Here is an 82,114-nt window from a genome sequence, read left to right as displayed (position 1 = left end):
AAAACTGGTAAGCTAGTCGAAGGTTCATTCGCATGGCTCCTTAAACAGTATTTTAATAGCTCCAATTGGCATAACCTTTCTAAAGTCACCCAAAAACAAAAAGAACTCATCCTTATGAAGGTATGTGATACCATAGGAAACATTCCATACCAAGCAATTGAAAAGAAACATATCATAGCCGGTGTTGAACGGCGTAAAGAAACACCAGCAATGGCTAGAAATTTTCTGAAAGCCCTTAATGGACTTTTTAATTGGGCGATTGATCAAGGTCTTTTGGAAAATAATCCAGCTTTAGGAATAAAAAGACCCCCCCTCAAAAACAAAGAGGGATTTCCTGTTTGGACAGAAGAAGATGTCGAAAAATATTATCAAAGATGGCATCATGGTACCCATGAACGTGTCTGGATTGATGTTCTTTTATATACGGGCTTGCGTCGTGGTGATGCGGTACGCATTGGCTGGAAAGATGTCAAAGACAATATTATTCATCTCAAAACAGAGAAAAGTAAATTCCAAACAGATGTTTTTCTTCCCATTTTACCGGAATTAGCTAAAACGCTTGAAACTGGTCCTATTGGAGAAGAAACATTTATCTGTAGTAAAGTGAATCAAAAATTCACCAAAGAAAGCTTTGGGAATGGATTTAGAGACGCTTGTAATGCGGCTGGCATTAAAAAATCGGCGCATGGATTAAGAAAATTAGCCGCAACACGTGCAGCTAATTCTGGAGCAACAGTATCACAACTCAAAGCAATTTTTGGCTGGACAGAAGATCAGATGGCATCCCTTTATACAAAGAGTGCAGATCGTAAAAGACTAGCTCTTGAAGCTATAAAAAAGCTCCAAAAAAGTTAGGGGCAGAGACAAAAAAACGTAATAGAATCAAAATTCATTAATTCCCTTATATTCTATATAATTCTTTGATTTTATTTACTCTATACCCGCCCCTTGGGCGTACCATCATTCTTTCTTTATGTGTAATATATTCATTTTATTTGTTTTTTTAATGAGGGATGCATAAATAAAAACGAGAGAATAAGATTTTAAAAGGTATCTCTTCGTAAAAAGGATACAAGAATCATTAATCATTAGGTGATTAATTCCTTTGTTGCATTTCGAGGATGGTACTTTACTGCGCACAGTTAATAAAAATAAGAATCGATAAAATATTAAGAATTAGAGGATTCTAACGCGCGATACGGTAATTTTATAAATCATATTCTTGCGTATGCTGTTAGTTTTTAAATTAAAACCAGCCGCATCATTTATACGTTTTTTCCAACCTTCAAAACTGAAGTTTATCCCAAACGCATTTTATATGAAGCATTTCTAATTACAGTGCCTTTGTTATCACATTAAACTTTTTATAAACAAACAGACCATAATCTTAGAATTGGAATAGCAATATAAAAATAGTTTCTTATTCACCTAACACAACAAATCAAGAAACTATAATTCAGAATACGATCAACTTATTAAATGGAATCTCTGATAATAAAAATGCATAATCCCCACCCCCTCTGATCTAACTACCTTATCCATTAAACAGATTCTTCATCAATCATAGAATAATTATAGATTTGCAAACACATCACTTCTTTTCAAAAATTAAACCCTCCAACAAAATTTTACACTCTATTGATAATATATTCTAAAAGCTCATATTTGAATGCTTTTTTCCCTTGTTTTTACTTTTCATTATAAACTTGAAAGTGTTATACAAGTAGTATCGCTTAAAAGAAAAAGGATTTCTAATGGTAAAGATCAAAGTAGAAAACCCCGTTGTTGAACTTGATGGGGATGAGATGACCCGCATCATCTGGAAATATATCAAAGATAAATTAATCCATCCCTACCTCGACATTGATCTAAAATATTATGATCTTTCCGTCGTAAATCGTGATGCAACCAATGATCAGGTAACTATCGATTCTGCCAATGCTATCAAAAAATATGGGGTTGGTATAAAATGCGCAACCATCACACCTGATGAGGCACGCGTTAAAGAATTTAACCTAAAAAAAATGTGGAAATCACCTAATGGCACAATCCGCAATATTTTAGGAGGAGTCATTTTTCGCGAACCCATTATCTGTAAAAATGTCCCTCGCCTTGTTCCTAACTGGACAAAGCCAATTATTATCGGACGTCACGCTTTTGGTGATCAATACAAGGCAACAGATTTTAAATTTCCAGGAAAAGGGAAATTAAGTATTAAATTTGTCGGTGATGATAATCAAGTTATTGAACATGATGTTTTTGATGCTCCAAGCGCAGGGGTTGCCATGGCTATGTATAACCTTGATGAGTCAATTCGTGATTTTGCCCGCGCATCCTTTAATTATGGACTACAACGGAATGTTCCAGTTTATCTTTCAACAAAAAATACCATTCTAAAAACTTACGATGGTCGTTTTAAAGATATCTTTCAAGAAATATTCGATACGGAATTTAAAACTGAATTTGAAAACCGTAAATTATATTACGAACACCGTCTTATTGATGATATGGTTGCTTCTGCATTAAAGTGGTCAGGTGGATACGTATGGGCATGTAAAAACTATGATGGTGATGTCCAATCTGATATTGTTGCCCAAGGCTTTGGTTCTCTGGGTCTCATGACTTCTGTTCTCATGACACCTGACGGCAAAATTGTTGAAGCAGAGGCAGCACACGGCACTGTAACACGCCATTATCGTCAGCATCAAAAGAATGAAGAAACATCAACGAACTCTATTGCATCTATTTTTGCATGGACGCGTGGACTAGCGCACCGTGCTAAACTAGATAACAATGAGAAGTTAAAAAACTTTTCCACGACATTGGAAGAAGTTTGTATTAAAACCGTCGAAGAAGGTTTTATGACTAAAGATCTCGCACTTTTGATTGGGCCTAAACAAAAGTGGCTTTCTACAACAGGTTTCCTCGATAAAATTGATGAGAATCTCAAAAAAGCAATGGGCAGTTAAGTTATTACTTAAATTAAAATTCAAAGCTCTAAACAGAGCTTTGAATTTCTCTTGGCAAATTCAAAGAAGTACCTTATAAGTAAAAAGAGGATAGATTTTTATTAAATAGCAAACAACAGTGAAAAAACAGGGCTGGTCTGCGCTTTTATTGGGTAAAAATGGTCTTTGCTTTTTAACGTTTACAGGTGGAGTTGTGTTACACGCTACCAACGTTTATATTGTTATTACTATTTTACCCTCTCTTATGAATCATATTGGCAGTGAAATATATTATTCTTGGGTGGCTACTGTCTTTATTACAGCTTCACTCGTGGGTACTTCACTTGCAACAAAAATATTAGGGAAATTAGGTCCTCGCAATGCGTATGTTATTTCTGGACTTATCTTCACCCTAGGCACTTTTATGTGCAGCATTTCTTCATCTATGCCATTGTTTTTAATAGGACGCTTTATTCAAGGATTTGGAAGTGGTTCTTTGTTATCCCTATCCTATTCCATGGTACGGATTGTTTTCAGCCCATCTTTATGGTCACATGCATTAAGTATTATCTCTGGAATGTGGGGAATATCAACCTTGTTAGGACCAGCAATCGGGGGGCTTTCTGTATATTATGGCCTATGGCGAGCATCCTTTTTGATCATTGGCGTATTAGCTATATTTTTCTCACTCATCGCCTTTAAATTTTTACCAAAAAAGAATGAAAACGATGTTCCAACACCCCCTCTTCCTCTTCTCCAGCTTTTCACACTCACCTTATTGATTTTTATTATTTCTGTTGGAGGGGCTATGGAGTCTACAATAGCAAAAATTTGCGGATTAGTTATCGGACTTAGTCTTCTCTTTGTTCTAGCAAAAATCGAATCATCTACCCCTCATCCTATGTTGCCCCGCAAATCCTTTTCTTTCTCTTCTGAAATCTTTTCTGTTTACGCATTGATACTCGTTATGACAACAGTCGTATACAGTATAGAACTTTATTTTCCACTTTTTCTTCAAGAGCTTCATGGGCAAGCTCCACTTATTGCTGGTTATATAGCAGCACTTATGAGCCTAGGGTGGACATGTGGAGCCATCTCAAGTGCTGGTCTCTCCACAAAAAAAATTCGCAACATCATTGTATACTCGCCCCTATTAAAACTGTTAGGCATAATGATTCTTTTATGGCTCATCCCAACAGAAGTTTCCGCGCTTGAATATATTTTTATTATTTGCTTAGCACTGTTTTCTATTGGAATCAGTGCGGGCATAGCATGGCCACATTTGCTCACAAGGATCTTACAATGTGCAAATGATGAAGATGCTCTCCGTGCCAGTGAATCCCTTACCTCTGTACAACTATTTTCAGCGGCCTTAAGTGCAACTCTAGCAGGAGTCATCACCAATCTTGCAGGCCTCTTTAATCCTGGAGGAACAATAGGAATGATCTTAGCAGCAAAAACTCTCCTTATAGTGCTCATGGGTCTTTTATTTTGTCTTGCTATTCCATTAGCACTGCGCATTTCTTACTGCATATTGAAAAATCCAACAGGACATTCCAATAACTAAAAATAAATATAAAAATTCCTTCTTCATTTAAAAAATGAAAAATATTAAGCATGCTTCTCCATATACCATGAGATGCAAAAAAACATTAATCCACACAAAGTTAGAACACTTCCTAAAACAGCTGTATATTCATAACTATAGCCCAATTTTAAAACTAATGCTCCAGATTCTGCACCAAGAGCGTTGGCAATATTAAAAGCAGACTGCATTAATGCTCCTGCCAAAATCTGTCCTTGTAATGCAACATCCATAATTTTTGTTTGTATAGAAGGCATAGCAGCAAAAGAAGTTCCAACAAAAAAGCATCCTATTGCTGCCGTTAACGGAGCATAGGATAAAAAGAAAAAAAGAAAAAAAACAAATACGCTCCAAAGCATAGAAAAAAATATCATCGGCGAAATACCAATTTTAACGGCCAATTTAGGCCCCAAGAGATTTCCTACCACCATACCCAATCCAACTAACGGCATGATAAATGGTACCAACTCAAGTGAAACACCAGAAATATGCATTAATGTTGGCTTGATATAAGTGAAAACAGAAAATAATCCTGACGCTCCCACCGACACCATCAACAAAAGAAGCCATACCTGCTTTTGCTTTAATGCACCCATTTCTTGCAAAGGATTCGTTTTTGGAAAACTTGAATCACAAGGAAAAAAATTCCAAATAAGCAAACAACATAATAAAGCGATCATCCCCACAAGGACAAAAGCAATCTGCCAACCAATAAGTTGACCAATCCAAGTAGCACTGGGTGCTCCCAAAACGGTTGCAATTGTTAAGCCAAGCATAACATATCCAACAGCTTTAGAACGTTCTTTCATTTCTACCATTGAAGAAGCAACCATAGCCGCAAGTCCAAAATAGATTCCATGGGGAAGTCCACTGAGAAAGCGTAATACGACTAATATGCTAAAATCAGAAAAAAAGGCACTAGCAATATTTGCTAAAGCATAAAAAAGCATCAATCCTATCAAAACAGTTTTGCGTGATACCTGAGCTGTTGCCACAGCTAAAAGAGGTGCTCCAATCACAACTCCTAATGCATAAGCAGAAATATATTGACCAGCGGTAGGAATATCAACATAGGAACTTCGTGCCATCTCTGGTAGTAGCCCCATTGCGACAAACTCTGCAGTACCAATAGCAAAACTCCCCACAGCAAGAGCAAAAATTATTAAACGCCGTATTCTCGAATCAATTCCCAATGCAAGAACCTTTTGTTGATAAGAATCCCTCATATCATCACTTCTGGATAGGAGTTTTAACCGTAGATATCTGTAATACACACAAATAAAAATTCAAAACATTGTTATACGCATGCCCAATAGTCCCCAATAAAGTTTTAGAAATATTTTGATATATAAAGCATTTTATGGAGTTTTAAGTAAGATTCTTTAATGGAAAATCTTTGAAAACCTCAAGATCATAGACGTATTCACCTATTTCTATCAGATCTACCAGATAATAAACTTTGTCTCCTCTTTTCAGCCATTGTAATTTTACAGTGAAAACTTTATTTTGCAACGATATACTATATCCTATAAATAATTCTAAAATTTGCCGAAGAATGCATTTCAAACAAGTGAATAATATCTCATCATTATCTTGATACAAAGATAAAACTTCTCCCCCAAAATTATTGTTGCTTTATTTTGCTACCTGAATACAGATCCCCCAAATCGATAAGCTATAATTTCAACTTTAGGCCATTCTTATAAATTATTATAGAGTCTTTTAAAAATTCTCATGATAATAGTGCTTGGTTTCTAGATTTATTAAATACCCTCTTTTAGACATCTTTACCCCTCCCTCATCTAACAGAGGAATCGCATCAGATATCTAACTCACTATCTGTAAATTAAAATATTCACGTAAATATATTATGATTATTTTCATATAAATTCTATAAACAAAGCAAAAAACAAATATAATAAATTTTGTATAAGTATGTTTATTGCTATTTTATAAATATGACAATTACCGTGATTAATATTTAATTTATTATGACATAATATCTATAGTTTTATTATATAAATAATATTACATAAATCTATCTTAAAGAATATTTATATATAAAAACTTAAAAAATAAAATTATAACATTTTAAATGTTGTAATTTTATTTTAGTTTTATTTTAATTTTCTAAAAATTTATCTGTTCGATTGTATATAATCCATTCTTTACCTTTAGTAATAAAAAACACAAAGTAGCTCATAAAAATACAATTTTCATACTTCTTTAAGAGTTCGCTAACGCCTCATTAACATTGTTGCTGTAAACAGTCATCAGAAACAGAAAAACTGTTTTTCTCCGGATCAGGTAGCGCGTACCGGAGTAACAGTTTCTGTTTTTATCTAGTAATTAGAAAAAGAATATGTGCCCTATAAAACCGCACTGTTATATCTTAAGATAGTGGAATTTTATAATTTTGGAAGATGTTTCTAATTTCATTTTTTAGCTAAATTTGTAAGTGTGAGAATAAATTCAATAAAAAAATGAGGTGCTATATTACGATTAATATTTTAGCGTCCTTGTGCCCATAGAGCACGCGTTTCAGCGCAAAAATCGGCATAACAGCCTTCCTCAATGGCATCACGAATTCCCTGCATAAGTTGTTGATAATAAAAAAGATTATTCCAAGTCAACAACATCCCCCCAAGAGATTCACCAGATTTAATCAAATGATGCAAATAAGCACAACTATAATCATGTGCTGCTGGACAAAGTGACTGTGGATCAAGAGGAAGTGGATCTTCTGCATAACGCGCATTACGCAAATTAATTCTACCAAAGCGGGTAAAAGCTAAACCATGACGTCCTGCACGCGTCGGCATAACACAATCAAACATATCAACACCACGAGCAACACTTTGTAAAATATCATCAGGTGTCCCTACTCCCATAAGATAGCGTGGTTTATCCTCTGGTAAAATCGGACAAGTAGTATCCAATACTGCTGTCATAACACTCTGCGGTTCACCAACAGCAAGCCCTCCAATAGCGTAACCTTTTAAATCGATTTCTTTTAATGCTTGAGCAGAACGTTCACGCAGTTTCATATTATCACCACCTTGAACAATCCCAAACAATGCTTTATCTGGCTGATCTCCAAAAGCTGTTTTACAACGCTGCGCCCACCGCAATGAAAGTTCCATAGCTTCTTCCATTTCTTTTTCAGTTGCGGGTAATGCAATACATTGATCCAACTGCATCTGGATATCTGCACCAAGAAGTCCTTGAATTTCGATAGAACGCTCTGGACTCATTTCATAGTAAGCTCCATTAATGTAAGAGCGAAAAATCACACCTTGTTCAGTAATTTTACGGATTCCCGCCAATGACATAACCTGAAAGCCACCAGAATCGGTTAAAATAGGTCCGCTCCAGCGTGAAAATTCATGTAATCCTCCCAAACGCGCAACACGTTCAGCTCCTGGACGTAACATTAAATGATAAGTATTTCCCAAAATGATATCTGCACCAAGATCACGAATTTGATCCATATACATAGCCTTAACGGTTCCTGCCGTCCCAACAGGCATAAATGCGGGTGTACGAACACGTCCTCGCCCCGTTATAATTTCGCCTCGACGTGCATACCCATCTTGAGCAATTTTTCTATAATGAAATGTCTTTATCATAACTCTCGTCTTTTTGATTCCATCAATGCATATCTCTATAGAAAGAAAAAAGATATCCCCTTACGAGCATTGTCAAAAGCTTTATGAATTAATTTTTGATTCGCTCAATATTGTAATCAGCATCAAAAATTAAACGAGATAAAAGAACATTTCTTGTTAAGAAACCACCATAATAAAAGTGATAATCTAGCTCCCAAAAAATAGTAAAATCCTTGTAATACCATACCTCAAAATACCTACGCTTATCCTTAACAGAACTGCAAAATTATTATCACAATAATTTCATCTTCACATACTTCCATAAGCAGTAACTTTGTACCCATAGAAGAAAATTTTGAACGCATTGTACAGCTTACATATTCTTTAACTTTTACAGATAAAAATTTTTCATCTACTGGGCACAGCGATCCTCACGCTTAATAAAAACGCAAATGAGCATAATCACTTATCCACTCACAATATTGAGATAGCTCTTGGCATTAGAGATAATTCACAAAAGAAATTAACGTGTAAATAAAAATACTTTAAAAAACTAAAAATGCTTTTTGTAAAGATTCTCAAATACCAAAAGCTCTATCGTAACATTAGAGGCTGAAAAAGCGTATGATGGTACCCGCTTGCTCCTTCATAAGCTTTAAAGAAGGTGGTACATAATAGATTTTATACTATTTATAGCTTTAAAACTATACATGCCATGAATATCATCGTGGAAGTGAACGTTGATATGTACTAAGAAATGCTTCTTAAAAAAACACGTAAATACGCAACACAAGTGTATTCCGTTTGGAGCATTCCTCTATTAAAAAACGAGAAAAATAAAAGCGTAAGTCCATGCATAATCTTCATTATTTAAAAGATATTGCATTAGATACTTTTAAAAAAGTAAAGTTGAATTAAAAAGGAGATGGCAAGACTAGCCATTTGTTTCACTTCTGCGCCTTTTTATATTCTTCTAAGATTAAACTGTCTTCTTATTTTAAAGATTACGCCAATATATATAAACGCTGGTTTTCCACCTTGCTAGGAAAACTGGATGAGCTAGTAAAGCTCTTATCCGTCTTAACATGTGTTTCAAATATGCTTCTGCATTAGGATTGGATGTTGATTTACGAGCAGAAACAAAAGCACACGCTCTCTTAAGAAAGTAACATCATAAAACCATTAAGACCGACAATGGATTGAAGAGAAATGCCGAATTTTTTATAAAACACTTTGCCAAACAACAACCATGATACAACAGACTTTGCGTTTTCTTATTCTGACAGGTGTTTGTACAAATCCGTTGCGTTATATTCTTCAGGAAGATCCGATTGAAGAAAATATATGGACAATGCTTAGCTCGAAATTATAAAAGGTAAGCGTGATACTACAAAAGAGTTTCGTGTGCCTTTATTGATCAGAAAAGAGTATTTTTTCTTAGAAACTTACAATTGAAATCAGTATAGTTTATACTATTCTACATCCGCAGCAATAATGGCTTTGGTAATTGAATCTGGATCTGCAACAGGTTCACCACGTTTAATTTTATCAACATTTTCCATACCTTCAACAACCTGCCCCCATATGGAATATTGACGATCAAGCCACGGAGCATCTGCAAAACAAATAAAAAACTGAGAGTTAGCAGAATTTGGATTCTGACTCCGTGCCATAGAAACTGTACCACGCTTATGAGAAAGATTTGAAAACTCTGCTGTTAAATTTGGTTTTTCTGCCCCCCCCATACCAGCACGTGATAAATTGAATTTTTCACTATCCTTCTTTCCAAATTGCACATCCCCTGTTTGCGCCATAAAACCATCAATAACGCGATGGAAAATAACATTATCATAAGCACCTTCCCGTACCAGTTCTTTAATACGTGCAACATGACAAGGTGCCAAATCAGCAAAAAGCTCAATAACAACTCTGCCCTTTGTTGTTTCAAGAATTAAAGTATTCTCTGGATTTTTATTCTCAGCCATATGGAAAGCTCCCTTGATTCATTTCTCAACTTGTAAAGTAGCAGCATTAATAACATCAGGATTTTTTACAGATCCATTATTACTTGTCGTACCTTTTTTTATTTTATCAACAACATCCATCCCCTTTATAACCTCTCCAACAACCGTATACTGACCGTTTAAAAAAGCAGCATCCTCAAAACAAATGAAGAATTGAGAATTCGCGGAATCCGGATCTTGTGATCGTGCCATCCCAACTGTACCACGCTTAAACGGCTGTTTTGAAAACTCTGCCGGTATATTGGGATAATTTGAGCCACCCATACCAACGCGTTTCAGATCAAAATCTCTACTGCCTTTTTTTCCAAATTCTACATCACCAGTTTGCGCCATGAAATTAGGAATAACGCGATGAAACACAACATTATTATAGGCCCCCTCCTCTGTTAATCTTTTGATTTGCGCAATATGTTTTGGCGCCAAGTCAGGACGCAGACGAATAATGACATCACCATCTTTGAGAGATAAAATAAGAAGATTTGCGTCATTTGCTGGGCTAGAATTACCAGCGACAGCGAACAATGAAAAAAAACAAAACACACATATCAAAACAGCAAAAATTCTACGAGACACACTTATTCTCCCCTAAAAGATTGGTATTTCGAGCTTAAAGCTTGTGCAACATTGGGCGGTACAAATGGTGTCACATCACCTCCCATAGAGGCAATTTGACGTACCAATGTAGAAGTTATCGCGCGCCCAGAAACACTTGCCGGCAAAAAAACAGTTTGCAATTCAGGAGCCATAACACCATTCATTCCTGCCATTTGCATTTCATAATCAAGATCAGTACCATCACGCAATCCACGAATGAGAAATGAAGCACCAACTTCACGCGCCTTCTCAATGAGAAGGTTGCTAAATGAAAGAACCTGCAATCGATTAGAATCTGCACCAAATAAGTCTTTCCCTACCTGCGTAATGAAATCAACACGCTCTTCGAAGCTAAAGAGTGTTTTTTTGTCAGCCTGTATCCCTATAGCGACGACCACCTTATCAGCTAACACAAAACACCCTTTCAAAACATCAAGATGACCATTTGTAAGAGGATCAAAAGAACCCGCGTAAAGAGCAATTTTCATGACTTTACTCCTTCCTCTTAAAAATTATTTTTCTTCGCTCATATCAACTGTATCAGAATGCTTCTCACCTTCATCATCTAATGAACTCGTATCATCTTCAGGTTCAGAAATACGTTCAACCGATACGACTCTTTCACCTTTGGCTGTATTAAAAATTGTGACTCCCTTAGTTGAGCGCCCAGCAGTACGAATTCCCTCAACAGGGACACGAATAAGCTGCCCCCCATCTGATACCAACATAATTTGATCTTGCGCCTTCACCGGAAAAGCCGCTACTAATTTACCAATTTCAGCTGTTTTAGATGGATCTGTTGCGCGAATCCCCTTTCCGCCACGTCCCGAAATCCGGAACTCATAGGAAGAAGAACGTTTACCATAACCAAACTCACTCACTGTCAAAAGCATTTGTTCACGTGCATGAAGTTCTGCATAACGTTCATCTGTTAACTCTGTTTCAGCACCCCCATCTTCTTCATCAAAAGTTATAACATCTTCAACATCAGCATCTGCACCAGAAGCACGCCGTTCATTCATTACACGTTTAATATAAGCAGAACGCTCAATGGACGTCGCCTCGACATGCTCTAAAATTGTCATCGAAATGACTTTATCGCCTTTAGCTAAATTGATACCACGAACTCCCACAGAATTACGCCCAGCAAAGACCCGAACATCAACAACTGGAAAACGGATACATTGTCCTTTGGCTGTTGTTAGAACAACATCATCGTGTTCTGTACAGGTTTCAACAGAAAGAATTTCATCTTCTTCATCAAGTTTCATCGCAATTTTACCATTACGATTAACCTGAACGAAATCTGATAATTTATTACGACGCACAGTTCCACGTGTTGTCGCAAACATAATATCTAATGCACTCCAGCTCGCTTCATCTTCAGGCAAAGGCATAATCGTTGTAATACGCTCACCTTGTTGTAAAGGAAGCATATTGATCAAAGCCCGCCCACGCGATTGGGGTGTCCCCAGCGGCAGCCGCCAAACTTTTTCCTTATAAACAATCCCACGTGATGAAAAGAAAAGAACCGGAGTATGCGTATTGGCAACAAACAACCGCGTTACAAAATCCTCATCCTTCGTGGACATACCAGAACGCCCCTTACCACCACGTCGCTGTGCACGATAGGTATTAAGAGGCACACGCTTAATATAGCCACTATGGCTTACCGTTACCACCATATCCTCTGGTGCGATCAGATCTTCACTCTCCATCTCAGCGCTACCAAAACCAAATACGGTACGTCGCGGCGTTGCAAATTCCTCACGAAGAGCACTCAACTCATCCTTAACAATAGACATAATGCGTACGCGTGATGCCAAGATCTCAAGATAGTCAGCGATATCCACGCCAATTTTATTCAATTCATCAGCGATTTCATCACGCCCAAGGGCTGTCAATCGTTGCAAACGCAATTCTAAAATAGCACGCGCCTGTTCTTCAGAAAGATTATAAGTACCATCCTCATGAATAATATGACGAGGATCATCAATAAGTTTAATCAAAGGCGCGACATCCATCGCTGGCCAGCGTCGCTCCATTAACTGTGCACGTGCTGTCTGCGGATCAGGAGCTTTGCGAATAAGCGCTATAATTTCATCAATATTGGCAACAGCAAGGGCAAGGCCAACCAAAACATGTGCTCGCTCACGCGCTTTACGCAAAAGATATTTTGTTCGCCGACTGACAACTTCTTCCCGAAAAGAAACAAATGCACGAAGCATATCAAGCAACGTCATCTGTTCGGGTTTTCCCCCATTCAAAGCAACCATATTACAACCAAAGGAAGTTTGCAGCGGCGTATAACGATATAATTGGTTTAAAACAACTTCCGCAACAACATCTTTTTTCAACTCAATAACAACGCGATATCCATCACGATCCGATTCGTCACGCAAATCAGAGATTCCCTCAATGCGTTTATCGCGCACCAATTCGGCCATCTTCTCAATCATTGTGGCCTTATTAACTTGATAAGGGATCTCACTCACAATAATTGCTTGTCGACCACTGCGAATTTCTTCGATCTCAACTTTAGCACGCATAATGATTGAGCCACGCCCTGTTTCATAAGCTGCACGAACACCAGAGTGGCCAAGGATAATACCCCCTGTAGGAAAATCCGGACCAGGAATAATTTCAATTATTTTATCGAGTGTGATATCGGGATTATCAATCAAAGCGATACAACCATCAACGACTTCACCAAGATTATGGGGAGGAATATTGGTTGCCATTCCCACAGCAATCCCCCCTGACCCATTAACCAAAAGATTGGGAAAACGCGCTGGCAAGACAACCGGTTCACGCTCACGCCCATCGTAATTATCCTGAAAATCAACAGTATCTTTATCAATATCAGCTAAAAGTTCTTCTGAAACTTTTTCTAAACGACACTCAGTATAGCGCATAGCCGCGGGTGGATCACCATCAACGGAACCAAAATTTCCCTGACCATCAATTAATGGATTTCTTAAAGAAAAGTCCTGCGCCATACGCACTAATGCATCGTAAATTGAAGCATCACCATGGGGATGAAATTTCCCCATAACCTCACCAACAACACCAGCAGATTTACGATACGACTTATTGAAAGAAAGCCCCATCTCATTCATAGCATGAAGGATACGTCGATGAACAGGCTTAAGACCATCACGGACATCAGGGAGTGCACGTGAAACAATCACGCTCATCGCATAATCGAGATAGGAGCGTTGCATTTCATCAATAATACTGATTGGTTCAATACCGGTTAGCACATCACGTTCTGGGTGTGGAGTAAGATCGGTCACAATTTCAAAACTTTCAAAAAAGAATCATTTCACTTTATTTATAGCGAAAAATACACAAAAATGCTAATTTCTCTCCCATGACAAAAAAGAAATTTAACAATATTTTTCAAGACGTTATTAATTTATATTTTAAATTACCAATAATAATTAACAATTTTCACTTCGCTAAACTTCAAAAATCTGAAACAAGCAAACCATAAAATGATCATAATACTGCAATTTAAAGACTCTTAAAAAGGGACGTCATCATCTAATTTGTGTGAAAAACTTTCTCCCAATTGATTATTATTTTGACCAAAAGCATTTCTCTGATTTGAGTGACTATCGGCAAAGCCACCACTATAACTCCCCCCTTGACTTGCTCCTTGCTCCCCGCTCGCAGCTCCCCGCCCATCAAGCATTTGTAATTCGCCACGGTACTTTTGCAAAACAATCTCTGTTGTATAACGATCATTTCCATTTTGATCTTGCCATTTTCGTGTCTGTAACTGCCCCTCAATATAAATTTTGCTGCCTTTTTTTAAATATTGCTCTGCAACTTTGACAAGGTTTTCATTAAAAATAACAATACTATGCCACTCAGTGCGTTCTTTTCGCTCATTTGTATTCCGATCGCGCCAACTTTCTGAAGTAGCAATACGCAGATTTGCCACTTGATCACCAGAATTCAAACGGCGGATTTCAGGATCCGCACCAAGATTACCAATCAAAATAACTTTATTAAGGCTACCAGCCATCGCATAAACTCCAAAATTTTAATTTGTAAAATACTCTGTTCTATAACAGTTATAACCCTCTTGACCTTCAATTTACATGTCGCAATTGACCATCAATATGGGTATTGCTATCCTTTACCAATATTGTATTCAGTGTAATTATAACAAAAGATGATAAAAACGCATAGTTTATTCCACCACGAGAGAATAAAAAGCTGCTCATTTGTATTTTTTTCACAAAACTTATACCTTCCTTTTGCATTAAAGCAGTTAAACACATTATAATTCTAAAAAAACAGTTTTATTCCATTTTAGGTGCTCAATTTTTGCCACATATGCCAAGGATAAAGTATGACTCATCAAAAATATATCTCCATTCGCGGTGCACGTGAGCATAATCTTAAAAATATTGATCTCGATCTGCCTCGTGATAAACTCATTGTTATAACAGGACTTTCTGGATCAGGGAAATCATCCTTAGCGTTTGATACAATTTACGCTGAAGGACAACGCCGCTATGTCGAAAGCCTTTCAGCCTATGCACGCCAATTTTTGGAAGTCATGCAAAAACCCGATGTCGACCGCATAGACGGTCTCTCTCCAGCTATCTCCATTGAACAAAAAACAACCAGTCGCAATCCTCGTTCAACAGTAGGTACCGTTACTGAAATCCACGATTACATGCGTCTTCTCTTTGCACGTATTGGTATTCCTCATTCTCCTGTGACAGGACTTCCTATTGAAAGCCAGACAGTAAGCCAAATGGTGGATCAAATTATGGCCTTACCAGAAGGAACGCGAATTTTTATTATGGCCCCTTTGGTGCGAGGACGAAAGGGAGAATATAAAAAAGAGCTAACAGAACTTTTAAAAAGAGGATTTCAACGCGCTAAAGTTGATGGCAAGTTTTATGAAATCCCTGATATTCCACCTCTGGATAAAAAATATAAACACGACATCGATGTCGTGGTAGACCGCATTGTTGTACAGAAGGATATCACCTCTCGCTTGGCTGATAGTATAGAAACCTGTTTACAGCTAGCAAATGGGCTTGCCATTGCTGAAATGGCAGACCAACCCTTAGCACAAAAAGAAACAACAAAGGAATCTGCTCATAAATCAAAAAATGATACACACAAACGGCTCATTTTTTCAGAAAAGTTTTCCTGCCCTGTATCGGGTTTTTCTATTCCTGAAATTGAACCACGCCTTTTTTCGTTCAATAATCCTTTTGGCGCCTGTCCTCTCTGCGATGGACTGGGCATAAAAAAAGCAATGGATCCACTGAAAATTGTGCCCAATAAAAATCTTACCCTCAAGAATGGCGCCATTGCCCCTTGGGCTAAGTCAGATTCACTTTACTATAAACAAACCTTAGAAGCATTAGGAAAAGCTTACGGTTTCAAACTCACAGATCAATGGTGTGAACTCTCTAATGAAGCACAACAGGCTATTCTCTACGGTACAAAAAGAGATGAAATTTCTTTTATCTATAAAAATAATTCTGGTTCGCATAAAACGACCCAACCCTTTGAAGGAATCATCCCTAATATGGAGAGACGCTGGAAAGAAACCGATTCTGCTTGGTCTCGAGAAGAAATCGAACGTTATATGTCTTCTTCGCCCTGCCCAGCTTGTCACGGTTATCGTTTAAAACCAGAGGCACTTGCTGTAAAAATAAACGGAATGCATATTGGGCAAATATCAGATCTTTCTATTCTAAAGGCAGATGATTGGTTTGCCAATGTTCATCAATATCTCACAAAAAAACAACGTAATATCGCCGTACGTATTTTAAAAGAAATTCGTGAACGCTTGGCTTTTTTAAATCATGTAGGATTGGAATATCTTACCTTGTCTCGAAATTCAGGAACGCTTTCAGGGGGAGAAAGCCAACGCATTCGGTTGGCATCCCAAATTGGTTCTGGTCTTACAGGCGTTCTTTATATTTTAGATGAACCATCTATCGGTTTACACCAACGCGATAATGAACGCCTGTTGGAAATGCTGCGCCATTTGCGTAATCTTGGCAATACAGTTATTGTTGTTGAACATGATGAAGATGCTATTCTCACAGCAGACTATGTTGTCGATATGGGGCCTGCCGCAGGCGTTCATGGTGGAGAAATCATAGCGCAAGGAACACCGCAGGAAATTATAGAAAATTCAGCCTCTCTCACAGGCCAATACCTTTCAGGAAAAATGGCTGTTAAAATGCCGACAGAGCGACGCAAAATATCAAAAACGAAAACACTTAAAATCATCGGCGCCAAAGGCAATAACCTCAAAAATATCAATGCGAATATTCCTCTTGGAACCTTCACATGCATAACTGGTGTTTCTGGAGGAGGAAAATCAACATTTCTTATTGAAACGCTTTTCAAAGCAGCATCACATCATATCATGGGCTCTCATCACAGCCCTGCCAGCTATGACAAAATTGAAGGATTAGAATTTCTTGATAAAGTCATCGATATCAACCAGTCTCCTATTGGACGCACCCCACGCTCTAATCCCGCAACCTATACAGGTGCTTTTACACCGATTCGTGAGTGGTTTGCCGATCTTCCAGAATCAAAAGCCCGCGGTTACAAAGCTGGGCGTTTTTCATTTAATGTTAAAGGAGGACGGTGCGAAGCATGTCAAGGTGATGGAGTCATCAAAATTGAAATGCACTTTTTACCTGATGTCTATGTTACTTGCGATGTCTGTAAAGGAAAACGCTATAACCGAGAAACACTAGAAATAAAATTCAAAGGACAGTCTATAGCCGATATTTTGGATATGACAATTGAAAAGGCAGAGGAATTTTTCCAAGCTATTCCCGCTATTCATAATAAAATGGAAACTCTCATTAAAGTAGGATTGGGTTACATAAAAGTAGGACAGCAAGCAACCACACTTTCTGGTGGGGAAGCACAACGTGTAAAACTTGCGAAAGAACTTTCTCGTAAAACAACGGGACGTACACTCTATATTTTGGATGAACCGACAACAGGTTTACATTTTCATGATATTTCCAAACTTCTTGAAGTGCTTCACGAACTAGTCGAGCAAGGCAACACAGTTATAGTCATTGAACATAACCTTGATGTTATAAAGACAGCCGACTGGATTATTGATTTAGGACCAGAAGGTGGAGATCGCGGTGGTGAAATTGTTGCAATTGGACGCCCTGAAGACATCATTAAGGTTCCCGCTTCCTATACGGGAAAATTTCTAAAACATGTTTTACTGCGCCCATCTCTCTATAATTCTAATTCTTAGAAACGCTTTCTATTGTAAAATACAGCATACTAACAAAGCCTGTACTTTTATTATTACCTGTAAACCAACACCTAATTCCAGTGGTGCAACACGTTTGAAGCAAAGACTAAAAACAATTTAGCGCTTTATAAGCTGTTTCAGTTGTCGTATTGCCAAATAGGGACGCGCACATAATTGCGTATTTATTCTCTGTTTTGTTTATACCTGAAACGACCAGACAACCTAAACTGGGAAGAATATGAAGTTTTAAGGGTATAAATAAATTTCTATATTTCCATTTCCTTTTAATTTATCTTTATGATTTTCCAAGGAATACACAGCAATATCTTATAATGAAGATTGCCATTGCTTCACACTTTTATTTATCGCGTTCCTTAATGAAGATCACATTCCTCACGAAGGAACAAAACGCCCCAAACGGAATATATTTGCGTTGCCAATTCCCACATCTGTTTTAAAGAAACATTTCTCAATGCTCTCAAGCCCATTTCACAACGGCTCCTATGAATGCTATAATGATAAACTCATTATTATACACCACCATCTTTACATTTATGAATCGGCATCATCACACTCTTTTTCAATATTTGTCTTCCCTACTCCCTAATATTGTAAAGCCTTTAATTATCGAAAGCTTTCATAAAAAGCATTTTATTTCTTTTTTCAAATGTTGTTATCCACACACTCATAACTATTTATGATATATAAAAGTATCGTTTTGATTGATTGACGATAAAAAGATCTAAAATGAGAAAATCTTACGCTATTAGAGTTTCTCATTCAATGTGGAGAGCGTCTAATTATCCTTATAAGTCAAGATATTATCTAATAAAAAAGAAACAAAACTCTTTTATTATATTATTTGAATTCTTGTATAAGAATTGTAAGTTTTTTTCCCAAAAAACAGTATTTGGCTGTATTCTACAAAAGAAACTCTCCTAAAAGAGCATAGAGTGTCATTATTTTCGACTTTTTGTGCACAAAGTATCTGTTGGACATCTTACAGTTGTCAATATAATGTGATGCAGTCTAAAAAGACAAAATAACGTTGGAGATAATTTCAGCATGAAAAAAATTGAAGCCATTATAAAACCTTTCAAACTTGATGAAGTGAAAGAAGCGCTTCAAAAAATTGGGTTACATGGTATTACAGTAATAGAAGCGAAAGGTTTTGGTCGTCAAAGGGAACATACAGAACTTTATCGTGGTACGAAATATGTTGTTGACTTTCTACCTAAAGTAAAGATTGAAATTGTTGTGTCCGATGAAAAACTGGAACAAACTGTTGATGCAATACGTAAAGCAGCTCAAACAAAACATATAGGAGATGGAAAGATATTTGTCTTTTCCATTGATGATGCAATTCGTATAGGCACGGACGAAACCGGTATCGATGCCCTTTAATAAATAACGAGAAAATTCACTTTTTTATCCACCTCAACGCCATATTAAGGAAATTGAATATGACAACCGCATCAGATATTATCAAACAGATTACAGACAACGAAATCCGTTTTGTTGATTTACGTTTTACTGATCCACGAGGAAAATTGCATCACATTACAATGGATATCGCAGAGATCAGCGAGGATACTTTTAATGATGGTGTCATGTTTGATGGTTCTTCAATTGCTGGTTGGAAAACAATTAATGAATCTGACATGGTTTTAATGCCAGATCCAGCAACAGCACATATTGATCCTTTTTTTGCTCAATCTACTTTGGTCATATTTTGTGATGTACTTGATCCTGTCTCTGGTGAGTTTTATCGTAGAGATCCTCGTTCTATCGCCAAAAGGGCTGAGGTGTATATGAAATCTTTAAACATTGGAGATACAATCAATGTGGGTCCAGAAGCAGAGTTTTTTATCTTTGATGATGTGCGCTATAAAACGGACCCTTACAACACAGGGTTTAAACTCGATTCAAGTGAACTTCCCTCTAATGATGATACGGAATATGAAACAGGAAATCTAGGGCATCGCCCACGAATAAAGGGAGGCTACCTTCCTGTTCCGCCGATTGATTCCTGCCAAGATATGCGTTCTGAAATGCTCACAGCACTCAAGGATATGGGTGTACAGGTCGAAAAACACCATCACGAAGTAGCAGCAGGCCAACATGAATTGGGTATTCGTTTTGATACACTTGTTCGCGAGGCTGACAAGATGCAAATTTTTAAATATGTTGTACATCAAATAGCAAACAGTTATGGGAAAACAGCAACCTTCATGCCAAAACCAGTTTTTGGTGATAACGGCTCTGGAATGCATGTCCACATTTCCATTTGGAAAGATGGCAAACCCATTTTTGCAGGAAATGAATATGCCGGACTATCAGAAACCTGTTTGTTTTTTATCGGTGGTGTTATTAAGCACGCAAAAGCAATAAATGCTTTTACCAACCCATCCACAAACTCCTATAAACGTTTGGTTCCTGGTTATGAAGCTCCTGTTCTTCTTGCCTATTCAGCACGTAATCGTTCTGCATCTTGCCGTATTCCTATGAGCTCCTCACCAAATTCAAAACGCGTAGAAGTTCGTTTTCCAGACCCAACAGCAAATCCCTATTTGGCATTTGCAGCCCTTTTAATGGCTGGTCTTGACGGTATCAAAAACAAAATTCATCCCGGACATGCTATGGATAAAGATCTTTATGATCTTCCCTTAAAGGAACTTAAAGAAATCCCTACTGTTTCAGGAAGCCTGCGTGAAGCACTTGAAGCACTTGACAAAGATCGTGGCTTTCTTAAAGCTGGCGACGTTTTTGATGATGATCAGATTAATTCCTTCATTCAAGTAAAGATGCAAGAAGTCTTGCGTTACGAAACAACACCCCATCCTGTTGAATTTGATATGTACTATTCTGTTTAAACAATCAATACGCATTCTTTTGATTTTTAAAATGGAGGCAAAAGCCTCCATTTTTGTGGATATTCGTCTCATGCAAAAGCGCAAGAGGCTTTTTGCTCGTCCGCTTTTCCTTTATAATGTGTTGAATCTCTTCAAATGAATTAACAAAGGTTTCTAATGCCGCGAATTTGTTTTCTCGTTCCCGTTCTTTTATGCATTGTCTTTATCACATCAACAACTGAAGCACATACAATAACCAACCAAAAACTTACAACTCTTGAGAAAGCAACATCTGCTTATAGTAAAGCACTTAAAAATGCCGATGCAAATGCCATCTTAAATGCTATTCCTCCCCAAGTCATCAACCACTTAACCGCCAAAAAAAATCTTAATCAATCACAATTTCTACAAATCATGAAAAGCCAAATAGAACGGTTGGCAGAAAGTTACAAGATTGAAACGATCAACATTGATCAAAAACAAAAACGTGAAGGTACCCTTGATAATGGTACCCCTTATTTTGTTATACCCGTGGAGCTTGTAACCACAACAAATGCTGGGAAAAAATGCTCTATTCAAACTGAAATTATTGCCCTACTTCACGATAACCAATGGTATTTTATCCGTGGCAATGACGAAGCGCTCTTAACCATAACCAATGAAATATTTCCTGGACTTGATAAAGTAAAAACCAATCCTCAAAAAGTCACAAAAATACTCTGAGCGAAAAGAATGCACGTAAATAAAAGATTTTCCCCTATAAACAAGTTGTAACAATTGTAGCAGCAGCATTAAATTCAACTTTTTTATGAGCACGGCGTGCTATTGTTTCTTTATCCGTTCCCCATTGCTCCATCATCCAATCTTCATCTAAATGGGCAATAGACCAAGCATGATCAGCATCAATGTTTCCCGCTGCAACAGCAAGAGCAATGAGAGCAGATCCCGTTAATGTTGTCATCATATAAAGTGCAGCAAGCATATAAGCAGACTCAACTCTACGTAAATAATTACTGACTGCTTGAAGTGCTTCTGGTGATTGTTCCACATGCATCAGCCCTTCTGTCAAATAAAACCTTGCACCTAGCTTTTTTTCAGCCCAATCTAATAAAGGATCCCATTGTTCAGATTGTTTTTGCACCAACTCTTTAGGTGTTTGTGCACGATAAAAGATCATATCACATGCAACGAAACGCAATAAATCTTCAAAAACCGCCTGCATATCATCAGCGATACCATCAATAACAGTATTAACCAAACGCGTCATCGGCATTTTTGCAGGATCAACAACGTGCTTTTGGTTCTCAAATTCCTGAGCAACATATTCAGCAAACACTTCTGTTGGCACATGAAAATGACGCCTTGCGGGCGTTTTTACAGGACATTCATCCAACAAAATCGTAAAGCCGCCCTCCTCACAAGCGATCTTCACTTGCTTATAAAACCGTTTTGGGTGTGATTGGAATGAAAGATTTTGAACCTTTTGAACAGAACTCTTCTTATTCAATGGCATATCAACATGATCCAAAATCTCACGCATATTTGTTTACCTCTGATCTTTTCAAAAAAAACGACTGTTTCTTTAGGTTCTGTAGCTTGAATAAGGTTTAATCTGACCTTCTTAACGATTCCAAAGAAGAAAAAAATCTTGCCAATCTCAATCTAACTTAAGAGTTATATTTCATGTTTCTTTTACAAACAAGACAATGATGATTGCCTTTTATATATTTAATACAATCATAATAGTAAAACAATTTCTAAAAGTATTATCTTAATTAAGAAATTAAACATATTGAGTTTTATGGCAAAGATGTTCACGCCTTACCAATTTGCTTATTATTCACCTACAATAGTATTATCAATATGAACAGATTCAAAAACGCTGCTCATCCAAAAAATGATAGAGCAGTACGGTTTACGTGTCATTCACCTTCGCTTAACCATTTCAATAATTCTCTAACATATCCAATAAATACCCTACATAGAATTTTTCTGCTCAATTACTCCCCTAAAAGACGCTGTTTTACGGCATGATAGAATAATGAACAGACAAAATTATAATTGTAAATTTTCTTTCATATATACATTATTTTATAAAGCACTAAATTACTTAACGCATTGTTCTTGATATACTCTATCATATCACACTAATTTAAATTTAGTCGCATAATTAAAAGAATAGAGATCATGCAATCTGAAAATAATACTTTTATCTATACACTTGGCCCTGCAGATACTAACTGTGCAGCAGCAGCACAGTGGTGGCTTGATAATCACAATAAAAATATTTTGTCCACTGACTCGAGATCCCGTATTATCTTATACGCAACTCTTGAAGAAGCTTTTAATGAACTTGCTCAGAAAAAGGATGGATATCTCTTAAGCTGTGCTGCTTACCCTGATTTGCATACACTCATATTTACCCGTTTAGGTGATATGCAATTATTTGACAGCTTTATCATGCCTACTCACTCTATGGTTTTAGCTAAACGCAATAACGCTGATGAAATTAAAACCGTAGCGACTCATCCTGCCCCACAATCTCTGGTAGCTCATCAATATGACAAAGTATTTGCCAACAGCAATGCTGATGCAGCCGTTCTTTGTAAGGCTGAAAAAGCAGATGCTTGTATCACAACATCGGTTGCGGCAAATCGCTATAAGCTGAATATTATCGAAAATTTTGAACAAATGCCAATGGCCTTTTTGCTCCACTCACTAAAGTCAACTAATCATGAAAAAATCTGAAGTGCTTCTTTCCATTGTTAACTTAGCTGACAAATTCCGTATGCGCCAAGAACGAAATGGGAGCATTAAAGAACCAACTTCAGCAGATAATAATATGATCAATGAATTGATCACTCTGCTGAACCACCATGCCAATATTCTTGACGGATTATCTCCAAAACTTTTAGCGACCATTTCTGATGATCTTCTTCAGTGGATAATCAGCGGTTTAACGACCCCTCCTAAATTTGATAACACTTTGGCTGCTTTCAAAGCCCCATTACCAGATGCTCCCTTGTTTTTCTTGGCTCCAATGCGTGCAACAAATGGACCTGATCCAGAAGGATTCCGGCTGGAATTAGTTACAGGATATCGTCATGAAACGGCCTATCTTGCTGACGCCTCAAAATATACAAATAATTATCTATCACCTTTTCAATGTATAAAAATGGGAATAGCATCAAGAGGTTTTTTAGAAGGCAATTGCATTGTTCTATTCCCAGAATCTGTAGCAGCTGCTCAAAAAATTGATAAGCAAGCATTTGCTTTGTTTTTTTTTCAGTAAATTCTTTGATATTTACAACAAGCAAACAATTGTGGAAGCTGAACGTTTACTCGGTCGAGATAGTAAATTCCTGTTCGGTCAATTGCATAGTCGTAACTTATCTAAAGAAGACATTTACGATGCTCGCTGTTTGTGGGGCTATTATCATGACTATGCACATCATACCGGACCGCGGCCATTGGATAAAAATCTGTATATAAAATTAAATTGGTTTACAGGTCTTCTAGAAGAAACTAAAGTTGATTTAATTACAGTGCGTATTATGCTACAAAATCATCCAAAATTTTGGAAAGAAATAACTGAATTTGTCCTATTAGAACGCATATTTCGTTATCCACAAGATTCTGATCAGCATATGACATTCGATGCTGGTACAGGGATCTTGCTTTTTGAAATATTGATGCGGAACAAAGCATTGATTGAAACAAATCAAGGTTATCTTCAATTTGATTTGGAGCGTCTTGAAAAAGTAATAATATTGATGATAGCAGATATAGAAGCACTTGAAGCATTAGATGATGACGCTTATTTGGCAGGAGCTAAGGATTATATCCAAAATAATCTTGGTAAGCCGCAAACTTCACAGTCACGATTTAATTTTTCAACATCATATTATGCACAGCGAGTGATTAGAGGATTAAATCATTGAGTTTCATAAAAGGACGATTATTATTATTTACTTTTGCTATTCTAGCATTGTTTTCCATAAGTTGGTTATTATCTAAGAATTTGGTTAGCAATATACCCGTCATGCATGCGGTTGGACTTAGGTTGTTTTCCACCGCTGCTGCCTTATGGCTGATTGCAGTATTTCGTGAGAAAGCTGTTTTCAGATCCCTACCATTGCTTTCCATGATACCTTCTTTTTTAATTCTCTCAGTGTTAGGATTTTCGCTGTATTTTGTATGCAGCTTTGGTGCATTAAAATCGCTCAAAGCCAGTGATTTAACCATGGTGCTCGCTACTATTCCAGGAATTACTTATATATTAGGTGCATTGACAAATGTCCTTAAATTCTCATGGCTGAAGTTTAGTGGAGTGATAATTGTCAGTGTAGCAGCTGTGGCATTCAATATAAACAGTGGAGAAGGTAGATACAACCTAATAGGAATAGCTCTTGCTTTAACAGCAGCCCTTTCTTACTCTGCTTATGGCTTATTGTCTAAACGTTATCTTAAAAATCTACCTTTGCTCACCTCACTGGCTTGGATCACGACAATTTCTGCAGCATCATTTATGCCATTATTTATTTTTGATCCTGCCCCACTCTTCTATCTTAAGTTAGAAGATATATTTAAAATATTGATTTTAGGAACTGTTTGCTCGGCACCAGTTTACGTATTATATCAAAAAGTTTTAGCCGAAGGAGGCGTATTATACGCCAACACTATCGGCGTATTATCCCCTTTTGCAGTGATTGCATGTGAATGGATAATCGGCTCGAGCCCTTCTCTCAATATGATCAAAATAATTGCTATGATTGTAGTTGTTATAGGGATGACACTCTTATTTATAGATGCATCAAAGGTATCTACATGGCAACATAAACGCCATTCTCAAAACTCCAAATTTAATGAGGAAACAAAATGAAAAAACTCGCGTTAGTTTGCCAGCGCAATGCAAAATTACCATTTATATTTGAAGCAGCACAAGCAGCTAATATCGAATTAGTAATGATCTATGATACCGCTGAAAGCGTTCCCTCTCAACACCCCGCAGCAGTAACTTCAACTTGGCAACTTCCTGTTTTTGATAACCCAGAGGCAGCTCTAGACACTTTTGCAAAGGAAGCAAAAGAACGCAATATTTCTGGGGTTATGACCCTTCGCGAAGAAGCCATCCTATGGACAGCTTTGGCTGCAAAAAAAATCAATACTCCAAGTATTGAACCAGAAGTAGCAGCATTAACCAGAAATAAATATCTCATGCGTCAAGCTTTCGCTAAAGCAGGCTTAAGAACACCAGGATTCTTTTATATAGATCATCCAGAAGACCTATCAAAAACACAAGCCTTGGATTATCCACTCGTTATTAAACCCGTCTCTGGATGGGCAAGTACAGGCGTAATGTTAGCTAAAAATTCCGCCGAACTTCCTGATCTCATTAAAGCCGTATGGAATGTTCAGCATAAAGACATGGCACGTTTTAATGATAAAAATAAACCTGTAGGTTTAGTCGTAGAACAGTATTTGCCAGGAAAAGAGTTTGTCGTAGAATGCTTTGTTGATACAGCAGGTGTACATGTTCTGGCCGTTGGAGACAAGGGACGCCCCGAAGGACCATGGTTTGAAGAAACAATTTATCGTCAACGCTGTGATATAGATGATCCTTTAATTATTGCTTTATGTGAGACTGCATGCTCTGGAGTTAAAGCTCTTGGTATAAATATGGGTGCTGCCCATGTAGAGCTACGCCTAGATGCTAATAACTTACCTTATATCATTGAGATCGGTGCTCGTATAGGTGGATCAGGTGTTTCCCATTTTATTGTTGAACAAGGTACAGGAATTTCATTTGCAAAACTATGTATGAATGCCGCTTTAGCTGAACAAACCCCAGACCTTCCCGATATACTCCCAGCTGAAAAAGTGGCGGCAAATTATATTATTCCTCTTTGTGGTCATGGACGGTTTTCTGGATTTTCAGGTCTAGATAAGGTTGCACAGCATCCTCAAACCGCCAGAACTATCATTTTTTTTGAAACCAATCACATTTCACCACCTCCACCAGCATTTGGTGGATATCCTGGTTTTATTTTCTCTGTTCATAACTCAAACGAAGAAGCACGCAATTACCATAAATGGCTCGATGATACCTTAAGCATCATATGGCAACACATTGATTTATAATGATAATTTATCTTTATTCATATTGAATAAGAACCCCGATATTGTAGGATTTTCTCATTTTAAATCTGTTTATCAGATGGACAAATTTTTTAAAGCATTTGAGAAATGCTATAGCAGATAAAAATAAATCAACATGATATTTTCATATTTATTAAAGCACATGGTACCATTATTAAAAAATTCTGCACAAACAATGGTTTTAATTCCGATAGTAGAACAAAACTTTGAAAATCACATTTATTATTTTTAAAAAGATTGCTTAAAAATGATAGCGCAAACCACCAGAAAAATGAACTCCAGAAAAACCAGCCTTGGTTAACCTATGCTGATAGCTAAGATCACTGTGAAGTGTAACTTTAGAAGAAAACTGCGCATTGATACCCAAACCTGTTTCTAAGGAAGAACCGAAAGAACCCAACTGGAAAACATCTTTAAAATGAACAAATTGTTCTTTATCAAAACAATGAGCAAGATGAATATTGCCATAAAAAGAAATTATACGATCCTTTTCAGAGGCTGTAAATGTTTTACTTAAACGCCCACCAACACGCATAAACCATTGATCTATTTTTTTCATCTCAACATCAAATCCATCAATATCACGAAACTTATCAAATTGAAGATGTTGATAAATAAGCTGAAGTTGCGGATCAAAAATAAGATCTTTATATCCTGTCATAGACACTTTACCAGCAGAAAACGACACGTTCAAAGGATTTGCTTTTAATGTCGCCGTCTTACCCCAAACACGGCTACGCACATCCCCTTTAAACAAACCATAAGATAAAAGACCGTCTACGTAAAAATCAGTGTAATGTTTCACACTAGCATATGCCGTAAATGACCATTTATTAAATGTACTCTTTTGACTTTGTTCCACGTTATGAGGTTGTAAGGAAAGCTTTCCATAGGTTCCCATAATCCCAAAAGATGTCGTACTATATGCACGCTCTATTGTTTTGAGCAAAATATCTGTTTTTATAGCGTTATAATCAACATGACCATCGTACCCATATTTAAGTGTAGAAAGATCTGAGACATAACGATAACTCCCACCATAACCGTGGACAGATAAAGCAAAGTTCCCTTCAACTTTTAATAATTTACGAGGAATAGACCGCCTAACTTGCAACTGCTTTTGTTGATGACTCATATCCATGAGCCCAACATGAAACAACGCATTTGGTAACAAAAGATAGGTCGGAACTTGTGGAACAACCTCTCTGACCTTTAACTCAGAAGGGGGAATAGCAGACACCTCTAAAGCAGGCTGAATATATTTACTTTCAAGGCGGAAATCCCAAAAATCTCCATCTCCTTCAACCAATCTTTGAGAAGTTTGTGCATTTCCAAGAGCAGAAGCTGGACCATAAGCATGAAGATAATATTGGTAAGGCAAACCCTCTAATGCGATATAAGCACGATTTAACTGAAAAGAATCCTCTGCCGCTTTTCCAGAAACCTGAATAAGTGAAATACTATGAGCATTTTCACCGGTTGCTATCTCACCCTGATTTCCTGAAACAAATTGCACATAAACTGTCGTTTTTCCAGAAACATCACCATGTATCAAAAGCCGATCAGTTTTTTTATTATCGAGCAAACCATCACTACTGAGACGTGTATTGAGATAAATATCTGCCCTATCTTGTGCACTATAAACTTCTTTTTCTCCCTTCCCAATATGAAGTGTCTGATACTCCTGAAACATTGGAGTCTCAAAAGCAATAAAACTATCAGAAACTTTCACAAATGAAATAGACGAACTTGTACGGTTTGCAACTTGCAAATCGATCTCTCTTCTTTTTGTCAAAAACCATTTTGATCCCCCTGTTAAATAAAGCTCAGCAATAGAATCATCGGCAACACGTGTCCCTCCTATCAATGAAGAAGAATTAGCCAAAATCGCTACACTTCCCCCCTTTTCAGCTGTTAATAATAAGTCACCAAAAATTTTTGTACCTTCTGTTACTCCAATATAAATACGACTGTTATGGCTATGAACAGCTGTCCCATCTGGAACCTCAAAAATCGTCCTTTTCAAAAAGACAAGCCCCTGTTCATACGCATCATTTTCCTCATCCCTCTCAAAATACATACCATGTTTGTTACCTATTGCTTTAATTGTTGAATCTTCAATATTAACCCGTGAAATTAAAATATTTCCTTCCCTGCCATTATTGGATGGTGTGTTAGAATCTTGTCCAACTGTTAAAACATGAACATCCGTAGAAATAATATTCGTATTTTTTACATAAACAGAACCCTGATGTTTTACATTGAAAACTGTAGGTGTAATTTTTTCATTTGTATTTTCTTTGTCTTCTGTTTTTTGATATTTTGAAGCAATGGTAACACCATCTAAAGTCGCACTCCCCCCTCTCCCCACATAAAGCGCAGCAGCATCATTCACATCAATAAATCCACTTTTCATCTGAATACCCGCATCAGCCCTAACGAAAAGAGCACTCTCTTGACCGATACCCAAACCTTCCACTTTAATTTTTGTATTCGTTAACGTAATAGATGCTCCTCGCTTCTCTGCATAAGCAGCAATCTGAAAAGCCTCAATTGTTCCACGATCAACCTCAATCATTCCATTATCAGCTTTAAGACCTATTGATACATTTTTAAAAGCTGAATCGCTCAAAACAATTTTTCCCCCTCGTGATACAAAAACACCATAAATATCTTCTATACTCGCAGTCCCTTCAACCTCTACACGCATTGCCTGAATAACTGTATTTGGCTCCTGCACTACTATAGCAGCAGGTAACATGAGAGAACGACCCTCCCCATTCGTTTCTTTAACAGGCGCCGTGAATTTATATACTTTATCACTAATTGTATGCTTTGAACCATCACTGCATTCATAAGGTAATTTGTTTTTGTCACATGACAGTGATGTATATGAATGAGAATGTGCCTCAATATTTATATTTAACAAAAAAGAAAAAATAGCTGCTGTAAAAACGCACGAATACAAGTGATTGTTAGATACCTTGATTATCATTGTTTTTCAAAACTTTCTTTTTTCAACAAAAACAAAAAATGCTGGCAAAAAAATAAACCACAAATTAAACACAACAAGAATAAAACAAACAAAATTATTTTATTTTTTATGATAAAATTATAGCATTCAATAATATGTTTTGTGTTTTATGTAAAGAAAGAACAAAAAGTTTAAAAATACCATTTAGAATGAAAATTCCTTTAAAGAATGCATCTCAAAAACTGCTGGAAACTGCAATTACAAAAGGCCAAAAAAACAATCTTAAAAAAACGTGAAAAAATGCGAATTTTGAAGAGATATAATATTCAATTTATCTCACCACCAAAAAATAAAAATACAACAAAATGAGAATAACTTTTAAGATTAAACGATTAAAACGTTTTAATAAAACACAGCACAAAAAGATACAGTATACGAAATCTATAACCGCATCATCTCTTCAACTACAACAAAAAAACAAGAAATTGCACACTAATGTATAAGCTAATGTACACAATTTCTATATTAAAAATGCTAGATATCTAACAAAGAAATTTGAATAAATAAAAAACTTCTCCTAATACCCTATCATCAATGATTTGAATTAATAAATGTAATATTTTAGATCTTTTGATAAAATCTAAAATACAGTAAAACACTCACCATTCTGAACTTAAAAAACACCAAAATAAAATTTCATCAAAATTAGCTCTATGAAAGCTATCTGTTTATTATCGTTAAAGAAGATATTTTAGCAAAGCTATTATTTGCCATTCTTTATATTGAATAAATTTCTCTAAACAACAACTCACTATCCTCCGCTAGCATCATCTGACAACAACACTATTGCCAATCTCGTAGCTGATGAATATAACTACATTAGAGACAAAAGAGCTATATTTCTCTCTTCTCCCGTTTAATATTTTTATTTAATTATTGCTTTAAAAATTAACGTTCTACTGTTGATGATCACTTGTGCAAAGCTTTTTTTATTTTCTGGCGCTTTTTATCATTTTCAAAACGTAACATCAAATCTCGCTCTTGTTGTGTCGAATTGGTTACACCAAAAGTATCATTGTCCATAACCTGCTGATACCCTGCTACCATTAAATTGACTAAAAATGAATCACTTCGCGGCGTTGATGAAAAATAGATTCCCTTTGAATCTTGTAATTTGTACCGATAACCTGCTTTAGTCATGCACTCATAAACTGCTGCAAAATCACTTGCACGCGAATCCATATTTTCAGAAGAAGCGTAGATTGGTTTCCAACCACATTTTGACAGTGCTTGTTGGACCATAGACTTACTGACACCGGACTTTTCCCATAATTCTAACGTCGATGGGGGAGGTTTGCTAATACACCCAGCAGAGCTTAATAAAATTATAGCACTCAATAATTTCAATGTTTTTTTCATTTCCCCCTCCGTCAATATTTACGATAGAAAGACTGATAAGTCTTCTAATATTTACTCACACGCAAGATGACTTTTGTTAGCATATAGATATTGAAGAAACAATCCCACCCCCCATACAAAAACAAGAATGGAAGGATTTTTGATTACAGCAGCCTCAATACTTAAGGTTGACATTCAGGTTGTTCTTTATGCTCTTCACAATGAGGACTATTCAAACGCCTCTCGACACTTCGCTGAGGAATAACTGCATCAGGCTGACAAATTGGAAGATTTTTATATTTCTCACACCACTTCATTCTTCCCAATTTATCTTGGAAACCTGCTTGGATCATACATGCATTCACAGACTCCTCAGCATTGAATTTCTCATCAGTACTTATTTCTGTATCAAGACGACCATCAAGATGCTGTATTCCACATTCTAACAGAGCTTTTTTGATCTCAAGCTGATCAGCACCGGATTTTTCCCATGCATCTACAGCTGTTCGAGAAGGCTGCTCAGGGTAGCATCCAGCCATAACAAATAAGGTTATCCCGCTTAATAATTTTAAAATCTGCTTCATTTTCCTATCCTTGAGTAATTTTGATATTACGAAACAATCTATAAATTATTTTACATGCTGTTTTTTATTTCCAAAACAATGATGAACATTATCAACCTATATTATTTTTATCTTTCCGAAGATTATGCCATAATTATTATATCAAAAATACGGTAAAATTATTACTAAAATCATCTATCTATCAACGATATGCTTATAATTATTATCAATATTTTGATTATAACCAAAATAGATATTTTATATTATTGCGCCAACAGTTGTGGTACCCATAAATAAATAGCATTGACATGCTGAATTAAGCCCCCCGCGTGCGGGTATGAGAAACATGAAGGTAGGGATTGTGATCGTCACAAACAGCAAGACTTAAGGTTTGCATTCAGGTGCATTTTTATATTTTTTACAAAAAGGGCTGTTCAAGCGCTTCTTGACACTGCGCCTCGGGATGACAGCGCCTGAACGACAAATCGGCAAGTTTTCGGCTCTAAAAGTATAACATGGTCCACCCGCTCTTGCTACCTCTTCATCTTTATAGCGGAAACCTGATTGAAGCATGCAAGCATAAGTTGTTGCTTTTGCATTGATGCTCTGCTTTCTGTTTTCTGGATCGACATCATAAGGAGTTGGCATACCACATTCTAACAAGCCTTTTCCTATCTCTGTAAAATCTGCTCCTGGTTTTTCCCAAGCAGTCAAATATCCTGAAGGAGGCTTATTAAACTGACATCCAGCTATACTTAACAAAGTTACAGCACTTAATAATTTTACGATGTGTTTCATTTTTTACTCCATGATCTAATTCAAGGCTTTTGTTCTAAATGAGATGTGCCATAAAATTTTTGGCATTTTGGACCCGCATCTCCAAGACAGGTATGGGGATTTATGGGATTTGTAGCCACTCTCTACCATTCTATCCAAACGTTACTGCCAGCAGGTATCGTTTCGTAGGTATAGCCATTACCGCCAATAATTCTGCTTACAAAGTCAAATTTATTCCCATCAAAACCTGTTTCATGCGTCTGTGAATGGCTGCTATGATGGTCTGTCATGCCAACAATCGTCATACTTTCCCCCATTACATTGATATCTTGACCAGAAATCAGATGAGAAGCAATAATCGTAACATCTCATTGTACATCCATATCAACATTGCCTGTTGCCTCAAGGATAGAGAGAATTGTTGTTGTGTGTGTTCAGAGCTATTGGAAGATTTCTCGTGTAAAAAGCCACTTTTCGATGATTTTTTTGCTGGTTGTAGTGTTCTTGAGCGCCTTTTATGGTAATATCGAATAATTTTGCACCGAAATACAGTTGCGGAGTGCATTTTGTCCGCCTCCACTTGTGATAAAAATTACTCTTGTATCAATATTAAAAAAATAAGTTTGATCCTTCCTCTTGTGAGAGCAATAAGAATCGTAAAACTGTCACACGTTCATTGTTCTCTTTAATTTACTCTTCTATGAGATTTTATTGTAATACCTTGCTGCTGTTTATTAAAGTTTTTGTAAAAACAATGATACAATGCCTCATGTAACTTTGTTATCCACTATTTTCTACCAACGCCAATCCTCTTTGAGAAAAAATACATAAAGAACTTTATCTTCGCTTCTAAAAGCAATAGTAATTTTCTAAACAACAAAATTTAAACAACCAATTTTTTAAAGAGCTAAAAAACAATTCTTACAATAACTTCTTTCGTGAAACAGAACTTCATTAATACGTTTAGAAAAAGATATCTGCCTATAATAATGTATCTGGTAAAATCTATTTGCACTGTTAGGCATTTTAACCTGAAAGACTTATATTGATGGCACAGCTCACCATCAAAAAAACGCCTAATATTTATATGATTTTGTCGTTACCGTAAACAATGGCTCACAAAAACTTCCAAAGCAAAATAATAACGAGCAGATTTTTTCAATCTAGATTGTTCTAACCTTTAGAGAAAACAATCAAACACCTGTTTTCCTGATGACATCAGCTATTTGTTTTGAGTTTTTTCTCTATTCACATTTTATTCAGCTTCTTTTGCTTAAAATTATAAAGTTTAAGTGCATAGAAACAAATAACGAGCCAAGCAATCCAAATAACACCTATAATTAAAACTGGTCGTGTCTCATCAAAGTACCATAGGAGAATAAAAATAAAAACCATAAATAAAATAGAAAAAATCGATCCTACTGGCCAAAATGGAATGGGAAATTTTAAACCATTCTGAGCTTCTTTAGGCATCTTAATTCGCATAAAAAATTGTGAAAGTAGAATCATCATCCAAACAAAAACTGTCGCAAATGTTGCCATTGCAGCAATAAGAAAAAAAAGCTTTTCATGATAAAAATAATTAAGGACAGCACCAAGAAGAAAAATACCGAAGATCATCAAAATAACAAAAACTGGTATACCGTTTTTTGATAAATATTGAAACTTTTTTAAAGCATAACCTTCCTGCGATAAACCATGGATCATACGACAAGCACCATACATTCCACTATTCATTGCTGAAATAGCCGCTGTAACAACAACAATATTTAAAATATTTGCTGCATATGAAATCCCAAGATTTTCAAAAATGGATACAAAAGGGCTATCCATGAGACCAATCTCATTCCAAGGATAAAGAGACATTAAAATAGCTAACGTCATGACGTAAAAAAGCAAAATACGAACTGGAGTAGAATTAATTGCCTTTGAAATCGTTTGATGAGGGTTTTGAACTTCCATAACTGCCATGCCAATGATTTCTATGCCACCAAAAGCAAAAACAACAACACTAAAGCAAGCTAAAAAACCAAACCAACCATTGGGAAAAAGTCCACCATTTTTCCATAAATTATGAACAGTAACGGTAGAAAAATCTGCACCTTCACCCCACCCCCAAAAAATAATTGCTATTCCTAAAATAATCATCGCAATGATAGCGATAACTTTAATAGAAGATAGCCAAAACTCTAGTTCACCATAGACTTCTACAGCCGCTAAATTAATACCTGTGATGATTAATGTAATACTCAGTGCCCATACCCAAGGAGCAACATCAGGATACCAAAACCCCATATAAGTCGCAAAAGCTGTAATATCAGCCAAACCAACAAGAATCATCTCAAATACATATGTCCATCCCGTTAAAAAACCTGCTAATGGTGATATGTAATTTGCCGCATAACGAGCAAAAGAACCAGGCAATGGATTATGAAGTATCATCTCTCCTAGAGCCCGCATAACCATAAAAATAGCTAAACCAGCAATACAATAGGCAATCAAAACACTGGGACCCGCAAGCTTAATTGCCTGTGCAGACCCATAAAAAAGACCTGTTCCAATAGCAGAACCAAGAGCTAAAAAAATAACTTGGCGCTTACTCATCCCTCTTTTCAGTTCATTTATTGCCATTTCTTTCCTTACTTTTTGAAATGCTGACAATCCACACCACGATAACAGCTCTATGAGAAATAAAGCCTCATGTTTCTTTCACAAATATATTTCAAAAAACATCGAAGACCAGCCAGTCCAACACTTTGCTCTAAACAATGAAAAAATACTTTTATTGCGAATTATTCAGCTTTTATAGCCTACAATTTCGTATTATTTTATTCAAATAAAGTGATAATGAATTTTTTCATAATTGTCATTTAATTCATTTCGTATTCTCTAGTTTTTTACAGAGAAAATTAACCTTAATATAATCTAAATTTTTAGGCTTCTATTTCAGTGCACTGAAATAGAAGCCTAAAAATTCATAACAAACACATTAACTATGCATACAATTAATTTTTTGTTACTTTAAGCCAACTCTCTTTGAGCTTATAAAAAAACTTTTTACGCCAATTGAATAGCTCAATTAATGATAATACGAATCTCGCAAGTTTTCAAAAGTATGAGAAAGTGTATCTACAACCCATCTTTTAAGGACTCCAGCTGCCTTAACGACAAGCTTTCCAATGAAAAAAAAATATACGGTAAAAAGAGCATCTTTGATTGTTGGTCCGATGATAGCGTTCTCCTTACCTCTGGGAATTTGCCCTGATATAGCAATAAAATCTTTGTTTTTCGCTGAAATAAGAGGCTCTTTCTCTTGGGCCACTATCATAATGAAAACTTCCTCTGGAAAGCTACCTCTCCTAAAATTTGCATGAATCTCAAGAATTTGAGAGAAAAAAAGAACTGTTATTGAAACACATAATTTAGCACTTTTAAACATTCCTTTCTCCTTTTTTATTTTAAATATCAAAAATGAACTATAAAATTCATAAAGTATTAACAAATAAGAATAATATAAAATAAAACTTTTATTTTTACTCGATACAATACATATATTATAATTTATATTTATATTTATAGAAATATAATATCACGGATATATAATTCGTGGATATTATTTAACTTATATTAAAATTTCTGATATAAATCAGAAAATATAGGTGCTTTAAGTTTATAGTTTCTATAAAATAACATAATATCTAGTTAACTACAAAAATCAGATATATACAGTAATAAATATATGATTTATTAAATAATTCAAATATTGTATCGCTCCTCTATATTTTCATATGAGGAAGTTTTAAAATTCAATATCCGCCCTTCAGCATTGACCTTCAAACAAATACTATTGAAAACTTAATGAAGGAAAAATTTTTTCTGGTAAAACAGATAATAAGTGCCCTTCACGCACAAGTATATGTGCTTGATGAAGATCTGGAGCCAGATAGCGATCTTCCTTAAGAGAAGCAACATTTTTTCGTAGACATTCCATAACAGATTGCAAAAAAGTACTTGTTTTTAAAGGTGCACGATATTCAATTCCTTGTGCTGCAACAAGCGTTTCAATGCCAATAAGTGTAAAAAGATTTTCGCTCATTACCAATAACCGACGCGCTCCATGGCAAGCCATTGAAACATGATCTTCTTGATTGGCAGAAGTTGGGGTTGAATCAACGGAAGCAGGATGGGCCATTTGCTTATTTTCAGACATTAAAGCTGCCGCTGTTACTTCAGCAATCATAAAACCTGAATTAAGACCCGCATTATGCGCTAAAAAAGCTGGAAGTCCATAAGAAACTGCTGGATCAACCATAAGAGCAATACGCCGTTGAGAAATAGATCCTATTTCACATAAAGCAAGAGCAATCTGATCAGCAGCAAACGCTACAGGTTCAGCATGAAAATTCCCACCTGATACAACTTCACCATTCCTTAAAATCAATGGATTATCTGTAACAGCATTTGCTTCAATAATCAGTGTTTTTGCTGCTGCCAGCAAAATATCAAAACATGCCCCCATGACCTGTGGCTGGCAACGTATACAATAAGGATCTTGTACACGCTCATCCCCCCGTAAATGTGCTGCACGAATTTCTGAATCCTCTACAAGCTTTTCTAATGTTTTCGATACAGCAATCTGCCCATAATGTCCTCGTAAAATATGGATATCAGGATGAAATGGCGCCGTTGATCCCATGATAGCATCTGTCGTCAAAGCCCCTGCCAACAATCCACCACACAATGCCCGATAACCTCGAAAAAGACCAGCAAGTGCAAGGGCTGTTGATGTTTGAGTTCCATTAATAAGAGCTAGACCTTCCTTTGCCTCTAAAATAATAGGGGACAATCCCGCTTTCTCTAATGCAACCGCCCCACTCATACGAATATTTTGAAAAAATGCTTCTCCTTCTCCCATCATAACAGCCGCCATGTGAGCAAGTGGAGCTAGATCACCTGAAGCACCAACAGACCCTTTTTCAGGGATGACAGGAATGACGCCCTTTGCAAGCATATTTTCCAGCAAATTTACCAATTCTAGACGAACTCCTGAAGCCCCTCTTCCTAAAGAGATAAGCTTTAAGCTCATTATCAAACGCACAATATTTTCAGCTAAAGGCTCTCCTACCCCACAACAATGGGACAAAATAAGGTTTCTCTGTAAAACAGCGACATCGTCCGCATCAATTTTAATGGAAGCCAACTTCCCAAAACCAGTATTAATACCGTACACAGGCTCACTTCCAGCAGCAATTTCAGCAATGCGTTGAGCCCCTTTCTCGATAGCTAAATGCGTGTCATTATGAAGTTTACTCACTTCACCATTAAAATAAATAGCTGCAAGCTCACTAAGCGTCACCTCGCTCGGTTTCAGTATAATAGTCATAATTTACTTTCTTTTTTTATCAAAGTATAACGTTTAGCATTATTGATCCTTCTATAAAACAAAAAAAACTATAACGACTCTTTAAAGCGAGAATGCTTTCTTAAAGGTATTCCTTACAATGGAGTTATTATCCAAAAGTAGAATAGTTTACGATAAATGAAAATGAAATATTGACAAACACAACCAAGTCATGGATTTCAAAAATAGATAAAGCTTTAATTTATAATCATAATCTAGCATGATTCATATTGAATGAGAGAGCGGAATATCTTAAAACTCTCTCATTCCAAATCTGTGTATGTTGAATCAATCAAAACCATTCGCTTGCACGTCATAAGCGAAATTGGCGTATGGATAAACTGTACAAAAAAGGACTACTCCTCTTATGAGCCGTGTCAAGAGCTGTCGCAACATTGGGAGATGAAAGTGTGGATGGTGCAGGCTTATTCTTTTATGAAGCGTAAAGATGAAAAAATCAATGGATTTATTATCAAGCTATTCTTACTAAACTTATAAAAACCTTAAATAGATAGCTGTCACAATCTATCATGATTGCAAAAATCAAACTCTATAGAAAATTAAAAAACTTATTCAACACATCACAACAGAGAAGAAATTGAGCTTATTTGCGACTTCTAAAATTGTATTTAAAGCGCCAGATTAAACCTTGAAAAACACATCTTCAATAAAACCACACAAGACTCGCCCTAACTCGTTATTTAAAATAAAAATAAAAGAAGTTTTCTTATATCAAAAATTTTAATTAACATATTGTTTTTATATTATATCTTCAAAAAAGAGAAATGCTCCATATAACATATTTATATTTTACTTTTTTGTTATATTGAATCTGAATTTAGAGATAATTTCAAAATGAGTTGTTTTTTAAAGGTGCTTCCAAGCCATTACCTTTTTTACTACAAATTTCTGATTATGATAATTTTTTGTACTTTTTCAGTTGTTTTTGTCAAAATTTATTAAAAACACTCTCATTTAATAACAAAAAACAATCATAAAAACAAAGAATTATCAAATATTTCTATTCAATCTACCTCTTCTTATTTTATAAAATAATCTGTTGTTAAACTGCAGTAAAAAAAGCGCTTCGATACTATAATGCACTGCATAAATTTTCTATTTAAACTCTCTCATATCAAGTGAACAATGAAAATCAGATATAATAAGATGTCAATTTGAGTGCTGAAGAAAAAGCATCCCCCTCAAAATCTGCCTTAATAAGGCGTTAATTTCCTGAATACCGCCTACTCTGATGTGCTAAAAAAGCAAAAGCAATCATCGATATCGGATTATCCTGCATACATATAGAGCTCACTTCGATACAAAAGCTCCAAATTGCCTTGCACTTCATATTTCTTTATCAATGCGACTAATTGCCGCAAATATTCTTCCCCATAGCAAGCAATAGCGCGTTGCACTTGCGTTGAAGAGCGGCTCATTCCAATAAAAGCTTCAGATGGGATCATCATCGTCCAATTGTGCGTATGAAAAAAAATCTTTTCTGGATCTACCCCAAAGCCACCACTCATTTCCTGTAAAAAATCAAAATTACGATAATACCGAGAATAGTTCGGACTCATTTTCTCTAACAATGTCTCATAAGACTCTAGAAATTCGCTATGCCTGAAATCACGATTATTTTGAATAACCGCCATGACACCATTGACTCGAAGTTGATCTGACACAAGACAAAGCAACTTGGGACGATCCATCCACTGAAACGCTTGCGCTGCAATGACAAGATCAACCTCGCCAATTTGAGGCAATAGGTCTTCGGCACGGCCCTGATACCACTGCACCGTAGGAAATTTTTTTCGCCCCTGCTTAATCATATCTGCCGATACATCGATAGCATGATATTGGTGCTCATTTCCTAAAAATTTAACAATTCCCTCTAATGCGATGCCTGTCCCAGCACCCACATCCACAATGGACAAATGCTTTTTGTTCTTAAAAGGATGGAGCATGGTTTTAAATAAAGTAAGGGGATAGCGAGGACGATCATAATCATTAGCCAATCCATCAAACTTTTCACTTTGCCGCTGAACACTTTCTATCATAGGACTTTCACCCTCCTTCTCAATTACTACCATACATAATTAAAAAGCCTTTTTTATCCAATGTATTAAACATAACTTCTAAAGGAGGAAAATAAGAACTGCCCTGACCTTCTATCTTTCCATAAGATTAATACTTACATTTTTCTCTTTTCCAATTTTTATCTGCACGTTGCAAAACCCAAAACTCCTACGAAAATAATATAATTTTCTGTAATAATAATTGATATAAATATTATTGAACTTTTATAAGATGACATCTATATTACTATGATTATTTTAATATCAACAAGTCACTTAAGCGTACCTAAAACGCATAGAGATATCAATTTATTGATAAATACGCCTGTTTATAAAGTTCAAAATACTTTCCACCAAGAAAATAAACCCTATATAATACATAAAATATCTGTGGAGACATCTTTATGTTAAATGTACAAACTTCTTCAATGTTTAAAATATTAAAAAAATTTCCAATCGTGATTTTTTTGGCATGGTTAGTGCCATTTTTAAGTGGGTGCGGATTTAATACGATACCAACAAATGAAGAAAAAGCACATGCAGCATGGAGTGAAGTGCTCAATCAATATCAACGTCGTACAGATCTCATCCCCAATCTTGTAGAAACAGTTAAAGCTTACGCAGCTCATGAACAAAGTGTTTTCACAAATGTAATTGAAGCACGTGCTAAAGCAACACAAGTCAACATTAATGCAGATATGTTGAATAATCCAGAAGTTATGCAGCAATATCTCAAAAATCAAGCAAATTTATCAAGTGCACTTTCGCGACTTATGGCTGTTGTTGAAAACTATCCGGATCTTAAAGCAAACCAAAACTTTCTTGCTCTTCAATCACAATTAGAAGGAACAGAAAACCGTATTTCCGTTGCGCGCCGCGATTATATTGAAACAGTACGTGCCTACAATACTGCACTCAAAACAATGCCGACGATGATTTGGGCAAAATTATGGTTTCGCGATGCTAAACCTATGCCAACTTTTACCATCGATACTGATAGCCAACAAACACCAAAGGTTAATTTTAATTAATGAAATCATTTCGATACTCTTTGCAACGTATTGTATTTCCACAATTATGGGCTTTTATCTGCTCTCTGTATTTAGTTGCTGCATTGGGAAGTATCGCTTGTTCGCAAATAAAATTTCCTCATTTAACAGGTTATGTTAATGATGTGGCTCATTTGCTCGATAATGCAACCAAGGAAGACTTGACAAAAAAACTGGCAGCACTCGAAGAGAAAACGGGAGATCAAATTGTTCTTGTAACACTCCCTACTCTTTCGGGCAACGATATAGAAACGTACAGCAATTCTCTTTTTCGTACATGGGGATTAGGCCAAAAGAAGATCAATAATGGTGTATTACTGGTCATTGCACCGAATGAACGCACAGCACGTATCGAAGTTGGATATGGTTTGGAAGGAGAGCTAACAGATGCTCTTTCCTCTGTCATTATTAATAGCTTCATGATTCCTAATTTTCGCGAAGGAAATTATCAAAAAGGAATTGCTGAAGCAGTTGATACAATTATCAAAGTTATTACAGAAAGTGATTCTGATTTTACTTTTCGCATCAAAGAAAAAGCTAAAATCGTTGAAGAACAACGTAAACAAGCTGAAAAAGAAGAAATGATTATAAATACAATCATGTTTCTCATTCTCTTTATAGTCGTTGGTTTGCCCATTCTTGCAATGATTTTTGGTAAAAAAGTGGGCCCACAAAAGTATCTCTGGCTGGGGATCATCTTCACACCTTGGTTTCTTAACTTAAGTGCCGGTGGCAGATATCCTGGTGGAAGGTTCGGTGGTCCTCGGGGTGGAGGGGGATTTAGGGGTGGTGGTGGATCATCTGGTGGTGGTGGTGCAACAGGAAGATGGTAAAAGGAACGTGGATTTTTAAGCGTAGCAAATCTTCTTAAGATAAAATTTATGAACGTATTCTCTTTTATTCAACAATTCTATACCTTACTCTATAATCACTTTTATTGATTACAAAATAAACTCAAACATCAAGATAAATATTACCAATGACATTTGAATTGAAACATACGGATCGTAATCACTTATCACATCATTTTAATGCAATTCTAGGAAATCCACCCGTTGAATGGAAGATAAGTGATCATCTAGTTGAGTATCCTGAAGCTCTGCGTTATATGCAAGAACGTGTAGAAAAAATTCTTGCAAAAACCGCGCATGAACAAGTTTGGCTTCTTGAACACCCTTCCCTTTATACAGCGGGAACGAGTGCAAATAAAAAAGATCTTTTGGCGCCTAATTTATTCCCTGTTTATGAAGCAGGACGAGGAGGTGAATTTACATATCACGGTCCAGGACAGCGTATTGCTTATATCATGCTTGATCTTAAACGCCGGAAACAAGACATTCGTGCTTTCATTAGTGCATTAGAAGAATGGATCATACAGATGCTTGCCAACTTTAATATTAAAGGCGAACGCAGAGAAGATCGCGTTGGTGTCTGGGTTAAACAGTCTCATTGCCCATCAAAACAAAATGATCTTTCTTCCGAAGATAAAATTGCAGCTATTGGCATTCGAGTGCGCAAATGGATAAGTTTTCATGGAGTTTCTATCAATGTTAATCCTAATTTAGCCCATTATTCAGGAATTGTTCCTTGTGGAATTACAAACCACGGTGTAACAAGCTTTCTTGATCTAGGTTGCCCTGTAGCAATGCATGATATTGATATTGCTCTCAAACACGCTTTTGAAAAAATTTTTGGTCCAACAATCGATGTTTCCTAAGTGCATTGATTTTTAAATAAAAAACAGGCATAAAATTATTTTAATAAATATTTGATTTTATGAGGTGGATAGTTAAACGCTATGAGCGATAACAAAAAGGATCTTTTTAGTGTTTTAAATAAAGCCCAATCTCGGGTAAATACAAAAGAAAACACTCTGCAGTCTCCAATGAAATCAAACGCGATGATTTCAAGAAAAAGTGCAAAAGATACGCAAGAAGATGACTATAATGCCCTCTCTATTCGAGTTCTTGAGGGTTTAGAGCCGGTACGTTTACGCCCTGGAATGTATATTGGTGGAACAGACAGTAAAGCGCTTCATCATTTATTTGCCGAAATTATTGATAACGCGATGGATGAAGCTGTTGCGGGTTATGCAGATTCTATTGAGGTCTCATTAGATAGGAACGGTTATATAACCGTTACAGATAATGGACGCGGTATTCCTGTTGAAAATCATCCTCAAATGCCTGAGAAATCGACTCTTGAAGTTATTATGACACAACTCCACTCAGGGGGAAAATTTGATGGAAAGGCTTATCAAACTGCAGGTGGACTTCATGGAGTAGGAATTTCTGTCGTCAATGCTCTTTCTGATGATATGGAGGTTGAAGTTGCACGAGAACGAAAACTTTACCGCCAACGTTTCTCACGCGGTATTCCTCAATCTGGATTGGAAGATCTGGGAGATGTTTATAATCGTCGTGGTACGCGCGTTCGTTTTCATCCTGATCATAAAATTTTTGGTGAAAAAGCAGCTTTTGATCCAGAAAAAATCTATAAGATGACATGCTCCAAAGCCTATCTTTTTGGTGGCGTAAAAATTCGCTGGTCTTGTGATCCCGTCATACTTGAAGGCGCAAAAAATATTCCTGAAAAAGCTGTTTTTCATTTTCCCGATGGGCTTAAAGACTATTTACTTTCGTCACTAAAAGATGAATATCGAGTAACGTCAGAAATTTTTTCTGGCAAAACACACCACAATAATGGCCATGGCTCCGTTGAGTGGGCTATCGCTTGGCATGGTGGTGATTCTTGTGTGCAATCTTACTGCAATACGATTCCTACAGGAGAAGGCGGAACACATGAAATAGGATTACGTCAAGCTCTTTTGCGTGGATTGAAATCCTACGCTGAGTTAATAGGAAACAAGCGCGCAACGATTATTACGTCTGACGATATTATGATTTCAACAGCCGCAATACTTTCAGTCTTTATCAGTAACCCTGAATTTGTTGGACAAACAAAAGATCGATTAGCAACCATTGAAGCACAGCGTATCGTTGAGAATGCAATCCGCGATCCCTTTGATCATTGGTTAGCAAATTCCCCACAAGAAGCAACAAAACTTCTCGATTGGGTTATTGAACGTGCTGAAGAACGTGTTAGACGACGCCAAGATAGAGAAATAAGTCGAAAAACTGCTGTCCGTAAATTACGTCTGCCCGGTAAACTTGCAGATTGTAGCCAGAACCATGCTGTGGGTGCTGAACTATTCATTGTTGAAGGGGATTCTGCAGGAGGATCTGCTAAACAAGCAAGAAATAGAGCAAACCAAGCAATTTTACCTCTTCGTGGTAAAATCTTAAATGTCGCCAGTGCTGCACATGAAAAAATGAACTCAAGCCAAACAATTAGCGATCTGATCCTTGCTCTTGGATGTGGAACACGCTCCAAGTATCGTGAAAAAGATCTCAGATATGAACGTATTATCATCATGACAGATGCTGATGTTGATGGTGCTCATATTGCGTCACTGCTCATTACCTTCTTCTTTCAAGAAATGCCTGACCTTATTCATCAGGGACATTTATATCTTGCCGTCCCTCCCCTTTATAGAATATCGCAAGGAGGAAAAGTTGCTTATGCTCGTGACGACATTCATAAGGATGAATTGCTCAAAACTGAATTTACTGGAAAAGCTAAAATCGAAATCGGGCGTTTTAAAGGGCTGGGTGAAATGCGCGCAGAACAACTTAAAGAAACGACTATGCATCCTCAAAAACGTACATTGCTTCGTGTTTCTATTGATGCCGTGGAAATGCAAGAAACAAAAAAGACTGTAGAAAGTCTCATGGGAACAAAACCAGAAGCACGATTTCGTTTCATACAAGAAAACTCTACTTTTGCTTCTAATCTAGACATCTAATGTAAAAAATATCCCTTTCAAACCACTGCAGCTGCGTCAATCACGCGCAGTTGCGGATTGATCGTTCCATTCCAATAATTCAAACTAAGATGACCAGCTAAATGAATCATTTCACCAATATTTTCAAAAAGAAAATCACCTAGCGATGTCCCTACAGCACGAAAAGCTATTCCTTGTAGTTTTTTTCCTTCAACATTAGATACAATGAGGCGAAGATGTCCTTTACCAACTTCAGATAGATTCACCAGTCGATGAGAGGGAAGAACAAAAATAGGTGTTGCATTCCCTGCCCCAAATGGCCCTGCTTTTTCAAGCAATTCAAACAGCGCTTCATTAACACCAGAAGCAGAAAGAGAACCATCTATACTAAGAGATTTTTTTGCACGCAACTGTGAAACCATTAAAGAAACTTTTTCCTCTAGCCATTTTCGAAAAATTTCAATTTTTGTTGATTGAATTGTAATTCCTGCTGCCATACTATGCCCCCCTCCTTTTTCTAATAAATTTAATGTAACAGCTTCACGAACGAGTGCTCCTAAATCTATACCATTAATTGAGCGTCCCGACCCTACGCCATTTCCATCTTCTTTCAAAGCAATAGCAAAAACAGGGCAAAAAAAACGCTCTTTGAGGCGGGAAGCAAGAATACCAATAATCCCCGGATGCCATTCTTTATGAGAAATGACAAGTGACAATGGTATTTCTTGATCTTGATAAAGAGAAGAAATGTAAGATTCCGCTTGTGCTAATTGAATATTCTCCATTTCTTGGCGTTCTTGATTAAGCCGATCTAATTGTTCTGCTATTCTGTCCGCTTCATCTTTATTCTCACAGCTAAGCAAACGTGCTCCCAAAGCTTGATCACCAATGCGCCCTCCTGCATTAATTCTAGGACCTAATAAAAAACCTAAATGAAAACTATTAAGCGGCTCCCCTATTCGTGCAACCTTTGTTAAAGCTGTTATTCCTAGATTATGCATAGAACGAGCAACTTGAAGCCCTTTTAACACAAAAGCACGGTTAACCCCCTGTAATGGAACGACATCACATATGGTTGCCAATGCAACAAGATCAAGCATACTTAAAAGATCAGGCAGCGGTCCTTGGAATTGTTTTTTCCGCAGCAAATGATGAACCCAAGCTAACGTAACAAAAACAACGCCAGCTGCACATAAATGCCCCTGTTTAGAAAAATCATCAGGACGATTAGGATTGACAAGAGCAACAGCTTCTTGATGAATCTCTGACATTTGATGATGATCTAAAATCACAACATCAGCACCAGCAAGCCTCGCTGCTTTTACGGCATCAGGACTGTTTGCGCCACAATCAACAGTGATAATTAACCGAGCGCCTTCTTGCACAAGCATTCTCATTGCTTGTTCATTCGGACCATAGCCTTCAACAATACGATCAGGAATATAAATTTTGACTTCAATACCAAAATAACGAAAAAAACGTGCTATGAGTGCCGATGAACAAGCACCATCAACATCATAATCACCAAACACAGCAACCTGTTCTTGATTGAGAAGAGCCTTAACAATGCGCTCTGCAGCGCATTGCATATCCCTAAAACTTTCTGGATCAGGCATAAGCGTACGCAATGTTGGATTAATAAAAGCAACAGCCTCAGCTTCATCCACATCTCTTGCTGAAAGTACTCGAGCTAACTGATCTGGAAAGCCAAATTTTTGAGAAATAGCGCGCGCGTTATTTATCCCTTGAATATCAAGGGCATCTAACCAAGCTTGACCACAAGCAGAAGATTCAACATTGAGAAAATAACGAGACCACTGCATTATTTCTTATTTTATAATGAAGAACGATAAAATACAATCATGCGTTAAAGATAAAATAGTCTTTTGCAACATTCATTTTAAGTTTAAATGGTCTACAAACTTCTTTTAATGGGGTATTATAATACCTTTCTTGTAACATGTTGTTTTATAAAGTTTTTATTTTCTCTTGACGTCAATCAAAAGACATTATATCAGAGCAAGTAGTATGCGTTAAATATTTCGCTATGGTAACAATTTTCAACGCAAAACAGTAAAAATTCCCTTATATTAAAAGGGTTCTAATAAAGGATACTTCTATGGCAACTTTTTCACAAAAGCCAACTGAAGTGGTGAAAAAATGGGTTATTATTGACGCAGAAAACCTTGTTTTGGGTCGTCTTGCCACATTTGTTGCTAACCGCTTACGTGGCAAACATAAAGCTACATTTACTCCACATGTTGATGATGGTGACAACGTTATTGTCATTAATGCAGATAAAATAGCTCTCACTGGCAAAAAATATACGGATAAAAAATATTATTGGCATACCGGCTATATTGGTGGAATCAAACAACGTACAGCACGTCAACTTCTTGAGGGGCGTTTTCCCGAACGCGTTATTGAAAAAGCAGTAGAGCGCATGATTCCTCGAGGGCCCCTTGGTCGCCGTCAATTGAAGAATCTACGTGTTTACGCTGGAAGCCAACATCCACATGAAGCACAACAGCCTGAATCTCTTGACGTTGGTGCTTTAAACCGCAAAAACAAAAGGATTGCTTGATTATGGCTGAAATTAATTCTCTTTCTGAGCTTAGCATAGTAACAAGTATTACAGAAACACATGAAAATGTTGTTCCTGTTCACGTGCAGAAGCTTGATTCACAAGGACGTGCTTACGCAACAGGAAAGCGTAAAGACGCTGTTGCGCGTGTATGGATTAAACCAGGTTCTGGAAAAATCACGATCAACAATAAGGAATTTGACAAATATTTTGCTCGTCCTGTTCTTAGAATGATTCTTCGTCAACCAATTGTTGCAACAAATAGGGATACCCAGTTTGATATTATTGCAACCGTTGCAGGCGGTGGTCTTTCTGGACAAGCCGGTGCAGTGCGCCATGGCATTTCCAAAGCTTTAACCTATTACGAACCAGAACTTCGCTCAATCTTGAAAAAAGGTGGGTTTCTTACCCGTGATAGTCGTGTTGTTGAACGTAAAAAATACGGTAAAGCAAAAGCACGTCGTTCTTTCCAATTCTCAAAGCGTTAATTTCAATTTTTGCAATGCATAAAGCCTCGGACAAAAACGGGGCTTTTTTAAACTGCTAAAACAGACTTTTAGATGAATGTAGGAACAAATCTATACCGATTAGAAAAAACAAGAATGCAAAACAACCTCTTCTCTTAAGATAAAAGGCAAGAAAAATAGACCGAAAAAATTCAAAACTTCAGTTTCAATTTTTTAAATCTGTTTTACTAACTTGTAATATATCGACGTGCTAAAGCACAAAAATATTTACGCGACAACTTTAGCAATCTTATAAGCTTTTCAATATTTTTTCTATCATCACTTAACAAGCTTTAGTCCAAGAAATGCTTTACCATTGTAATAAAATGAGGGACAGAAATAGGCTTTGACATATATTCTTCACATCCACTGGCACGAATTCGCTCCTCATCGCCTTTCATAGCAAAAGCTGTTACAGCAACAACGGGGATTGATCGAAGTTCTTCATCTTCTTTTAATTGTTTAATAACATCTATTCCAGAGACCTCTGGCAACTGGATATCCACAAGGATAAGAGATGGCATTGATGAACGCGCCAAATCTAATGCCATAAGACCATTACGTGTTTCAACGGTTTCATAACCACTCGCTTCTACAAGATCGCGAAATAACTTCATATTAAGCTCATTATCTTCCACGATCATGACTTTTTTTGACATTCGTATAACTCCACCCTTCTCAGATAAAATAGAGAAATAGAAATGAATCCACATTCTCTTTGCTTAAGATAAAATGATAAAATGAATTGTAAACCACAAAGAGATTAAAAGATTCCAATAAAAGCATTTTTGCAAATATTTGTAAGACGCATCGCTATACTTATTCAGTTCATCAACATAAAACCCACAAATAGTCGTAAGATTGTGTGACCTTGTATTTTTTGAGTTGATATACAAAGTTTATGGATATCTCAATTAATGCATTCGCGTTTTCATCATAAAAAAAATATCAACCACAAACTTAGCTCAAATGCGCATTTTGAAGAGAAAAAAATTTAAGTAAATTTAAAAAGCAACTGATTAGCTGAATTTAATGCACCATATACTGGCATCCACAAAACAATATCTTAATGATATAAAAGGATAAACTTATCAAGGTCATTAAGATTAAAAAAAATAAATAAACCGTGATTAAATATCACGGTTTATTTAATATAAAACATTCAATAACAGCATAATTCAAAGTTTATCAAGGATAATATCTTTTAATTCAAAGCCCATGAACTATGAGCAAAAGCATCGAATGTTCTTCCACCTGTCTCTCTGTTAGGACTCGGTGGCTTTCTAGTAAAGAAATATACAAGATATGCGATGAGACCAAAAATCGCTGTCTCCAACCCCATTAAACCCGCAACTTTTTGGACATTTTTCTCAGCCCCTTGTCCTCCAAACTGGCTAATAATCATATCAACAGCTTTAATAACTCTATTTTCCTGTGTCATTACAGAAATAAAACCAGCATTTTGAAATCTGCCATTTAAAGAATCAGCATTGGCTCTTAAAATCTGTGAAAAGAAAATCGCTACTGCAACAAAACATACTATACAATGCTTGAATATTTTCATCATAACCACCTAATTACAACATTTAGTAAAATAAATTTTCTTTACCGCCCCCTCTAAATAGAAAACATTCCGTTATCTATCGATAAAGTATATTTATCTTCTGATAATAAAAATATAATACAAAATTTAATTAATAATTTTATTTTAATTGTTATTTTTATATTATATTACACTTACAATATATCCGTTACATGTTTATTTAATAATTGTCAATTATTTTATTTGTACTTTACATTATGTAGTTTAATGATAAAAATATGTTAAAATAAAATTATTTTATTGTTTTTATTATAAATTTAGCTTTATTATCATAAATATTATTATGATTTTATAATATATAAAAATATCAATATGTTGTTTTTTAGTTACACATAATGTTTTTATTTTTTGTATAATATAGTAAAATAAATATTTTTATAAAATAATTTTTCCTTAGGATAGATTGAGAAAAAATATTTGCCCCAGCTACAATTAGCGTAAGCACCAGCTTAACTCTTTGATTGAAAAAGCTAAATTAGGTAAGATAAGGGATAACTTTGGTGAATGCGCCAAATCTAATGCCATAAGCTATTACGCATTTCAACGATTTCACAGCCATGCGTTTCTACAAGAACGTGGAATAATTTTAATAAAGTTCATTGTCTTCCACAATTATAAATTTCTAACATTAATATAATTCCACGACTTTAAGATAAAATAGAGAAATAAAAATGAATACACCTTCTTTCTAACCAAGATAAAATGATTAAAAATATAAATCATAAAAAATTTAATAATGTCCAATAAAAGCATTTTTGCAAATATTTGTAAGACGCATCGCTATACTTATTCAGTTTATCAAAATGATAATCTAGAATAGCCGTAAAATGATGTGATCGTATATTTTTTGAGTTAATACGAAAAATTTATGGATATTCAAATCAGCTCATGCCCCTTTTCATCTTAGAAAAGATATCAATCGCGAAAATTAACATAGATATATATTTTGGAAAAAAATTTAAATAACGTTGATATGGATAGATTATTTGCTAGCAAACAATCTTCTCTATTAAATCAGAGTGTTCACTACTGTGATATTGTAATCTCAATCACGACAACACTTCAATAACAGACTAAAATATAGATTCACTATAAGCTTAAAATAAAAATTTTGGAATTGATCATACATACAATGAATGAACCGTAAAATACAAAAGTAATCATAACACTAGAAAATGAAAAAGCTTATCACTCTTGTTCACTATTCCTTCCTCTCTCATTTTTTCTGTGTTATTTTTAAAGTCTTGTAAAAGATATGAATTACATGCAAAAAAAATTAGCCCTTTGTAATCTCTACGCCATCAATCACATTAGTTTTATTAATGATAAGCAATAACATTTGTATAGCTCTAAGCTTAGAGAGCAAAACCAGATTAAAGTATCATTTTTATTTATTGTAAAGAGGATGTAAAACTCCATTTTTCTCTTATCATTGTTAATGAAAAATTGAAAAATGAGCTTATTAATATTAAAAAAATAGAAAATAATTTTTTAAAAAATAATATCTTATTTAATTACTTTTTAAAATAATATAAATATATTATGTTTATATTGTATATATTTAATTAAATAATAATATTTATAATAACACTAAAATATTACATAATAATTATCTTTATATTAAATAAAATCATAACATAAAATAAGAAATTCACAATAAAATTAGGTATAATTCCATTAGTTAACAAGTACAACAAAGAAATATATTTAATTATGTTATTGAACTCAGTTGCGTTGCCATCGTTTTTGCCTGCTTGGATTGGTGAATCCTTTTATTTCCAAGCAATTATTAACTGAATTTTGACTGCTCAGCATGCTGAAAAATCTCTATGTGATTGTTGTCTTGATAATTGCTATCATGTTGTTTGGCGAAGCTCTTAGCTTTCTATCGGGCAACTTAAAAGCTTTATTCTGTCAATTTTCTTATTGTTTAAGCAAAAACTCATCCACGTAATAATATATTGAATGTACCAACAAAATCCGCACGAATAACCACATTTTGCACATATAAAAATTACCCATCTTTGACAATTTTTTAGCACTATAAACGCAACAAAAATAAATTTTGCTCGGAGAAGAAAGCACTACTAATATTGTACACCATCTTACCATTGGCTTGTGTCATCAAGCAGCCATCTAAACTCAAACTAATCTAAAACCAAGAAATTTAATTCTCTGATTTTTATTGTAAATTCTTTGCTCATAGCTATAGAAATACAACCGATTTTATGCATGAATATGTCTAATAAAAAATCCTCATGTGTAAATTTTACATGCCTTATACCGCCAGCATAAATAACGATATTTTACAGTACGATAGAATTTTCACTCAATTTTTTATTTTTATAATCATGCTGACTTTCATCTCATCCCCCTAATCCATTAAATTTACGCATTGTTTTCTTATAACTTATGAAAGTCATGACCATGGAAAGAAAAGCGCTCAACAGAAGATATCCAATATTCCATTCGCCTTTACCAAGCAACAATGACACAGGCAAGGAAGCAGAAAAAGCCATGGGAAGCATAAACAAAAGCCATTTTACGATGCTTAAAGGATAAATTCCTATTGGCACAAATGAAAGCTCATAAATCATTTCATGAAAATATTCGACAGGCATCTTACGGCTAATAATAAATGTTATAAAATTGAACATCAGAAAAAAACAAATATTGACAATAAAAACACAAAATATTGCAACAACAAAAGAGATCCATCTTAGCTTAAGATCAGAAATATTCGGTAATGATACAAATAAATAGGCACTAACATAAAGGACAAAGAGCTTGATCAAATTAAGAGGTTTACACCAACCAAACAACATCAACAACCAAATTGAAACGGGCTTTATCAAGTATGGTTCAATTTTACCATCCGCTACTTTTTCAAAAAACGTTTCAATAGAATTAATAAAAATATTCAAAAATATTCCAAGTAAAACAAAGACAACAAAGATAAAATGGATTTCATCTCTGCTATAGTTACCGATCTTTCCTGAAAAAGAAGATACTCTATCAATAAATATGAATTGAATAAAATAATAGCATAGAGAAAGAATAAACTCCCCAGCCAAATTCTTACCATAAACAATCTGTCGGCGGATATTCAGACTGATAAAATGAAGGATGATTTTCATCTCAACCACCTGCTCCATTATATGCTTTCATCCCTTTATTCCAAGCGATATAAATTAAGAATAAAAAACACAAAATATAAGTAAAACTTCCGAAAATAAACTGCTGAAACAACGCTAAATTTTGCGTCGCGAAAAACTCGGCAGGAGCGGATATCATGAAACGATAAGGATTAAATTGCATAAGCGGAATAAGCCACACCGGCCAAAAAGATGGTGGTAAAAGAACACCCCCAAGAAGCGCTGAACTAAGAATACTAAAAGAGAGTAATATATTGTACTCAATCACCCAAAAGCTTAATAAAGCAATTCCAAAAGAGATTAAAAAACAAAGCAATTGTGATAGAATAACAACCAGAAAAAAGAACAGAAAAGCGATGACCAATCCCAGAATATTTTCATAGGATAAAACAAGCTTAACAATAAAAAGAGCCAATAATGGGATGCTATATAATACACTCTCCCCTAAAAAAGTAAAAAGCATTTGTGTCATATAACTAAAGGGCTTTGTAAGATATACTTCTAATTGGCCTTCTTTAACATGATGAGAGAAAAACTTAATCACATTATAACCATTATTTAAGCGACCTAGGACTAAAGCAAAAGCATAATAATACATCATATCATAAAAGCTAAAGCCATTTATGGTGTTGCCCGTATCAGAGAAAAGTGCATTCCATAATAGAAGTTGAATAACAAATGGCGAAAGTGTCCCAATGATAATATCGGTAAAAAACATTGCTCTATCACTTAGAACAGTGAGTAATCCATTCTTGGCAAAAAGAAACATACCAAAGCAGTGGTTAGATAAATTCTTTAAATTTAACACGGAGCATCTCTTCAAGCGAGGGAGTGGATACAGAGAACGTACAGTTCAATTTGGTTGTAATTTCGCGTACAAAACGCGCAAAATCCTCACGGGGCAGCGAAACCTCCAGCGAGCATTCTTCAGCGTTAAAGTGCTTATCTTTTAAAGAAGTAGATAATTTCAACGCAATCTCATCAATTTTTTCTACAACAGCTGAAGGTACAGCCATGTGTTCACAAAAAAACGTTATTCTCACCAAAGAAGGAATGACATTTTTAAGCGCGTGAAGATTACCATGAAACTGTTTCTTTCCTTTATGCAAGAGAATAATATCATCAACGTATCCATCAATATCTCCCATATCATGACTTGTGATGATATACCCAGTGCCACGCTCCCTTTTCAGTTTTTTAAGAAGCTCCCTGATTTCATGCTTAGATGTAAGATCAAGACCAATACTTGGCTCATCGAGAAACAACAGTTTAGGTCTAAAGGAGAGATTAAATGCCAATTCACTTTTCACTCTCTCACCCAGACTAAGCATCCGCACTGGCTTATCCATAATATGCTCAAGACCCAGTAACTCAGCGATCTCTTTAAGATCACGGGTAAAAGAGGCGCGTTCAAGACCATATAATGGTTGAACCATATCCAGACTGTAGCGTAAGGGCAAATCCCACCATAAACAATTCTTATGACCAAAGACCACACCCAAAGACTTGAACAGATTTTTCTTCGCTTTATAAGGATCAACACCAAGGACTTTAACACATCCCTCATCAGCGTATTGTATACCAGAAAGTATTTTAATCAGTGTCGATTTACCCGCTCCGTTAGGGCCAAGAATTGCTAACGATTGCCCTGAAAAGAGGGTGAAACTCATGTCTTTTAACACATGATGATTTGTATAAACCGGCTTGAAGAGAGAAAAGACCTTGTTTTTAAAACCAATTCCTCTGTCAATGTTGCGATATATTTTTGAGACGTTATTAACGTCAATCAATAATGATCCCATCAGTCACTCCTAATTTCAACTTATCCCCCCTTTGAATGTTTCCATAATAAATATCTGTTTTTGTTCACTAGAAAAAACAGAAGTGTTCAAGCCCTCCTTAGAGCAATAAAACGCGTCTGACGTTTTATCTCCAATTTTTTGTCTAGATATTTTTTCAATGTGATGAGTTCACTTCAATGAAGCATTAAGATACTAAAAACTTATTTCTTCTTTTATGAAAGATAATCTTTTGGATAAACTAAGTAAGTAGAAAAATAATTGGTCATTGAAAGGAGAGCTTTGCTAAGAAGGCTTCATTGTGTAAGCAAAGATACAAAGCATAAATCTATACTATAAGCATATCAAACCACATTGATAACAAAACAAAAATCCTTGACAATAGGAATTTTTTGAGAGGCTACTTTCCCTCAGCATTACTATAAAATGCCTCCATTATTCCCCATGAAAAAACTAAAATTGCTTTCACTATTTTAGTAAATATCTTTCAGATTTTATCTAACTCATCTCCCTCAACAGACACGCCTCCCCAATATATGACCTCTGTAGATAATTCAAAGGAGCAGCTTCATAAACTCAGATTATTAAACGATACATCATATCCAAAATAACAATACAATCAATATGGATAAAGATCTGTAGAAAGAAAGCCATGATATTCGAAAATTTCATCACTCAAAAACACAATTTTCTCATAGCGATCGACTTATCAAAAACTTTCTTCAAATGATGCCCTATTCATCTTATCAAATTTATAGATAAAATTTGTATCAATCAAAAAGAACAAATGAAGTTTGTTTAGTCGGTTTCAGCATCACTCTCATTAAAAGATAAAAGATTAAAACTTTGGACCATATGAGGTGGTAAAGGTGCAACAATGTCCAATATTCCTCCTGAAGGATGCGGAATACGAATACGACGTGCATGAAGATGAAGACGATTTTGAATTCCTCCTGGTAATGTCCAATTACTATCAGAAAAAAAATACTTTGTATCGCCAATGATAGGATGATCCATATGGGCTGCATGCACACGAAGCTGATGTGTTCTCCCTGTATAGGGTTCCATTTCAAGCCACGAAAGAGCCCGCCCTCGCGTATCTAAAACGCGATAGTAGGAAACCGCATGATATGAATCTGGTTCCCCATGTTCACAAACACGCATTTTGTCACCTTGTGCAGTCATTTCCTTAACCATCCACGTTGAAATTTTGTCCTGCTTTTTTTTAGGCACACCCCGAACCAACGCCCAATAAGTCTTTTTTGTTTCTCGCGCTCTAAAAGCAGCAGTTAAGGACTGAGCAGCTCCCCTTGATCGCGCAACAATAAGCACACCCGACGTCTCACGATCAAGACGATGAACCAAACGCGGCTTTTCACCTTTTTTATTGCGCCATACCTCAAGCATACTATCCATATGACGTGTTAAACCAGAGCCTCCTTGTACAGCCAATCCAGCTGGTTTATTAAAAACAAATACCTTTGGATCTTCATAAAGCAGCATTTTTTTCAAAACGGTCCCATCATCCTGCCCACGAAGTGTTTTATCCGTTATTGAAAGACTCTCCTTGTCATTAATAGGGAGAGGTGGAATACGAACAGCTTGCCCTATACAAAGACGCGTATCAGCTTTAACACGTCCACTATCAACCCGTATCTGACCAGAACGCAACAATTTTTGCAAAGCTCCAAAACCAAGTCCTGGATAATGCACTTTAAACCAGCGATCTAAGCGCATTCCATTTTCATCTGCCTCAACTTTTTTTATTTCTATGCCTGCCATGAAAATTCCCTTACCTGATAATTTTATTGATCTATTTTTGCGCCTTTATAAACACAAAAATTCATATTTTAGTTGGTTTTATCACACCATATTACAGTTAGTATCCAAAATTTCCTTTTCTTAACGTCCAAATTTTATTAGCTAAAAACTAAGCGTTGTAAAAATCAACAGCCTTTACGCTTAATAGCGAATGGAGATAATTAACCGTGTCCTTATTCAAAACCTATGCACGTGTTCTCACTTACCTAAATAGAGAAAAAAATGCATCCCTTTTAATCTGTACCGCTAATGTTATATTAGCTATTATCACTATTGCAGAACCTATTTTATTTGGACAAGTTATTGATTCTATTACAGACAAAACAGCTATCATCCCTACTCTTGCCATTTGGGTTTGTTTTGGACTTTCACATATTATTGCTTATGTCCTTGTTGCTCGCGGTGCTGACCGCTTAGCCCATAGACGCCGCTTAACGGTTTTAACGGAATCTTTCGAACGTATCATTGCCATGCCTTTAATTTGGCATCAACAACGTGGAACTTCCAACGCACTCCATACACTTTTGCGCGCAATAGATTCCATGTCAACCATATGGCTTGATTTTATGCGCCAACATCTCTCAACGCTTGTCGCCTTATTGGTTCTCATCCCCATAGCGTTTAATATGAATTGGCGTCTTTCAATAGTCTTGGTTGTGCTTGCCATCATTTATGTATTAATTGCACGTTTAGTGATGCGAAAAACAAAAGACGGACAAGCCGCTGTAGAATGCTATCATCATAACCTTTTTAAACATGTCAGTGACTCAATCTCTAATGTTTCCATTGTACAAAGTTATAACCGAATAAAAGAAGAAACTTCCATACTGCATCAACATACAAATGCTCTTCTTAAAGCACAAAATCCTGTTCTCAATTGGTGGGCGCTCGCCAGTGGCTTAAATCGAATGGCTTCAACAATTTCAATCGTTTGTGTTCTTCTCCTTGGAGCTTTTTTTGTTGCAAAAGATCAATTACGAGTAGGTGAAGTCGTTGCTTTTGTTGGATTTGCACAACTCATGATTAGCCGCCTAGACCAAATGAGCAATTTTATTAATTGTGCAATATCCTCACAAGCAAAACTGCAAGAATTTTTTGAAATGGAAGACTCAACCTTTCATGTTAACGAACCGCAAAATCTTCCTTCCCTCCAAAATGTTAAAGGCGCCATACAATTTCATCACGTGACCTATCAATTCCCAAATTCTTCTCAAGGTGTTTTTGATATTTCCTTTGAAGTTAAAGCAGGACAAACTGTTGCGATTGTAGGACCAACAGGGGCTGGAAAAACAACATTGATCAATCTGTTGCAGCGCGTATACGACCCTACCCTTGGGCATATCTCCATTGATGGAATAAATATATGCTCAATCAATCGCGAATCTTTACGCAAATCTCTAGCAACAGTATTTCAAGACTCGGGTCTTTTCAACCGTACTATTCATGACAATATTTCAATAGGAAAAGCGAGCGCAACGAATGAAGAACTTTATGAAGCAGCAAAAATAGCAGAAGCTCACGATTTTATTCTAAAAAAAGCTGATTGTTATAACACAATGGTGGGCGAACGAGGATCTCAATTATCAGGTGGAGAAAAACAACGACTAGCAATTGCACGCGCTGTTTTAAAAAATGCCCCTATTCTCATTCTAGATGAAGCAACAAGCGCTCTTGATGTTGAAACAGAGGCACGTGTCAAAGATGCTCTCGATTGCATAAGCCATAACCGCACTACTTTTATTATAGCACATCGCCTCTCAACAGTACGCAATGCTGATGTGATACTCTTTCTGGATCATGGTCACTTAATGGAAAAAGGAAACTTTCAAGAATTGATCGATAAAGGGGGACGTTTCTCTAATTTTTTAAAGGCAAGTGGTTTAACAATCAAACCACCAGAAAGAGAAGGAGAAAATGTTATCCCCTTACATGAAGCCATAGCATCATAAAATTAATACTCTTTTTCAAGCCAAAAAATCCTCTTCAATACAATAAGAGTTCTTATATATGATACAAGTAAAAAGATTTCTAAAAATGCCACAATCCATTTTAGGTATTTAAGAAAAATATTAAAACAGTTTAGTATTTTCTCTGCTATTGCAATTTTACTAGATTAGAACAAAAATATTTTCCTATATCTGTGCATACTGACGAGTATACATTCTCATTTAGGGAAAATGTAAAGGTAAAAACAATTTCCAGTTTTACCGTCTTCTTTTAACTCAGCTTTACGAATTTCAAAACGAACTAAAGTAATATCTTTTAAATAATGAATATTATGTATTGCTTTGCACTTTTGTTTATCACTTTCTTTATAGTCCTCTCATAAAGAACAGAACATCATTGTTTTGCACATTCATATGACTTTTTTAAGAAACATTTTTCAATGCTCTTAAGCCCATTTCACAACGACATTCATGAGTGGTTTTGATTAATTTAACATACACAGAATTTGAAATAATAAAACCCTACGAATATTCGTAGCTCTTATTCAAAAGATAAAACGATAAATTATCATTATAATTCAATACATTAAAGCAATTTTATCATAAATAAATTAGATATTAATCTAAATCTTTAGATTTATGTGATATTCATTTGATTTATATTGATAATTCATTACTTTATAACTTGAAATAAAGATTTATAAAGATAGGAGAATATTCTTTTCAAAACCTTTTAATAATAAACCAAAAAACTGTTTTCTTGTACATAACAAGCAAAATAAAAACAACACAATAGCTCTAAGATACAACAACTCTTTATAAGCCTTTTCAAGAAAAGAGATTTTATTCATTTGAAAACTAATAGAATAATGACAGCTTTTAACTTTATAAGGATAATCGTATGCAATAAATCTTGTACTATTCCTTTCATAAAAAGAGATGTTTCTTCAAAAAATCTATAAGAGCAACACAATAACTAGTCTCCCTAGTAAAAGAATACACAGCAAAGCATGAAGTGCTGCATAGTCTATCTTATCTTAAAAAGGTGATTCCTAAAACGCTTGGAAGCTATAAAGCCAAATGATACAGTGGTGATAAAGACAAACACTGTCTTTATCTTTACAATTGTATTTCCCCCAATTACGCTGTATCTGCATTTCAGAAATACACCAGACAGATATTCATGATACATAGATGCCAACCCAATATAACAATGTAAAAAACACCTATGCAGAATGATTTAATTTAATTTTTTTCAAGAAAATCTTTTAGTGCCGCAAATGCTTCATCAGCTTTGTTCCCCTCAGGACCACCAGCCTGTGCCATATCAGAACGGCCACCTCCACCTTTACCACCAAGCATCGCTGAAAGAATACGAACGAGATCTACAGCATTTAATTTATCCGTTAAATCATCCGTAACACCGACAACAGCACTCCCTTTTCCATCCTCCGAGACACTAATAAAAGCAACCACTCCAGATCCAATTTGTTTTTTCTCAGAATCGACGAGCGCCTTAAGATCCCGTGGTAAAATATTTTTAACAATGCGTCCAGTAAAAGAAAGCCCATTGATGATGGTAATATCACCTTGGCTCCTTTCTGTTACCCCACCACTCAACATCATTTTCTTGCGTACATCATTCAATTCTTTTTCAAGTTTACGACGATCATCAAGCAAAATTCGCACCCGTTCTTCCACACCAGCAGAAGAAGTTTTTAAAAGATCAGCGATTTCATGAATACGTTCATCTTGGCGGCTAAGATAAAGACGTGCTTCTTTGCCTGTTAAAGCTTCAATACGCCGCACTCCAGCTGAAACAGAACTTTCAGAAACAATATGAATTAAACCAATATCACCTGTTCGCTCCACATGTGTCCCTCCACAAAGCTCAATTGACCAACGCTTTTTTAATCTTTCCTGTTCAAGTGGCTCCCCCATAGAAACAACGCGAACTTCATCACCATATTTTTCACCAAACAATGCCATGGCTCCTTCAGAAATGGCATCATCTACAGCCATGAGGCGCGTTATTACTTTACTATTTTGCAAAATAATCTCATTGGCTAAATCTTCTATTTTTTTCAACTCTTTTGGTGAAACGGATTTTGGATGGGAAAAATCAAAACGCAACCGATCTGGCGATACAAGAGAACCCTTTTGTGTAACATGGTCCCCCAATGTTTGGCGTAAAGCTTCGTGTAACAAATGAGTAGCAGAGTGATTCGCACGAATTTTCTTACGACGAACAATATCAACCGTTAATTCTACACAATCAGACCTCGATGCCTGACCAGATTTCACCTCCCCAATATGGATAAAAACACCATCACCCTTTCTTTGGGTATCATGCACCTTAAAAATAAAATTTTCACCAGAAATGATACCGCTATCACCAATTTGCCCACCAGATTCACCATAAAAAGGTGTCTGATTAACAACAAGCATAGCTTTCTGATCTGAAGAAATATGATCAACAATTTTACCATCACATACAAGAGCTGTAAGAATACCTTTCGCTGTCTCAGTTTCATAACCTAAAAACTCTGTGGCCCCCACTTGATCACGAACAGAAAACCAGATTTTCTCTGTTACAGCTTCTCCAGAACCAGACCAATTGGCACGTGCTTCCTCTTTTTGGCGTTCCATCGCTTTATCAAAAGCACCAACGTCAACAGATATTCCGCGACGACGAAGAACATCTTGCGTCAAATCAAGCGGAAAACCATAGGTATCATAAAGTTTGAAAGCAACTTCACCATTCAAATAGTCTCCTTCTTTAAGATCGGTACTTGCTTCGTTCAACAAACCAAGTCCTCGTTCAAGCGTTTTACGAAAACGTATTTCTTCTAACCTTAAAGTTTCTGAAATCAAAGATTCAGCACGTGTCAACTCAGGATAAGCTTGTCCCATTTCGCGAATTAAAGCAGTCAAAAGTCGCCACATTAAGGGCTCTTTAGCACCAAGAAGATGCGCATGACGCATAGCACGACGCATAATACGACGTAAAACATATCCTCTTCCTTCATTAGAAGGAAGCACACCATCAGCAATCAAAAATGCAGATGAGCGAAGATGATCAGCAATGACACGATGGCTGGCAATAAAATCACCCTTTGCCTCAATCCCTGTAATTTCTTCTGATGCAGCAATTAATGCACGAAAAAGATCAATATCATAATTATCATGAACGCCCTGTAAAACAGCAGCAATACGCTCTAACCCCATACCGGTATCAATAGAAGGGTGAGGTAAGTTAACACGTTCTTCCTTGGAAACTTGCTCATATTGCATAAAAACAAGATTCCAAATCTCAATAAAGCGATCCCCATCTTCATTAGCACTTCCAGGAGGACCGCCCCATATTTCATCACCATGATCATAAAAAATCTCCGAACAAGGCCCACAAGGGCCTGTTTCTCCCATCGACCAAAAATTATCAGCCGTCGCAATACGAACAATTTTTTCATCTGGAAGACCTGAAATTTTACGCCACAGCTCAGCAGCAACATCATCACTCTGATAAACTGTCACCAACAATTTATCTTTTGGCAGGCAAAATTCCTTTGTTAAAAGATTCCATGATAAAAAAATAGCTTCTTCTTTGAAATAATCACCGAAAGAAAAATTACCCAGCATTTCAAAAAATGTATGATGGCGCGCCGTATAACCAACATTATCAAGATCATTATGCTTTCCACCTGCACGAACACATTTTTGTGCCGTTGTTGCCTGCGTATAAGAAGGTTGTTCAAGTCCAGTAAAAACATTTTTAAACTGCACCATCCCTGCATTTGTAAACATAAGTGTAGGATCATTCCGCGGAACAAGCGGACTAGAAGAAAGAACTTTATGCCCATTACGATGAAAATAATCCAAAAATGTTGACCGAATATTATTAACACTATTCATGTTGACACCTGCTCAATACAGCACAAAACCATAAAAGAAAAATCCCCCCTCATTAAATCCTCTTCGCCACGCATGGAGTCAATTTAATCAAAAATGGAATATTTGTTTTAAAAAATTGAGAAAAAAATGACTGCGTATTTAAAAACTCAAACAAAAAAACAGAAAAATCTTAAAGAAAAAAAATTATAGACGACCCCCCCCATCAAATGGCTTCATCACTTTCTATATTTTCTGACCCTGCATTTTCTAACAATTCAATCGCAATCAAACCAGCATTTTGGCGCAAAGCTGCTTCAATCTCTGTAGCTATTTCCACATGTTCACGTAAAAACTGCTTTGCATTCTCACGCCCCTGCCCTAAACGCTGAGAATTATAAGAAAACCATGCACCAGATTTTTCAACAACACCAACCTTGACACCCAAATCAATCAATTCACCTACTTTGGAAATACCTTCACCATAAATAATATCAAACTCAACCTGTTTGAATGGAGGTGCCAATTTATTTTTCACCACTTTAACGCGCGTCTGATTACCAACGATTGAATCCCTATCTTTAATGGATCCAATGCGACGAATATCTAAACGAACAGAAGCATAAAACTTTAAAGCGTTTCCACCCGTTGTCGTTTCAGGAGAACCAAACATCACACCAATTTTCATGCGAATTTGATTAATAAAAACAACCATACAGTTAGAGCGAAAAATTGCTGCGGTTAATTTTCGTAACGCTTTACTCATTAACCGAGCTTGCAATCCGGGCAAAGCATCACCCATTTCACCGTCAATTTCTGCTCGCGGTGTTAAAGCTGCGACAGAATCCACAACAAGCACATCAACGGCACCAGAACGAACCAACGTTTCTGTAATTTCCAATGCCTGTTCACCGGTATCTGGCTGAGAAATGAACAAGTTTTCTAAATCAACACCAAGCTTACGCGCATAAATAGGATCAAGCGCATGCTCTGCATCAATAAAAGCACAAATCCCACCACCTTTCTGTGCCTCAGCAATAGCATGGAGAGCCAATGTTGTTTTCCCAGAACTTTCTGGTCCATAAATCTCAACAATACGCCCCTTCGGTAATCCACCAATCCCTAAAGCAATATCCAAGGATAACGACCCTGTTGGAATTGTTTCAATTTCAACAACCTGCTCTTTTTGCCCAAGACGCATAATCGAGCCTTTACCAAAAGAACGTTCAATTTGTGAGAGAGCAGCATCGAGAGCTTTTGTTTTATCCACGATTATATCCTTGACCGAATTCATAATAACCTAAAACTTTAGTGTATACTGTACTTTTAATTTAACTAAAGGCTTGAGTTTAGAGTTTCACAGACTATTTCCATTCCTATCTCCACATTATGTCCATAAACATTCATGACCATCACAATAAAGAATTGGCATTGCTTATCTTATGACACATAATAAACTCCAATAAAGTAATATCTCTATGGGAGCATAGTTAACATATTTATATCTCTCTAGAAAAGGAACAATTTAATTTTAAACACAATGTTCTACAACCCTTCTGCTTATCCCTTTGATTAAATACTTGAGAGACTAAGAATTCTCCCGCTATTGATCACACAAAAAACGCATCATCAATCAACCTCATACCCTATTGCATCGAAGAACAAAACGCTATTGTGTTGCATATTCATGCACTTGATTTAAGAAACATCTCTCAAAACTTCCAAGCTCATTTTGTGACAACACCTATGAATGTGGTATACTGCAAAACCCTTTAGGCACCACCATCTTTACTCTATAGAAGGAGCAAGCCGGCACCATCACACTATTTATCATCCTCCAATATTGCAACAGCTCTCGGCACTTGAGACAATTCATAGGAGGGATTTTTAGTCCTTTCTTGTACAGTTTTTATCACACGCTAATCCTGCTTGTAACATGCAAGCGAATAACTTGATTGCTTCAACAAATAACAGACTTGGGATGAGAGAAATTTACGGTATTTGAAACTTTCATTCAACTTACGAAACAGTCAATTATCATTATAAGTCAATATATTATTTAATAAAACCAAAAAAAATAAAGCAGCTTAAAAGTTGAATGATATATTTAAATTTGAAAAAATATGCACTTTTGAAGATATCAAAAAAATCTCTACAAGCAATGCAATAAATTGTTTAAAATATAAGCTAAATTTCTCATACAATAACATAAGAGATCAATAAAAAACGTATTTCAACTCAAATTTTATTTTGATCTTTACGTTTTTTGCGCAACTGTTGCCACCACTCAAGACGTTTCACAATTTCACGCTCAAAACCACGCTCAACTGGTTTATAATAACTCTGACGTCCAAGTTTTTCGGGAAAATATTCTTGTCCTGAAAAAGCATCTGGTTCATCATGGTCATAACAATAACCACTTCCATACCCTTCTTCCTTCATAAATTTCGTAGGAGCATTAAGAATATGCTTAGGAGGTGGTAAAGAGCCATTTTTGCGTGCACAACGCAGTGCTGCTTTATACGCAAGATATGCTGCATTTGACTTTGGCGCAGTTGCAACATAAAGACATGCTTGCGCCAAGGCCAACTCTCCTTCTGGTGATCCTAAATAATCATAGGCATCTTTTGCTGCATTACAAATGACAAGAGCTTGAGGATCCGCCAAACCAATATCTTCAACGGCCATACGAACCAATCTTCGCCCAATATAGAGAGGATCTTCACCAGCATCCAACATACGTGCCAAATAATAAAGCGCAGCATCAGGATCAGATCCACGAACGGATTTATGCAACGCTGAAATGAGATTATAATGCCCATCTCGTCCTTTATCATAAATAGGCGCACGACGCTGAATAACTTTTTGCAAAGCAACAACATCAAGAATCTCTCCCAATGGCGCAATAGACCAAACTTCCTCTGCCAATGTTAACGCAACCCGCGCATCACCATCAGACATCTCTATCAAAACGTCTCTGGCATCATTATCCAAGGGAAGAGTTTTTCCCTCCACTTCTTCAGCACGCCTCAAAAGCATGTCCAAACTTTCATGATCATGAGAAAGAAATGTTAAAACACGTGCACGCGAAAGAAGGGCAGCATTCAGTTCAAAAGAAGGATTTTCGGTTGTTGCACCTATAAGTACCACAGTACCCTCTTCCATCACAGAAAGAAAACTATCCTGCTGTGCACGATTAAACCGATGAATTTCATCAACAAAGAGAAGTGTTTTATCCCCAGATATAAAACGCCTCTGCGCAACTTCAAAAATCTTTTTAAGTTCAGAAACTCCTGTAAAAATAGCAGAAACCTGTTCAAACGCGAAATTTGTTTCAAGGGCTAACAAACGTGCAACGGTCGTTTTTCCCGTCCCTGGAGGTCCCCAAAAAATCATCGATCCAATTGAGCCTGTTGCCGCCATACGTGAAAGCAAACCATCCTCTCCAATCAAATGCTTTTGTCCCACAACATCATTGAGAGAACAAGGGCGCATTCTTTCTGCAAGTGGCTGATTTTTATTAACTTGAAAATCAAACGACGAAGTAAAAAAATCTTTCTTCAAAAAAAAACCTCAACGAATAAATTGGCGAATATACATACCATCACGTTCATATTCCAATTGCCACATATTTGAGCGACCTTGCATAAGAACCTTTTTCAACTGATGAACTGTTTGAATTTTATGGCCATTTACAACACGTAGAATATCTCCTGACTGAAAAATTCCAGCTGCATTGCTCATTTCCTCAAGATTGGTAATCACAACCCCTTTTGCAGATATAGGAAGATGAAAACGTCGACTATTTTGCGGTGTTAAATCTAACACCTCAGCACCAGCAAGAGGACTGTCACCCGTAATTTTTTCAGATTTTAAAAATGCAGTTTCTGATATTGATGAAACTGTTATTTGTGTTTTTAAAGTTTTTCCACTTCGTAAATATTCCAAGGCAAGACTATGCTCAACGTCAGCTGTCATCAAACGATAACCAAGACTATCTGGACTGTCAACGCGTACCCCCTGCACACTCAAAATAACATCACCTACTTTCAATCCAGCTTTTTCAGCAGGACTATCTTTGATAACTTCAATAATCAGAGCACCATAGGGACGTTCTAAACCTAAACCACCAGCAATATCAGCTGTAACATTTTGAAAAGAAGCCCCAATATAAGGCGGCACAAAATATTTTCCACCGCGTTTAACAGTATCAAGCATCACTTTTACAAGATTAACTGGAATAGCAAAACCAATCCCTACAGAACCACCGGAACGCGAATAGATAGCCGTATTAATTCCGATTAACTGACCTTTCATATCAATTAAAGCGCCACCAGAATTCCCTGGATTAATGGCTGCGTCTGTTTGAATAAAAAAGTCAAAATCAGAAATCCCAACACGTGTACGCGCTTGCGCTGAAACAATACCACTTGTAACTGTTTGACCAACACCAAAGGGATTACCAATAGCAAGAACAAGATCACCAACTTCAACAGTATCAGAATTTCCCAAAGAAAGAGCCGGAAATTGAGCATCTTTTTCCTTAACTTCAAGAATTGCAATATCAGTTGCTTCATCTTTGAGCACGACCTTACTCTCAAACTCCCGTCCATCAGAAAAAGCCACTTTAATTTCGCTTGCATCTTTAATGACGTGGTAATTTGTAACGATCAAACCACGTGCATCAACAATCACCCCTGATCCTAATGACGATTGCTTACGAACAGGAAATTTATTTTGAAAACGACCAAAAAATTGCTCAAAAAATGGATCGCCTTCAAAAGGTGATCGAGCTCTAATTTGTCGAGCTGCATAAATATTTACAACAGATGGAACTGTCTTTTTAACTAAAGGAGCAAATGAAAGGGTGATTTCTGTTTGTGTTTGAGGAACATGAGCATATACATGATCAAATGATATCTGCATCATAATTGCAAAAAAAATCCGCACCCAAAAAGAATACCTCATAATCCACTCCTTATAAAATCAGCACATTCTGTTGAAGATTAATAGAATAAAAAAACGTATCCCCGCAAATTAAGGACCTCTATTAATATTTCATAATAGAGAATAAAAACAACCTATTTGAACAATAAATATTATAAAAATAAGATAATTCAATATTCTATAATTTTCTCTCTGCACCTATTTCTCAACTAAAACAAACTTAAAAATGCTCACAAAAAAACCGCCCAAGACAAGGCGGCCTTTAAAAATCCAACAGAATAAAAAACTCTACGAAGATGTTCCCTTTTCATTCTCAGAAGCTTCCATGCGAGCACGATCCCCAGCACCCTTCGCTTCAACATCACGATCAACAAATTCTATAACAGCCATGGGCGCATTATCACCGGTACGAAACCCCGCTTTCATAATACGCAAATACCCACCGTTGCGTGATGCATAACGTGGCGCAAGCGTATCAAATAATTTTGCAACCTTTCCTGCATCACGAAGTGCTGCAATAGCTTGCCGACGCGCATGCAAACCACCACGCTTACCAAGAGTAACGAGTTTTTCAACAATAGGACGAATTTCTTTAGCCTTTGGAAGCGTTGTCACAATCTGCTCATGCTCGATCAACGAAGTTGCCATATTTGCAAACATCGCTTTACGGTGACTGGCAGTACGGTTCAACTTGCGTCCTGACTTACTATGGCGCATAAGCCCTCTCCTTAAATTCTAATTTTAATATTGATCTTCATAACGTTTTGCAAGATCATCAATGTTTTCAGGCGGCCACGCAGGAATCTCCATCCCAAGATGTAAACCCATACACGCCAAAACTTCTTTAATCTCATTCAACGATTTGCGACCAAAATTCGGTGTCCGAAGCATTTCAGATTCTGTTTTTTGAATCAGATCACCAATATAAACAATATTATCATTCTTAAGACAGTTTGCCGAACGAACTGAAAGTTCTAATTCATCCACTTTTTTGAGAAGTGCAGGATTAAAAGAAAGCTCAGAATCAGCCTCTTCAACAGGCTCCTTCTGTGGCTCTTCAAAGTTAATAAATAACGATAATTGATCCTGAAGAATGCGTGCTGCAAAAGCAACAGCATCCTCACCATTAACAGCACCGTTTGTTTCAATCGTGAGCGTTAATTTATCATAATCGAGAACTTGACCTTCGCGTGTATTTTCTACTTTATAAGATACCTTACGGATAGGTGAATAAAGACTATCAATTGGAATAAGCCCTATACGTGCATCATCAACACAATTACGATCAGATGGCACATACCCCTTTCCTGTGTTGACAATAAATTCCATACGAATTTCAGCTTCTTCATCAAGAGTACAAATAACATGATCTGGATTTAGAATTTCCATATCCCCAACTGTACTGATATCTCCCGCTTTCACGACACCAGGCCCCTCTTTATAAACGACGACACGTTTAGGCCCTTCTTCTTCCATACGAAGCGCAATTTCTTTTATATTCAGAATAATATCCGTAACATCCTCACGCACACCTGGAATCGATGAAAATTCGTGCAAAACACCGTCAATCTGCACAGCAGTAATAGCAGCACCACGAAGCGAAGATAACAAAACGCGACGAAGCGCATTTCCTAACGTTAAACCAAAACCACGCTCAAGAGGTTCAGCAATCACACTTATAATATTTGGATTATCATGTGCACATGATTCAACCTTATTGGGTTTAATAAGTTCCTGCCAGTTTTTCTGGATCATATTTTTATTCCCGTTCTTTAGTTCCGTTACCATTCAATCGTAACGACCAATGTGAACATCAGAGAAATCTCCGACAACAAAAAACAACACCCAATTAAACACGCCGCCTTTTCCGCGGACGACATCCATTATGAGGAATTGGTGTTACATCGCGAATAGAAGTAATGACAAAACCAACAGATTGCAATGCACGTAAAGCAGATTCACGCCCTGATCCAGGTCCACAAACTTCAACTTCCAAAGAACGCATACCATGCTCTTGCGCTTTTCTTGCACAATCCTCCGCAGCAACTTGAGCAGCAAAAGGTGTCGATTTACGCGCACCTTTAAACCCCTGAGCTCCCGCAGATGACCAAGCAATTGCATTACCCTGAGCATCAGTAATAGTAATCATTGTGTTATTAAATGTTGAATTAATATGCACAACACCCGATGAAATATTTTTACGTTCGCGACGACGAACACGTGTGGCTTCCTTGGCCATAATTTCCCTTTCAACGATCTCATCACTGCCGTAACATCAGCAGCTCCACCTTTTTTCCTTGCCAAAAAAAATCAAACAAGAAAAAGAATATATAAAAAACCTCCCACAAAGGCCCTTATTTCTTCTTACCGGCGATTGCCTTAGCCGGACCTTTACGTGTACGGGCATTCGTATGTGTACGCTGTCCTCGGACAGGCAAAGACCGGCGATGACGCAATCCTCGATAACAACCAAGATCCATCAAACGCTTAACATTCATAGCAACCTCACGACGAAGATCACCTTCAACTTGATACCCCTGATCTATTGCCTCACGAATCTGCAGCACCTCAGCATCTGAAAGCTCATGCACACGACGCCCCAAAGGAATGCCAACTCTTTCAATAATTTCTTGAGCAAATTTTGGTCCAATCCCGTGGATATATTGAAGCGCAATAATTACACGCTTATTTGTCGGGATATTGACGCCAGCAATACGAGCCACGCCTACTCTCCTTAGTTATTTTGACAAATTGTTATAAAATACCTGATATACTTTACAGAAAAAAATAGACTCAGAAAAAAAATTCTTCCGAATCCTATTATTTCACTAAAATAAATTAAATTCACTTTTGATAGATTTCATCTCAAAAGTCAACTCTTTTCATTTATTTCTAAAAAAAAATCTCATGAAAGAAACTCTCTAATCATACGTGTCACTTCAGCAACACCAATCATTCCATCAATAACCTTCAACATTCCCCTCTCTGAATAAAATTTTGATAAGGGAGCTGTTTTTTCACGATATTCTACTAATCTTTTTGCAAAAGCAACAGGATTGTCATCTAAACGAACCTGTCCACCAGTCGCTATTGTTTCCTCAACGCGCTTCTTCATACGTTCAATCAACACGTCTTCATCAACACACAATTCAATAACAGCATTAAGCCGCATATTTTTTGAATCCAGTATCTGTTGCAACGCTTCTGCTTGCCCCACAGTTCGCGGATATCCATCCAAAACAAAACCGTTTACACAATCAGCTTCATCAATCCGATCTGATACGATTTGATTAACAATACTATCAGGTACCAAAGCACCAGAACTTATAATAGCTTTAGCTTTTTTACCAATCTCCGTTTCTTTGGCAATCACCTCACGCAACATATCCCCTGTTGATAAATGAGGAATGTTATATTCCTCAGTCAACATTTTTGCTTGCGTACCTTTTCCCGCTCCAGGAGGACCTAAAAGAATAACTCTCATCGATTCCTTCTACCTCCACGAAGTTTTGATTTTTTTATCAACCCTTCATATTGGTGGGCAACAAGATGCCCCTGAATTTGAGCAACCGTATCAAGTGTAACAGTAACAACAATCAACAAGGATGTTCCCCCAAGATAAAAAGGAACCTGTAATGCAGATATCATAAATTCAGGTAACAAACAAACCAAGATAATATAAATAGCGCCCACAACAGTAATACGCGTCAAAACGTAATCAATATATTCGGCTGTACGCTCACCTGGACGAATCCCTGGAATAAAACCAGAATGTTTTTTCAACTGATCTGCAGTATCACTTGGATTAAACACAATAGCTGTATAAAAAAAGCAAAAAAACGCCATTAAAAATGCATAAACAATCATATAAAGTGGCTGTCCATGACCAAGAGCATAAGAAATCTCCTGAACCCATTGTGGCATTTTATCAGAAAAATTATTAATAGTGGCAGGTAATAATAATAAAGATGAAGCAAAAATAGGTGGAATAACACCAGCAGTATTCAATTTTAAAGGAAGATGCGACATATCTCCTTGAAACATTTGATTACCGACCTGACGTTTCGGGTATTGGATAAGAATTCGCCGTTGCGCACGCTCTATAAAAACAATAAGCCCAATAACCAAAACAGCAATAAGAACGATTCCTATTAAAAGAAAAGTTGATAAATCAGCCTGACTATGAGCTGTCAAAAGCTGAGCAAAAGTAGAAGGAAAGTTGGCTACAATCCCTGTAAAAATGATAAGAGAAACCCCATTACCAATACCACGTGACGTAATTTGCTCGCCAAGCCACATAAGAAACATCGTTCCGCCAACAAGCGTAATAACAGAAGAAATACGAAACATAAGACCTGGTTCTAAAACAATTTGAAGCCCCGACCCTATACCGCTTTCAAGCGCAACCGCAATACCAAAAGCTTGTAGAATTGCCAATACGACTGTTACATAACGCGTATATTGATTGATAATCTTACGACCTAAATCCCCTTCTTTTTTAAGAGTTTCCAAAGAAGGAATAATAGATGTTAACAATTGCACAATAATAGATGCAGATATATAAGGCATGATACCCAGCGCAAAAATAGCCATACGCCCAACGGCACCTCCAGCAAACATATTAAAGAGTCCTAATACACCCGACGCGTGATGTTCAAATGTTTGCCGCAAAGCATCGATATTGATACCTGGAAGAGAGATGTAAGTGCCAAAACGATATACAAGAAGCGCCAACAGAGTAAACCAGATGCGCTTCTTTAATTCAGTTGCACGCGAAAAGGTGCCGAAATTTATATTGGAAGCAAATTGCTCTGCTGCTGATGCCATAAAACGTCTCCACTTTACACTCCAGTTCTTCAAATCACAGAAGTATAATCCTAAAATTCATATATGCATACACAAACAAATGCAGAACTTAAACAATTCTCCACAAAAGATCCCACAAAACAGATATTATTCTTCTTTAGGTCTCTATTCATATCAAAAAATTATCGAGCAATATCAGGAAGAATAACCTGGCCACCCACTTTTTCAATCTTAACACGAGCAGCTTGTGAAGCACCAGAAACATGAAAGGTAATCTTAGCCTTCAAATCACCATCAGAAAGAAGACGAACCCCATCTTTTTCACGACGAATAATACCAGCCTCTTTCAAAGAAACCATATCAACAGGCTTTTCAATATTCAACTTACCTGCATCAACTGCCAACTGAATACGTCCTAGTGAAACTTCATTGTAGGTTTTAGCAAAGAAATTCCTAAATCCACGTTTTGGCAAACGACGATAGATGGGCATTTGCCCACCTTCAAAACCATTAAGGGAAACACCAGAACGTGACTTTTGCCCTTTTACACCACGACCACCAGTCTTACCCGTACCGGAACCAATACCACGCCCAACACGCTTACGATTTTTTGTTGCGCCTTCGCAATCACGCAGTTCATTGAGTTTCATATCTAATACTCCCGCAACCCTTAACCTTCATCTATAACGCGAACAAGATGCCGAACCCGAGCAATCATACCCCGCACACAAAGTGTATCATCTAAAACGCGCCGACGACGCATTTTATTTAGTCCAAGCCCCTTTAAGGTTGCACGCTGAATCTGTGAGTTTCGAATAGGGCTTCCAATTTGTTCCACCGTCACAGTTTTACCACTCTGAGATTTTTTCTGAACCATTTCCTAATTCCTTTTCTGATAATCTCAGAAACTACCCTTCTAGGTCGACTAAATGGCGACGACGCGCCTGCAAAGTCGAATACTTTATACCACGTTGAGCAGCAATATCTCTAGGATGCATTTGATGATTCAATGCATCAAATGTTGCACGAACCATGTTATAAGGATTCGACGACCCTAGTGATTTTGCAACGACATCCTGCATACCAAGAGCTTCAAAAATAGCACGCATCGGTCCCCCAGCAATAATACCAGTACCAGCAGAAGCCGAACGTAGCAAAACACGCCCAGCTCCGTGACGACCTTCAAGATCATGATGCAATGTACGCCCAGACCGAAGCGGAACATAAATCATCCCACGTTTCGCAGATTCCGTTGCTTTACGAACGGCTTCTGGAACTTCACGGGCTTTACCATGTCCAAAACCCACACGCCCTTTTTGATCTCCAACGACAACAAGAGCAGCAAAACCAAAACGCCGACCACCCTTTACAACTTTAGCAACACGATTGATATGAACGAGCCTATCGACAAATTCATTATCGCGTTCTTCTCTCTCACCACGTTCTTTTTGTGCCATTCCTCATTCCTTTTTCTTTTCCGGAAGCACGATAACAAAGTCCCTCATCAAACTGGAAGAACTTAAACGAAATACTCTAAACTCTCCTTACTCATTCATAAATAAGAAATTTTAGAAATTCAAACCACCTTCACGAGCAGCTTCAGCTAAAGCTTTGACGCGACCATGGTACACATACGCTCCACGATCAAAAACCACCTCATTAACACCCGCTTTCTTCGCACGCTCAGCAATTAACTTACCAACAGCAAAGGCCGCCTTTTTATCAGCACCACTCTTTAACGATTTTTTCAAATCACTTTCAAGAGTAGAGGCTGAAACAAGTGTACATCCCCGCAAATCATCGATAACTTGAGCATAAATGTTCTGATTTGAACGATAAACACTAAGCCGAGGACGATCATGAGAAACCATTTTAATTCTACGACGAACACGCCTTGCACGACGTTGGATAATGTCCTTAGATGAAACCATAATACAAAATCCTTATTTCTTTTTACCTTCTTTACGGAAGATACGTTCATCTGCATGCTTAACACCTTTACCTTTATAAGGCTCAGGCTTACGATACTCACGAATCTCCGCTGCAACTTGTCCAACTTGCTGTTTATCAATTCCAGAAACAACAATTTCCGTTGGCTTAGGAACAGTCACAGTAACACCCGACGGAACTTTATAAACCACATCATGCGAAAAGCCCAGAGATAGTTGAACATCCTTACCCTGCAAAGCAGCACGATAACCAACCCCATTAATCTCCAACCTCTTTTCAAAACCATCTTTCACACCACAAAAAATGTTCTCAATCATTGAGCGCGACATACCCCATTTAGAACGCGCATCTTTTGACTGATCCCGCGGCATAACTGATATGATATTCTCCTCAAGTTTGACTAAGACTTCATCATTGACGACGTAACTCAGCTCACCTTTTGGACCTTTTGCCTTAACCAGCTGTCCTTCAACAGTAGCAGTAACTCCAGAAGGAATTGAAATGGGTTTCTTTCCAATACGAGACATTGTTCTAACCTACTTTTTCTTCCGTTTTCTTGACATAACTTAGAAAACACGACAAAGGAGTTCTCCACCAACATTCTGTTCACGCGCCTCATGATCTGCCATGACGCCTTTAGGAGTCGATAAAATCGAAATACCAAGGCCATTTGCCACCTGAGGAAGTGACTTAGCAGAAACATACACACGACGCCCTGGCTTTGATACACGTGAAATCTCACGAATAGCAGCCAGCCCTTCAAAATACTTCAATTCGATTTCAATTTCAGCTTTCCCATCACCTAAATCAATTCGATTATATCCGCGAATATAACCTTCCGACTGAAGAACATCAAGAACGTGCGCACGAAGCTTCGAAGCTGGAGTAACTACTTTACCTTTTTTACGACCAAGTGCATTACGAATACGTGTTAGCATATCACCAAGAGGATCTGACATAGACATTAAATAATCTCCTCTTACCAACTAGACTTTACAATACCAGGAATATAGCCAATAGAGCCAAGCTCACGCAACGCAATTCGCGACATTTTTAATTTACGATAATAAGCCCGCGGACGACCTGAAACCTCACAGCGATTACGAATACGAACTTTCGAAGAATTACGCGGCAACTCTGCCAACTGAACAGAAGCTTTAAAACGTTCTTCAAGAGAAACCTTCTGATCCATAACTATTGCTTTCAAACGTGCACGACGGGCAGCATAGCGCTTTACCATCACCTCACGACGCTTATTTTTTTCAACGGCACTTACTTTGGCCATAATTTCACCTCACTACGTTTGCCGTTACGAACGAAAAGGAAAATTAAAAGCACGCAATAACTCACGAGCTTCATCATCCGTTTTTGCTGTCGTACAAACGATAATATCCATACCCCAAATTTGATCAACTTTATCATAGTTGATTTCTGGAAACACAATGTGTTCTTTAATACCCATAGCAAAATTGCCACGACCATCAAAACTCTTTGGATTTAAACCACGAAAGTCACGAACCCGCGGAAGAGCAATCGTCACAAGACGATCTAAAAACTCAAACATACGATCTTTACGCAATGTAACTTTAGCCCCAAGAGGCATTCCTTCACGAACCTTAAAGGTCGCAATAGAATTACGCGCACGCGTAACAACAGCCTTCTGACCCGTTATTAGCCCTAAATCCTCAGCGGCAAGGGAAGGCTTCTTCGAATCAGCAGTTGCTTCACCTATCCCCATATTTATTACAACTTTATCAATCCGCGGAATTTGCATCGCATTTCTGTAATTAAACTTCTCTTGAAGCACTTTACGAATCACTTCAAAATAATGCGCTTTCATACGCGGTATTTGTCTTTCCTCAGCCATTAATCAACTCTCCCGAACGCTTGGCAAAACGAACTTTATTACCATCTGCATTCATACGAAAGCCTACACGTGTAGGCTTACCATCTTTAGGATCAGCAATCGCCAAATTAGACAGATGAATCGGAGCTTCTTTAGAAATAATTCCAGCTTCTTGCTTCTGCGTTTGACGTTGATGACGTTTAATCATATTAATCCCACGAACAAAAGCCTTATTCTCTTTTGGACTAACCTTAATTACTTCACCACTACATCCTTTATCCTTACCGGACAAAACAACAACTTTATCACCTTTTCGAATCTTTTGCATAACATTTACTCCTTACAGAACTTCAGGAGCAAGCGAGATGATCTTCATATGATTCCTACCACGCAATTCACGGGGAACAGGTCCAAAGATACGAGTACCGATCGGCTCTTTTTTATTATCTACTAAAACCGCAGCATTACTATCAAAACGAATGACACTACCATCTGCGCGACGAATATCCTTAGCAGTACGAACCACAACAGCTTTCATAACATCACCTTTTTTAACACGGCCACGAGGAATTGCATCCTTAACCGAAACAACAATAATGTCACCGACCGAAGCATATTTCCGCTTTGAACCGCCTAACACTTTGATGCACATGACACGACGCGCTCCAGAATTATCAGCAACGTCGAGGTTTGTTTGCATCTGAATCATGACTGGCCACCTTCTCTTAACACATATATCCGATTGTATCTTTTACACACTCGGATTTGCCTGCCAAATAACGATAAAGTTATCGCCTTCAAATTTATCAATGATAACCACACTGTTAAATTCTAAAACAATAAGCTTAACTCATTACGCTACATTGTCTTTTACAACAATCCAACATTTATCTTTCGAAATTGGTCTAGATTCTTGAATAGAAACTTGATCCCCAATCTTGAATTGGTTGTTTTCGTCATGCGCTTTATAATTTTTAGACTGCCGAACAGTCTTCTTAAGAAGCGGATGAGAATAACGGCGTTCAACTTTGACAACAACAGTCTTATCACTTTTGTCGCTAATAACAACACCCTGCAAAACGCGTTTAGGCATCTCTTATTTCCTTAAAACTTACTTTCAGTTATCTTTTGACGAAGAAAAGTTTTAATACGCGCAATATCACGACGAACTTGTCTAACGCGCGCAGTCTTTTCTAATTGACCTGTTGCTTTTTGAAAACGCAAATTAAATTGCTCTTTCTTTAACTTAGCCAATTCATCTTTCATTTGGTCGAGCGTTTGCGCCCGTAATTCTGTGGCTCTCATCGCTTAACCTCATTATTCAGCAATACGCTGGATGAAACGCGTTTTTATAGGCAACTTTGCAGCACCCAATCTTAGTGCTTCACGTGCAACATCCTCCGGAACTCCATCAAGCTCAAACATGACGCGCCCAGGAGCAACACGTGCAGCCCAATAATCAACACTTCCCTTACCTTTACCCATACGAACTTCAGTCGGTTTAGATGTAACCGGAAGATCTGGAAAAATACGAATCCACACACGACCAGAACGCTTCATATAACGTGTAATCGCACGACGCGCCGCTTCAATTTGACGAGCAGTAACCCGCTCCGGCTCAACAGCCTTCAAACCGTAGGCACCGAAATTCAAATCCGTACCACCCTTCGCAAAACCGTGAATACGGCCTTTGAACTGTTTACGGAACTTTGTGCGCTTTGGCTGCAACATTGTTCTCTACTCCAAATTTTAGTTCAATCTCAAAAACTAAGCATTTTCGCGGCGACGATTCGATGAAGAACCAGATTGATCAGCTTCCGTAGCACGACGTTCTGAAGCCATCGGATCATGCTCAAGAATCTCACCCTTAAAGACCCAAACTTTAATACCACAAATACCATAAGCGGTCTTAGCTTCTGCTGTACCGTAATCAACATCAGAACGCAAGGTATGAAGTGGAACACGACCTTCACGATACCATTCCATACGAGCAATTTCAGCACCACCAAGACGGCCAGAACAATTGATACGAATACCTTCCGCACCAAGACGCATAGCAGACTGAACAGCACGCTTCATTGCACGACGAAAAGCAACACGACGCTCTAACTGTTGAGCAATTGATTGCGCAATAATTGTCGCATCAATCTCCGGTTTACGAATCTCCACAATATTCAATGAAGTTTCAGCATCCGTCATTTCTGAGAGTTTACGACGAAGCCTTTCGATATCAGCACCCTTTTTACCAATAATCAAACCAGGACGTGCAGAATGAATTGTAATACGACACTTTTTATGAGGACGCTCAATAACAACCTTAGAAATAGCCGCCTGTTTAAGTTCCTCAAGCACATATGAACGAATTTTCAAATCTTCATGAAGAAGGCGCCCATATTCACCACTATCAGCATACCAACGAGAGTCCCAAGTCCGATTAACACCAAGACGAAGTCCTATTGGATTGATCTTCTGCCCCATTACGCGGCCTCCACTTTTTCGGTAACTTCACGAACAATAACAGTAAGATGCGAAAATGGACGTTCAATTCTACTAGCACGCCCTCGACCACGAACATGAAAGCGCTTCATCACTATCGACTTACCAACATAAGCTTCCGCCACAACAAGCGAATCAATATCAAGATCGTGGTTATTTTCTGCATTTGCAATTGCTGATTCAAGCGTTTTTTTCACAGTAGCAGCAATTCGCTTGCGTGAAAACATCAAATCAGCGAGCGCTACATTAACTCTTTTACCACGAATCATTGCAGCAACTAAATTAAGCTTCTGCGGACTAACACGAATTGTCCGCGTGACAGCTCTTGCTTCATTATCTTTAAGCTGGCGCGAAACTTTAGCTTTTCCCATTCCTACTTCCTCTTCGCTTTCTTATCGGCACCATGACCATAATAAGTCCGGGTAGGAGCGAACTCACCAAACTTATGCCCAACCATCTCTTCAGAAACAGAAACAGGAATATGCTTATTACCGTTGTAAACACCAAAAGTTAAACCAACAAATTGCGGTAAAATAGTAGAGCGACGACTCCATATTTTTATAACTTCGTTGCGCCCACTTGCACGTACCTTCTCTGCTTTACCAAGAAGATAGCCGTCAACAAACGGACCTTTCCACACTGAACGAACCACCTCAGACTACCTTTCTCATTTCTTGCGTTGATGACGCGTACGCATAATAAATTTATCAGTGGCTTTATTGGAGCGCGTACGCTTACCTTTCGTAGGTTTACCCCAGGGAGAAACTGGATGGCGCCCCCCCGATGTACGACCTTCACCACCACCGTGTGGGTGATCAACGGGGTTCATAGCAACACCACGAACATGTGGACGTTTACCACGCCAACGTGACCGCCCCGCCTTACCATCATTAATATTCCCATGATCAGGATTTGAAACAGCGCCAACAGTTGCAAAACAGCTACTCGGAACCAAACGCTGCTCACCAGAATTTAAACGAAGAATAGCCATACCATGATCTCGTCCAACCAACTGCGCATAAGCACCTGCTGAACGTGCAATCTGTCCGCCTTTCCCTGGCTTCATCTCAACATTATGAATAATTGTACCTACAGGCATATTAGCAAGAGGCATAGCATTACCTGGTTTAACATCCACATTTAAACCAGCCATAACAGAATCACCAACACCAAGACGCTGTGGTGCAAGAATATAACTCAATTGCCCATCCTCATAGCGGATTAAAGCAATAAAAGCGGTACGATTAGGATCGTATTCTAAACGCTCAACCTTTGCTGAAACATCACGTTTAAGACGCTTAAAGTCGACAAACCGATAACTACGTTTATGTCCACCACCCTGAAAACGAGCAGTAACACGACCGCGATTATTACGTCCACCCTTTGAAGACAAACCTTCAGTTAACATCTTTACAGGTTTTCCCTTATAAAGACAAGAACGTTCCACAATAACAAGCTGACGCTGCCCAGGTGTCGTTGGATTAAACTGCTTAAGTGCCATTATTCCTATCTCCGAGCCTCTTAAAGACCTGTCGAAACGTCGATAGTCTGACCACTGGCCAGAGTTACGATCGCTTTTTTGACATCACTCTGCCGACCAACTATACCTTTGAAACGCTTCACTTTACCCTTACGGACTATCGTGTTAACTGCTTTAACTTTTACGCTAAAAAGCGCTTCAATAGCAGCCTTAATCTCAGGCTTCGTCGCTTTCGGCGCGACATTAAAAGCAACTTGATTATATTCAGAAATCATAGTCGCCTTTTCAGTAATAACTGGACTAATAATTATATCATAATGGCGAAGATCTGTCATTTAAAACGCTCCTCAAGAGCCTCAACAGCTGCTTTTGATAAAACAAGTTTGCTGCGACGCAAAATATCATAAACATTAATTCCCTGAATAGGCAAAATGTCAATATTAGGGATATTAGAGGCTGCACGAAAAAAGTTAATATCAATCTCTTTACCATCAATCAAGAGAGCGTTATTAAATCCAAGCTTAGAAAAATGAGAAACAAGCATTTTCGTTTTAGCATCCTTAACAGTCAACTCATCCACAATAATTAAATCTTTTGCTTTTAATTTTGCAGATAAAGCAAGACGTAACCCAAGAGCACGAATCTTTTTAGGAAGATCATGCGCATGGCTACGAACCACCGGTCCATGTGCCTTACCCCCACCCCTAAACTGCGGTGCACGTGCAGATGAATGTCGAGCACGCCCAGTTCCTTTCTGTTTAAACATTTTTGCCCCTGTTCGCGACACATCAGAACGACCTTGGGATTGATGACTTCCCTGCTGACGACGTGCAAGCTGCCAACGAACAACACGTTGCAAAATATCCTCACGCGGAACAAGATCAAAAATAGCTTCAGAAACCTTTAATTTGCCAGCTTCATTACCATCAAGAGTTTTAATTACAAGATCCATTATTAGGCTCCCTCAACCTCAGAGGTTTCCGTCACCGGAGTAACCATTTCCGCTTTCTCCTTCACAAGACGGCGAATACCAGCAGGCTTTGGAGCATTATCAGGAAGACGCTTCTTCACAGCATCCCGTATCAAAATCCAAGAACCTTTAGAACCAGAAACAGCACCACGCACTAAAATTAAACCACGCTCACTATCAGTGGAAATAACTTCAATATTCTGTGTTGTTACACGCACTTGCCCCATATGGCCAGCCATTTTTTTACCTTTAAAAACTTTACCAGGATCTTGGCACTGCCCTGTAGAACCATGAGCACGATGTGTAATCGAATTACCATGAGAAGCACGATGTCCACCAAAGTTATGTCGTTTCATAACACCAGCAAACCCCTTACCAATACTGGTACCAGTCACATCAACTCTTTGTCCTGGAACAAAATGTTCCACTGTAATCTCAGTACCAACATCAAGAAGATTGTCGGGACTCACACGAAACTCTGCTATTTTGGCTTTAGGCTCAACAGAAGCCTTAGCAAAATGTCCACGAAGAGCTTGTGAAGTATTCTTAACCTTAGCAAAGCCTACACCTAATTGAACAGCAGTATAACCATTCTTTTCAACTGTACGCTGAGCAACGACTTGACAATTCTCCAAACGAAGTACCGTCACCGGCACATGCTCACCAGCATCATTATAAATACGGGTCATGCCCAGCTTCTGTGCTATTACACCTGAACGCATCGGGTCTGTTCCTTCTGTCCTCAAACCTCAGAGCTTAATTTCTACATCCACACCAGCAGAAAGATCGAGCTTCATAAGCGCATCCACTGTTTGCGGCGTTGGATCAACAATGTCAAGAAGACGCTTATGTGTTCGCATCTCAAACTGCTCACGACTTTTCTTATCGATATGCGGTCCACGATTGACCGTAAACTTCTCAATCCGCGTCGGAAGCGGAATGGGACCACGGACATTTGCACCGGTACGTTTAGCAGTCGATACGATCTCACGCGTCGACGTATCAAGAATTCTATGATCAAACGCTTTCAAGCGAATGCGAATATTCTGACTGTTCATGCTCTTTATTTCCCTGTTATACAAAGTGCCTTCAATAATCAAAGCACTCAACAAGCATTATTTATTCAATGATCTTAGAGACGATACCGGCACCAACAGTACGACCACCTTCACGAATAGCAAAAC

General features: G+C 37.1%; 75 protein-coding genes and 1 pseudogene. 20 read left to right on the top strand and 56 right to left on the bottom strand.

The features are described from left to right. The 3 genes from ACFILO_RS06790 to ACFILO_RS06780 all read left to right on the top strand — a co-directional run. Nucleotides 1-855, top strand: an 855-nt coding sequence (locus tag ACFILO_RS06790; RefSeq protein WP_375678036.1) for a tyrosine-type recombinase/integrase, incomplete at its 5' end; no start/stop codon positions are given. A gap of 899 nt (nucleotides 856-1,754) precedes the next feature. Continuing rightward, entirely contained in the window at nucleotides 1,755-2,969 is a 1,215-nt protein-coding gene (locus tag ACFILO_RS06785; RefSeq protein WP_375611524.1) for an NADP-dependent isocitrate dehydrogenase, read from the top strand. A gap of 118 nt (nucleotides 2,970-3,087) precedes the next feature. Further along, nucleotides 3,088-4,515, top strand: a complete 1,428-nt coding sequence (locus ACFILO_RS06780) for an MFS transporter (RefSeq protein WP_375652880.1) — start codon at nucleotides 3,088-3,090, stop codon at nucleotides 4,513-4,515. A gap of 44 nt (nucleotides 4,516-4,559) precedes the next feature. Here the strand turns inward: ACFILO_RS06780 and ACFILO_RS06775 are convergent, their stop codons facing one another. Both ACFILO_RS06775 and tgt read right to left on the bottom strand, forming a co-directional pair. Next, nucleotides 4,560-5,759, bottom strand: coding sequence for an MFS transporter (locus tag ACFILO_RS06775; RefSeq protein ID WP_375678035.1), 1,200 nt, complete (start codon nucleotides 5,757-5,759; stop codon nucleotides 4,560-4,562). 1,284 nt (nucleotides 5,760-7,043) lie between these two features. Further along, the gene (tgt, locus tag ACFILO_RS06770) at nucleotides 7,044-8,162 is read right to left on the bottom strand and encodes a tRNA guanosine(34) transglycosylase Tgt (RefSeq protein WP_375652872.1); all 1,119 of its coding nucleotides are present in this window, start codon (nucleotides 8,160-8,162) and stop codon (nucleotides 7,044-7,046) included. 1,228 nt (nucleotides 8,163-9,390) lie between these two features. Between tgt and ACFILO_RS06765 the strand changes: the two genes are divergently transcribed. Further along, nucleotides 9,391-9,513: a hypothetical protein gene (locus ACFILO_RS06765; protein ID WP_375652867.1), complete on the top strand. Its 123-nt coding sequence runs from the start codon at nucleotides 9,391-9,393 to the stop codon at nucleotides 9,511-9,513. A 100-nt stretch (nucleotides 9,514-9,613) separates the two neighbouring features. On the opposite strand, the gene ACFILO_RS06760 is transcribed toward ACFILO_RS06765, so the two are convergent. From ACFILO_RS06760 to ssb, 5 genes are all read right to left on the bottom strand, one after another. After that, nucleotides 9,614-10,126: a peptidylprolyl isomerase gene (locus ACFILO_RS06760; RefSeq protein ID WP_375611520.1), complete on the bottom strand. Its 513-nt coding sequence runs from the start codon at nucleotides 10,124-10,126 to the stop codon at nucleotides 9,614-9,616. An 18-nt stretch (nucleotides 10,127-10,144) separates the two neighbouring features. After that, nucleotides 10,145-10,738 (bottom strand): peptidylprolyl isomerase, encoded by a 594-nt coding sequence (locus ACFILO_RS06755; protein ID WP_375645830.1) that lies wholly within the window; start codon nucleotides 10,736-10,738, stop codon nucleotides 10,145-10,147. 2 nt (nucleotides 10,739-10,740) lie between these two features. Further along, nucleotides 10,741-11,247 (bottom strand): pantetheine-phosphate adenylyltransferase, encoded by a 507-nt coding sequence (gene coaD, locus ACFILO_RS06750; RefSeq protein WP_375611518.1) that lies wholly within the window; start codon nucleotides 11,245-11,247, stop codon nucleotides 10,741-10,743. Nucleotides 11,248-11,271: 24 nt separating this feature from the next. After that, nucleotides 11,272-14,055: a DNA gyrase subunit A gene (gyrA, locus tag ACFILO_RS06745; protein WP_375629047.1), complete on the bottom strand. Its 2,784-nt coding sequence runs from the start codon at nucleotides 14,053-14,055 to the stop codon at nucleotides 11,272-11,274. Between the two features lie 230 nt (nucleotides 14,056-14,285). Continuing rightward, complete coding sequence (gene ssb, locus ACFILO_RS06740) at nucleotides 14,286-14,792, bottom strand: single-stranded DNA-binding protein (protein ID WP_375611516.1); 507 nt, start codon at nucleotides 14,790-14,792, stop codon at nucleotides 14,286-14,288. 330 nt (nucleotides 14,793-15,122) lie between these two features. On the opposite strand from ssb, the gene uvrA reads away from it, so the two are divergent. The 4 genes from uvrA (at nucleotide 15,123) to ACFILO_RS06720 (ending at nucleotide 21,613) form a co-directional block, all read left to right on the top strand. Beyond that, nucleotides 15,123-18,038: an excinuclease ABC subunit UvrA gene (gene uvrA, locus ACFILO_RS06735; protein WP_375613111.1), complete on the top strand. Its 2,916-nt coding sequence runs from the start codon at nucleotides 15,123-15,125 to the stop codon at nucleotides 18,036-18,038. 1,065 nt (nucleotides 18,039-19,103) lie between these two features. After that, the gene (locus tag ACFILO_RS06730) at nucleotides 19,104-19,442 is read left to right on the top strand and encodes a P-II family nitrogen regulator (protein ID WP_375678034.1); all 339 of its coding nucleotides are present in this window, start codon (nucleotides 19,104-19,106) and stop codon (nucleotides 19,440-19,442) included. Nucleotides 19,443-19,501: 59 nt separating this feature from the next. Next, nucleotides 19,502-20,911 (top strand): type I glutamate--ammonia ligase, encoded by a 1,410-nt coding sequence (glnA, locus tag ACFILO_RS06725; protein WP_375632389.1) that lies wholly within the window; start codon nucleotides 19,502-19,504, stop codon nucleotides 20,909-20,911. A gap of 156 nt (nucleotides 20,912-21,067) precedes the next feature. Next, nucleotides 21,068-21,613: a hypothetical protein gene (locus ACFILO_RS06720; RefSeq protein ID WP_375678033.1), complete on the top strand. Its 546-nt coding sequence runs from the start codon at nucleotides 21,068-21,070 to the stop codon at nucleotides 21,611-21,613. Nucleotides 21,614-21,647: 34 nt separating this feature from the next. Here ACFILO_RS06720 and ACFILO_RS06715 read toward each other — a convergent pair whose 3' ends face one another. After that, on the bottom strand, nucleotides 21,648-22,430 hold the full coding sequence (locus tag ACFILO_RS06715; RefSeq protein WP_375632391.1) for an ATP12 family chaperone protein: 783 nt from the start codon (nucleotides 22,428-22,430) through the stop codon (nucleotides 21,648-21,650). A gap of 647 nt (nucleotides 22,431-23,077) precedes the next feature. Here ACFILO_RS06715 and ACFILO_RS06710 point away from each other — a divergent pair. From ACFILO_RS06710 to ACFILO_RS06690, 5 genes are read left to right on the top strand one after another with little or no spacing between them, the layout of a single operon-like run. Beyond that, entirely contained in the window at nucleotides 23,078-23,638 is a 561-nt protein-coding gene (locus ACFILO_RS06710; protein WP_375678032.1) for a prephenate dehydratase domain-containing protein, read from the top strand. Beyond that, complete coding sequence (locus tag ACFILO_RS06705) at nucleotides 23,625-24,182, top strand: hypothetical protein (RefSeq protein ID WP_375613115.1); 558 nt, start codon at nucleotides 23,625-23,627, stop codon at nucleotides 24,180-24,182. The genes ACFILO_RS06710 and ACFILO_RS06705 overlap by 14 nt, the downstream gene beginning before the upstream one ends. Before the next feature lie 31 nt (nucleotides 24,183-24,213). Beyond that, nucleotides 24,214-24,831, top strand: coding sequence for a DUF6421 family protein (locus ACFILO_RS06700; RefSeq protein WP_375678031.1), 618 nt, complete (start codon nucleotides 24,214-24,216; stop codon nucleotides 24,829-24,831). Next, on the top strand, nucleotides 24,828-25,772 hold the full coding sequence (locus tag ACFILO_RS06695) for a DMT family transporter (RefSeq protein ID WP_375678030.1): 945 nt from the start codon (nucleotides 24,828-24,830) through the stop codon (nucleotides 25,770-25,772). The genes ACFILO_RS06700 and ACFILO_RS06695 overlap by 4 nt, the downstream gene beginning before the upstream one ends. After that, complete coding sequence (locus ACFILO_RS06690) at nucleotides 25,769-27,031, top strand: acetyl-CoA carboxylase biotin carboxylase subunit family protein (RefSeq protein WP_375678029.1); 1,263 nt, start codon at nucleotides 25,769-25,771, stop codon at nucleotides 27,029-27,031. The genes ACFILO_RS06695 and ACFILO_RS06690 overlap by 4 nt, the downstream gene beginning before the upstream one ends. 259 nt (nucleotides 27,032-27,290) lie before the next feature. Here the strand turns inward: ACFILO_RS06690 and ACFILO_RS06685 are convergent, their stop codons facing one another. The 9 genes from ACFILO_RS06685 to ACFILO_RS06645 all read right to left on the bottom strand — a co-directional run bounded on the left by ACFILO_RS06685 (nucleotide 27,291) and on the right by ACFILO_RS06645 (nucleotide 40,222). Then, nucleotides 27,291-30,044, bottom strand: coding sequence for an autotransporter outer membrane beta-barrel domain-containing protein (locus ACFILO_RS06685; protein ID WP_375678028.1), 2,754 nt, complete (start codon nucleotides 30,042-30,044; stop codon nucleotides 27,291-27,293). Nucleotides 30,045-30,992: 948 nt separating this feature from the next. Then, nucleotides 30,993-31,442 carry a hypothetical protein gene (locus ACFILO_RS06680; RefSeq protein WP_375632396.1) on the bottom strand — a complete coding sequence of 150 codons (450 nt, stop codon included), beginning with the start codon at nucleotides 31,440-31,442 and terminating at the stop codon, nucleotides 30,993-30,995. Between the two features lie 161 nt (nucleotides 31,443-31,603). After that, entirely contained in the window at nucleotides 31,604-32,005 is a 402-nt protein-coding gene (locus tag ACFILO_RS06675; protein WP_375652841.1) for a hypothetical protein, read from the bottom strand. 363 nt (nucleotides 32,006-32,368) lie between these two features. Further along, complete coding sequence (locus ACFILO_RS06670; protein WP_375613122.1) at nucleotides 32,369-32,782, bottom strand: hypothetical protein; 414 nt, start codon at nucleotides 32,780-32,782, stop codon at nucleotides 32,369-32,371. Between the two features lie 122 nt (nucleotides 32,783-32,904). Then, a complete protein-coding gene (locus ACFILO_RS06665) occupies nucleotides 32,905-33,066 on the bottom strand; it encodes a hypothetical protein (protein WP_375613123.1) in 162 nt (53 codons plus the stop codon). 943 nt (nucleotides 33,067-34,009) lie between these two features. Then, the gene (locus ACFILO_RS06660) at nucleotides 34,010-35,392 is read right to left on the bottom strand and encodes an amino acid permease (protein WP_375678027.1); all 1,383 of its coding nucleotides are present in this window, start codon (nucleotides 35,390-35,392) and stop codon (nucleotides 34,010-34,012) included. A gap of 448 nt (nucleotides 35,393-35,840) precedes the next feature. Continuing rightward, on the bottom strand, nucleotides 35,841-36,230 hold the full coding sequence (locus ACFILO_RS06655; protein WP_375632399.1) for a hypothetical protein: 390 nt from the start codon (nucleotides 36,228-36,230) through the stop codon (nucleotides 35,841-35,843). A 375-nt stretch (nucleotides 36,231-36,605) separates the two neighbouring features. Continuing rightward, nucleotides 36,606-38,144, bottom strand: a complete 1,539-nt coding sequence (hutH, locus tag ACFILO_RS06650; RefSeq protein ID WP_375678026.1) for a histidine ammonia-lyase — start codon at nucleotides 38,142-38,144, stop codon at nucleotides 36,606-36,608. A 1,307-nt stretch (nucleotides 38,145-39,451) separates the two neighbouring features. After that, nucleotides 39,452-40,222, bottom strand: coding sequence for a class I SAM-dependent methyltransferase (locus tag ACFILO_RS06645; protein WP_375652835.1), 771 nt, complete (start codon nucleotides 40,220-40,222; stop codon nucleotides 39,452-39,454). A gap of 422 nt (nucleotides 40,223-40,644) precedes the next feature. Between ACFILO_RS06645 and ACFILO_RS06640 the strand changes: the two genes are divergently transcribed. The 4 genes from ACFILO_RS06640 to parE all read left to right on the top strand — a co-directional run bounded on the left by ACFILO_RS06640 (nucleotide 40,645) and on the right by parE (nucleotide 45,154). Next, nucleotides 40,645-41,271: a LemA family protein gene (locus ACFILO_RS06640; RefSeq protein ID WP_375633780.1), complete on the top strand. Its 627-nt coding sequence runs from the start codon at nucleotides 40,645-40,647 to the stop codon at nucleotides 41,269-41,271. Continuing rightward, nucleotides 41,271-42,122 (top strand): TPM domain-containing protein, encoded by an 852-nt coding sequence (locus ACFILO_RS06635; RefSeq protein ID WP_375678025.1) that lies wholly within the window; start codon nucleotides 41,271-41,273, stop codon nucleotides 42,120-42,122. Before ACFILO_RS06640 ends, ACFILO_RS06635 begins: the two co-directional genes overlap by 1 nt. Before the next feature lie 146 nt (nucleotides 42,123-42,268). Continuing rightward, entirely contained in the window at nucleotides 42,269-43,006 is a 738-nt protein-coding gene (gene lipB / locus ACFILO_RS06630) for a lipoyl(octanoyl) transferase LipB (protein ID WP_375632403.1), read from the top strand. A gap of 81 nt (nucleotides 43,007-43,087) precedes the next feature. Then, nucleotides 43,088-45,154 (top strand): DNA topoisomerase IV subunit B, encoded by a 2,067-nt coding sequence (parE, locus tag ACFILO_RS06625; protein ID WP_375678024.1) that lies wholly within the window; start codon nucleotides 43,088-43,090, stop codon nucleotides 45,152-45,154. 17 nt (nucleotides 45,155-45,171) lie between these two features. On the opposite strand, the gene recJ is transcribed toward parE, so the two are convergent. Further along, a complete protein-coding gene (gene recJ, locus ACFILO_RS06620) occupies nucleotides 45,172-46,956 on the bottom strand; it encodes a single-stranded-DNA-specific exonuclease RecJ (protein WP_375678023.1) in 1,785 nt (594 codons plus the stop codon). Between the two features lie 296 nt (nucleotides 46,957-47,252). On the opposite strand from recJ, the gene rplM reads away from it, so the two are divergent. Beyond that, nucleotides 47,253-47,717 (top strand): 50S ribosomal protein L13, encoded by a 465-nt coding sequence (rplM, locus tag ACFILO_RS06615; RefSeq protein ID WP_015856544.1) that lies wholly within the window; start codon nucleotides 47,253-47,255, stop codon nucleotides 47,715-47,717. 2 nt (nucleotides 47,718-47,719) lie between these two features. Beyond that, nucleotides 47,720-48,205 carry a 30S ribosomal protein S9 gene (gene rpsI, locus ACFILO_RS06610; RefSeq protein ID WP_015856545.1) on the top strand — a complete coding sequence of 162 codons (486 nt, stop codon included), beginning with the start codon at nucleotides 47,720-47,722 and terminating at the stop codon, nucleotides 48,203-48,205. A 311-nt stretch (nucleotides 48,206-48,516) separates the two neighbouring features. Here rpsI and ACFILO_RS06605 read toward each other — a convergent pair whose 3' ends face one another. The 6 genes from ACFILO_RS06605 to ACFILO_RS06580 form a co-directional block, all read right to left on the bottom strand. Next, complete coding sequence (locus ACFILO_RS06605; protein ID WP_273724078.1) at nucleotides 48,517-48,882, bottom strand: response regulator; 366 nt, start codon at nucleotides 48,880-48,882, stop codon at nucleotides 48,517-48,519. 545 nt (nucleotides 48,883-49,427) lie between these two features. Beyond that, nucleotides 49,428-49,787, bottom strand: a complete 360-nt coding sequence (locus ACFILO_RS06600) for a hypothetical protein (RefSeq protein WP_375613153.1) — start codon at nucleotides 49,785-49,787, stop codon at nucleotides 49,428-49,430. 2,405 nt (nucleotides 49,788-52,192) lie between these two features. Continuing rightward, nucleotides 52,193-52,981, bottom strand: a complete 789-nt coding sequence (locus tag ACFILO_RS06595; protein ID WP_375613131.1) for an ABC-2 family transporter protein — start codon at nucleotides 52,979-52,981, stop codon at nucleotides 52,193-52,195. Continuing rightward, nucleotides 52,965-53,789, bottom strand: a complete 825-nt coding sequence (locus ACFILO_RS06590; protein WP_375629019.1) for an ABC-2 family transporter protein — start codon at nucleotides 53,787-53,789, stop codon at nucleotides 52,965-52,967. The genes ACFILO_RS06595 and ACFILO_RS06590 overlap by 17 nt, the downstream gene beginning before the upstream one ends. Next, on the bottom strand, nucleotides 53,764-54,783 hold the full coding sequence (locus tag ACFILO_RS06585) for an ATP-binding cassette domain-containing protein (RefSeq protein WP_375613133.1): 1,020 nt from the start codon (nucleotides 54,781-54,783) through the stop codon (nucleotides 53,764-53,766). The genes ACFILO_RS06590 and ACFILO_RS06585 overlap by 26 nt, the downstream gene beginning before the upstream one ends. A gap of 795 nt (nucleotides 54,784-55,578) precedes the next feature. Beyond that, a complete protein-coding gene (locus ACFILO_RS06580; RefSeq protein ID WP_375613134.1) occupies nucleotides 55,579-56,562 on the bottom strand; it encodes an RluA family pseudouridine synthase in 984 nt (327 codons plus the stop codon). Nucleotides 56,563-56,768: 206 nt separating this feature from the next. Here ACFILO_RS06580 and ACFILO_RS06575 point away from each other — a divergent pair, with 206 nt between their 5' ends. Further along, nucleotides 56,769-58,550, top strand: coding sequence for a glucan ABC transporter ATP-binding protein/ permease (locus ACFILO_RS06575; protein WP_375652809.1), 1,782 nt, complete (start codon nucleotides 56,769-56,771; stop codon nucleotides 58,548-58,550). Between the two features lie 1,242 nt (nucleotides 58,551-59,792). On the opposite strand, the gene alaS is transcribed toward ACFILO_RS06575, so the two are convergent. From alaS to ACFILO_RS06415, 32 genes and pseudogenes are all read right to left on the bottom strand, one after another. Then, complete coding sequence (gene alaS / locus ACFILO_RS06570) at nucleotides 59,793-62,459, bottom strand: alanine--tRNA ligase (protein WP_375678022.1); 2,667 nt, start codon at nucleotides 62,457-62,459, stop codon at nucleotides 59,793-59,795. Nucleotides 62,460-62,661: 202 nt separating this feature from the next. Beyond that, nucleotides 62,662-63,705, bottom strand: a complete 1,044-nt coding sequence (gene recA, locus ACFILO_RS06565; RefSeq protein WP_273791424.1) for a recombinase RecA — start codon at nucleotides 63,703-63,705, stop codon at nucleotides 62,662-62,664. A gap of 968 nt (nucleotides 63,706-64,673) precedes the next feature. Beyond that, complete coding sequence (locus ACFILO_RS06560; RefSeq protein ID WP_375613137.1) at nucleotides 64,674-65,999, bottom strand: replication-associated recombination protein A; 1,326 nt, start codon at nucleotides 65,997-65,999, stop codon at nucleotides 64,674-64,676. Between the two features lie 9 nt (nucleotides 66,000-66,008). Further along, on the bottom strand, nucleotides 66,009-67,403 hold the full coding sequence (locus ACFILO_RS06555; protein WP_375613138.1) for a DegQ family serine endoprotease: 1,395 nt from the start codon (nucleotides 67,401-67,403) through the stop codon (nucleotides 66,009-66,011). Nucleotides 67,404-67,670: 267 nt separating this feature from the next. Further along, on the bottom strand, nucleotides 67,671-68,099 hold the full coding sequence (gene rplQ / locus ACFILO_RS06550; RefSeq protein ID WP_273791421.1) for a 50S ribosomal protein L17: 429 nt from the start codon (nucleotides 68,097-68,099) through the stop codon (nucleotides 67,671-67,673). A 24-nt stretch (nucleotides 68,100-68,123) separates the two neighbouring features. Beyond that, nucleotides 68,124-69,137 (bottom strand): DNA-directed RNA polymerase subunit alpha, encoded by a 1,014-nt coding sequence (locus ACFILO_RS06545; RefSeq protein WP_375611485.1) that lies wholly within the window; start codon nucleotides 69,135-69,137, stop codon nucleotides 68,124-68,126. 94 nt (nucleotides 69,138-69,231) lie between these two features. After that, on the bottom strand, nucleotides 69,232-69,621 hold the full coding sequence (gene rpsK / locus ACFILO_RS06540) for a 30S ribosomal protein S11 (protein WP_007347762.1): 390 nt from the start codon (nucleotides 69,619-69,621) through the stop codon (nucleotides 69,232-69,234). 115 nt (nucleotides 69,622-69,736) lie between these two features. Continuing rightward, complete coding sequence (gene rpsM, locus ACFILO_RS06535) at nucleotides 69,737-70,105, bottom strand: 30S ribosomal protein S13 (protein WP_026500557.1); 369 nt, start codon at nucleotides 70,103-70,105, stop codon at nucleotides 69,737-69,739. Nucleotides 70,106-70,287: 182 nt separating this feature from the next. Continuing rightward, nucleotides 70,288-70,866: an adenylate kinase gene (locus ACFILO_RS06530; RefSeq protein ID WP_375678021.1), complete on the bottom strand. Its 579-nt coding sequence runs from the start codon at nucleotides 70,864-70,866 to the stop codon at nucleotides 70,288-70,290. Next, nucleotides 70,863-72,209: a preprotein translocase subunit SecY gene (secY, locus tag ACFILO_RS06525; protein ID WP_375611483.1), complete on the bottom strand. Its 1,347-nt coding sequence runs from the start codon at nucleotides 72,207-72,209 to the stop codon at nucleotides 70,863-70,865. Before secY ends, ACFILO_RS06530 begins: the two co-directional genes overlap by 4 nt. Before the next feature lie 161 nt (nucleotides 72,210-72,370). Continuing rightward, nucleotides 72,371-72,838 (bottom strand): 50S ribosomal protein L15, encoded by a 468-nt coding sequence (gene rplO / locus ACFILO_RS06520; RefSeq protein WP_375613141.1) that lies wholly within the window; start codon nucleotides 72,836-72,838, stop codon nucleotides 72,371-72,373. 20 nt (nucleotides 72,839-72,858) lie between these two features. Beyond that, a complete protein-coding gene (gene rpmD / locus ACFILO_RS06515) occupies nucleotides 72,859-73,065 on the bottom strand; it encodes a 50S ribosomal protein L30 (protein ID WP_375611481.1) in 207 nt (68 codons plus the stop codon). A gap of 31 nt (nucleotides 73,066-73,096) precedes the next feature. Continuing rightward, on the bottom strand, nucleotides 73,097-73,645 hold the full coding sequence (gene rpsE, locus ACFILO_RS06510) for a 30S ribosomal protein S5 (protein WP_375678020.1): 549 nt from the start codon (nucleotides 73,643-73,645) through the stop codon (nucleotides 73,097-73,099). A 111-nt stretch (nucleotides 73,646-73,756) separates the two neighbouring features. Beyond that, nucleotides 73,757-74,119: a 50S ribosomal protein L18 gene (rplR, locus tag ACFILO_RS06505; RefSeq protein ID WP_273791414.1), complete on the bottom strand. Its 363-nt coding sequence runs from the start codon at nucleotides 74,117-74,119 to the stop codon at nucleotides 73,757-73,759. Nucleotides 74,120-74,131: 12 nt separating this feature from the next. Further along, nucleotides 74,132-74,665, bottom strand: a complete 534-nt coding sequence (gene rplF / locus ACFILO_RS06500; protein WP_375621436.1) for a 50S ribosomal protein L6 — start codon at nucleotides 74,663-74,665, stop codon at nucleotides 74,132-74,134. Between the two features lie 39 nt (nucleotides 74,666-74,704). After that, complete coding sequence (rpsH, locus tag ACFILO_RS06495) at nucleotides 74,705-75,103, bottom strand: 30S ribosomal protein S8 (protein ID WP_375613142.1); 399 nt, start codon at nucleotides 75,101-75,103, stop codon at nucleotides 74,705-74,707. Between the two features lie 14 nt (nucleotides 75,104-75,117). After that, entirely contained in the window at nucleotides 75,118-75,423 is a 306-nt protein-coding gene (gene rpsN / locus ACFILO_RS06490) for a 30S ribosomal protein S14 (RefSeq protein ID WP_273791412.1), read from the bottom strand. A gap of 24 nt (nucleotides 75,424-75,447) precedes the next feature. Next, complete coding sequence (gene rplE / locus ACFILO_RS06485; protein WP_375611477.1) at nucleotides 75,448-76,005, bottom strand: 50S ribosomal protein L5; 558 nt, start codon at nucleotides 76,003-76,005, stop codon at nucleotides 75,448-75,450. Then, nucleotides 75,998-76,312, bottom strand: coding sequence for a 50S ribosomal protein L24 (gene rplX, locus ACFILO_RS06480; RefSeq protein WP_015856579.1), 315 nt, complete (start codon nucleotides 76,310-76,312; stop codon nucleotides 75,998-76,000). Before rplX ends, rplE begins: the two co-directional genes overlap by 8 nt. Before the next feature lie 12 nt (nucleotides 76,313-76,324). Then, nucleotides 76,325-76,693, bottom strand: coding sequence for a 50S ribosomal protein L14 (rplN, locus tag ACFILO_RS06475; protein ID WP_004855715.1), 369 nt, complete (start codon nucleotides 76,691-76,693; stop codon nucleotides 76,325-76,327). Nucleotides 76,694-76,837: 144 nt separating this feature from the next. Beyond that, on the bottom strand, nucleotides 76,838-77,077 hold the full coding sequence (rpsQ, locus tag ACFILO_RS06470; RefSeq protein WP_012231991.1) for a 30S ribosomal protein S17: 240 nt from the start codon (nucleotides 77,075-77,077) through the stop codon (nucleotides 76,838-76,840). 11 nt (nucleotides 77,078-77,088) lie between these two features. Beyond that, nucleotides 77,089-77,289 carry a 50S ribosomal protein L29 gene (gene rpmC, locus ACFILO_RS06465; RefSeq protein ID WP_375652792.1) on the bottom strand — a complete coding sequence of 67 codons (201 nt, stop codon included), beginning with the start codon at nucleotides 77,287-77,289 and terminating at the stop codon, nucleotides 77,089-77,091. Nucleotides 77,290-77,301: 12 nt separating this feature from the next. After that, complete coding sequence (gene rplP, locus ACFILO_RS06460) at nucleotides 77,302-77,715, bottom strand: 50S ribosomal protein L16 (RefSeq protein ID WP_375611475.1); 414 nt, start codon at nucleotides 77,713-77,715, stop codon at nucleotides 77,302-77,304. Between the two features lie 36 nt (nucleotides 77,716-77,751). Continuing rightward, nucleotides 77,752-78,462 (bottom strand): 30S ribosomal protein S3, encoded by a 711-nt coding sequence (gene rpsC / locus ACFILO_RS06455; RefSeq protein ID WP_375678019.1) that lies wholly within the window; start codon nucleotides 78,460-78,462, stop codon nucleotides 77,752-77,754. Then, nucleotides 78,462-78,851, bottom strand: coding sequence for a 50S ribosomal protein L22 (gene rplV / locus ACFILO_RS06450; RefSeq protein WP_273791407.1), 390 nt, complete (start codon nucleotides 78,849-78,851; stop codon nucleotides 78,462-78,464). The genes rpsC and rplV overlap by 1 nt, the downstream gene beginning before the upstream one ends. Nucleotides 78,852-78,853: 2 nt before the next feature. After that, a complete protein-coding gene (gene rpsS / locus ACFILO_RS06445) occupies nucleotides 78,854-79,132 on the bottom strand; it encodes a 30S ribosomal protein S19 (RefSeq protein WP_004855734.1) in 279 nt (92 codons plus the stop codon). Between the two features lie 15 nt (nucleotides 79,133-79,147). After that, complete coding sequence (gene rplB, locus ACFILO_RS06440; RefSeq protein ID WP_375611474.1) at nucleotides 79,148-79,981, bottom strand: 50S ribosomal protein L2; 834 nt, start codon at nucleotides 79,979-79,981, stop codon at nucleotides 79,148-79,150. A gap of 20 nt (nucleotides 79,982-80,001) precedes the next feature. Beyond that, complete coding sequence (locus ACFILO_RS06435) at nucleotides 80,002-80,295, bottom strand: 50S ribosomal protein L23 (protein WP_273723987.1); 294 nt, start codon at nucleotides 80,293-80,295, stop codon at nucleotides 80,002-80,004. Beyond that, nucleotides 80,292-80,912, bottom strand: coding sequence for a 50S ribosomal protein L4 (gene rplD, locus ACFILO_RS06430; protein ID WP_375613145.1), 621 nt, complete (start codon nucleotides 80,910-80,912; stop codon nucleotides 80,292-80,294). The genes ACFILO_RS06435 and rplD overlap by 4 nt, the downstream gene beginning before the upstream one ends. Nucleotides 80,913-80,914: 2 nt before the next feature. Continuing rightward, a complete protein-coding gene (gene rplC, locus ACFILO_RS06425; RefSeq protein ID WP_273791404.1) occupies nucleotides 80,915-81,652 on the bottom strand; it encodes a 50S ribosomal protein L3 in 738 nt (245 codons plus the stop codon). Nucleotides 81,653-81,679: 27 nt separating this feature from the next. Further along, nucleotides 81,680-81,988, bottom strand: a complete 309-nt coding sequence (gene rpsJ / locus ACFILO_RS06420; protein ID WP_005773267.1) for a 30S ribosomal protein S10 — start codon at nucleotides 81,986-81,988, stop codon at nucleotides 81,680-81,682. Nucleotides 81,989-82,049: 61 nt separating this feature from the next. Further along, nucleotides 82,050-82,114: pseudogene (locus ACFILO_RS06415) on the bottom strand (elongation factor Tu); the annotation flags it as partial.

Source organism: Bartonella sp. AP72JLCBS (genome assembly GCF_042195705.1).
Lineage (GTDB): Bacteria > Pseudomonadota > Alphaproteobacteria > Rhizobiales > Rhizobiaceae > Bartonella.
The sequence above is the reverse complement of the archived record's forward strand: the minus strand, read 5'-3'. Positions and strand labels throughout refer to the sequence as shown.

What these genes read in the sequence shown, in the direction of transcription:
- ACFILO_RS06785 (WP_375611524.1), top strand. Translation starts at nt 1,755, where the DNA reads ATGGTAAAGATCAAAGTAGAAAACCCCGTTGTTGAACTTGATGGGGAT.
- ACFILO_RS06775 (WP_375678035.1), bottom strand. Translation starts at nt 5,759, where the DNA reads ATGAGGGATTCTTATCAACAAAAGGTTCTTGCATTGGGAATTGATTCG.
- tgt (WP_375652872.1), bottom strand. Translation starts at nt 8,162, where the DNA reads ATGATAAAGACATTTCATTATAGAAAAATTGCTCAAGATGGGTATGCA.
- ACFILO_RS06765 (WP_375652867.1), top strand. Translation starts at nt 9,391, where the DNA reads ATGATACAACAGACTTTGCGTTTTCTTATTCTGACAGGTGTTTGTACA.
- ACFILO_RS06760 (WP_375611520.1), bottom strand. Translation starts at nt 10,126, where the DNA reads ATGGCTGAGAATAAAAATCCAGAGAATACTTTAATTCTTGAAACAACA.
- coaD (WP_375611518.1), bottom strand. Translation starts at nt 11,247, where the DNA reads ATGAAAATTGCTCTTTACGCGGGTTCTTTTGATCCTCTTACAAATGGT.
- ssb (WP_375611516.1), bottom strand. Translation starts at nt 14,792, where the DNA reads ATGGCTGGTAGCCTTAATAAAGTTATTTTGATTGGTAATCTTGGTGCG.
- uvrA (WP_375613111.1), top strand. Translation starts at nt 15,123, where the DNA reads ATGACTCATCAAAAATATATCTCCATTCGCGGTGCACGTGAGCATAAT.
- ACFILO_RS06730 (WP_375678034.1), top strand. Translation starts at nt 19,104, where the DNA reads ATGAAAAAAATTGAAGCCATTATAAAACCTTTCAAACTTGATGAAGTG.
- glnA (WP_375632389.1), top strand. Translation starts at nt 19,502, where the DNA reads ATGACAACCGCATCAGATATTATCAAACAGATTACAGACAACGAAATC.
- ACFILO_RS06720 (WP_375678033.1), top strand. Translation starts at nt 21,068, where the DNA reads ATGCCGCGAATTTGTTTTCTCGTTCCCGTTCTTTTATGCATTGTCTTT.
- ACFILO_RS06715 (WP_375632391.1), bottom strand. Translation starts at nt 22,430, where the DNA reads ATGCGTGAGATTTTGGATCATGTTGATATGCCATTGAATAAGAAGAGT.
- ACFILO_RS06710 (WP_375678032.1), top strand. Translation starts at nt 23,078, where the DNA reads ATGCAATCTGAAAATAATACTTTTATCTATACACTTGGCCCTGCAGAT.
- ACFILO_RS06705 (WP_375613115.1), top strand. Translation starts at nt 23,625, where the DNA reads ATGAAAAAATCTGAAGTGCTTCTTTCCATTGTTAACTTAGCTGACAAA.
- ACFILO_RS06690 (WP_375678029.1), top strand. Translation starts at nt 25,769, where the DNA reads ATGAAAAAACTCGCGTTAGTTTGCCAGCGCAATGCAAAATTACCATTT.
- ACFILO_RS06685 (WP_375678028.1), bottom strand. Translation starts at nt 30,044, where the DNA reads ATGATAATCAAGGTATCTAACAATCACTTGTATTCGTGCGTTTTTACA.
- ACFILO_RS06680 (WP_375632396.1), bottom strand. Translation starts at nt 31,442, where the DNA reads ATGAAAAAAACATTGAAATTATTGAGTGCTATAATTTTATTAAGCTCT.
- ACFILO_RS06675 (WP_375652841.1), bottom strand. Translation starts at nt 32,005, where the DNA reads ATGAAGCAGATTTTAAAATTATTAAGCGGGATAACCTTATTTGTTATG.
- ACFILO_RS06670 (WP_375613122.1), bottom strand. Translation starts at nt 32,782, where the DNA reads ATGAAACACATCGTAAAATTATTAAGTGCTGTAACTTTGTTAAGTATA.
- ACFILO_RS06665 (WP_375613123.1), bottom strand. Translation starts at nt 33,066, where the DNA reads ATGACGATTGTTGGCATGACAGACCATCATAGCAGCCATTCACAGACG.
- ACFILO_RS06660 (WP_375678027.1), bottom strand. Translation starts at nt 35,392, where the DNA reads ATGGCAATAAATGAACTGAAAAGAGGGATGAGTAAGCGCCAAGTTATT.
- hutH (WP_375678026.1), bottom strand. Translation starts at nt 38,144, where the DNA reads ATGACTATTATACTGAAACCGAGCGAGGTGACGCTTAGTGAGCTTGCA.
- ACFILO_RS06645 (WP_375652835.1), bottom strand. Translation starts at nt 40,222, where the DNA reads ATGATAGAAAGTGTTCAGCGGCAAAGTGAAAAGTTTGATGGATTGGCT.
- ACFILO_RS06640 (WP_375633780.1), top strand. Translation starts at nt 40,645, where the DNA reads ATGTTAAATGTACAAACTTCTTCAATGTTTAAAATATTAAAAAAATTT.
- ACFILO_RS06635 (WP_375678025.1), top strand. Translation starts at nt 41,271, where the DNA reads ATGAAATCATTTCGATACTCTTTGCAACGTATTGTATTTCCACAATTA.
- lipB (WP_375632403.1), top strand. Translation starts at nt 42,269, where the DNA reads ATGACATTTGAATTGAAACATACGGATCGTAATCACTTATCACATCAT.
- parE (WP_375678024.1), top strand. Translation starts at nt 43,088, where the DNA reads ATGAGCGATAACAAAAAGGATCTTTTTAGTGTTTTAAATAAAGCCCAA.
- recJ (WP_375678023.1), bottom strand. Translation starts at nt 46,956, where the DNA reads ATGCAGTGGTCTCGTTATTTTCTCAATGTTGAATCTTCTGCTTGTGGT.
- rplM (WP_015856544.1), top strand. Translation starts at nt 47,253, where the DNA reads ATGGCAACTTTTTCACAAAAGCCAACTGAAGTGGTGAAAAAATGGGTT.
- rpsI (WP_015856545.1), top strand. Translation starts at nt 47,720, where the DNA reads ATGGCTGAAATTAATTCTCTTTCTGAGCTTAGCATAGTAACAAGTATT.
- ACFILO_RS06605 (WP_273724078.1), bottom strand. Translation starts at nt 48,882, where the DNA reads ATGTCAAAAAAAGTCATGATCGTGGAAGATAATGAGCTTAATATGAAG.
- ACFILO_RS06600 (WP_375613153.1), bottom strand. Translation starts at nt 49,787, where the DNA reads ATGAAAATATTCAAGCATTGTATAGTATGTTTTGTTGCAGTAGCGATT.
- ACFILO_RS06595 (WP_375613131.1), bottom strand. Translation starts at nt 52,981, where the DNA reads ATGGAGCAGGTGGTTGAGATGAAAATCATCCTTCATTTTATCAGTCTG.
- ACFILO_RS06585 (WP_375613133.1), bottom strand. Translation starts at nt 54,783, where the DNA reads ATGGGATCATTATTGATTGACGTTAATAACGTCTCAAAAATATATCGC.
- ACFILO_RS06580 (WP_375613134.1), bottom strand. Translation starts at nt 56,562, where the DNA reads ATGGCAGGCATAGAAATAAAAAAAGTTGAGGCAGATGAAAATGGAATG.
- alaS (WP_375678022.1), bottom strand. Translation starts at nt 62,459, where the DNA reads ATGAATAGTGTTAATAATATTCGGTCAACATTTTTGGATTATTTTCAT.
- ACFILO_RS06555 (WP_375613138.1), bottom strand. Translation starts at nt 67,403, where the DNA reads ATGAGGTATTCTTTTTGGGTGCGGATTTTTTTTGCAATTATGATGCAG.
- rplQ (WP_273791421.1), bottom strand. Translation starts at nt 68,099, where the DNA reads ATGCGCCATAGTAAGTCAGGACGCAAGTTGAACCGTACTGCCAGTCAC.
- ACFILO_RS06545 (WP_375611485.1), bottom strand. Translation starts at nt 69,137, where the DNA reads ATGATCCAGAAAAACTGGCAGGAACTTATTAAACCCAATAAGGTTGAA.
- rpsK (WP_007347762.1), bottom strand. Translation starts at nt 69,621, where the DNA reads ATGGCCAAGGAAGCCACACGTGTTCGTCGTCGCGAACGTAAAAATATT.
- ACFILO_RS06530 (WP_375678021.1), bottom strand. Translation starts at nt 70,866, where the DNA reads ATGAGAGTTATTCTTTTAGGTCCTCCTGGAGCGGGAAAAGGTACGCAA.
- secY (WP_375611483.1), bottom strand. Translation starts at nt 72,209, where the DNA reads ATGGCATCAGCAGCAGAGCAATTTGCTTCCAATATAAATTTCGGCACC.
- rplO (WP_375613141.1), bottom strand. Translation starts at nt 72,838, where the DNA reads ATGAAACTCAATGAACTGCGTGATTGCGAAGGCGCAACAAAAAATCGT.
- rpmD (WP_375611481.1), bottom strand. Translation starts at nt 73,065, where the DNA reads ATGGTTCAGAAAAAATCTCAGAGTGGTAAAACTGTGACGGTGGAACAA.
- rpsE (WP_375678020.1), bottom strand. Translation starts at nt 73,645, where the DNA reads ATGGCACAAAAAGAACGTGGTGAGAGAGAAGAACGCGATAATGAATTT.
- rplR (WP_273791414.1), bottom strand. Translation starts at nt 74,119, where the DNA reads ATGGTTTCATCTAAGGACATTATCCAACGTCGTGCAAGGCGTGTTCGT.
- rplF (WP_375621436.1), bottom strand. Translation starts at nt 74,665, where the DNA reads ATGTCTCGTATTGGAAAGAAACCCATTTCAATTCCTTCTGGAGTTACT.
- rpsH (WP_375613142.1), bottom strand. Translation starts at nt 75,103, where the DNA reads ATGTCTATGTCAGATCCTCTTGGTGATATGCTAACACGTATTCGTAAT.
- rpsN (WP_273791412.1), bottom strand. Translation starts at nt 75,423, where the DNA reads ATGGCCAAAGTAAGTGCCGTTGAAAAAAATAAGCGTCGTGAGGTGATG.
- rplE (WP_375611477.1), bottom strand. Translation starts at nt 76,005, where the DNA reads ATGGCTGAGGAAAGACAAATACCGCGTATGAAAGCGCATTATTTTGAA.
- rplX (WP_015856579.1), bottom strand. Translation starts at nt 76,312, where the DNA reads ATGCAAAAGATTCGAAAAGGTGATAAAGTTGTTGTTTTGTCCGGTAAG.
- rplN (WP_004855715.1), bottom strand. Translation starts at nt 76,693, where the DNA reads ATGATTCAGATGCAAACAAACCTCGACGTTGCTGATAATTCTGGAGCG.
- rpsQ (WP_012231991.1), bottom strand. Translation starts at nt 77,077, where the DNA reads ATGCCTAAACGCGTTTTGCAGGGTGTTGTTATTAGCGACAAAAGTGAT.
- rpmC (WP_375652792.1), bottom strand. Translation starts at nt 77,289, where the DNA reads ATGAGAGCCACAGAATTACGGGCGCAAACGCTCGACCAAATGAAAGAT.
- rplP (WP_375611475.1), bottom strand. Translation starts at nt 77,715, where the DNA reads ATGTTGCAGCCAAAGCGCACAAAGTTCCGTAAACAGTTCAAAGGCCGT.
- rpsC (WP_375678019.1), bottom strand. Translation starts at nt 78,462, where the DNA reads ATGGGGCAGAAGATCAATCCAATAGGACTTCGTCTTGGTGTTAATCGG.
- rplV (WP_273791407.1), bottom strand. Translation starts at nt 78,851, where the DNA reads ATGGGAAAAGCTAAAGTTTCGCGCCAGCTTAAAGATAATGAAGCAAGA.
- rplB (WP_375611474.1), bottom strand. Translation starts at nt 79,981, where the DNA reads ATGGCACTTAAGCAGTTTAATCCAACGACACCTGGGCAGCGTCAGCTT.
- ACFILO_RS06435 (WP_273723987.1), bottom strand. Translation starts at nt 80,295, where the DNA reads ATGACAGATCTTCGCCATTATGATATAATTATTAGTCCAGTTATTACT.
- rplD (WP_375613145.1), bottom strand. Translation starts at nt 80,912, where the DNA reads ATGGATCTTGTAATTAAAACTCTTGATGGTAATGAAGCTGGCAAATTA.
- rplC (WP_273791404.1), bottom strand. Translation starts at nt 81,652, where the DNA reads ATGCGTTCAGGTGTAATAGCACAGAAGCTGGGCATGACCCGTATTTAT.
- rpsJ (WP_005773267.1), bottom strand. Translation starts at nt 81,988, where the DNA reads ATGAACAGTCAGAATATTCGCATTCGCTTGAAAGCGTTTGATCATAGA.